Source organism: Streptomyces sp. NPDC025651 (assembly GCF_055558735.1).
The window spans coordinates 733,861-845,696 of record NZ_JBVHLZ010000002.1; the positions used below are offsets into that span (position 1 = coordinate 733,861).

Here is a 111,836-nt window from a genome sequence, read left to right on the forward strand (position 1 = left end):
GTGTGCTCCTCGGGCTCGCGACGGCAGCCAAGCTCTATCCGGTGCTGCTGCTCGGGCCGCTGCTGATCCTGTGCTGGCGCGCGGGCCGATGGCGGGAGTTCGGCACCGCCCTGCTCGGTACGGCGGGTGCCTGGCTGGGCGTCAACCTTCCGGTGATGCTGCTCGCGAGCGACGGCTGGTCGAAGTTCTACACCTTCAGCCAGGAGCGCGGCGTCGACTTCGGGTCCTTCTGGCTGATCCTCTCCCAGCGCATGGACTCCCCGCTGACCACCGACACGGTCAACACCCTGGCGATGGCACTGATGCTGCTCGCCTGCCTGGGCATAGGAGCGCTCGGGCTCACCGCGCCGCGGCGCCCGCGCTTCGCGCAGCTCGCCTTCCTGGTGGTCGCCGCCTTCATCCTCACCAACAAGGTCTACTCGCCGCAGTACGTGCTGTGGCTGGTCCCCCTCGCCGCGCTCGCGAGGCCGCGCTGGCGCGACTTCCTGATCTGGCAGGCGTGCGAGGTCGCGTACTTCCTGGGGATCTGGATGTACCTGGCGTACACGACGAGTGGAGACGCCCACAAGGGGTTGCCGACCGAGGGCTACCAACTGGCCATCGCCGTCCACCTGTTGGGGACGCTGTACCTGTGCGCCGTGGTCGTACGCGACATCCTGATGCCGGAGCGGGACGTGGTGCGCAGAGCCGGGGACGACGACCCTTCGGGGGGTGTCCTGGATGGTGCGGAGGACGTCTTCGTCCTGGGGTCCGGAGGGCTGCCGGCGCGGACCACCGCGCACTCCAGCGAGGGGCCCTGCGTGAAGTGGGGGTCGGTGACCGACCTGCCGCGCTGAGGCGCGTGACGTTCACTCTGGGCGAACAGCACATGAGGAAGGGCCCGGTACGACACACGTCGTACCGGGCCCTTCCTACATGCTCGACCGACTGCTCAGCGGTCGATGATTCGGTCGAACTGCGTGGTGGTGTGCCTCAGGTGGGCCACCAGTTCCTCGCCGACCTTCGGCTCCGGTGCGTCGGAGGGCACGAAGAGGATGGAGACCTGCATGTGCGGCGGCTCCGCGAACCAGCGCTGCTTGCCCGCCCAGACGAACGGCGAGAGGTTGCGGTTGACGGTCGCGAGACCGGCGCGGGCCACGCCCTTGGCCCGCGGCATCATGCCGTGCAGCGCCTTCGGGGCCTCCAGGCCGACGCCGTGCGAGGTGCCGCCCGCGACCACGACCAGCCAGCCGTCGGAGGCGGCCTTCTGCTGGCGGTAGCCGAAGCGGTCGCCCTTCGCGACGGCGGTGACGTCGAGGACGGCGCCGCGGTACTCCGTGGCCTCGTGGTCGCCCAGCCAGAGGTTCGTGCCGATACGGGCGCGGAAGCGGGTCTGCGGGAACTGCTGCTGCAGACGGGCGAGTTCGCCGGCCTTGAGGTGGCTGACGAACATCGTGTGCAGCGGGAGGCGGGCCGCGCGCAGGCGGTCCATCCAGCCGATGACCTCCTCGACGGCGTCCGAGCCGTCGGTACGGTCCAGCGGCAGGTGGATCGCGAAGCCTTCGAGGCGTACGTCCTCGATGGCGGCGTGCAACTGCGGGAGCTCCTGCTCGCTGATGCCGTGGCGCTTCATCGAGGACATGACCTCGATGACGACGCGGGCACCCACGAGGCCGTGCACGCCGTCGAGCGACGACACGGAGCGGATGACGCGGTCGGGCAGCGGCACCGGCTCCTCGCCCCGCCGGAACGGGGTCAGGACCAGCAGGTCGCCGCCGAACCAGTCCTTGATCCGGGCGGCTTCATAGGTGGTGCCCACGGCGAGCACGTCGGAGCCGAAGCGCGTGGCTTCCTCGGCCAGGCGCTCATGACCGAAGCCGTAGCCGTTGCCCTTGCAGACCGGGACGATGCCCGGGAACTGCTCCAGCATGTGCTTCTGGTGTGCCCGCCAGCGCGCGGTGTCGACATAGAGCGTGAGCGCCATGGCTGGATCCCGGAACCTTTCTCGTGTCTGCGGTGTATCAGAGTTATGGAAGGAAATTGTGCGGGATCAGCGGCGCGACATGTAGATGTCGAGCGCCTTGTGCAGCAGCTTGTTGAGCGGGAAGTCCCACTCGCCGATGTACTCGGCGGCCTCGCCACCGGTGCCGACCTTGAACTGGATCAGGCCGAAGAGGTGGTCGGTCTCGTCCAGGGAGTCGGAGATGCCGCGCAGGTCATAGACGGTGGCCCCCATGGCGTACGCATCGCGCAGCATCCGCCACTGCATCGCGTTCGAGGGCCTGACCTCGCGCCCGATGTTGTCCGACGCGCCGTAGGAGTACCAGACGTGTCCGCCGACGACCAGCATGGTCGCGGCCGACAGGTTCACGCCGTTGTGCCGCGCGAAGTACAGCCGCATGCGGTTGGGGTCCTCGGAGTTGAGGGCCTGCCACATCTGCTGGAAGTAGCCCAGCGGGCGCGGGCGGAACTTGTCGCGCACAGCCGTGATCTCGTACAGGCGCTGCCACTCGGCGAGGTCCTGGTAACCGCCCTGGACGACCTCGACGCCGGCCTTCTCGGCCTTCTTGATGTTGCGGCGCCACAGCTGGTTGAAGCCCTTCTGGACCTCGTCCAGCGAGCGGTTGGCCAGCGGCACCTGGAAGACGAAGCGGGGCTGGACGTCACCGAAGCCGGCGCCGCCGTCCTCGCCCTGCTGCCAGCCCATGCGGCGCAGCCGGTCGGAGACCTCGAAGGCCCGCGGCTCGATGTGCGTGGCCTCGGTGTCCCGCAGGCGCTTCACATCGGGGTTCTGGATGCCCGCCTTGATCGCCGGAGCGTCCCAGCGCCGGATGACGACCGGCGGGCCCATCTTCACCGAGAAGGCGCCCTGCTGCTTGAGGTGCGCCAGCATCGGCTGCAGCCACTCGTCCAGGTTCGGGGCGTACCAATTGATGACCGGACCCTCGGGGAGGTACGCGAGATACCGCTTCAGCTTGGGCAGCTGGCGGTAGAGCACCAGGCCGACACCGACCAACTGACCGGTCCTGTCGTCGAACCAGCCCAGGTTCTCCGAGCGCCATTCGCTCTTCACGTCAGCCCATGCCGGGACCTGGCAATGACTCGCCGACGGCAGGCTCTGGATATATGCCAGATGCTGCTCGCGGCTGATGGTCCTCAGGGTCAGACTCATTCGGGGCGCTCCTCGGGCTGGTGTGTCCCCATGGGTACAGGGGCTCCGGCTCTCGCGCCGAAGCCTACTGCGCCCTGCGAGCGACCCGTCTGGGCGTACGGAACCTGGGCCCCCGGCCGACCACGTGACCGGGGTGCCGCGAGGTCGTCAGCCGACGATTCCGCCGAAGAGTCCGCCGTGTGCCATGCCCAGGAAGAAGCCGACCGCCGAGGCGCCGAGCCCCAGGATCAGCCCGAACCGCTCTCGCGTCGTGGCCGAGATGAACTGGCCGTACGCACCCGTGAAGATCCCGACCAGGCCGGTCCACGAGCTGAGCAGATGGAGGTTGTGGAACATCGCCGTCACGAAGGCGATCGCACCGAGCACCAGCGTCACGCCGACCAGCGTGTCCTGGAGCGGATGGGACTTGCCGTCCGTGGCGAAGAGAGAGGTGGCGGTATTCGGACGCATTGTCTGTGCCATGTGAGGCACCTCCTGCGGAAGGCGGCGCATCGTAGCGCCATACACACCCGATGTGTACAGATTCTGCCCGTCCGACGTCGGATTTCAACCGGAAGCCTCGGTGCGGGTACTCTGTACCGTCTGCACCGGTGTCTGCCCAGGCCACGGCATGAGCCCCCGCTCTCGGGAGCCGATTGTCAGTGGCGGCCGATACCGTTGCGTACGCATCACGACCCTCCTGCCACGGAACGACCGTGGCCGCTGAGTCCAAAGGAGGTGGGTTCCACATGCGTCACTACGAAGTGATGGTCATCCTCGACCCCGATCTCGAGGAGCGCGCTGTCTCCCCGCTGATCGAGAACTTCCTCTCCGTCGTCCGTGAGGGCAACGGAAAGGTCGAGAAGGTCGACACCTGGGGCCGTCGTCGTCTGTCCTACGAGATCAAGAAGAAGCCCGAGGGCATCTACTCGGTCATCGACCTGCAGGCCGAGCCTGCGGTCGTCAAGGAGCTCGACCGACAGATGAACCTGAACGAGTCGGTCCTCCGGACCAAGGTCCTCCGTCCCGAGACCCACTGAGCTCCTTAGCTCAGCGGCACTCGGGATTCGAGTAGCAGCAAGCAGCCAGCAGCAAACCCGCCGAGAGGTTCCCCCATGGCAGGCGAGACCGTCATCACGGTCGTCGGCAATCTTGTCGACGACCCCGAGCTGCGCTTCACCCCCTCCGGTGCGGCGGTCGCGAAGTTCCGTGTCGCGTCCACCCCCCGCACCTTCGACCGTCAGACGAACGAGTGGAAGGACGGCGAGAGCCTGTTCCTGACCTGCTCGGTCTGGCGTCAGGCGGCGGAGAACGTCGCGGAGTCGCTCCAGCGAGGCATGCGCGTCATCGTGCAGGGCCGACTGAAGCAGCGGTCCTACGAGGACCGTGAGGGCATCAAGCGCACGGTCTACGAGCTGGACGTCGAGGAAGTCGGCGCCAGCCTGAAGAACGCCACGGCCAAGGTCACCAAGACCACCGGTCGCGGTGGCCAGGGTGGTTACGGCGGCGGTGGCGGCGGCCAGCAGGGCGGCGGCTGGGGCGGTGGCTCCGGCGGCGGTCAGCAGCAGGGTGGCGGCGGTGCTCCCGCCGACGACCCCTGGGCGACCGGTGCGCCTGCCGGCGGCGGCCAGCAGGGCGGCGGCGGTGGCGGCTGGGGCGGAAGCTCCGGCGGCTCCGGTGGCGGCTACTCGGACGAGCCCCCCTTCTAAGCCTCAGGGCTTGATGGCCCTCGGGCCAGGGGTGGGGCCGTACCCACACTTCTTGATCACACAGGAGAAACACCATGGCGAAGCCGCCTGTGCGCAAGCCTAAGAAGAAGGTCTGCGCGTTCTGCAAGGACAAGGTCACGTACGTGGACTACAAGGACACGAACATGCTGCGGAAGTTCATTTCCGACCGCGGCAAGATCCGTGCCCGCCGCGTGACCGGCAACTGCACGCAGCACCAGCGTGACGTCGCCACGGCCGTGAAGAACAGCCGTGAGATGGCGCTGCTGCCCTACACGTCCACCGCGCGATAAGGGAAGGGTGACCGACTAATGAAGATCATCCTCACCCACGAGGTCTCCGGCCTCGGCGCCGCCGGCGAGGTCGTAGACGTCAAGGACGGCTACGCCCGCAACTACCTGATCCCGCGGAACTTCGCGATCCGCTGGACCAAGGGTGGCGAGAAGGACGTCGAGCAGATCCGTCGTGCTCGCAAGATCCACGAGATCGCGACGATCGAGCAGGCCAACGAGGTCAAGGCCCAGCTCGAGGCCGTCAAGGTCCGCCTGGCCGTCCGCTCCGGCGACGCCGGTCGTCTCTTCGGTTCCGTCACCCCGGCCGACGTCGCTTCGGCGATCGAGGCTGCCGGTGGCCCGAAGATCGACAAGCGCCGCGTCGAGCTGGGTGCGCCGATCAAGACCCTGGGCGCCCACGCGACGTCCGTGCGTCTGCACCCCGAGGTTGCCGCCAAGGTCAACGTCGAGGTCGTCTCCGCCTAAGCACTGCGCTCTAGGGCATTGCGCTCGGTAGGACTGAGTGAAGGGGCCGCACCCACTGGGTGCGGCCCCTTCCTCGTGCGATCTGGCGTGGTTTCACGTGAAACAGCGTGAAACCGGGACAGCGTGAAACGGTCAGCGCGTGGCGCCCGTGACGATCCAGCGGCCGGAGCGGGAGCGCAGCCACAGGGTCACCATGCGCACGGCCATCATCAGCGTCATCGCTCCCCACAGCGCTGTCAGGCCTCCGCCGAGGGTCGGTACGACCAGGGCGACGGGGGTGAAGACGGCCAGCGTGATGAGCATCGCCCAGGCGAGATACGGCCCGTCGCCCGCGCCCATCAGGACACCGTCGAGCACGAAGACGATGCCGCAGATCGGCTGGGCGAGCGCCACCACCACGAGGGCGGGCAGTGCCGCGTCCTGGACGGCGGCGTCGCCGGTGAAGAGCGGGATGAACAACGGCCGTGCGAGGACGACCAGCAGACCGAGGACGACGCCCGAGGCGATGCCCCACTGCACCATCCGGCGGCAGACGTCGCGAGCGCCATTCGGATCGTCGGCGCCCAGATAGCGTCCGATGATCGCCTGCCCGGCGATGGCGATGGCGTCCAGCGCGAAGGCCAGCAGGCTCCACAGGGAGAGAACGATCTGGTGGGCGGCCACGTCGGCGTCACCGAGCCGGGCGGCCACGGCGGTGGCGATCATCAGGATGGCCCGCAGCGAGAGCGTGCGGACCAGGAGAGGTGCCCCGGCCTGGGCACAGGCCCGGATCCCGGCGGCGTCGGGGCGCAGCGAGGCTCCGTGCCGTCTGGCACCGCGTACGACGACGAAGAGATACACGGCGGCCATGCCGCACTGGGCGATGACGGTGCCCCAGGCGGAGCCGGCGATGCCGAGGTCCGCGCCGTAGACCAGGCCGACGTTGAGGACGCCGTTGGCGACGAAGCCGCCGATCGCGACGTACAGCGGGGTTCTGGTGTCCTGCAGGCCGCGCAGTACACCGGTGGCGGCGAGCACGACGAGCATGGCGGGGATGCCGAGCGAGGAGATCCGCAGATACGTGATGGCGTACGGGGCAGCGGTGTCCGAGGCGCCGAAGAGTTCCACGAGCGCTGGTGCGGTGGGCAGGACGACGGCGATGACGGCGGCACCGAGGAGCAGTGCGAGCCAGATGCCGTCCATGCCCTGGCGGATGGCGGCCTGGAGGTCTCCGGCTCCCACCCGGCGGGCGACGGCCGCTGTGGTGGCGTAGGCGAGGAAGACGAAGACGCTCACCGCGGTGGTGAGGAGAGCCGAGGCGACGCCGAGACCGGCCAGTTGCGCGGTGCCGAGGTGGCCGACGATGGCGCTGTCGGCCATCACGAAGAGGGGCTCGGCGACCAGTGCGCCGAAGGCCGGGACGGCGAGCGCGATGATCTCTCGGTCGTGTCTTCGCCGGGCGGCCTTGGGCGTCGCGGGAGCCTGTGTCATGGGCACCAATCTAATCTTCCACAGGTAAGAGATGCAATGTTCTTTAGACCCTTACTTGATCTCTCGTCGGACGCTTCGTGGCGCGCGGTTTGCAACGATCTTGGTCCGACTGGGGAAGTTTTTCTTCTGCACAGCCGGTGGATGGGAAAGGTGCAGGTCAGGGCCTATTTTGCGAGATGCCTGAGGGCTTGTTCACAGGGCTGTCCACCGGCCCGTGCACAGGTTTTGCCGGGTTCTCCACAGCATCGGGCCCGTCATCCACACCGCCTGTGGATAACCAGATTGGCTGACGGTGCCCACAGGCCTACCGTGGTCCGGCGCCCGCCTCGTCGTACGACATCGGAAACCCCGCAAAACCGACGCGTCAGAACCGGAGTTGGGCCCCCTTATTTGTCAGTGTCGTGCCGTAGGAAAGAGGGGCACGGCGAGGTCCGCTCGGCGGACGGGAGGAGGTGGCCCGGTGAGTATCTCCGAGCCTTTGGACGACCCCTGGGCCGACAGCGGTCCCAGTGATCGTCTGCCCGTCTCCCGCCAGCGCCGCGACGGAGGCCGGGGCCGCGACGAGCAGCACGAGCGCGGACGCGAGGGCGGCTGGGACGGCGGAGGTTCGTCCTTCGAGCGCGTCCCTCCGCAGGATCTCGACGCCGAGCAGTCCGTGCTCGGCGGCATGCTGCTCTCCAAGGACGCCATCGCCGATGTCGTCGAGGTTCTCAAGGGCCACGACTTCTACCGCCCCGCGCACGAGACGATCTACGCCTCGATCCTCGACCTGTACGCGAAGGGCGAGCCCGCCGACCCGATCACCGTGGCGGCCGAGCTCACCAAGCGCGGTGAGATCACCAAGGTCGGCGGCGCATCGTATCTGCACACGCTGGTCCAGACGGTCCCGACCGCGGCGAACGCCGAGTACTACGCGGAGATCGTCCACGAGCGCGCGGTGCTGCGCCGTCTCGTCGAGGCCGGCACGCGCATCACCCAGATGGGATACGCGGCCGACGGCGACGTCGACGAGATCGTCAACAGCGCCCAGGCCGAGATCTACGCGGTCACCGAGCAGCGCACCACCGAGGACTATCTGCCGCTCGGCGACATCATGGAGGGCGCGCTCGACGAGATCGAGGCGATCGGCTCGCGGTCGGGGGAGATGACCGGTGTGCCGACCGGCTTCACCGATCTCGACCAGCTCACCAACGGTCTGCACCCGGGCCAGATGATCATCATCGCCGCCCGTCCCGCCATGGGTAAGTCGACGCTGGCCCTGGACTTCGCGCGGGCCTGCTCCATCAAGCACAACATGCCGAGCGTGATCTTCTCGCTCGAAATGGGGCGCAACGAGATCGCGATGCGCCTGCTGTCCGCCGAGGCACGCGTGGCACTGCACCACATGCGTTCCGGCACGATGACCGACGAGGACTGGACCCGGCTCGCCCGGCGCATGCCGGACGTCTCGGCCGCCCCGCTCTACATCGACGACTCCCCGAACCTGTCGATGATGGAGATCCGCGCCAAGTGCCGCCGCCTCAAGCAGCGCAACGACCTCAAGCTCGTCGTCATCGACTATCTGCAGCTGATGCAGTCCGGTGGCTCCAAGCGGGCCGAGAGCCGGCAGCAGGAAGTCTCGGACATGTCGCGAAACCTGAAGCTCCTCGCCAAGGAGCTCGAGCTGCCGGTGATCGCGCTCTCGCAGCTGAACCGTGGTCCGGAGCAGCGTACGGACAAGAAGCCCATGGTCTCCGACCTGCGTGAATCCGGCTCGATCGAGCAGGACGCGGACATGGTGATCCTGCTGCACCGCGAGGATGCGTACGAGAAGGAGTCACCGCGCGCGGGCGAGGCGGACATCATCGTGGGCAAGCACCGTAACGGCCCGACGGCGACGATCACGGTCGCCTTCCAGGGCCATTACTCGCGCTTCGTGGACATGGCGCAGACCTGATCCGGGCCTCCACCGCGCCGTGTCTCAGCGGCCCAGGGCCGCGGCCTTGGTCTCGCGCTGTGCGAAGACGTCGTCCTGGCGGCTGTCCATCTGCCGCAGGGCGTCCTTGCGGTCCCGCTTGGAGAGTCGGTCGAGGTAGGTGTGACCGATGAGGTGGTCGCTCTCGTGCTGCAGGCACCGGGCGAAGTAGCCCGTCCCCTCGACGAGGAGAGGGCTGCCGTCCTTGTCGAACCCGCGGACGACGGCCCGATCGGTGCGGGGCACCACCATGGTGGCGCCGGGCACGGACAGGCAGCCCTCGAACTCGTCGACGAGCCGTCGGCTGCCCGGCTCCGGCAGTTCGAGGACCGGGTTGATGATGTGGCCGACGTGCCGGACCCCGTGGTCGTCGGGGCAGTCGTACACGAACAGCCTTAGGTCGACGCCGACTTGGTTGGCGGCCAGGCCGGCGCCGTCGGCGACGTGCATGGTCAGGAACATGTCGTCGATCAGCGCCGACAGTTCGGGAGTGCCGAACTCGGTCACCTCGCGGCAGGGACGGCTCAGAACCTCCTCGCCCACCACCGTGATCCTGCGGACCGCGCCCCGTTCCGCCTCCGGCGGCAGGGCCGGGTAGGAGTCGACGGGGTGGCCCTGCAGGCGGACACGGTGGTCGATCGAACGGGACGGTTCGTGCTGAACAGACATGGCTGTCTCCCCTTTTCGCGCATGCCTCAGAGACCGCGGAGGTCGCCGCGGCTGATGTCTGAGCAAGGATTACCGCTTGCCAAGAGCTTTGCAAAGTAGCAGACTTTGCAAAGTGACTGAAGATGACGTCAATGCCCGGGGCGCGCGGGACGACCGGGCCTCGGGTACCGGCGAAGAGCTGCGGGAGCACGAGGTCCGTACGGCTCTGCTGGCCCTGCTCGCCGAGGTCGGAACCGTCACCGCGACCGAAGCCGCCTCCCGGCTGGGCTACAGCTCCGGCCTCTGCTCCTTCCACCTGCGACAGCTCGAGCGTCACGGGTACATCGAGGAGGCGCCCCACAGCGGCGGCCGCGCACGTCCCTGGCGGCTGAGGCAGCGGGCGGCTGCCGACGGTCCCGCGGAGGAGCACTTCGGGGACCTGGCCCGAGGCCTCGAGGACGAGAGCTGGCAGCGATGGCTGACCCAGCGGGACGAGGCACCGTCCGAATGGCGCCATGACGAGGCCTTCAGCGCCATCGCCTATCTGACACCCGAGGAGATGAGCCGGGTCGCGGACGTCGTCCGGCGGGCGCTCGCGCCCTACCAGGACCGTGAACAACGCCCCCTGGCCCGGCCCGACGGCGCTCGTCCGGTGGCTCTCATCACCCGGCTGTTCCCCCTGCTGCCCCACACGGCGGACGACGCGGAGCAGGACTGAGGCCGCGCGGCCAGACCTTCAGAAGGCGCTGAGTCCCGTGAGTTCGCACGAGAGGTCCCAGAGCCGGGACGCTGCCTCGGGGTCGGTGGCCCACGGCTTGACGCCGCCGATGAGCATGTCGTCCGTGGTGGCCGGTTCGGCGATGTCGCAGTCCTGGCAGTACGCGCCTCCGCGGCCGTCGAGGAGCGGTGACGTCGCCGCCCAGACGGCGGTCGCCGCGCCCTGCTCCGGGGTCTTGAAGCCTTCGGCGGGAGTGCCGTCCGGAGTCACCCAGCCCTGCGCGAGCCACTCCTCGCGGGGGATGTGGCGCTGCAGCGGCGTGAGGATGCTGCCGGGGTGCACGGCGAAGGCGTGCAGGCCGCGGTCGGCGCCGAGGCGGTCGAGGTGCAGGGCGAAGAGGGCGTTGGCGGTCTTGGACTGGGCGTAGGCCAGCCACCGGTCGTAGCCGGTGCGGAAATGGAGGTCGTCCCAGCGGATGTCGGACAGGAAGTGTCCGGAGGAGGCGACGGCCACCACTCGGGCCCTGCCGGGAGTGAGGGCCGGGCTCAGGCGGTGGGTCAGTGCGAAGTGCCCGAGGTGATTGATCGCGAAGTGCGCTTCCCAGCCCGGGCCGACGAGCGACTCCGGGCAGGCCATCACGCCCGCGCCGTTGATGAGGATGTCGAGGGAGCGGCCGGTTTGCAGGAAGCGGTCGGAGAAGGCGCCGACGCTGTCCAGGTCGGCCAGGTCGAGGGCGTGCACCTCGGTTCGGGGTGTGCCGCGCAGGGCGTCCTCGGCGGTGTCGGGGCGGCGGGCCGGGACGACGACGTGCGCGCCCGCGCGGGAGAGAGCGCGGGTGGTGGCGAGTCCGAGGCCGGAGTATCCGCCGGTCACCAGGGCGGTGGTGCCTGCCAGGTCGATGCCGGTGAGGACGCCGTCGGCGGTGCTCCCGGCTCCGAATCCGGTCCCGAGCTTCCGCTGTTCTGTGATCATGTACGCGACGCTAAAACCTAGACTGCGCGCTAGGTCAAGGGTCGGTCGATACGGTCGAGGCATGAGTGAGGACGCGGATGCTCTGCCCGCGAGGAATGCGGGTGGGCTGCCCGACAGGAACGCGGGAGTACTGCCCGGCAGGAACATGGGCGGCCTTCCCGCCAGGGGCACGGGCGGTCTGTCCATCGGGAAGGTCGCCGAGGCGACCGGTCTGAGCGTGCACGCGCTGCGGTTCTTCGAGCGCGAAGGGCTCTTCCTGCGAGAGATCCCGCGCACCGGCGGTGGCCAGCGGGTCTATGAACAGGCGGACGTGGACTGGCTCCTGCTGTGCGGGCGGCTGCGGGACTCGGGCATGCCGATCGCCACGATCAAGAGGTTCGCGGCGCTCGTCCGCTCGGGCCCCGGCAACGAGAAGGACCGCCTCGCGCTGCTCCAGGAGCACGAGCGCGACGTACGCGCGAAGATCGACGACCTCAGTGCCTGCCTGGACGTCATCCACGGAAAGGTCGTCGTCTACGAGGAGCACCTGCGTGACGGCACGGCTGTCGGGCTCTGGTCTCCGACGCCGGGGCCGGCACCAGTCACTGGCTGAATTCGCTCGACTCGCAGACGCCGCCCAGGTGAACTGGTCCCATGACGACACCCCACGAAGAGCTGCTCCCCACCACGCGCCGAGCCCTCCTGCACCGCATCGCCACCGCTCAGGCGGAGGGCCGGACACCCTCGCTGGTCGCCTCGGTGGCCCGGGACGGGGAGCTGGTGTGGAGCGGCGGCCGCAGCATGACGGACGGTCATGAGCCGGACGAGAACGTCCAGTACCGCATCGGCTCGATCACCAAGACCTTCACCGCCGTGCTGGTGATGCGGCTGCGCGACGAGGGGGTGCTGGACCTGGGCGACCCGCTGGAGAAGTATCTGCCGGGCACCGGCGCGGGAGAGGCCACGATCGCCGAACTCCTCGCGCACACGGGCGGGTTGGCGGCCGAGACTCCGGGCGAGTGGTGGGAGCGCACCCCCGGGTCGGTGCGCCCGGAGCTTGCCGACGTCCTCGGAGAGCAGCCCTTCAGGCACCCCGTCGGGCGCCGTTTCCACTACTCCAACCCCGGATATACGTTGCTGGGCTCGCTGGTGGAGGCGTTGCGGGGCGCTCCGTGGGAAGAGGTGCTGCGCCGTGAGGTGCTCGAGCCGCTGGGGCTGAGCCGCACCAGTGCGCAGCCCGTGGCTCCGCACGCGAATGGCTGGGCCGTGCACCCCTGGGCGGACGTGATGATGCCGGAGCCCGCCGAGGACCTGGGGCTGATGGCCCCGGCCGGCCAGCTGTGGTCCACGACGGCGGATCTGGTGCGCTTCGCCTCATTCCTGGCCAAGGGCGACGACCGGGTTCTCGGTGCGGAGTCCGTGCGGGAGATGAGGACGCCCGCGGGGCCCTCGCAGTCGGGGGACTGGGACAGGGCGTACGGCCTGGGCCTGGATCTGCTGCGGTGGGAAGGGATCGACCTGGCCGGGCACACGGGTTCGCTCCCGGGCTTCCTCGCCGGCCTGTGGGTGAGCGAGAAGGACGGCGTGGCCGCGGTCGCGCTCGCCAACTGCACGTCAGGGCCGCTGATGGCGGCGCTGGCCGCGGACCTGGTCAAGATCGTGGCCCAGGCGGAGCCTCGCATCCCGGAGCCGTGGCGCCCGCTGCCCGAAGCCGACGCGAAGGTACTGGAGTTGGCGGGGCCCTGGTATTGGGGCACCCAGGTGCTCGCGCTCCGTCTGACGGCCGACGGCGGGGTCGAGCTGGGCCCGCTCTCCGGCGCGGGCCGCCAGGCGCGGTTCCGGTCCAACGGCGACGGCACATGGACAGGGCTCAACGGCTACTACGCGGGTGAGGTGCTGCAGGCGGTGCGGCGGCCGGACGGGTCGGTGAGCCATCTCGACCTGGGGTCGTTCGTCTTCACCCGCGAGCCGTACGACGCGGGGGCGCCGGTGCCGGGCGGGGTGGACCCGCAGGGGTGGCGCGGCTTCTGACGCCGAGAGGTTCTCACTGAAGGGGCCTCGCCGAAGGGGTCTCGCCGAGGGGTCTGTTTCACGTGAAACAGACCCCTCGACGCATCAAGAGCCGCCTCAGAGCTGCAGCTTGAAGCCCACGTGCGACGCCGAGAACCCGAGCCGCTCGTAGAAGCGGTGGGCGTCGGTGCGGGTGGCGTCGGAGGTCAGCTGCACCAACTGGCAGTTCTGACGCCGGGATTCCTCGACGGCCCATTCGATGAACCGCGTACCGAGTCCGCTGCCGCGCTCGTCCGCGTGGACGCGTACGCCCTCGATGATCGACCGTGTGGAGCCCTTCCGGGAGAGCCCCGGAACGATCGTGAGCTGGAGTGTGCCGACGACGCGTCCCTCGCGTACGGCGACGACAAGATGCTGGTTCGGATCGTCGGCCAGGCGCTCGAAGGCGGTGACGTACGGAGTGAGGTCGTCCGGCGACTCGCGCGCCGCGCCCAGGGGGTCGTCGGCGAGCATGCCCACGATGGAGGGCAGATCATCGGCGACGGCAGGGCGTATTTCAAGATCTCCCATGGCCGCAGCCTATGCGGATCGACCGCCGTGTGGGCAGGTGATCGCGGCCTTTTCTAGGCGGGCACGCGCAGCGTCTCGACGGCCTTGACCAGCGGGGCGAGCTCCGGGTTCTGCGCCGCCTCGTCGAGCGCCTCGCGCAGGGCGGCGTCGTTGGTGGGGCGGGCCTCGGCGAGCAGCGCGGCGCCGGCCTCGCTGACGTCCGTGTAGATGCCTCGGCGGTCGGTGGGGCACAGGTAGCGGGCGAGCAGGCCGCGCTCCTCGAGGCGCGTCACCAGGCGGGTGGTGGCGCTCTGACTCAGCACCACGGCGTCCGCGACCTGCTTCATCTGCAGATGGCCGCCCTCTCCGTCGTGCTGACGGTTGAGGACGTCGAGAAGGCTGTACTCGCGCACGCTCAGGCCGTGCTTGGCCTGGAGGGCGCGCTCGACGCGGGCCTCGATCTTTCCGTGGAGCAAGGAGAGGGCGCACCAGCTTTGGGCGAGCGCGGTGAGTGCGGGGTCTGTCGCTGTCATGGCTCTTGTTCCTCCGTCCCGGAGCGGCTGCACCCAGGGTAATCCACAGATGCAATATCCGGCGCTTGCAATTAACCAGCGTGTGCAACTATTGTGGACGCACGTTAAGCGCACCTGCAACCGTCTGGAAGGTAGATCCATGCCTCTCGCGCTTCTGGCCCTTGCGATCGGGGCCTTCGGAATCGGGACCACAGAGTTCGTGATCATGGGGCTGCTTCCCGAGGTCGCGGGTGACTTCGGTGTCTCCATCCCCACGGCCGGCTTCCTCGTGACCGGCTACGCCCTTGGCGTCGTTCTCGGCGCCCCCCTGATGACCGCCCTCGGCACCCGCATCTCCCGCAAGCGGATGCTGATGCTGCTGATGGGCCTCTTCGTCATCGGCAATCTGCTCTCCGCCGTGGCGCCGGTCTTCGGCGTGATGGTGGCGGGCCGCATCGTCGCCTCGCTGGCGCACGGCGCCTTCTTCGGCATCGGATCGGTCGTCGCGGCCGAGCTGGTCGCGCCCGAGAAGAAGGCGGGAGCGATCGCCATGATGTTCTCGGGCCTCACGGTCGCCAACGTGGTCGGTGTTCCGCTGGGCACTTTCGTGGGCCAGGCCATCGGCTGGCGCATCACCTTCGTGATCGTCGCCGCCCTCGGTGTCATCGGCCTCGCCGGGATCGCCAAGCTCGTGCCGGACCTGCCCAAGCCCGAAGGCGTGCGGCTGCGCGACGAGATCGGCGCCTTCCGCAACGCACAGGTCCTGCTCGCCATGGCGATGACGGTTCTCGGCTTCGGCGGCGTCTTCGCGGCCATCACCTACATCACGCCGATGATGACGGATGTCGCCGGATACGCGGACTCCTCCGTCACCTGGCTGCTCGTCCTGTTCGGGCTCGGCATGGTCGGCGGCAACCTCGTCGGAGGACGGTTCGCGGACCGCGCGCTGATGCCGATGCTGTACGTGTCGCTGGGCTCCCTCGCCCTCGTCCTCGCCCTGTTCACGCTCACCGCGCACAACAAGATCGCGGCCGCCGTGACCATCATGCTGATCGGAGCCCTGGGCTTCGCGACCGTGCCGCCGCTGCAGAAGCGGGTCCTCGACTACGCCTCCGGCGCCCCGACGCTCGCCTCCGCGGTCAACATCGGCGCCTTCAACCTGGGCAACGCGCTGGCGGCGTGGCTCGGCGGGATCGTCATCTCCGCCGGTCTCGGCTACACCGCCCCGAACTGGGTCGGCGCGGTCCTCGCCGCCTCCGCCCTCGTCCTGGCCCTCGTCTCGGCCGCCCTGGAGCGCCGCTCCGGTGCCCCCAGCCTGGTCGTGACCGGCTCGGCGCCCGTCGAGCAGGCAGTGCCGGTCCACCACTGACCTCCCCCCTTCCCCCCTCCCTCTGTAACCCCAGCAACACCCGCTAGGAGAAACCCCTCATGAGCACCACCGCCGTCGCCCCGCTGACCATCGAGGACGCCGAAGCACTCGTCACCGCGGCCCGCCGCGCCGCCGAGACAGCCGGTGTCACGGTCAGCGTCACCGTCCTCGACGCGGGCGGTCACCTCCTCGCCTTCCGGCGCGACGACCGGGCCGTGCTGATCTCCGGCGAGACCAGCACGCGCAAGGCGTACACCGCCCTTCAGCTGAACGCCCCGACCGCCGATCTCGTCGACGCGGTCCAGCCCGGTGGCCTCTTCCACACGCTGCCCACCGCCCTCGACCGGCCGCTGCTCTTCATCGCGGGTGGGGTGCCGGTCCACCGTGACGGTCGTCTGATCGGTGCGATCGGGGTCGGCGGCGGCGCGCCGGAGCAGGACCACGGCTTCGCGACGGCGGCCGTGGAGGCTCTCGCGTAAGGCGCGTACCGACGACGTTCGATGCGTACGTGGAATGGCCCGCCCCTTCAAGGGACGGGCCATTCCGCGTAGTTGCCGTGTGGCGACGCTCAGGACGGGTCAGCCGGCCGCGACCGTGAGCGGTGCGAAGCGGCGGGTCCAGTCGCCGGGCAGCTCCGGTGTGCCATAGGCCATCACCGCGTTGAAGGCGATGGGCTCGAGGCCGTTCTCCTTCACCCACGCCAGGAGCTCTTCGTGTCGTACGTCGATGTCGGTGCGCAGCGGGCGGTCGGTGTGGGCGCCGAGCGAGGCGATGAGGGCCTTCGCGGTCTCGGTGTCCCGGGCGATGAGCGGGCCCACGACGTGGGTCTCCATGTTCGGCCAGGCGCCGGCGTAGCCGATGATCTCGCCGTCGGCCTCCGCGACCCGGAGCTGGTCGGTGAAGGCGGGCAGCCGGGCGATCACATGGGTGCGGTCGTGGCCGAAGACTTCGGTGTCGAGCCGGAGGATGGTGGTCAGGTCCTCCGCGGTGGCCGGCCGGGTGGCGATGTCGGGCAGGGGGCCGGTGGGAGCGAGGCGGCCGCGGACCATCTCGGCGCGGCCGATCACCTTGAAGCCGAGCTGTTCGTAGAGCGGGCGGCCGTTGGGAGTCGCGTGGAGGGTGAGCGGGGTGGTGGCCGCCTCCTCGATGGCGTACTGCATCAAGCGGCGGCCGATGCCCCGGCGGGCGTACCTCTCGGCGACGAGGACCATGCCGATCGCCGCGAGACCGGGACGCTCCTGAGGGCCGTACTGGGTCACTACATAGGCACCGATGAGGCCGTGGCCGTCGGGGTCGTCGATGCCGTAGCCCGTTCCGGCCGACAGCAGCAGACCCCACTTGTGTTCTTCACGGGGCCAGCCCCGGTCCTCGGACAGGTCGGCGCAGGACTGCAGATCGCGGGGGGTGAGTCGGCGGATGGGCAGTGCGGAGAGGGAAGGTGTCGACACCCGGGTCAGGCTGTCTGACGTACGACCTCGGCGTCCACCCGTTTGTGGGCAGAAGCACGTTGCTTTTGGCCACGTTGCTTCCGGCCACGGCGGGTGAGCCCCCAGGGCTTGAGCACGGACAGGACCGTCATGAAGACGTAGGCGCTGAACGAGACGATGGGTCCGGCGATCAGATCGGTCGGCTCTGCCAGTGGGTTTCCCGCCGCCACGGTCGCGGCCGCGTCGCTGACGCCGGGGCGCAGCGCGAAGACCGACGCGGCGGTGGTGGCCATGGTCAGCCAGAACTTCGTGTACACCCAGCGATGCCTGGCGAGTCCCCATGGCGTGCCCAGGGACAGCAGCAGACCGCTCAGCAGAGTGAGCAGGGCAAGAGGGATCACCAGCCAGTCCGTGAAGATCTGCATCGAGCGGACGGTGGCTTCGACGGTGGCAGTGGATCCCGTCGTGATCGCGGTCAGGGCGAGAGCGAGCAGCCCGAGCGTGAGCCCGAGCCAGCCGGCTGCGCCGACTACATGGACAACCAGGGTGGCCCGTCGTGCGGGGCGGCTAAGTTTCACGTGAAACACGGTGCCAAGCGGGGCGGCCAGGGGCGTCTGACAGCGGGAGTAACCGTGGGTACTAGCCTCGGCGTACATGGCACGCCTACACCTCTTCGATCTGGACGGGACGCTGCTGCACGGCACGGCGGCACCCGTGGAGATATCGCGGCAGCTCGGCTTGGACGCGGAGATCGCCGAGCTCGAGCGGGACTTCGTGACGGGGCTGATCGACTCACCGGAGTACGCGGTGCGCGTGCACGCCTTGTGGGCGGAGCTCACGGACGCTCAGGTGACGGCGGCCTTCGAGGGAGCGCCCTGGCTTTCCGGCATTCAGGACACCTGGGCGGAGATCAGGGAAGGCGGTGACTACTGCGCGGTGGTGTCCCTCTCGCCGTCCTTCTTCGTGGAGCGGCTCATCGGGTGGGGTGCGCACGCCGCGCACGGATCGCGTTTCCCTGCCGTGCCGTTCACCGAGCCCATCGATCCGACGGGCATTCTCAATGCGGCGGGCAAGGTGAAGATCGCGAACCGGCTCTGTGAAGAGTTCGGGGTGAGTCGTAGCGATTGCGTCGCGTACGGCGACTCGCTTTCCGACCTGGACTTGTTCGGGGCCGTACCGGTTTCCGTGGCCGTCAATGCGGATCAGCGGCTGGTGGGCCTGGCCACGCACTCCTATGTCGGGCGGGATCTGCGTAAGGCGTACGAATTGGTGCGGCACGCCCGGTAATTGAGGCAATTGGCGGGCCGGACCGTTGAATTGAAGGTGAAGGGAAGGGGGCTTGTGTGTCCGGCAGCTGCCGGTATGGTCGACTCCGATTCATGCCGGGTGCGTATCTCCGCACTCTGGGGGGCACGCGCGCAGGTCAATGAAGCCTAACGGGGCGAAGAGATCCAGAACCCGTACTTCTCGTTATGCGGCCTGTGCGGAGGCGGCGAATGGGATGCTGCGGTGAGGTGACTGCGGCCAATGTCACATTCTCGACCTACTTGTCCGTAGGGTCCCGGAATCCGGGGTTCAATGTGGCCGTATCGGCTATCGAGGCAGAGCGGGGACAGCGAGGAGAACAGGCGGCTTCCGACAGGCAGCTTCCGACAGGAAGTGCGCAGACCGACCGAGAGATGTTCGAGGCGAGGCACAGCATGGACGCTCCGACCACCGCGTCGGCGGACGACGGCACTGCCGGTGACGGGGGCGGTTGGTTCACCCCGCGCAGACCGCCGCGGCGGCAGGAGGAAGGGGTGCCGCAGCAGTTCGGCACCTCCGACCCGGCACCTGAGCCGACGGCACCGGGGTCGACGACGCCTGAGCAGACGGCACCTGAGCAGACGGCGCCCGAGCCGACGCCCTCTGAGCAGACGGCGCCTGCGCCGACGAACGGGCGAATACCCGCCGCGTCGACCGCCTCGCGCATGACCTCAAGCGCCTCGCGCACGGCCGCGACCGCGCAGGCCCAGCAGGCGCCGACGCCGACACCCGCGCCCCCGCTGCAAGCGAAGCCGACGGATAGGGCATCGGAGAAGGCTTCGCCCGACGCCGTCCTGGTGCAGCGCACGATGGCCGAAATTGGCCCTGTCGCCGACAAGGTCACCTCGTACTTCTACGCGTTGCTGTTCACTCGGCACCCCGACCTGCGCGCCCTGTTCCCCGCCGCGATGGACACCCAGCGGGACCGGCTCCTCAAGGCGCTGCTGACCGCGGCCGAGCACATCGACAACACCGACATCCTCGTCTCGTACCTGAAGAACCTCGGGCGTGGACACCGCAAGTACGGCACACAGCCCGAGCACTATCCGGCCGTCGGCGAGTGTCTGATCGGCTCCCTGAGCCGGTACGCGAGCGCGGTCTGGGACGAGGAGACCGAGGCCGCCTGGGTCCGGACGTACACGACGATCTCCCAGGTCATGATCGACGCGGCCGCGGAGGACGAACTGCGCGCCCCTGCCTGGTGGTTCGCCGAGGTCGTCTCGCACGACCTCAGGACCCCCGACATAGCCGTCGTGACGGTCCGCCCCGACCAGCCGTACCCCTTCCTCGCCGGGCAGTACACCAGCCTGGAGACCCCCTGGTGGCCGCGGATCTGGCGGCACTACTCCTTCGCGTCGGCGCCCCGCTCCGACGGGCTGCTGTCCTTCCACGTGAAGGCCGTACCGGCCGGCTGGGTCTCCAACGCCCTGGTGCACCACGCGCGCCCCGGCGACGTCCTGCGGCTCGGCCCGCCGGCCGGTTCGATGACCGTCGACCACACCACCGACAGCGGCCTGCTCTGCCTGGGCGGAGGCACGGGCATCGCGCCGATCAAGGCCCTGGTCGAGGACGTCGCCGAGCACGGCAGACGGCGCCCGGTCGAGGTGTTCTACGGCGCCCGCACCGATCACGACCTGTACGACATCGACACGATGCTGCGGCTCCAGCAGAACCATCCCTGGCTGTCCGTCCGCCCGGTCGTCGACCAGCGGGCCCAACTGCCCGACGCCGTGCGCGAGTACGGCCCCTGGAACGAGTACGACGCGTATCTCTCGGGGCCGCCCGGCATGATCCGCAGCGGAGTGGACGCCCTGCGGGACGTGGGAATCCCCGAGGGCCGTATCCGCCACGACTCGGTCGAGGAACTGGTCGCGGCCGGGGACTAGCCCGCAGCCGGGCTGCCCGGAACCGGTCCGGGCAGCCCGGAACCGGTGATCAGCCCAGATCGGGGGCGTGCATCGCGCGCACGCCCTCGATGTTGCCGTCCAAGTAGTGCCGCAGCGACAGCGGTACGAGATGGACCGAGGCGATGCCGACCCGGGTGAACGGCACGTGCACGATCTCGTACTCGCCGCACGGCTCCTCGATCTCGGGGCCGTGCCGCAGGCCGGTGTCCATGGACTCCAGGCGGCAGACGAAGAAGTGCTGCACCTTCACACCGGTCGCGCCGCCGTCCTCGCCGATGTGCTCCACGGTGTCCACGAAGCAGGGCACGACATCGGTGATCTTGGCGCCGAGCTCCTCGTGGACCTCGCGATGGAGCGCGTCGACGACGGTGGCGTCCGCGGGCTCCACGCCGCCCCCCGGGGTGACCCAGTACGGATCGACACCGGGCTTGGTCCGCTTGATCAGGATCAGGTCGTCTCCGTCCAGGAGGACGGCGCGTGCGGTGCGTTTGACCACGGGTCGGACGGTCATGGGAGAAATGTGGCCCGGACTGTTCCACGTGAAACATCATGAACCAGCCGGGACCTCCATCAAGCCCAGTCGACGGCAGCACGCAACAGCCACTCGTGCGCCCGCGCGATGTGCGGCATGGCCAGCGTGCCGGTGCGCACCACCAGGAAGTACGTGCGCAAAGGGGGCACCGCGGGGTCGAGCAGCGCCACGACGTCGCCGCGTTTCAGGGCCTCGGCGCACAGATAGCGGGGCAGCACCGCGAGCCCGGCGCCCGAGGCCGCGCAGGCCAGGACCGCGCGCAGATCCGGCACGATGACGGCGCCGGACGCCGCGGGGCGGGCATCGAAGACGGCCGCCCAGTAGCGGGAGACGAACGGCAGCGACTCGTGCACCTCGACCACCGGAAGGTTCTCCAGCGGCAACGCCCCCTTGCGGCGCAGCTTGCCGGGGCCGATACGGGCGGCCCACCGCTTCCCCGCGACCAGGACGTGCTCCTCGTCGCAGAGCGGTGTCGCGGTGAGCAGTGCGCCGCGCGGCCGGGCCGTGGTGATGGCCAGGTCGTGGTGTCCGGCGGCGAGCCCCTCCAGCGTCTCCTCGGCGGTGCCGAACGAGGCGCGCAGGGCGTAGCTGTGGCCGTCCTGGCCGGTCAGGGTGGTGAGTGCGGGCAGGGCGCGCTCCGCGGTGAACTCCGGCGGCCCCGCGAGGTGAAGGGTGCGCACCGACGAGTCCTCCTCGAGCCCGGCCTCGGCGATCTCCACCAGGGCGTCCAGATGAGGGGCGGCCTTGTGGGCGAGCTCGTCGCCGATGGTCGTGGGTGTCACGCCGCGGGCCTGGCGAAGGAAGAGCGGGCGCCCCAACTGCCGCTCCAGGGTGCGGATCTGGGAGGTGACGGCGGGCTGGGAGAGGCCGAGCAGCGCTGCGGCGCGCGTGAAGGAGCCGGCCCGGTGCACCGTCACAAAGGTGCGCAGCAGGGCCAGATCCATGGCGACGTCCCTTCCCTTCATGCCCTCGGGGCGCGCCCAACTATAAATATGTCGATAGGTCTCTGTCGCTACTGTGATTGGACACTGACACAGAGTCAACTAGCCTTGTTCGCGCGGTTCTTCGCGCGCGGAACCGGAACGGTCCGAGCCACGAGGGGGGAGGCTCGGACCGTTCGTTGTGCGTAGACGGGGTGGGACGGGGGCGTCGGAAGGGGTCAGTCGGCCGATTCGTCCAGCGCACGCAGGACGTCCGCCACCAGGTCGTCCTGGTCCTCGGCGCCTGCGGAGAAGCGGATGAAACCCTCAGGGACGGCGTCGCCTCCCCAACGGCGGCGGCGCTCGGCCGTGGACCGCACACCGCCGAAGCTCGTCGCGTCGTCCACGAGACGCAGTGCTTCGAGGAAACGCTCGGCACGCGCGCGCGTGGGCAGCGTGAAGGAGACCACGCACCCGAAGCGCCGCATCTGCTGCGAGGCGATCTTGTGCGAGGGGTCGTCCGGCAGCCCGGGATAGCGCAGCCCGGACACTTCCGCGCGGTCGCGCAGCGCCTCCGCGAGGGCCAGGGCGTTCGCGTTCTGCCGCTCGGCACGCAGCTGGAGCGTGGCGAGCGAGCGGTGCGCGAGCCAGGCCTCCATCGGCCCGGGGATGGCTCCGACGATCTTGCGCCAGCGCCGTACGGAGGCGGTCAGCTCGGCGTCGCGGCAGGCGACGTACCCCAGCAGGATGTCGCCGTGGCCGGTGAGCATCTTGGTGCCGCTGGCCACCGAGAAGTCGGCGCCGAGGTCGAGGGGGCGCTGGCCGAGCGGCGTGGCCAGGGTGTTGTCGACGGCCACCAGGGCACCACGCGCGTGTGCCGCCTGTGCGAGCCGGCGCACGTCGCCCACGTCGAGGCCGGGGTTGGACGGCGTCTCGATCCACAGCAGCTTGGCACCGTCCAGGACGTCGAGCTGGGCGTCGCCCCCGGTCGGGGCGGTGCGCACCTCGATGCCGTACGCCGTGAGCTGTTCGCGGACCAGCGGGAGCACCTGATAGCCGTCGTCCGGCAGGACCACCGCGTCACCGGCGCGCAGCTGCGAGAACAGCACCGCCGAGATCGCGGCCATGCCGGAGGCGAAGACCAGCGTCTCGACGGCCTTTCCCGAATCCGGGTCCTCAGGGTCCCCAGGCGCTTCGAGCTCGCTGATGGCGCGCTCCAGGTGCGTCCAGGTGGGGTTCTCGTCGCGGCCGTAGGCGTAGCCGCCCGTGGGGTCGCCCGGCAGGTGGAAGTGGGCCGCGAACACCGGTCCTGGAAGCGTCGGTTCGTGCTTCACCGGCTCGGGCAGCCCGGCCCGCACCGCGCGCGTGCCGTCGCCTATGGACCCCGATTCCGTCGTCATGCCGCCTGCCTCTCCACTGCTTCGCGTACCGCGTCGAGCAGGCCTTCGCTCGCCGCCTCCACCATTCTCAGACACTCCTCGAACCCCTCGAAGTCCCCGTAATAGGGGTCCGGAACGTCCGGCTCCGCGGCCTCGGGGTCGTACGAGCGCAGCAGCCGCACCTTGTCCGCGTCGGCCGGGGTCGGTGCCAGGCGGCGCAGCGTGCGCAGATGGCCGGAGTCCAGGGCGATGACGAGGTCGAGCTTCGCGAACCAGTCGGCCTGGAAGCGGCGGGCCATGTGGTCGCTCGGATGTCCCGCGGCCCGCAGGACGGAGACGGTGCGCGGATCGGCGCCGTCCCCTTCGTGCCAGCCGTCGGTGCCCGCGCTGTCGACCACGACCCGGTCGCCGAGACCGGCCTCGTCGACCAGGGAGCGGAAGACCGATTCGGCCATCGGGGAGCGGCAGATGTTGCCGGTGCAGACGAAGCAGACGGAGAAGGGCATGGAGCGGGTTCAGTCCTTGTCGTCGGGGAGCACGACGTTCATGGCCCAGGAGACGATCGAGATGATCAGGCCGCCTACGACGGCGGTCCAGAAGCCCTCGACGTGGAAGCTGACGTCGAGCTTGTCGGCGAGCCACGAGGTGAGCAGCAGCATGAGGGCGTTGACCACGAATGTGATCAGGCCCAGGGTCAGGATGAACAGCGGGAAGGTGAGGACCTTCACCACCGGCTTGACCAGGAAGTTCACCAGGCCGAAGAGCAGGGCCACGATGATGAGCGTGCCCACCTTCTTGCCCGTGCTGTCGCCGGTCAGGGTGATCTTGTCGAGCAGCCACACGGCGACGGCCAGGGCCGCGGCGTTGGCGATCGTCTTGACTACGAAATTCTTCATGTGTCTGATCGTGGCAGACGTGGGCCGGTGACGAGCGGTTCACGAGGGGCCGAGGACCAGCAAGGGGCGTACGAAGGCGATGAAGGCATTCCGACTGGACGAGCTGGAGGCGGAGCGCGCCGCGAACGACGGCGCGTATCTGCAGTTTCTGCGTGAGCGGAACATGTCGGTCGGGCTGTACGCGCTCAACGCGGGCGAGACCGACCCGCAGCAGCCGCACGGGCAGGACGAGGTGTACATGGTCGTCAGCGGCCGTGCCTCGATCACGGTCGGCATGGAGACCACGCAGGTGGCGCGCGGCAGCGTCGTCTATGTGCCGGCCGGAGTCGCCCACAAGTTCCACCACATCAGCGAGGACCTGCGGGTGCTCGTCGTCTTCTCGCCGCCCGAGGCCTGACGCCTTCCGTCCCCTCCCGGAGGCTGACTGATTCAGGGCTCCGACCTCGGGGTTCCCTAAGGGTTGGATCAGGGGAGTTCGGGGGATCCGGGGCGCCCGCACGGCTCTTTGCGGCCCTAGCATCGAATGCAGGAAGCAAGGAACTTGCAGAGAGAGGTAAGGACGATGGCGGCGAAGGAGATCTTTGCGGGAATGCCGTGGTGGGTGAAGTGGGTGGCCGTGCCGGTCATCGCACTCGTCGTGTTCGGCAGCGTGATAGCGACCGTTGTCGGATTCGTGGTCGGCCTGCTCTTCAAGGCGCTGATTTTCGTCGCCCTCGTCGGTGGACTCATCTACGTCGTACGGAAGTTCATATCCGGTTCGTCCTCGTCGCGCACCGACTGGTGACCGCCGGCCGATGACCACTGACTGGTGAGTTTTCGCAACGGTTCCCTCGGCCGGGGGAAGTTTCCCGGCAGGGCGCCGTAGAGCGGTGGCCAAGGGTTAGAGTCCGAAAACCGACGCGGGGGCGATCCCCGCGGACGGGTGCACTGCCCTCTTCCCGTGTGTATCCGGGCAGGGGCGGAGACCCCCCACGTGCTTCGGGAGCGAACCTTGGCCGCGGTCGACACCACCACTTCACCAGTAGAAGCCGACGCGGTCTCCGCAGGCGTCGCGCCGACCCTCATCGGCTCCGTGCAGCGGGCGATGCGGCTGCTGGAAGCCGCCGCCTCGCACCAGGACGGGGCGCCCGCCAAACAGCTGGCCAGAGAGGCGGGGCTCGCGCTCCCCACCGCGTACCACCTGCTGCGCACCCTGACCCACGAGGGCTATCTGCGCCGCGAGAAGGGCGTGTTCGTGCTCGGCGAGGCGGCCGAGCGGCTCAGCAGCAGCGGGGCTCAGCAGAATCGTCGCGGCATGATCGATGAATCGCTGGCCCACTGGCGCGACACCATCGGCGTCCCCGTGTACTTCGCGGTCTACCGCGAGGGCGAGATCGAGGTCGTCGCCGTCTCCGACACCCCGAGCAATCCCGCGGTCGAGGAGTGGGCGGACTTCCGCGAGACGGGGCATGCCCACGCGATCGGCCAGTGCCTGCTCGGCCAGCTCGACGGCGAGGCGCGCCAGGACCACCTCGACCGCTATCCGGTGCAGTCGATCACTCGCTACTCGGTGCGGGACGACCGGACGTTCATGCGGCGGCTGGACGCGAGGGAGCGGATGCGGCCCGTCGTGGAGCGCCAGGAGTACGCCCTCGGGACGGTCTGCGCGGCGATTCCGATCACGGCCGGGGACACCGCGGCGACCATGGCCATTTCCGTTCCCGCCTATCAGGCCGATCGGCTGCTGCCCGCGGCCGAGCGGCTGCAGCGCGAGATCGGAAAGCTACTGGGGACACTCGCCTTCTCTATCAGCATCTGAAAACTCACTCCTTGTGATCTGGTGTGTACGTTAAGCAAGATGCCAGGAGTGTCAGGGAGTTGGTTCCTGGCCAAGTGAGGGCTAAGTGACGGGGTAGGGCGCGATGGGCGAGTCGGTTCAGGCAGAGGTCATGATGAGCTTCCTTGTTTCCGAGGAGCTGTCGTTTCGTATCCCGGTGGAGTTGCGCTACGAGATCGACGATCCCTATGCCGTGCGGCTGACGTTCCATCTGCCCGGCGATGCTCCCGTGACGTGGGCCTTCGGGCGGGAGTTGCTGATCGACGGGGTCGGCAGGCCGTGCGGGGACGGGGACGTGCGCATCGAGCCCACCGATCCCGACCTGCTCGACGAGGCCCTGATCAGGCTTCAGGTCGGCGCGGACCAGGCGCTGTTCCGGGTGGGCATTCCTCCGTTGCTCGCCTTCCTCGACCGCACGGACAAGCTGGTGCCGCTCGGGCAGGAGCGGGCGCTCGCCGACTTCGACACGCATCTCGACGAGGCGCTCCACCGAATCCTCGTGGAGGAGCAGAACGCGGGCTGATCCCTGGGGCCGACCGGCCGAGGGGGATGGCAGATTGGTGCATTTCGCGGCAGGTCGGAAGCGACACCGCACCTGCCCGGCGTCAGGCCTTGCGGCGGCGGCCCCTTCCTCCGCGTGACGGGCGGGCCGCCGGGGCGCCGGGCGGCCCCGACGAGCGGTCGGCGGAGACCACCAGGGCGGCCAGCGCGGTCGTCACCGGTACCGAGGCGACCAGGCCGATCGAGCCGACCAGGGTGCGCACGATCTCCTCGGCGACCAACTCGCTGTTGGCCACGGTGCCCACGCTGGACTGCGCGATCGAGAAGAGCAGCAGCAGGGGCAGCGCGGCGCCCGCGTAGGCGAGGACGAGGGTGTTGACGACCGAGGCGATGTGGTCGCGGCCGATGCGGATGCCGGCGCGGTACAGGCCGCGCCAGCCCATCGTCGGGTTGGCCTGGTGGAGCTCCCAGACCGCGGAGGTCTGCGTGACCGTCACGTCGTCGAGGACGCCGAGCGAGCCGATGATGACGCCCGCGAGCAGCAGGCCGCTCATGTCGATGGACGGATACAGGCCATGGATGAGGCCGGTGTTGTCGTCCGTGTTGCCGGTCAGCGCCGCCCAGCCGATGAAGAGCGAACCGAGCAGGCCGATGAGGAGCAGCGAGATCAGTGTGCCGAGCACCGCGACCGAGGTGCGGGCGGTGAGGCCATGACAGAGATAGAGCGCGATCAGCATGATGGCGCTCGCCCCGATCACCGCCACGACCAGCGGGTTCGAGCCCTGCAGGATCGCCGGCAGGATGAAGAACGTCAGCACCATGAAGCTGATGGCGAGCGCGACCAGCGCCATCACCCCGCGCAGCCGCCCCACCACGACGACGGCGAGCGCGAAGATGCCGGCGAGCAGAGCCATCGGGACCTTGCGGTTCACGTCGGTGACCGAGTACTGCAGCGACTCCGGTGCCTTGGGCTCGTAGGCGACCACCACCTGCTGGCCCTCGTGGAGCTGCCGGGGCGAGTCCGGCTGGATGACCTCGGTGAAGGTACGGCCCTTGTCCTTGCCGCTGGTCACCTCGATCGTCGCCTTCTTGCAGGTGCCCTCGGCGTGGGACTGCGCGGACTGGCCCTCGGCGGTGGAGGTGTCGCCGTTCGGCGGGGTCTGCGAGGCGTTGAGGTCCTTGCAGGGCAGCTCCTGCACCTTCGTGACCTTCGCCGACTGCATCTGCCGGTCGAAGCCGACGCCGGTCCGCTCGTGCGAGGGCGTGCCGCCGGGCCAGAAGACCATGAGCCCCACGACCACCGCGGTGGCGAAAGGAATCAGCACCGCGGCGATGACCTTGCGCAGATGTTTGGAGACGGGCGCCGCGGGACCGTGGCTGTGCGAGTGCCCGTGGCCTCCGCTCCCGTGTCCATGGGGGCCGGGAAGCGGCGGTTGCGAGGGCGGCGGGGGCGGCGGCTCTGTGGTGGTCACTGCCCGATCATCGCAAGAACGGAGGGGGCCCTCTGTTCAGCGCGCCCGACATGACGCTAGCGTGGAGCCACCTTTGCAATCGCGGGAGCTCGGAGCACCGGGCTGAGAGGGCGCTGACCCCCGTACGAACGGCACGAACCGACATGAGTCGTGCCAGCCGCACGGAATTCGCTGCGTCGACCGCCGAACCTGTTACCGGGTAATGCCGGCGTAGGGAGTAGGTCTCATGACCACATCGGACGCACGCACGCCTGCCTCAAGCACGCCCGAGGGCGCGGAGGCCGGGAAGTCCATCGGCTGGCACAAGGCGTACGTCGAGGGTTCGCGCCCCGACCTGCGCGTGCCGGTCCGCCAGGTGCACCTCACCAACGGCAAGTCCGTCACGCTGTACGACACTTCGGGTCCCTACACGGACCCGTCGGCCGAGACCGACGTCCGCCGCGGCCTGCCGCCGCTGCGGGAGAACTGGATCATCGCCCGCGGTGACACCGAGGAGTACGTGGGCCGCCCGCCCCGCCCCGAGGACGACGGCATCAAGCACACCTCGCCGCGCGGCGGGCTCAAGAACCTCGACGCGGTCTTCCCCGGCCGCCCGCGCCAGCCGCGCCGCGCCCGCGCGGGCCAGGCGGTGACGCAGCTCGCGTACGCCCGTCGCGGCGAGATCACGCCCGAGATGGAGTTCATCGGGATCCGGGAGAACATCGACCCCGAGATCGTGCGCGCCGAGGTCGCCGCGGGCCGCGCGGTCATCCCGGCCAACGTCAACCACCCGGAGATCGAGCCGATGATCATCGGCAAGAAGTTCCTGGTGAAGGTGAACGCCAACATCGGCAACTCCGCGGTCACCTCCTCCATCGAGGAGGAGGTGGACAAGATGACCTGGGCGACCAAGTGGGGCGCCGACACGGTCATGGACCTCTCCACCGGCCGCAACATCCACACCACCCGCGAGTGGGTCCTGCGCAACTCCCCCGTGCCGATCGGCACCGTGCCGCTCTACCAGGCCCTGGAGAAGGTCGACGGCAAGGCCGAGGAGCTCACCTGGGAGATCTACAAGGACACGGTCATCGAGCAGGCCGAGCAGGGCGTGGACTACATGACGGTGCACGCGGGCGTGCGCCTTCCGTACGTCCCGCTCACCGCGCGCCGCAAGACCGGCATCGTCTCGCGCGGCGGTTCGATCATGGCCGCCTGGTGCCTCGCGCACCACAAGGAGAGCTTCCTGTACGAGCACTTCGAGGAGCTCTGCGAGATCCTCGCGGCGTACGACGTGACGTACTCGCTCGGCGACGGCCTGCGGCCCGGGTCGATCGCGGACGCCAACGACGAGGCGCAGTTCGCGGAGCTCAGGACCCTCGGCGAGCTCAACACCATCGCCAAGCGGCACAACGTACAGACCATGATCGAGGGCCCGGGCCATGTCCCGATGCACAAGATCAAGGAGAACATCGACCTCCAGCAGGAGATCTGCGAGGAGGCGCCGTTCTACACGCTCGGCCCGCTGACCACGGACATCGCGCCGGCCTACGACCACATCACCTCCGGCATCGGCGCCGCGATGATCGGCTGGTGGGGCACGGCGATGCTCTGCTACGTCACGCCCAAGGAGCACCTGGGCCTGCCGAACAGGGATGACGTCAAGACGGGCGTGATCACGTACAAGATCGCGGCGCACGCCGCGGACCTCGCCAAGGGGCACCCCGGTGCGCAGGACTGGGACGACGCCCTCTCGGACGCGCGCTTCGAGTTCCGCTGGGAGGACCAGTTCAATCTGGCCCTCGACCCGGTCACGGCACGGGAGTTCCACGACGAGACGCTGCCGGCCGAGCCCGCGAAGACGGCGCACTTCTGCTCGATGTGCGGGCCGAAGTTCTGCTCGATGAAGATCTCCCAGGACATCCGCCGTGAGCACGGCGGGGATCTGGCCGCCGACGACATCGAGGCGGGGATGGAGCAGAAGTCCAAGGAGTTCGCCGCGGCGGGCAACCGGGTCTATCTGCCGATCGCCGACTGAGCCGGGGCTCGCCTGAGCCGGGGCTCACCTGGGCCAGGGTTCGCCTGAGCAAGGGCCGCGATCGCCGCCGCGCGGGGGCAAGGCCGTGCACCGGTTCCCGACCGGTCACTGCCCTGCTCCCGTAACCGCGCGAGGGGCCATGCGGGCATGACACTTTGCCCACCTGGCCCTACGCCTCCCATGCGCGCCGCCGCTCGTCGACAGCGGCGCGTCGAGGCGAAGTCGAACCTCGTCGTCCGGGCCCCGGTTGCGGGGCGTTACTCCGGCTTGTGGTCGGGCCCGCCGAAGTCCGGGCTGGAGAAGTCCGGGCTGGAGAAGCTCGGCCGCGGACCCGCCGTCGGTCCGCCGTCCGGGCTGCTGAACCCCGGCCTGTGATAGCCGAGTTGGGGCATGCGGCCGTTGCCGGCATGTCCCCCGGGGCCCGATGACGGCGTACGGGCGGCGGGAGCCCCGCCCGGTTCCGTCAGGGCCTCCCGCAGGAACGGCACGACGCCCCGCTCAAGGAGTGCCCGGCCCCAGGCTTCCCTGGCGCGGGACACCTCCTCATGCCGCTCGCCGTGCAGTCCTGCCTGGAGCGAGGTGGCGCCGTTGCGCAGGGCGGTCAGGAGGAGCCCGACCGCGGCGACCAGGATGCCCCCGGCGGTGAGCGCGCCGAACAGCCATCCGGCGGTGAGCAGGGTGTCCGCGAAGGCGGGCTCGGGGTTGAGCATCTTCAGGATGTAGCCGACGAGCAGGAAGATCGCGGCTGCCGTCCCCGCGAGGACGGGTGCGAGGACCGCGACGACGGCGATCGCCCCGGCTCCCGCTGCCGCCGGTTCGGCGACCTCGCCCATCGTGGTGGCGAGGCTGACGCCGCCGGAGCCCGACTCCGCGGCGCTCTGTCCGCTCCCTTCGCGGATCGATGTGGACGTCGGTCGAGGTTCGCGCAACTCCTCGCGAACCTTCACGTAGTGCGCGTATTCGGCCGAGGCAGCGGCCGTGATCAGTGCTGTCGCGTTCAGGGCCATGGTGCGCAGTTGTTCGGTGTTGAGCCGCTGGCCCACTGCGGCGAGTTCGGGACGGTCAGGTGCGGTGCGCAGCGCCTCGTCGAGGATCCGCTCGTATTCGGGGCGGTCCTCATTGAGCAGGTGTGGAGCGCTGTTCATGTGCATCCCCCGATGCTCCGTAGGGCTAAGGCTCGCATGGCTACGAGCCGTCGGGCAGAAACGGAGGGGAGCCTGCTACGGATAAGCCGATGGTAGAGCCGTGACGGCACGCGGTGACAGGGGGTTTCCAGAAATTGCCCCCCTGGCCAGCGTGATCCTGTAATGGACCGCCTGCCCAGTGAACGCTCAGATACCCAGGGGGAGTTGCTGGACCAGTAGCTTTCCGGCCATGGTCACTCCGCCGTCCATGGCGATGGCCAGACCGTCGGCGTAGACGTGCGGGCCCTCGATGACCGGGCCGCCGCCGTCCGACTCGTCCTCGGAGCCGACGTCACCCAGGAGGTACGGGATGGGGCTGTGGCCATGGACGATGCGCGTGCCGCCGTACATGTCGAGGAGTTCGCGCACGGCCGAGGGGCCCGACTCGTCGCGGAAGGCGAAACGCTTGGTGAACTTGCGGAAGAGGTCCCAGCACTCGTCGGCGTCGTTGCGCGTGAGGGTCTCCCGGATGGTGTCGTTCACCGCCTCGATCGAGTCACCGTAATCCAGATAGGCGGTCGTGTCGGAGTGCACGAGGAGATGGCCGTCGGCCTCCTCCATCGCGTCCAGGCGGGCCATCCACTGGAGGTGGTGGTCCTCCAGGCGCTCCATGTCGGTCTTCTGGCCGCCGTTCAGGAGCCAGGCGGCCTGGAAGGTGGCGGTGCCCGCGCCGGAGTTGACGGGGGTGTCGCCGAAGCGCTTGGCGCCGAGCAGGAGCAGCTCGTGGTTGCCCATGAGGGCCTTGCAGTAGCCGCCGGCGGCCGCGGCCTCCGCGGAGAGCCGCATCACGAGGTCGATGACGCCGATGCCGTCGGGCCCGCGGTCCGTGAAGTCGCCGAGGAACCACAGGCGCGCGTTGCCCGCGGACCAGCTGCCGTCGGCGTCGATGAGGCCCTGCTCCTGGAGGGCCGCGACGAGCTCGTCCAGATAGCCGTGGACGTCGCCGACGACGTACAGCGGGCCGTGCTCGTCGCTCGGCCGCGGCTGCGGGGGCTCCGGCATGACCTGCACCTGCACGGTGTCGCCGCGGTTGATGACGGGCAGGTCGCGCTGGGTGGGGGTGTAGCCGTCGTCCGGCAGCTCACCGGGCGCCCCGGGGCTCGCCGCGGCGGGACCGGTCGTCTCATGGACGTACGCCGGTACGCGGAAGTCGCGCAGCGTCGCCGTCCGCACATCGGGTCCCTGACCGGCCCCCTGAGTCATCGACCCCTCCACCACCATTGCGCCGCATCTGCACCGAGATCGGACTGCCTGGTCGCAGCGGCCCGCGGTGTCGTCCGCCCATCATAGGAATGCGGCTCCCGCTGTGTGGTGCACCAGGGGTGGTGAATCGGTGCCGGACCCGGGTTCACCGCGGTTTTCTCCCGAATTGGGCAGAGGTTTCCCCGCAGGTGGCGGGCTGTTGGTCGGCCTCTGCCCGGTGCCGGCGGCTCGGGGCGGGAGCGGTCAGCCGTGGCCGGGCGAGCGGGGCGGGCTGACCGTCGTGCGCGGCGGTCGTCGCTCGGACGAGGTGCGCACGATCAGTTCGGTCGGTATCACCTGCTCGATGGGACGGCCCGCGTCGAGGCCCTCGATGGCATCGATCAGGAGCTGTACGACGGCGGTGCCGATGCGGCGCGGTTTGAGGGAGAGCGTGGTGATGGGCGGTTCGGTGGTGGCGTACACCGTGGACTCGCTGCAGCAGACGAGCAGCAGGTCGTCGGGGACGCGCAGGCCGTACCGCCGGGCGGCGGCGAGCAGGTCGGTGCCGTTGGGGTCGAAGAGGCCGTACACGGCGTCGGGCCGGTCGGGACGGGCGAGCAGCCGGTCGGCGGCGACGGCGCCCGCACAAGGGTCGTGGGCGGGGTAGGACTCGTAGACGGGATCCTGGCCCACCCGCTCGCACCAGCGCAGATAGGCGGTGGTGGACAGGTGGGTGTACGTGTCCGTGGTGGTGCCGGTGAGCAGGCCGATGCGGCGTGCGCCGGCGGCGGCGAGGTGGTCGAGGATCTCCAGGACGGCGGCCTCGTGGTCGTTGTCGACCCAGGCCGTGACCGGGAGCGAGCCCGCCGGGCGGCCGTCCGAGACCACCGGCAGGCCCTGTCTGACCAGCTCGCTGACGACCGGGTCGTGGTCGGAGGGGTCGACGACGACGGTGCCGTCGAGGGCGACGTTCGACCACACGTCGACCGGGCTGCGGCGTGAGGTGGCGGGCAGGATGACCAGGGCGTAGCCCCGGGCGAGGGCGGCCGATGTGGCGGCTCTGGCCATCTCCGCGAAATAGGCGAACTCGGTGAAGGTGAAAGGTTCATCCCCGTACGTCGTCACGGTCAGGCCGATGAGGCCGGACTTGCCGGTACGGAGGGTGCGGGCCGCTGCGGACGGGCGATAGCCCAGCCGCTCTGCGACCTCGCGGACGTGGCGTCGGGTGGCGTCGGGCAGCCGACCCTTGCCGTTGAGGGCGTCGGAGACAGTCGTGATGGAGACACCGGCTGCGGCGGCGACGTCTCTGATGCCCGCTCGGCTCTGCCGGTTGCCCCGGCGCGCGGTCTCCGCTCGGCTCACCTGGTGCTTCCCTGCTGCTGTCATGGCGAGCCGATAGTAGGGCTCATGGGGGTGGGTAGCAGGGGCGCATATTCACGCGTTGACAGGCACGTTTCTGCATGGTGGTGGAGCGTCAATGACCATGGAATTCAAGGGAGTTCAGCTGATCAACAGGTAGCTGACCCTGATCGTCGTGCGCGGGCCTGCCAAATGCGCGAGGTCTCGAAGAGGTCTCAACTCACCTTCACGAGGGACGCGCGCCACGGAGCGAGCCACCGGCGCATGGGGGAGCACGCGGCGCTCCCCCCTCGCCGCACGCCTTCGTACGCCGATGCCGCGAGGTGCGGTACTCGACACCGCGAGGCCATTCGCAGCGGCGCCGAATCCTCATAAGGTAAGCAGTATTCGAACCTGTCTGTGACTGGCTACGAGGAGGACTGCGGTGAGCGAGACGAGCCCGAGGCTGCGTGCCGAGCTGGAGGGTATTCCCACCTACAAGCCGGGCAAGCCCGCCGCGGCCGACGGGCCTGTGGCCTACAAACTGTCCTCCAACGAGAACCCCTATCCGCCGCTCCCCGGCGTCATGGAGAGCGCGCTCGCCGCGGCCGGGTCCTTCAACCGCTACCCCGACATGGCGTGCACGGCCCTGATGACCGAGCTGGCCGAGCGCTTCGGGGTGCCCGTCTCGCACATCGCCACCGGCACCGGCTCCGTCGGCGTCGCCCAGCAGCTGCTGCAGGCCACGGCGGGCCCGGGCGACGAGGCGATCTACGCCTGGCGGTCCTTCGAGGCGTACCCGATCATCACGCAGGTCAGCGGCGCGACGTCGGTGCGGGTACCGCTGACCGACGGCGAGGTGCACGACCTGGACGCGATGGCCGCCGCCATCACCGAGCGCACCCGGCTCATCTTCGTCTGCAACCCCAACAACCCCACGGGCACCGTGGTCCGCAGGGCCGAGCTCGAACGCTTCCTCGACCGGGTGCCGAGCGACGTCCTGGTCGTACTCGACGAGGCGTACCGTGAGTTCATCCGCGACCCCGAGGTCCCGGACGGCATCGAGATCTACCGCGACCGACCGAACGTCTGCGTCCTGCGTACGTTCTCGAAGGCGTACGGCCTGGCGGGCCTGCGCGTCGGCTTCGCGGTCGCCCATGAGCCGGTGGCCGCCGCGCTGCGCAAGACGGCGGTGCCCTTCGGAGTGAGCCAGCTCGCGCAGGACGCGGCGGTGGCCTCGCTGCGTGCCGAGGACGAACTGATGGGCCGCGTCGGCTCGTTGGTCGCCGAGCGCACGCGCGTGGTCGAGGCGCTGCGCGGTCAGGGCTGGACGGTGCCCGAGACGCAGGCGAACTTCGTGTGGCTGCGGCTCGGGGACCGGACGGCCGACTTCGCTGCGGCCTGCGAGAAGGCCGGCGTCGTGGTGCGGCCGTTCGCGGGCGAGGGGATGCGGGCCACGATCGGCGAGACCGAGGCCAACGACATCTTCCTGCAGGCGGCGGAGGCGTTCCGCAAGGAGCTCTAGCGCTCCGCTGGGGGCTGGTTCTGGAGCGGTGTCGTAGCTGCGGGCCGGACGTGGCTGGTCGCGCAGTTTCCCGCGCCCCTTCGGGGGCGCTCGGCTAGTCGGCGGACTCGACGCGGATCGGGTCGCCGCTGCGCACCGTGGCCAGCTTCCTCGGGTCGCCGTCGATCCGCCCCAGGAGATTGCACGGGCTCGCGAGGCGGCACTCGTCGCCCCGCGAGATCGGCGTGGGGCCGTAGGGGAGGGCGAGGGCGTCGCCGTCGGTCCAGAAGGCGACCGTGCCCGGCTCGACGACCTGCTGGGCGCCGTCCTCGCGCGGGACGCTGACGCCCGTGTCGAAGTAGACCTCCTCGCCCCAGGTGCCGGCGGTGGCGGAGAGCGGCAGTGCCTGGGCGAGGGCCTGGCTGGTGGGGGTCTCGTCGAGCGTCGCGGTGAGGTGGCCTGCGGGCCAGGAGATCCGTATCTGCATGGCGCGGATTCAACAATATGTTGAAGTTCTTGGGAAGGCCCCGGAGAGCGTCTCTCCGGGGCCTTCGCGCGCCCTTCGCGGCGATCCGGCTCGCTCTTTGCGGCCATTGGCGCGTTCCCCGCGGTAAGGGGACCCCCGCGTCAACGTGCCGACACCCAGTACGACATAATGCTTGTGAATGTGAACGCGTTCACAAGCGTGTCCCGGTTCCTCCGGAGATCAGTGGGATTAAAGGGGCAAACTGCCGCTATGACCACGGCGAGTAAGGAGAAGACGCAGTGGACCTGGCTCTAGCGCCGGAGACCCTGGCGCGATGGCAGTTCGGCATCACGACCGTCTACCACTTCCTGTTCGTTCCCCTGACGATCTCTCTCGCCGCTCTTACGGCGATCCTCGAGACGGCGTGGGTGCGGACGGGCAAGGAGCACTACCTCAGAGCGACCAAGTTCTGGGGCAAGCTGTTCCTGATCAATATCGCGATGGGCGTTGTCACCGGCATCGTCCAGGAGTTCCAGTTCGGCATGAACTGGTCCGATTACTCGCGCTTCGTCGGCGACATCTTCGGGGCGCCGCTCGCCTTCGAAGCACTGATCGCCTTCTTCTTCGAGTCGACCTTCATCGGCCTGTGGATCTTCGGCTGGGACAAGCTGCCGAAGAAGCTGCACTGCGCGACGATCTGGATCATCTCCATCGGCACGGTCCTGTCGGGGTACTTCATCATCGCCGCCAACGCCTGGATGCAGCACCCGGTCGGCTACAAGATCGTGGAGCGGGACGGCACCAAGCGCGCGGAGCTCACCGACTTCGCCGAGGTGCTCTTCCAGGAGACGACGCTCGTCAACTTCTTCCACGTCATCTCGGCGGCCATCCTGGTCGGCGGCGCCTTCATGACCGGCATCGCCATCTTCCACCTGCGCAAGAAGCAGCACGTCCGCACCATGCGGATGTCGATGCGGCTCGGCCTGGTCACCGCGTTCGTCGGCACCCTGCTCACCGTCATCAGCGCCGACACCCTCGGCAAGGTGATGTACGAGCAGCAGCCGATGAAGATGTCGGCCGCCGAGGCGCTGTGGGAGACCGAGAAGCCGGCGCCGTTCTCGCTCTTCGCGTACGGCGACGTCTCCAAGGGCCACAACGACGTCGCCATCGAGATCCCCGGGATACTGTCCTTCCTCGCCAAGAACAACTTCAGCGCGGAGATCCCCGGCATCAACGACCTCAACAAGGAGGCGCAGGACAAGTTCGGGCCCGGTGACTACCGGCCCAACATCCCCACCACCTACTGGTCGTACCGCTGGATGATCGGCTTCGGCGGGGTCTCGATGGCCCTGTGCACCGCCGGTCTCTGGCTGACGCGGAAGAAGTTCTGGCTCGCTCCGGAGCACCGCACCGGCGAGGACGACGTGCCGAAGCTGATGCTCACCAAGAAGAGGGAGCTGACGCCGAAGCTCGGCAAGTGGTGGTGGCGGCTCTCGCAGTGGACGCTGATCTTCCCCCTCATCGGCACCGCCTGGGGCTGGATCTTCACCGAGACCGGGCGTCAGCCCTGGGTGGTCTACGGAGTCCTGCGCACCGAGGACGCGGTCTCGCCCGGGGTTTCGCAGGGCGAGGTGATCACCTCGCTGATCGGGTTCACGCTCCTCTACGGGATCCTCGCCGTGATCGAGGTGAAGCTCATGCTCAAGTACGTCAAGAAGGGCCCGCCCGAGCTGACCGAGGCGGACCTCAACCCGCCCACCAAGATCGGCGGGCCGGGCTCGGGCAACGGCTCCGACTCCGACGACGCCGACCGGCCCATGGCCTTCTCGTACTGAAGGAAGGAGCGAGACGGACATGGAACTTCACGACGTCTGGTTCGTACTGATCGCCGTCCTGTGGATCGGCTACTTCTTCCTGGAGGGCTTCGACTTCGGGATCGGCGTACTGACCAAGCTGCTCGCCCGCGACCGGGTCGAGAAGCGGGTCCTGATCAACACCATCGGTCCCGTCTGGGACGGCAACGAAGTGTGGCTGCTCACCGCGGGCGGCGCGACCTTCGCCGCCTTCCCCGAGTGGTACGCGACGCTGTTCTCCGGGTTCTACCTGCCGCTGCTGATCATCCTCATCTGCCTGATCGTGCGCGGTGTCGCCTTCGAGTACCGCGCCAAGCGGCCCGAGGAGCGGTGGCAGACCAACTGGGAGCACGCGATCTTCTGGACCTCGCTGATCCCGGCGCTGCTGTGGGGTGTGGCCTTCGGCAACATCGTGCGCGGCGTGAAGATCGACGCCCACAAGGAGTACGTGGGCAACTTCTGGGACCTGCTCAACCCGTACGCGATCCTCGGCGGCCTGGTCACCCTGACGCTGTTCACCTTCCACGGCGCGGTGTTCGCCTCGCTCAAGACGGTGGGCGACATCCGGGTGCGGGCGCGCAAGACGGCGCTCGGCCTCGGGCTCGTCACGGCCGTGCTCGCGCTCGGGTTCCTGATCTGGACCCAGGCGGACAAGGGCGACGGCAAGAGCCTGGCCGCGATGATCGTGGCGGTGGTGGCCCTGGTCGGCGCCATCGCGGCCATCAAGATCGGGCGCGAGGGCTGGTCGTTCGCGTTCTCGGGCATCACCATCGCGGCGGCCGTCGCGATGCTCTTCCTGACGCTCTTCCCGAACGTCATGCCGTCGTCGCTGAACGAGGAGTGGAGCCTCACGGTCACCAACGCCTCGTCCAGTCCGTACACCCTGAAGATCATGACCTGGTGCGCGGGCATCGCGACGCCCGTGGTGCTGCTCTACCAGTCGTGGACGTACTGGGTGTTCCGCAAGCGGATCGGGACGCAGCACATCGCTGACGCCGCGCACTGAGTCCGCTGCTGATGTCACGCGCTGAGCCCGCTTCGACCCGCCTGTCCCCCGTCCTTCGGAGGGTGTGTTTCACGTGAAACCGATCGACCCGCGCCTGCTTCGCTACGCCCGTGCCACTCGCTTCTTCCTCGTCGCGGTGGTGGTTCTGGGGCTCGTCGGTGCGGGTCTGGTCATCGGCCAGGCGATGCTCATCGCCGAGGTCGTGGTGGGGTCCTTCCAGAAGGGCCTCACCGCGGGGGACTTGGGCACGCCGCTCATGCTGCTCGCTCTGGTAGCGGTGGGGCGGGGCCTCGTCTCCTGGCTGACCGAGCTCGCCGCGCACCGGGCGAGCGCGGCGGTCAAGTCGGAGCTGCGGAGCCGGCTTCTCGAACGGGCGGGGGAGCTCGGGCCGGGGTGGCTGACCAGTCAGCGGACCGGCTCGCTCGTCTCGCTCGCCACGCGGGGCGTCGACGCGCTCGACGACTACTTCTCGCGCTATCTGCCGCAGTTGGGACTCGCGGTGGTGGTGCCGGTGGCGGTGCTCGCCCGCATCGTCACCGAGGACTGGGTGTCGGCGGCGATCATCGTCGTGACGCTGCCGCTGATCCCGGTCTTCATGATTCTGATCGGCTGGGCCACGCAGAACCGGATGGACCGTCAATGGCGGCTCCTCTCGCGTCTGTCGGGGCACTTCCTGGACGTGGTGGCGGGGCTTCCGACCCTGAAGGTGTTCGGCCGCGCCAAGGCGCAGGCCGAGTCCATCCGCAAGATCACCGGCGAGTACCGGCAGGCGACGATGCGGACCCTGCGCATCGCCTTCCTGTCGTCGTTCGCCCTGGAACTCCTCGCGACGATCTCGGTCGCGCTGGTCGCCGTGACCATCGGCATGCGGCTCGTCCACGGCGAGATGGACCTGTACGACGGTCTCGTCGTCCTCGTCCTCGCGCCCGAGGCCTATCTGCCGCTGCGTCAGGTCGGTGCGCAGTACCACGCGGCGGCGGAGGGGCTCTCGGCCGCCGAGGAGATCTTCGAGGTCCTGGAGGCGCCGGTGCCGGCCGCGGGGACGGGGCCCGCGCCCGCCGGTGCCATCCGCTTCGAGGGGGTGACGGTCCGCTACCCGGGCCGGTCGGCGGATGCCGTCTCGGACGTCTCCTTCGACGTCGGGTCCGGCGAGACCGTGGCGCTCGTGGGACCGAGCGGCGTGGGCAAGTCGACGCTTCTGAACGTCCTGTTGGGCTTCGTACGTCCTGACCGCGGGCGGGTCCGTGTCGGCGGGGTCGACCTGGCCGAGGTGTCGCCGGAGCGGTGGCGTGAGCGGATCGCGTGGGTGCCGCAGCGGCCGCACCTCTTCGCCGGGACCGTCGCGGAGAACGTGCGGCTCGCGCGGCCGGACGCGGACGACGCGGCGGTGCGGGGGGCGCTGCGCTCGGCGGGGGCGTGGGGCTTTGTGGAGGCGCTGCCCGAGGGCCTGGAGACCGTGCTCGGGGAGGACGGTGCGGGGCTCTCCGCCGGGCAGCGGCAACGGCTCGCGCTGGCGCGGGCGTTCCTCGCGGACCGGCCCGTGGTGCTGCTGGACGAGCCGACGGCGGCGCTCGACGGGGGGACCGAGGCGGAAGTGGTCGAGGCGGTCCGGCGGCTTGCCGTCGGGCGGACCGTGCTGCTGGTCGTGCACCGGCCTGCGTTGCTGGCTGTCGCCGACCGGGTCGTACGGCTGGACGCCTCCCGGGACGGTGCCCGGCAGCGGGGGGCGTGCCTGCCCGTGCCGCCCAGCGGCACGATTGCCCACGACAGTGGCGACGTGGCCGTCACGCCCGGCGAGGCCGTCGAGGTTCCCCGCCCCAAGGGCCGCGTGCTGGCCCGGGTCAGGCATGCCGCGCGGGCCCGGCGCGGGCAGTTGGCGCTGGCGTTGCTGCTCGGCAGTCTCGCGCTCGGGAGTGCCGTCGGGCTGATGGCCACGTCCGGGTGGCTGATCTCCAGGGCCTCCGAGCAGCCGCCCGTGATGTACCTGATGATCGCCGTGACGGCGACCCGTGCCTTCGGGATCGGGCGGGCCGTCTTCCGGTACGCCGAGCGGCTCGTCTCGCACGACGCCGTGCTGCGGATGCTCGCCGACACCCGGGTCGCCGTCTACCGGCGCCTGGAGCGGCTCGCCCCGGCGGGGCTGCGCGGGACCCGCCGCGGTGATCTCCTCTCCCGGCTCGTCGCCGACGTCGACGCCCTGCAGGACTACTGGCTGCGGTGGCTGCTGCCCGCGTCCGCCGCGGCCGTCGTGAGCGCCGGGGCCGTGGGCTTCACCGCGTGGCTGCTGCCCGAGGCGGGCGCCGTGCTCGCCGTCGGGCTGCTCGCCGCCGGGCTCGGCGTGCCGCTGGTGAGCGGTGCCGTGGCCCGCCGCGCGGAGCGGAAGCTGGCCCCCGCGCGCGGGGTGCTCGCCACGCGCGTGGCCGACCTGCTCACCGGGACCGCCGAGCTGACCGTCGCCGGCGCGCTGAAGCGACGTACGGCCAAGGCCCGGGAAGCCGACGCCGAGCTGACCGGCATCGCCTCCCGGGGCGCCACCGCCACCGCGCTCGGCGACGGGCTCGGGGCGCTCGTCACCGGTCTCACCGTGGCCGGAGCGGCCCTCGTCGGCGTGCAGGCGGTCGGCGACGGGAGGCTTGGCGGTGTCGCCCTCGCCGTGGTCGTGCTCACGCCGCTCGCCGCCTTCGAGGCGGTGATGGGTCTGCCGCTCGCCGTGCAGTACCGCCAGCGGGTCAGGAAGAGCGCCGAGCGGGTCTACGAGGTCCTCGACGCGGCCGAGCCCGTGCCGGAGCCGTTCCCCGAGGCAGCACAGGCGCCGCAGTCGCCCTTCCCGCTGCGCGTCGAGGGGCTGAGCGCCCGCCACGAAGGGCAGTCCGCCGAAGCGCCCGCGCTCGCCGGGGTCGGCCTGACGCTGGAGCGGGGGCGGCGGATCGCCGTCGTCGGCCCGTCCGGGTCCGGCAAGACGACGCTCGCACAGGTGCTGCTGCGGTTCCTGGGGGCGTACGAAGGGACGTACACGCTCGGTGGCACGGACGCGGCCACGCTGGACGGCGACACCGTGCGCGGCATGGTCGGGCTGTGCGCCCAGGACGCGCACATCTTCGACAGCTCGGTGCGCGAGAACCTGCTGCTCGCCAAGAAGGACGCCACGGACGCGGAGCTGCGCGACGCCCTGGAGCGGGCGCGGCTCGACGGCTGGGTCGCCTCGCTGCCCGAGGGGCTCGACACGCTCGTGGGCGAGCACGGCGCACGGCTCTCCGGAGGACAGCGGCAGCGTCTCGCGCTGGCCCGCGCGCTGCTCGCCGACTTCCCCGTCCTGGTCCTGGACGAGCCGGCCGAGCACCTCGACCTGCCGACCGCGGACGCCCTCACCGCCGACCTGCTGGCCGCGACCGAGGGGCGTACGACGCTGCTCATCACGCACCGGCTCGCCGGGCTCGACGCGGTGGACGAAGTGATCGTCCTGGACGCGGGGCGGGTGGCGCAGCGCGGCACGTACGAGGAGCTCGCGGCCGAGGAGGGGCCGCTGCGGCGGATGCTGGAGGTGGAGCGTGCGGCGGATCTGCTGATGGCGGGCTGAGCCACGGCCTGCCACGTCCTGCCCCTGTCGAGTCCCGCTCGGCCGTCCGGGGAGAGCACCGGCTTTCCCCGGCGGGCACTCCAGGAAGGCCTCGGCTTTCCCCGCCGGGCTCTCCGGGAAGGCCTCGACTTTCCCCTGCAAATAGGACTTACTAGGCTCAAAGGCATGTCAGCACCCTCGGCCTCCGCCGACTCCCCGCTCCCCGACGGCACACCGGACTCGGTGGAGGCGGCGGCGCGGGCGACCCGCAGTCTCCAAGGGCTCTCGCCCGAGCTGACCTCGCGGGTGCCGCAGCTGCTCGAAGCCATGCGGTCGGTCGGCACCGGTCTTGAGCTGCACACCACCCTGGACCGCATCTGCGAGACCGCCGCCGAGCTCGCGGACGCCCACTACGCCGCGATCGGGGTCGTCGCCGAGGACGGCGAGGGACTCTCCGACTTCGTCTACTACGGCATCGACGAGGAGACCGCCGAGCGGATCGGGCGCCTGCCCGACGGCCACAAAGGGCTGCTCGGCGCGCTCATCCACCAGCCGAGGACGCTGCGTCTGGCCGACCTCTCCGCCGATCCGCGCTCCTGCGGTTTCCCGCCCCACCACCCGCCGATGCGGACGTTTCTCGGCGTTCCGATCCGCGTGCAGGGCGAGATCTTCGGCAACCTCTATCTGACCGAGAAGCGGGGCGGGGCCGAGTTCAACGACTACGACGTGCACATGGTGCGCGTGCTCGCCACGGAGGCCGGTATCGCCATCGGGAACGCACGTCTCTACGAAGCCGCCAAGCAGCGCGAGCGCTGGATCGACGGCTCCGTGGCGGTCACCACCGCCCTGCTGTCCGGCAGCGACGCCGAGGACGCGCTCGCGGTCGTCGCCGAGCAGGCCAGGCACCTCGCGGACTCGGCAGCGGGCATCGTGCTGCTGCCCGACGAGGAGGGCGGCATGGAGATCGTCGCCGTCTCCTCGGACGACCCCTCCGGGGCGCTCGGCGTGATCGTCCCTCCGGAGAGCCGCATCGTCGCCGACCTGCTCGACGGGGAGGCCGTGTTCATCGACGACGCGGCCACCGACCCGCGCATCATGACCGACCTCGCGCGCGGCTACGGCCCCTGCATGATGCTGCCGCTGCAGAGCGACGGCCGGGTCCTCGGGACGCTCGTGACGCCCCGCGCGCGTGGGGGACGCCCCTTCAGCGAGGCCGAGCGGACGCTGGCCGCCCAGTTCGCCTCGCAGGCCGCGCTCGCGCTGATGATGGCCGAGGCGCAGCGGGACCGGGAGCGGCTCGCGGTGTACGAGGACCGCGACCGGATCGCCAGGGACCTGCACGACCTCGTCATCCAGCGGCTGTTCGCCACCGGGATGATGCTGGAGAGCGCCCAGCGCAGGTCGGTCGTGCCGGAGGTGCAGGTCGGCGTCGGCAAGGCGGTCGACGAGCTGGACGTGACGATCCAGGAGATCCGTACGGCGATCTTCGCGCTGCAGCAGGGCCCCGCGGAGGCGCCGTCCGGGCTGCGGACCCGTGTGCTGCGCGAGATCAACATGGCCGCCGTTCCGCTGGGCTTCAAGCCCACGCACCACTTCGTGGGCCCCGTCGACACGGTGGTCGGCGAGCTGACCGGCAAGAACCTGATCGCGGCCCTGCGGGAGGCCCTGTCCAACGCGTTCCGGCACGCGCACGCCGCCCGCATCGACGTCGTCGTCGACTCGACCGTGGTCCTGCCCGACGGGCAGCAGGGCGTGCGTCTGACCGTCGCCGACGACGGCGTGGGCATCGCGGAGGGCGGCCGACGCAGCGGCCTGAAGAACCTCAAGCGGCGGGCCGAGTCGCTGGGCGGCGACAGCTGGTACGGGCCGGGCATCGGCGAGGACGGCGGCGGTACGACGGTGGTGTGGCAGGCGCCGTACTGAAGCGGCGCGGCGGGCGCCGTACTGAAGTCGTGCGGCGGGCGCCGTACTGAAATCCTCCCGGCCCGTGCCGGGACGCCCCTGTTCGGCGGTATGCGCGTGGGCCGTACGGGGCACCGCGCCCCCCGAGTGCACGAGTCGCGCGGGACCCGCGCCGCCGCGGCGGGCAACGATCCCTGACATGTTCCTGAGCCACCGCAGCCGTCCGCACCCGCTCGTCAGTGTGTCGGTGCTGCTGTGCGCGCTGCTCGGTTCCCCCCTCCCCGCCACCGCGTCCGAGGGGCCGAGCGCGAGCGCCGATGTGGCACGGCTCTACGAAGAGGCCTCCGCCGCGACCGCACGCTACGAAGAGGGCCGTCGGGCGGCCGGCATCCAGCAGGCGAAGGTCCGGAAACTGGACCGACTCCTCGCCAAGGAGCGCCGCCAGATGGCGGTGCTCCACGGTGACCTGGGGCGGATGGCCAGCGCCCAGTACCGCACCGGCGGCGGTCTCCCCTACACCGCGCAGCTGCTCCTCGCCGACAGCCCTGACGCCCTGATGCGCGGGAAGCAGGTCCTGGGGCAGGCGGACCTCGCCGTCAACAGTGCCGTCGCCAAGACGCAGCGGGCCGCGGCCCGTCTCGCCGTCGCCAAGCGCAGGGCCGACCGGGCCAAGCGCTCCCTGGACCGGCGCAACGTACGCCTGGCCGAGCTCAAGCGCGGCATCGAGCGGAAGCTGGAGTCGGCGCGGTGGACCCTGCAGGGGGAGGCCGACCGGTCGGTCGCGGCGGGCAAGTGCCGCGGTGCGGTGCGCCTGCACCAGCAGAGAACACCCGTCACGCGCGCGTGGGTCCCGCCCGTGGAGTCGTACGAACTCTCGGCGGGCTTCGACAGCGCCGGTGAGCGCTGGGCCCACCGGCACACCGGGCAGGACTTCGCGGTCGGCATCGGGACGCCCGTGCGGTCGGTCGGGGCGGGCCGGGTGCAGAGCGTGTCGTGCGGCGGGGGCTTCGGCATCGAGGTCGTGGTGCGGCACGAGGGCGGGTACTTCACGCAGTACGCGCACCTCGCGGCCGTCACCGTCGACCAGGGGGACCGGGTGCGTCCGGGCCAGTGGATCGGGCAGGCGGGCACGACCGGCAACTCGACCGGGCCGCACCTGCACTTCGAGGCGAGGCTCACGCCCTACCTGGGATCGGGCGTCGATCCCAGGAAGTGGCTGGCCGAGCGGGGTGTCAGGCTCTAGGAGAGCCCTGGGAGAGCTCTGGGAGATCAGAGCCCCAGGAGAGCTCTAGGGGTTCCGGCGGTCCGCCAGGATCTGTTCGATCACGACCGCGACGCCGTCGTCGTTGTTGGCGACCGTGCGCCCGGAGGCCGCGGCGATGACGTCCGGGTGGGCGTTGCCCATCGCGTACGACGTACCCGCCCAGGTCAGCATCTCGATGTCGTTCGGCATGTCTCCGAAGGCGACGACTTCCTCCGGGGTGATGCCGCGCTCGGCGCAGCACAGCTCCAGGGTGCTCGCCTTGGAGACGCCGGGGCCGCTGATCTCCAGGAGGGCGCTCGGGCTCGAACGGGTGACCATGGCCCGGTCGCCGATGGCCGCGCGGGCGAGCACCAGGAAGTCGTCGGGCGCGAGCCCGGGGTGGAAGGCGAGGATCTTCAGGACGGGCTGCTCGGCGACGGCGGGGTCCGCGGGGTTCTCGGCGAGCAGCTTCTCGGCGGGCGCGACGCTCTCGCCGGGCTCCATGTGCAGCGGCGGGTACGTCTCCTCGTGGTGCAGTCCCCCGGTCCGCTCGATCGCGAAGGACGTGCCCGGCGCGGCGGCGCGGAGCCTGCGGACCACGTCCAGGGCGCACTCCCGCTCCAGCGCGCGGACCTTCACGAAGCGGTGGGTGCCGGGGCCGCCGTGCAGGTCGACCACTGCCGCGCCGTTGCCGCAGATGGCGAGGCCGTGACCGTGGACGTGGGCGCTGACGACGTCCATCCAGCGGGCCGGGCGGCCGGTCACGAAGAAGACCTCGATGCCGGCTTCCTCGGCCGCGCCGAGCGCGGCGACCGTGCGGTCCGAGACCGTCTTGTCGTCGCGCAGCAGCGTGCCGTCCAGGTCCGTCGCTATCAGCCGGGGCCGCGGTCGGGGCCCGGAGGGGGCGGCGGTTGCCGGAGCGGTGGAGGCCGGAGTCCCGGGCCCTGGGGTAGCTGAGGTCACGCCGTCGATTGTCCCGCATATGCGTGCACGGTCGTGCGCTGGGGCGCACATCTGAGTACCTCCAGGCCTCATCCGCGCCTGTGTTCAGCCGGTCATCGGGCACCGCCGTAAGCTCGGAGACATGAGCCTGCGCCTGAGCACCGTGATCCTTCCCGTACGCCGCTGGCACGAAGGGGGCCGTGAGCAGTGGGCGCGCGCGGAGGAGCTCGGCTTCCACACCGCGTACACGTACGACCACCTGGCCTGGCGCACCTTCCGCGACGGCCCCTGGTTCGGCGCGGTGCCCACGCTGACCGCCGCCGCGGCGGCCACGGAGCGGATGCGCCTGGGCACGCTCGTGACGTCGCCCAACTTCCGCCACCCGGTGACGCTCGCCAAGGAGCTCATCTCGCTCGACGACGTCTCCGGCGGCCGGATCACGCTCGGCATCGGCGCGGGCGGCAACGGCTTCGACGCGACGACGCTGCTCAGGGAGGGCGAGGAGCCCTGGACGCCGCGCGAACGCGCCGACCGCTTCGGGGAGTTCGTGCCACTGCTCGACCGGCTCCTCACCGAGGACTCGGTGACGTACGAGGGGGCCTTCTACTCGGCGACCGAGGCGCGCAACATCCCCGGGTGTGTGCAGCGGCCGAGGCTGCCCTTCGCCGTCGCGGCGACCGGGCCGCGCGGTCTGCGGCTCGCGGCCCGGCACGGGCAGGCGTGGGTGACCACGGGTGACCCGAAGCTCTTCGAGACGGGCACGCCCGAGCAGTCCCGCGAGGCGATCCGGGGGCAGATCGAGAAGCTCGGCAAGGCGTGCGCGGACATCGGCAGGGACGCGGCCGAGCTCGACAAGATCCTGCTGACCGGCTTCACGCCGGACCGCAACCGGCCGCTGGAGTCCCTCGACGCCTTCGTGGACTTCGCCGGCAGGCACGCGGAGCTCGGCTTCACCGAGATCGTCGTGCACGCGCCGATTCCCGACTCGGACTTCGCCGCCGACCAGGCCGTCTTCGAGAGGATCGCGACCGAGGCGCTCGCCCAGCTGGGCTGAGCCGAGCCGGGTGACCGGGGCTCAGCGGGCCGGGGAGCCCCGGTCACCCGGGAGCTCTCAGTGCACCCGGGAACTCAGTGCCCCCGGGAGCCCAGTGCCCCCGGGAGCCCAGTGCCCCCGGGGTCTCAGCGCACCCGGGAGCTCAGCCAGGGCGTGAGGGTCACCATCGGCATGTACTCCTTGTGCGTCACGTCGCCCGGCAGCGGCACGATCAGGCGGTAGCCGGGCGGGAAGCGCCTGCCCTTGACGTAGGCGATGCCGCCGAGGACCGACCGCACGAAGGCGGGCACGGAGTCGCGCGGGATGTCGTGGCACTCGACCCCCTCGACCGTGATCAGGGCGTCCGGGTCGCCGTCGTCGGCGTAGAGCCGCACGGACATCCGGGGCGAGCCGCCGAACTCGACGTACGCCTCGTGCGGCATCGAGCCGTCGGGGTCCGTGGTCACGCCGATGCCCGCGGTGGTGCGGCGCGAGGTCTGGTCGGCGCCGATGTCGTGGGAGACGGTGATCTCCCGGTCGTACTCGCGGGCGATCTCGCGCAGGGCGTTGAGGGCTGCCTCGGTGCTGTGCAGATGCTCCATACAGCCGATCATGCCTGCTCAGCGAGGTGCGGGAAACCGCAGGTAGCCGGGGGGCACGGCGGCGGTGAGCCAGACGCCGTTGGCGCTGACCTGGAAGGTGTGGCCGTCGCGGTGCATCGCGCCGGCGTCGACGGACAGGACGACGGGGCGTCCGCGGCGGGCGCCGACGCGGGTCGCGGTCTCGCGGTCGGGCGAGAGGTGCACGGCGTGCCGTCTCATGGGCCGCAGCCCTTCGGCGCGGATCGCGGCCAGGTGGGCGGCGACGGTGCCGTGGTAGAGGTACGCGGGCGGGGTCGCCGGGGGCAGGTCGAGGTCCACGGCGACGGAGTGGCCCTGGCTGGCGCGGATCCGGCCGTCCTCGACGGCGAAGCGCCGCTTGTCGTTGACGGCCACCACGTGCTCGAGCTCGGCCCGGGTGATGGGGAAGCGGTGTGCGGCGGCCGCGGCGAGCAGGGCGTCGATCTCCACCCAGCCGTTCTCGTCGAGGGCGAGCCCGATCCTCTCGGGCTGATGGCGCAGGTGTTTCGAGAGGTACTTGGACACCTTCACGGTGCGTCGTTCGTCGGGGTCTTTCGTGACGGCGGGGTCTTTCGTGGCGTCGGGGCCTTTCGTGGCATCAGGGTCTTTCATGACGTCAGCGTCCCGGTGATCCGTTTTCCGCGCACTCGATTTTCGTCCACCGACTTTTCATCCACGAATTTCGGTCCACAGGTTTGATCCACAGACAAGTACAGTTATCCACAGGCCAGTTGGCGATTCTGTGGACAACTCTCAGGCGTTTGGCGGCATTTGGGTAACTCATCCATTATTGCACTGAGTTGCCGTAAGTGAGTCCAATGTCCTTGTCTGGACTTCCCGTTCCGCCGCCGCCGCGATGAACGCGGCGGCGTTGTCCTCGCCAACCAGTGCCTGTACAGCGCGCATTGTGGAGGCGGGCAGGGCCACGTTCTGTGGCTCTTCCGTGCGCTGCGGCGGCCGCTCGGGGGTGAGGTGCTGACGGAGGTGACGGGTGGCGAACAGACGCATGGCGCGCGCCAGTTCGGCATCCACGGACTGTTGCGCGAGCGGCCTGAGGCGGCGTACGAGAGAAGCCGCCTCGGCCGCGTCCGCCTCTGTCGGCGGGTGATTTCCGAGATAGCGCGCGAAGACATGCTCGGTGGTGAACTCCAGGAAACGGGAGGCGATGTGCTCGACCTGCCCCCTCAACTCCCGCAAATGGCCCGAGATCGCCGACAAAGGAACTCCTGCCGCGTACAACTCGACGGCCACGGCCAGCTCTTGAGGGCTCGGAACCAGGAACTCGTCCTCGCGTCCCGGAACCGCTTCGAGCACGCCGAGGTCCACCGCGTCGGCCACCGCGGCGTCGTCCGGAGTGCCGCCGAAGGCGGCGTCGAGCTCGGCGCGGGTGATCCGGTCGGCCTTCTCGTCCGTCCAGGGGCCGTCCACCTCCGCGGCCAGGCCGAGCACCCCGCCGAGGCCGCGGCCCGCGTCCCAGGCCTCCAGGAGTTCCTTGATGGAGGCCAGGGTGTAGCCGCGGTCGAGCAGGTCGGCGATCTGCCGCAGGCGGGCCAGATGCGCCTCTCCGTAGACATTGGACCGGCCGCGCCGCTCCGGGCGGGGGAGCAGGCCGCGGTCCTGATAGGCGCGGATCGTGCGGACCGTCGCGCCGCTGTGGTGCGCCAGGTCCTCGATGCGGTACTCCACGCTGCCCGTCCTCCGTGATGCCTCGTGCCGGGCGGTGGCCGTGCCGCCGCCCGGGTTCTCCTGCCCGCCGGCGGTCGCCCGGGTTGTCCTGCTAGGCGATGGCCGCCCGGCCCACCGCGCCCGCCGCCGCCCGCGCCGCGGGCGACTGCGCCAGGTACTCGACGGCTTTGCGCAGCGAGCCTTCCTGCGAGGGATGGTACGACCGCCGCAGATAGCGGGGTATCGCCGTGCCGATCTCGCGCCAGGTGGGCAGCAGGCCCTTCCCGACGGCCCTGTTGTGCTCGGCCAGGGAGTACCGCAAGCGGCCCGCCAGTTGGGGGTCGTGGCGGATCAGATAGGCCGAGCCCCAGAACCACAGGTACAGCATCACGGGCGCCGTGACCGTCATGCCGACGATACGGCGGGCGTAACAGGGCAGGCCCCTGCCGCCGCAGTGCTGGTACATGTCGAAGGCGACCGCGCGGTGTTCGACCTCCTCCGCGCCGTGCCAGCGCAGCAGGTCGAGCATGACCTCGTCGGCGCGGGCGCGGTCGAGGCCCTCGGCGTGCAGCACCCAGTTCCCCAGGACCGCCGTGAACTGCTCGATCGCGGCGACGACCGACAGACGGAAGCGCAGCCACTCCTGCGTCGGTACGGGAACGCCCAACGGCGGCTGTTCACCGAGGAGTTTCTCGAAGAGGAAGTCGACGTACTTCGTGAACGCGGCGGTGTCGAGCCGCTGCGCCGCCAGGTGGTCGAGCACGTGCGCGTGCTGGACGCTGTGCGTGGCCTCCTGCCCCATGAACCCCTTGACGTCGTCCCGCAGCACCGGGTCGGTGATCAGCGGCAGGCCTTCCTTGAAGACCTTCACGAACCACCGCTCCCCCGCCGGGAGAAGCAGATGCAGGACGTTGATGACGTGGGTGGCGGTCGGCTCGTCCGGTATCCAGTGCAGCGGCGTCTCGTCCCAGTCGAACGAGACGCGGCGCGGAACGATCGCGTAGTGCTCCTCGGGGCGTGTGCCGGGGCGCTCCTCCGTGCTCACAACGGCGGCTCCAATCGGGCCATCGCGCGCAGGGCCTTGGGCGCGAAGCGGGACATGAGGTGGGCGCCGCGGGCCTCGGGGGTGACCGGGACGACCGCCTGGTTCCTGACGACGGCGCGCAGGACCGCGTCGGCGACCTTCTCCGGCGGGTAGTTGCGCAGGCCGTACAGCCGGGAGGACTTCTTCTGGCGGCGCTTCTCCTCGTCCGCGTCGACGCCGACGAAGCGGGAGGTCGACGTGATGTTCGTGTTCACGAGGCCCGGGCAGATCGCGGAGACCCCGATGCCCTGGTCCGCGAGCTCCGCGCGCAGGCACTCGCTGAGCATCAGGACCGCGGCCTTCGACGTGCTGTAGGCGGGCAGGGCCTTGGAGGGCTGATACGCCGCCGCCGACGCGGTGTTGACGATGTGACCGCCCTGGCCGCGCTCGGACATCTGCCTGCCGAACAGCCGGCAGCCGTGGATCACGCCCCACAGATTGACGTCCAGGACCTTCTTCCAGTCCTCGGAGCTGGTGTCGAGGAAGCGGCCGGAGAGGCCTATACCGGCGTTGTTCACCAGGACGTCCACGACGCCGTACTCCGTGGCGACCTTCTCGGCGAGCTTCTCCATGGCCTGCTCGTCGGCCACGTCGACCGTCTCGCCCCAGGCCTCGGGGGCGCCGATCAGGCGGGACATCTCCGCCGTACGGGCCGCGCCCTCCGCGTCCCTGTCGACGGCCACCACGCGCGCGCCCGCCTCGGCGAACGCGAAGGCGGTGGCCCGGCCGATGCCGCTGGCCGCGCCGGTGACCAGGACGAGCTGGCCGCCGAACCGGTCCGCGTACTTCCCCGTGGCCATGCTGTCCTTGGCGGGGATGCCGTCCTCGTTGGCCGTGACGAACTCGCCGATCCAGGCGGCCAGCTGGTCGGGGCGGGTGCGGGGCACCCAGTGCTTGGCGGGCAGGGTGCGCCGCACCAACCGCGGGGCCCACAGCTCCAGTTCGTCATAGAGCCGCTCGGACAGGAAGATGTCCCCGGAGGGCGTGATGAGCTGCACGGGCGCGTGGGCGTACGCGTCGGCGCGGGGCCTGCGCAGCCGCGCGCGGACGTTGTCGCGGTAGAGCCAGGCGCCGTGCGCGGCGTCCTGGGGGAGCGACGGCGTCGGATAGTCGCCCGCCGGGACCTTCTCGACGCGCTCCAGGATCTTCGGCCACCGCTTGCCGAGCGGGCCGCGCCAGGCCAGCTCGGGGAGGACGGGGGTGTGCAGCATGTACACGTACCAGGACTTGGCGCCCTGGCCGAGGAGTTGACCGACCTTGCGCGGGGTCGGCCGCGTCATGCGCTTCTTGATCCAGTGCCCGAAGTGGTCGAGCGAGGGACCCGACATGGACGTGAAGGACGCGATGCGGCCCTCCGTCCGCTTGACCGTGACGAACTCCCAGGACTGCACCGAACCCCAGTCGTGCCCGACCACGTGCACCGGCTCGTCCGGGCTGACCGCGTCGATGACCGCCACGAAGTCGTCGGTCAGCTTCTCCAGGGTGAAGCCGCCGCGCAGCGGGCGCGGGGCGGTGGACCTGCCGTGGCCCCGCACGTCGTACAGCACGACGTGGAAGCGGTCGGCGAGGCGCTCGGCGACCTCGGCCCACACCTCCTTGGAGTCCGGATAGCCGTGCACCAGCACGACCGTGGGCCGCTGGGGGTCGCCCAGCTCGGCGACGCACAGCTCCACACCGCCCGTGCGCACCCAGCGCTCGCGCATGTCCTTCATTCCCCCGGCGGTTACCTCGGCGACTTCCCCGGTCGTCATGCGGCGGCCCTCTCCTCAGCCCAGCGCCGCACATGCGGCAGATCGTCGTCCAGCCAGAAAGCGCTCTGCTCGGGGTCCTTGGAGTCGGTGACGACGAGGATCTCCTCGAACTTCGCGCCCGTACCCCTGAATCCGAGGTGCGGTTCGACCGCCCAGAGCCCCTTCTGGGGCGGGTGGTCGGAGAACTTGTAGGGGGACCACAGTGGCGACCAGCCGTCCCGGTGGCCGTGGACCGCGTCGCTCGCGAGGCCCTTCAGGGACTGCGTGCCGAAGCCGAAGAGGTGCGGCGACAGGCGGCGCTCCTTGACCCGGTCGACCTTGTGCGCGATGACGCCGAAGGGGTAAGCGCGATGGCGGTTGGCATAGCCCTGGCGGACCATGAGGCGGTCCACGTCCTCATAGATCTCGCGCAGCGGGCGGCGCTCGCGCACCTCGCGCAGGATCAGCTCGCGGTGCGCCTCCAGGTCGGCGAGGAGCTTGTCGTGCACGGGGTTGAGGCCCAGGCAGCCGGAGTAGCCGATGTCGGCGGTGAAGCCCTTGTACACCGGGGCCATGTCGAGGATGAAGGGCATCCCCGGCTCCAGCCTGCGGTGGGTGGGGAAGAACTGCAGCGGTATCCGGAAGTTCACGAACGCCGTGCGGTCCCCGAACCAGGCGAAGGGCAGGTGGAACCAGTCCCGCACACCCCGCTCGCGCAGCCACTCGCGCTGCATCCGCGCGGCCTCGCGCTCCGTCACACCCGGCTTGAGCTGCGCCGCGACCGCCTCCGCGCACTCGTACGCGAGGGTCTGCACTTCCCTGAACCCCCGCAGTTCCGCGGAGAGTTCGCCTGCAACTGCTGAGGTCATGCCACCGTCCGTCCCGAGTCCGGTCCCTGCCGTGTCCGGCTCATCGCCGTACGCGTCCGTAACTTGACACTGATGAATGTGACAATGCTCGGCGGCTGCGTCAAGGGGTGTGCACAACCCTGCGGGACAGGTCCGGAAGAACCCGCAGGGGTCGACTTCCGGCGGACCCCTACGGGCCCGTAATACTCCAGAGTGAGGGCAGGGCAAGCCCGTGGTCTGACGACTCGGTGTGGTCTGCGCCACTACCGTCGAAGCGTGACTGTGATCGCGACCGAAAGCCTGAGCAAGCGGTTCCCGAGGGTGACCGCGCTTGACCGGCTCTCCATGGATATCGGGCCCGGTGTGACCGGACTCGTCGGAGCCAATGGAGCCGGCAAGTCCACACTGATCAAGATCCTGCTGGGTCTGTCCCCCGCCACGGAGGGCCGCGCCGCCGTGCTCGGCCTCGACGTCGCCACCAGCGGCGGCCAGATCCGCGAGCGCGTCGGGTACATGCCCGAGCACGACTGCCTGCCGCCCGACGTCTCGGCCACCGAGTTCGTCGTCCACATGGCGCGCATGTCCGGACTGCCGCCCACCGCGGCCCGCGAGCGCACGGCGGACACCCTGCGCCACGTCGGGTTGTACGAGGAGCGGTACCGCCCCATCGGCGGCTATTCGACCGGCATGAAGCAGCGCGTGAAGCTCGCGCAGGCCCTCGTCCACGACCCCCAGCTGGTCTTCCTCGACGAGCCGACGAACGGCCTCGACCCGGTCGGCCGCGACGAGATGCTCGGACTGATCCGCCGCGTCCACACCGACTTCGGCATCTCGGTCCTCGTCACCTCGCACCTCCTCGGCGAGCTGGAGCGCACCTGCGACCACGTCGTCGTCATCGACGGCGGCAAGCTCCTGAGGTCCAGCTCCACCACCGACTTCACCCAGACCACCACGACGCTGGCCGTCGAGGTCACCGACAGCGACGAACACCCGGACGGCACGCGCGCGTTGAGGGACGCGCTGCGGGGCCGCGGGATCGGCACGGAGACCGGCGGCGAACTGCCCGGCGCCGGTCACACGATCCTGCTCACCGCCGAGGGCGAGGAGACGTACGACCTCGTGCGCGACCTCGTCGCCGACCTCGGCCTCGGCCTGATCCGGATGGAACAGCGCAGGCACCACATCGCCGAGGTCTTCAAGGACGAGCCGCGGCAGGAGCCCGTCTCCGAGCGGGCTGCCGCCTGGGCGGCCACCGCGGCCGCCGCACAGCAGAAGGAGGGAGGTGCGCGATGAGCGCCGAGTCCACCCGGATCCACAACATCGGGTACCGCAACTACGACGGCCCCCGCCTCGGCCGTGCCTACGCCCGCCGCTCCCTCTTCTCACAGAGCCTGCGCGGCGCGTACGGCCTCGGGCGGTCCGCCAAGTCCAAGGTCCTGCCCATGATCCTCTTCGCGGTGATGTGCCTCCCCGCCGCGATCATGGTGGCGGTCGCCGTGGCCACCAAGGCCAAGGACCTCCCCCTCGACTACACGCGCTACGCCATCGTGCTGCAGGCCGTCATCAGCCTCTTCCTGGCCGCCCAGGCCCCGCAGACCGTGTCGCGCGACCTGCGCTTCAAGACGGTGCCGCTCTACTTCTCACGGCCCATCGAGCGCGGTGACTACGTCCTCGCGAAGTTCGCCGCGATGACCTCGGCGCTCCTCGTCCTGACCGCGGCCCCGCTCCTCGTGCTCTACGTGGGGGCGCTGCTCGCCAAGCTCGACTTCGCCGACCAGACGGCGGGCTTCGCGCAGGGCCTGGTCTCCGTGGCACTCCTCTCGCTCCTCTTCTCCGGCATCGCGCTCGTCATCTCGTCGATCACGCCCCGCCGCGGCTTCGGCATCGCCGCGGTCATCGCCGTCCTGACCATCACCTACGGAGCGGTGTCCACGGTCCAGGCGATCGCCTACGAACAGGGCAGCACCGGAGCCATCGCCTGGCTCGGCCTCTTCTCGCCGATCACGCTCATCGACGGCGTGCAGACCGCCTTCCTCGGCGCGACGTCCGCCTTCCCCGGAGGGGAAGGACCGTCGACCGGCGTCGGCGTCGTCTACGTACTCGTCGTCCTCGCCCTCATCGCGGGCTGCTACGGCGCCATGATGCGCCGCTACCGGAAGGTCGGCCTCTGAGATGACCACGATCACCATCGACCACACGTCCCGCTGGTTCGGGAACGTGGTGGCCGTCAACGACATCACCATGAACATCGGCCCGGGGGTCACGGGGCTCCTCGGTCCGAACGGCGCGGGCAAGTCGACGCTGATCAACATGATGGGCGGCTTCCTCGCCCCCTCCACCGGCAGCGTCACGCTCGACGGCAAGCCGATCTGGCGCAACGAACAGATCTACAAGGAGATCGGCATCGTCCCCGAGCGCGAGGCGATGTACGACTTCCTCACGGGCCGCGAATTCGTCGTCGCCAACGCCGAGTTGCACGGCCTGGACAAGCGGGCCGCCCAGAAGGCCCTCGCCACGGTCGAGATGGAGTACGCGCAGGACCGCAAGATCTCCACGTACTCCAAGGGCATGCGCCAGCGCGTGAAGATGGCGTCCGCCCTGGTCCACGACCCCTCCGTGCTGCTGCTCGACGAGCCCTTCAACGGCATGGACCCGCGCCAGCGCATGCAGCTGATGGAGCTCCTGCGGAGCATGGGCGACCAGGGCCGCACGGTCCTGTTCTCCTCGCACATCCTCGAAGAGGTCGAGCAACTGGCCTCGCACATCGAGGTGATCGTCGCCGGACGGCACGCGGCGAGCGGTGACTTCCGCAGGATCCGCCGCCTGATGACCGACCGCCCGCACCGCTATCTGATCCGCTCCAGCGACGACCGCGCCCTGGCCGCCGCGCTGATCGCCGATCCGTCGACGGCCGGCATCGAGGTCGACCTCAAGGAGGGCGCGTTGCGCATTCAGGCGGTCGACTTCGGCCGGTTCACCACGCTGCTGCCCCGGGTCGCCCGGGAGCACGGCATCCGGCTCCTGACGGTCTCGCCCTCGGACGAGTCCCTCGAGTCGGTCTTCTCCTACCTCGTCGCGGCCTGAAGGGAGCCACCGTGTACGACCCCACTGTCGCCCGGCTCACCTACCGGGCCCTGCTCGGCCGCCGCCGGGCGCTGATCCTCTTCGCCCTGCCCGTCCTGCTGATCGTCATCTCCGCGGCGGTCCGCGCCTTCAGCGGCGCCGACGACCAGGTCGCCGTCGACGTCCTGGGCGGCTTCGCGCTCGCCACGATGGTGCCGATCATCGGCGTCATCGCGGGCACCGGCGCGATCGGACCCGAGATCGACGACGGCTCGGTCGTCTACCTGCTGTCGAAGCCGGTCAAGCGGCCCACGATCATCTTCACCAAGCTGATCGTCGCCATCGCCGTGACCATGGCCTTCTCCGCGATCCCCACGTTCATCGCGGGAATGATCCTGAACGGCAACGGCCAGCAGATCGCCATCGCCTACACGATCGCGGCGCTGGTCGCCTCCATCACGTACGCCGCGATCTTCCTGCTCCTCGGCACGATCACCCGGCACGCCGTGGTCCTCGGCCTCGTCTACGCCCTGGTCTGGGAGGCCCTCTTCGGGTCCCTCGTCGTGGGCGCCCGCACGCTCAGCGTGCAGCAGTGGTCCCTCGCCGTGGCCCAGAAGGTCGGCGACGGCGACCTGATCAGGTCGGACGTGGGCCTGACGACGGCGACGGTGCTGCTGGTCGCCGTCACGGCCGTCACCACCTGGTACGCCGGGCAGAAGCTGCGGTCCCTGACGCTGGCCGGGGAGGAGTAGCCCGCGCCCGTCCAGACCGTGTCTTCCGTCCTGACGGCGTCTTCACCCTCCCCTCAGCACACTGGGGGGAGGGCGCGCTGTTGGGCGTGCTGTTTCCGAGGAGGTGCCGCGATGGCATCGGAGGAGGACTGGGACGACGTCGTCCTGGACGAGGACTTCATCCGGTCCGCACAGGCGGAGGAGCCGTCCGCGCGGGCGCGCATGCTGACCGAGCGGTGGCGGCGGAGCGGGCCGCCCGAGCCGCAGCCGTGGCGCTCCGAAGAGCCGCCCGCGGGGTGGTTCTTCAGCAGGGCGCGGCGGCGGAAGCGGCGTCGGTAGTCCGCCGCCCGGTCGGCGCCGAGATCCGCCGCCCGGTCGGCGCCGAAGAACGGCGCGGATTAATTCGGTGGCGGTGAACTCCGCGCGCGGGCAGAGTAGTTGATGTCACCGCGCCGGCACCTGGCGCCCACCGACCGGGAGAGGAGCCGACGTGTCCATCAGTAGTCCGTCGAGTTCCCGGCAGGGCAGCCCGCGGCAGGCTCCGGAGTAGTTACTCACTCCGTGGAGCCCCGCCCGCGGGGAGCTGCCCGGGGCGGCCGCTTCGAGCGCGCAGAATTCGCATCGCTGCGCGGGCCGCCCACCCGGAGGATTGGCCGAGTGGTAAGGCAGCGGCTTGCTAAGCCGTCGTCAGGGCTGACGCCCTGCGCGCGTTCGATCCGCGCATCCTCCGCCTGGCGTTGCACTGTGCCGAGCCTCAGCCGAGGCGGGCGCCTGGTTGCACGCTGCCCGGCGCCGTGGCGTTGTGCCCACCCGTTCCGCCGTGCGGAACGCCTGCCCACAACGGGGACGACCGGGTGTTCGCGTCGGCGTCAGCCGAGGAGTCGTTCCAGCACCACCGCGATGCCGTCGTCCTCGTTCGACGTCGTCACCTCGTCCGCGATCGCCTTGAGCTCCTCATGGGCGTTGGCCATGGCCACGCCGTGAGCCGCCCAGCCGAACATCGGGATGTCGTTCGGCATGTCGCCGAAGGCGATCGTGTCCGCGGCCTTCGCGCCCAGGCGGCGGGCCGCCAGGGAGAGGCCCGTGGCCTTGGAGAGCCCCAGCGGCAGCAGCTCGACGATGCCCTCGCCCGCCATGGTCACGCCGACCAGATCGCCCGCCACCTGGCGCGCCACGTCCGCCAGCGCGTCGTCGCCGAGGCCGGGATGCTGGACGTACACCTTGTTCAGCGGGGCGGCCCACAGGTCGGCGATGTCCGTGAAGGGGATGACCGGGAGCGGGCCTTCCTGGACCGTGTACCCGGGGCCGACCAGGACCTCGCCGTCGATGCCGTCACGGCTCGCGGCCAGCGCCAGCGGGCCGATCTCCGCCTCGATCTTGGCGAGCGCGAGGCCGGCCAGCTGGCGGTCGAGCGTCACCGAGGTCAGCAGCCGGTGCTCCCCCGCGTGGTAGACCTGCGCACCCTGCCCGCACACCGCGAGGCCCTCGTACCCGAGGTCGTCGAGGATGTGGCGGGTCCAGGGCACCGCACGGCCGGTGACGACGATGTGCGCGGCGCCCGCCGCGGTGGCCGCGGTGAGCGCTTCGCGCGTGCGTCCCGAAACCGTGTCGTCGGGGCGCAGCAGCGTCCCGTCGAGGTCGGTCGCGACCAGCTTGTACGGGAAGGAGGGCGTGACCGGAGCAGGGTGGCTCACTTGGCGATGGGCTCCAGAATCTCTCGTCCCCCGAGGTACGGGCGCAGCACCTCGGGCACCACCACGGAGCCGTCGGCCTGCTGGTGATTCTCCAGGATGGCCACGATCGTGCGCGGGACGGCGCACAGCGTGCCGTTCAGCGTCGCGAGCGGCTGGACCTTCTTGCCCTCGCGCATGCGCACCGAGAGGCGGCGGGCCTGGAAGCCGTCGCAGTTCGAGGCCGAGGTCAGCTCGCGGTACTTGCCCTGGGTGGGGATCCACGCCTCGCAGTCGAACTTGCGCGAGGCCGAGGCGCCGAGGTCACCGGTGGCGACGTCGATCACCTGGAAGGGCAGCCCGAGGCCGGTCAGCCACTGCTTCTCCCACTCCAGGAGGCGCTGGTGCTCGTTCTCCGCGTCGGCCGGGTCGACGTACGAGAACATCTCGACCTTGTCGAACTGGTGGACGCGGAAGATGCCGCGGGTGTCCTTGCCGTACGTGCCCGCCTCGCGGCGGAAGCAGGGCGAGAAGCCGGCGTACCGCAGGGGCAGCTTGTCGGCCTCGATGATCTCGTCCATGTGGTACGCGGCGAGGGGGACCTCGGAGGTGCCGACCAGGTAGTAGTCGTCCTTCTCCAGGTGGTAGACGTTCTCGGCGGCCTGGCCGAGGAAGCCCGTGCCCTCCATGGCGCGCGGGCGCACCAGCGCCGGCGTCAGCATCGGGGTGAACCCGGCCTCCGTCGCCTGCGCGATGGCGGCGTTCACGAGGGCCAGCTCCAGCAGGGCGCCGACACCCGTCAGGTAGTAGAAGCGCGAACCGGAGACCTTCGCGCCGCGCTCCATGTCGATGGCGCCGAGCGCCTCGCCGAGCTCCAGGTGGTCCTTCGGCTCGAAGCCCTCGGCCGCGAAGTCGCGCGGGGTGCCGACGCGATCGAGGACGACGAAGTCCTCCTCGCCGCCGACCGGGACGTCCTCGTGGACGAGATTCCCCAGCTGCAGCAGCAGGCGCTTGGTCTCCTCGTCCGCCTCGTCCTGCGCGGCGTCGGCGGCCTTGACCGCGGCGGAGAGCTCGCCCGCCTTCTTCAGGAGCTCCTGCTTCTCCTCGGGCGCGGCCTTGGGGATCAGCTTGCCGAGCGCCTTCTGCTCGGAGCGCAGCTCGTCGAAGCGGAGGCCGGACGACCTGCGCCGCTCGTCGGCAGAGAGGAGGGCGTCGACGAGCGCGACGTCCTCTCCACGGGCGCGCTGGGAGGCGCGAACACGGTCGGGGTCCTCACGGAGCAAGCGAAGGTCAATCACCCCTCAAGGCTACCGTTGTGCGGTTCCGGCCCACGACTCGATATTCCATTGAGTACGTTATGCCCGGTTTGCCGGAATGTGAATTCCCGGATTCGATCATTCCGAATCAAGGTCGAATCGGGGCCGAACCGGGGCCGAAGCAAGATCGACGCGGCCGGAAAAGGCCCGTCGCGCGCGGTTCGGTGCCCGGTCAATAAAAGGGGCACCATTCCCTGAAACGGGGCAGAGCGCACCTGCCGCCTTGACCCGAACCCCTTGTGGGAGGCGGGACTTGAGGCGGTTGTCCACCTCGGTTGTCCACAGGAATGAGCCCCTCCGGAGAGTTATCCACAGGGTGTGTGCAAGATCTGTGGACTTCGGAAGGGAGTGTTCCGAAAGCCGCATGCGCGACGAAGGAATCCCTTCCCAAACCACCCCCACCCCCACTTTCGAGTGGAAATGGTTCGCTCCAAAGAGTTGATCAATGGAAAAGAGTGGACGAGGGGTGACGTGCACGCCTGTGGAAGGGCTTGGACCCTGTAGGCCGATTTGTCGACCATGTAGCGCTTCGTTGTCGACTTGTCCCCAGGTCGAGACGCAAGCCTGTGGATAACTTCTGTGGACAACGTAAATCTGCAGGTAGGACAGGACGGGGGAGGACCCGGCTGGCTAGAAACGGCCGTCCTGGCAGCGCGTCAGCCAGTCCGACGCGGCCACGAACTCGCCGTCCGTCGTGCCGGGCCGCGGTGCCCGGACGTCCTCCGGCGCCATGCCGGCCCGCGGATACGACCCGAGGAAGCGCACCTGCGGGCAGATCCGCTTGAGCCCCATCAGGGCCTCGCCGACGCGCCGGTCCGTGATGTGCCCCTCGGCGTCCACCGAGAAGCAGTAGTTGCCGATGCCCTGGCCCGTGGGGCGCGACTCGATCCGCATGAGGTTGACGCCGCGCACGGCGAACTCCTGGAGCAGTTCGAGCAGGGCACCGGGGTGGTCGTCGCCCAGCCAGATGACGACGGACGTCTTGTCGGCCCCCGTCGGCGCGGCGGGCCGGGCCGGGCGGCCGACCAGGACGAAGCGGGTCTCGGCGTTCGCCGCGTCGTGGATCTCGCGGACCAGCGCCTCCAGGCCGTACGTCGCCGCGGCGAACTCGCCCGCGAAGGCCGCGTCGAAGCGGCCCTCCTGGACCAGACGGGCGCCGTCCGCGTTCGAGGCGGCCGACTCCCACACGGCGTCCGGCAGGTGCTCGCCCAGCCAGTTGCGGACCTGCGGCTGGGCCACCGGGTGGCCCGTCACCGTCTTGATGTCCTTGAGCTTCGTGCCGGGACGCACGAGCAGCGCGAAGGCGATCGGCAGGACGACCTCGCGGTAGATCATCAGGGGCTCGCCCTTGGCGAGCTCGTCGACGGTGGTGGTGACACCGCCCTCGACGGAGTTCTCGATCGGTACGAGCGCGGCCGCCGCCTCACCGCCGCGGACCGCGTCGAGCGCGGCCGGCACGGACACCATGGGGACGAGTTCCCGGGTGGCCGCCTCCGGCAGCGTGCGGAGAGCGGCCTCGGTGAAGGTGCCTTCGGGGCCCAGGTACGTATAGCGCGTCGCCGACATACCGTCACCCTAATGGGCCTGACGTGGCGCGGCTCACGTGTCTCACGGAGCGGCACACGTCCCACATGACTCCGGCACAGGCGCCCCTGTGCCGTCAGCACGCGCCCCTACGCCTCCAGCAGCCGCTGCCCCACGTACTCGCCCTCGGCCGCCCCGCCCGGTACCGCGAAGAGACCGCTCGCCTCGTGCCGGATGAACTCCGAGAGGGCGTCGCCCCGGTCGAGCTTGCGCTGCACGGGGACGAAGCCGCGCATCGGATCCGCCTGCCAGCAGATGAACAGCAGCCCCGCGTCCGGCTCGCCCTTGGCGTCGAAGCCGTCGTGGTACGAGTACGGGCGGCGCAGGATCGCGGCGCCGCCGTTCTGGTCGGGGCGCGTGATGCGGGCGTGCGCGTTGAGGGCGATGACGAGCTTGCCGTCGGACCCCGTCCTGTCGAGCTCGGGCTCGGTCGTCTCCGTGCCGCCCGTCAGCGGCGAACCGTCCGACTTGTGCCGCCCGATCACCGCTTCCTGGTCCTTCAGACCGAGCTTCTCCCAGTCGTCGAGGAGCATCCGGATGCGGCGTACGACGGCGTAGGAACCGCCCGCCATCCACGCGGGATCGCCGTCGGCGGGCACGAAGATCCGCTTCTGGAAGTCCTTGTCCGAGGGCTTCGGGTTGTTCGTGCCGTCGATCTGGCCCATCAGGTTGCGGGTCGTCATCGGCCGCGCGGTGGCGCCCGGCGCCCGGTTGAAGCCGTTCATCTGCCAGCGGACCTTCGCCGCGCCCGCCGCATCCCGCTGGATCGCGCGCAGCGCGTGGAAGGCGACGAGCGAGTCGTTCGCGCCGATCTGCACCCACAGGTCGCCGTTGCTGCGCCCCTTGTCGAGGCGGTCCGAGGAGAAGTCCGGCAGCGGTTCGAGGGCGCCGGGACGCTGCTTCTCCAGGCCCGTGCGGGAGAAGAAGGAGGCGCCGAAGCCGAAGGTGACGGAGAGCGAGGACGGGCCCGCGTCCCGCGCGACCGCCGTGTCCTCGCCGTCGACCGGCTTGCCCGCCATCAGCCGCTCGGCCGTCGCCGACCAGCGGCGCAGCAGGGCCGTCGCCTCCTTGCGGCCCGCGCCCGCCACCAGGTCGAAGGCGATCAGATGGCCGCAGGCCTGGCTGGGCGTGGTGATGCCTGCCTGATGTTTCCCGTGAAACATCACCTCGTCCGTGCCCACGGACGTCAGGCCCTTCGCCGACGAGGAGCCCGACGAGGCCCCGGACGAGGAGTCCGAGGGCGAGGGCGCGGCGGCGTATCCGACGGCGCCTCCCGCCGCGCCGAGCGCGAGGCCGGTCGCCCCGGCGGTGCCGAGCAGCCGCCGCCTGGAAATGCCGTTGTCCGCCATGGTGGTTCCGTTCAGCCGATCTGCGCGTTCTTGTTCACGGTGACCTGGTCGATGTCCGAGGTCCGTACGGTCACCGCGATCTTCCAGTTGCCTGCCATCGGGATCTGGACGCCGTTCGCGCTCCAGTGTCCGGTGGCGATGTGGTCCGGGGTCACGGGCAGCGGTCCGACGTCCTTCGACTTGAGGGTGAAGGAGACCTTCACCTCGGGGATGTCGAAGGCGCTGCCGTTGGGCCGCTTGACGTACACGTGCAGGGCGTTGCTGCCGGTGCGGCCCGGGTCGAGGTCCAGCTGCACGGTGCCCTTGCCGTCCTGGCCGCCCGTGTCGAAGGGCACCTTGAGGCTGAGCGGGCCCGAGCGCTGTGCGGCCGCCGCCGAGGTGGCCTTGGCGGCCTCCTCCTCGGTGCGGCCCGGCTCGGTGGTCGTCAGGGCCGTCGTGACGGCGAGCAGGACGACGGCGATGCCGGCCTCGGTGAGCACCGAGCGGCGCAGGCCCGAGCGGTGCGGGTCGGCGTCGCGCAGGCGCTTCTCGCGGGCGGTGGCCATGGCGGCCTGCTGGCGGGCGAGTTGGGCGGAGCGCTTGGAGTCGCCGTCCGACTCCCCGGCGGCCGCGGGGACCGTGACGGGCTTCTTGGCGGTCTGAGTCGTCGAGACCTGCTTCTTGGTGGCCTGCGTCTTCGAGACCTGAGTCTTCGCGGCCTGCTTCGCCGCGCGCTGCTCGACGACCAGGGCGGCCGCGGCCTCCGGTGCCACGCCGCCCGCCTCGGCGGTGATCCGCCCGGTCCACCGCCGCGAGATGTAGGCGACGCCCACCAGGACGACGACCAGGCCGACCTTCACGAGGAGCAGCTGTCCGTACCGCGTGCCGGTGAGCGCCGACCACGAGCCGACCTGCCGCCACGACTGGTAGATGCCGGTCGCGGCGAGGACGACGACGCTGCCGAACGCCACGCGAGAGAACCGCCGCACGGCCGACGCGTCCACCGACGGCGTGCGGTACAGCGCGACGACCAGGGCCGCGAGGCCGCCGAGCCAGGCGGCGACGGCCAGCAGGTGCAGCACGTCGACGGGCATCGCGATGCCCGCCTGGATGCCGGCCGAGGCGTGCTCGGCCATCGCCCAGGTCGCCGCGAGCCCGATGGCGACGACGGTGCCGCCGATGGCGAGCCCGAAGGTGAGGTCCTTCTTCTCCTTCGGGTCCTCACGCTTCTCGTACGCACCGAAGAGCACCGCGATGAACAGCGCGGCGGCGGCGAGCAGCAGCAGCCGGGAGACCAGCGCCGCGCCCGTCTTGGTGTTGAGCACGTCGCCGAGCGCGCCCATGTCGAAGACGTCGGCGAGCTTCCCGGAGCCGGTGTAGGGGGCCCGCAGGAGCAGCAGGGCGAGGGTGGACGCGGTGAGCGTGAGCCAGCCGGTGGTGACGAGCCGCTGCACGGGCCGCACCCCCGCGCCGCGCGGCCAGCAGCCGAGGACGAAGGCGGCGCCGCCGACGACCAGGACGAACCCGGCGTACGAGAAGTAGCGCGCGATGTCGTAGAGCAGGCCGACCAGACCGCCGCCCGCCTCCTGGTCGGGCAGCGCGACCTTGGTGTCGGAGGGAGCGCCGATGGAGAAGGTGAAGGCGCCGGCGACCGGATGGCTGTCGGCGGAGACCACTTGGTAGGCGACGGTGAAGGTGCCGTCCGGAAGACCGGGGCGCAGCTTCACGGCGTACGTGTTGGCGCCCAGGTCGGTGGTCTTGCCGGTGTCGGCCGACTTGCCGGACGGGTCGAGGACCCGCACCGAGCCGTCCGACATGGCGACCTTCTCCGAGAAGGTCAGCTTCACCTGGGCCGGGGCCTTGGCGACCACCGCTCCCTGCTTGGGGTCGCTGCCGGTCAGCGCGGCGTGCGCGGACGTCGGCGCGGCACCGGCGAGGAAGGCGCCGGTCGCGGCGATGAGCACCAGAAGGACCCGCAGGCAGCGGGCGGCGATTCTGGACCGCGGAACGATCCTGGAGCGGGAAGCGATGGTCTGCATCAACGGTCCGTCCCTCAGTGCGAGTTGTGCGACGAGTCGTGCTGCTCGGGCTTGTACGTCGCTGCCTTGACCGGCACCTCGACCGTGATCGGGTCCGACTTCCGGAAGTGCAGCGTCATGGCGACCTTCTCGCCCTGCTTCGGCTTGCGCTTGAGCTTTTCGAGCATCAGGTGGTTGCCGCCGCTGGCGAAGTCGAGGTGGCCGTCGGCGGGCACCTTGAAGGACTTCTCCTCCTTCATGGCGCCGCCCTTGGTGCTGTGCAGCGTGACGGAGCCCGCGATGTCGCTGGTGGCGGAGGTGAGCTCGTCGGCGCCGCCCTTGTTCGTGAGCGTGAAGAAGCCGGCCGCCATGTCGTCCATGGTCGGTTCGGGGATGTACGCCCCGCCGACCTCGATCTCGGGCTTCGCCTTCGTCGCGGAGTCCTTCGCGCCGGAGTCGTCGTTGCAGCCCGCCAGGGTGAGCGCGGCGGCCAGAGCCATGGCGCCGCCCGCGAGGGTGCGGCGGCGCGTGGTGGTGCGGTGGTTCACGGGGTCTGTCCCTTGAGGAGCTTGGGGAGGTCCTTGGTGTATTCGTCGGCGGTGGCGTCCTCGCCGTACAGGACGTATCCGGCGTCGGTCTTCGGCGAGAAGGCGATGACCTGCGTGCCGTGCATCGAGACGATCTTGCCCTTCTTGTCCTTCTTGGACGGCTCGATGCTGATGCCGAGCTGGCGGGCGCCCGCCTGGATGGTGGCGAAGTCGCCGGTGAGCCCGACGAAGTCGGCGTCCACGCCCTTGAGCCACTTGCCGAGCTCGGCCGAGGTGTCGCGCTCGGGGTCGGTGGTGACGAAGACGACCTTGACCTTGTCCTGGTCGGCCTTGGGCAGCGCCTTCTTCGCGACCGCGATGTTGTTCATCGTCAGCGGGCAGACGTCCGGGCAGTGCGTGTAGCCGAAGTAGAGCAGCGTCGGCTGCCCCTTCGTCTCCTCGCGCAGGTCGTACTTCTTGCCGTGCGTGTCCTTCAGGACGAGGTTCGGCTTCTCGAACGGCTTGTCCAGGACCGTCGCGGCCTTGCCCGAGTCGGCCTCCGTGGAGACCTCGGCGACGGGCTTCTTGTTGTCGTCGCCCCCGCCGCAGGCGGTCAGGGTGAGGGCGGCCGCGGCCAGCAGGGCAGCGGCGGCGAGCTTCTTGTGGGTGCCCTTGTGGGCGCCCTTGAGGGTGCTCTTCATGGTGCTCTTCGTGCGCATACGAAAATGTCCCAGATGTGAGGGGGCCGGGGTGCACCGGGGCGGGTGTACGCCGCGTCCGGGCACCCCGAAGGGTGGATCCGCCCGTGGCTCAGCTGGTGGTGCGGCGACGTCCGGCGAGGACGCCGAAGGCGACACCCGCGGCGCCGACGACGATGCCGACGATGCCGAGGACGCGGGCGGTGGTGTCGCTGCTGTCGGAGGACTCCGAGGAGGCCGCCTTCGTGGTGTCACCGGACTTGGCGTCGTCCTTCGCGCCCGCGCCACCGCCGTGGTGGTCGTCGGACGCGGCGGTCAGCTCGAGGGTGGGAGCGGGGTGCTCCGGCTCCTCCTGGCCCTTCTGCTGCGGCTCGATCCAGCGGACGACTTCCTTGTTGTCGTACGTCTGGACGGCCTTGAAGACCAGCGCGTCGGCGTCCTCGGGCAGCTGGCCCATGGAGACCGGGAACTTCTGGAAGGTGCCCGGCTCGATGCCCTTGCCGTCGGCGGTCCAGGTGACCTTGGAGACGGCCTCGTCGATCTTCTCGCCGTGGATCTCCAGCGGCTTGTCGAGCTTGGTCTTGGTGACCTTCGCGTTCCAGCCGGGGACGGGCTGCGTCATCACGGAGGCGAGCGGGTGGTCGGTCGGGAAGGAGACCTCGAGCTTGTTGGTCGAGGCGTCGTCCATCTCGTTCGGCACCTTGAAGTTCACGACCGCGTACCCGCCCTTGGCGGCCTCGCCCTCCGGCGAGACGCTGACGTGCGCGAACGCGGGCGCGGAGAGGACGACGACGGCGGTGGCGGCGAGGGTGCCGACGGCGGCGAGGCGGGACTTCTTCAGAACGGTCATGACAGGAACACTCCACTTTCGGCAGTGGTGATCGCGGCCGTGGTGACGGCGGCGGTCGCGACGAGGGCCGTGGTGACGGCAGTCGTGACGACGGCCGTGGTGGCCACCGCAACAGCGATCAGGAATGGGTACGAGGGGTGCGCGGGCCGACGGGCACGCGCGCGTGCCGAGCGACCCCTCCGTACTGCGGTGTGGAGTGCGTCGCGTCAGGCAGCGAGTTCGACGTCGCGGCGGCCGGCCGGCGGGCCGCGCCTGATCACCGCGTCCTCGAGCGCGACCGTGCGCGGCTTCGGCGGTACGAGCAGGGCGGTGCGCGGAGCCCGCGGCCCGGTCGTCTCGGGCGCTCCGGGCAGGCCCGCCCGCAGGGCGCGTACGAGCGTGAGAGCGGAGCGCAGGGCGCGTACGAGCGCACCTTCGGCGACGCCGTGTGCCCCGTGCGCGAGCCGGACGAGCCTCAACAGGGCGAGGTCGCCGCGGCGCAGCAGCCATCCGGCGGCGACGGCCGCGAGGACGTGCGCGACCAGCATGGGAAGCGACGGAACGACCGACATGGCGCCCATCGACGGCATCGCGTCCACCGCGGTGTCGGCGGCGGCCGCGGCGGACTGCCCGTGGCCGTGCAGGGCGGAGTGATCCACTCCGGAGCCCGCGCCGACGGAGGCCCCCGCGCTGCTGGAGCCGCCCGGTCCGAGCCCGGCCGTGGTGAGGATCCGGTGGGCCTGCGCCGGCGTGATCGTCGCTGCGCCCGCCCCGCAGACCAGACGCGCGGCCCGCTCCACCAGCGAGGCGTCACCGCCCTGGGCGACCGCGGCGCCGGCCGTCGCGCCGTGCTGGCCGAGGCCGAACAGGGCGTGCAGGCCGAGCTGGCCCGCGGCGAGCAGCGCGGCGATGCCGGGCAGCGAACGCGCCCGTCCGGCGAGTGGCAGCGCGACCGCGAGGACGGCGAGGAAGCCCGCGCCCAGCGTCCACAGCGGGACGGCCACGCAGGAGGCGAGCACATGGCCCCCGGCGGACAGCACGACGCAGACCGCGGCGAACATCGCGGCCCTGAGCAGCCGGAGATCGACTCCGTCGCGCGTCGTGCGCTGGTGGGGGGCAGTCATGGCCGGGCCATCATCGCACTGGACTTACCCGGCGCATACGGCAGGTCCGGAAGGTCCGGTTCCAGCCGATGAGGGCGCGGCGAGCACGCGGAGCGGCCCTGCGAGTGCCCGGAGCGGCCCGGCGCGGGCGCTCCGCACCGGGCGGCGCCGGTCGCTTTACACCGGGCGGGGCGGGAAGCGCGTCCGCCGTATGGGCGGCATCACGTCAACTGCACGATTGTCCGGGGGTGGTCGCGGCAATACGTATCGGTATGTCGAGCCGCAGCCAGGAGGCTGGAGCATGAGCATCTGGTGGTCTCTCCATTTGCGGCGCGAAGCTGCGAGCGTTCCGCTCGCCCGCCGCCTGCTGATCGGCACGATGGAGACCGCGGGCGTGGACCCGGACGTCTCCTACGACCTGTCGGTAGCCCTCAGCGAAGCCTGCGCCAACGCCGTGGAGCACGGCGGCGCCCCCGCTCCCGGGGGCGCGTCGGGCGCGTATCGGGTCACGGCCTATCTCGACGGCGAGAAGTGCCGCATCGAGGTGGCCGATTCCGGCCCCGGGTTCCCCGGGGCGCCCCGCGGGTGTACGACGCCCCGGCCGCCCGCCGCGGAGACGGACGAGCACGGCCGGGGCCTGTGCCTCATCAGAGAACTCGCCGACCACGTCCACCTCGGCAACAAGCCGGGCAGGGGCGGCGCGGTGATCAGCTTCGACAAGATCCTCAAGTGGCGCGAGGACGCGCCGCTGATGACGGCCTGAGCAGCGGGCTCCGCAGGGGGAGGCTCACCCGGACGACTCCTCGGAGCCTTCCCCCGTCCCCGCCGCGCGGGTCAGCGCGACCACCGGGATCGTGCGCGGGGCCCTGGCGCGGAACTCCGCGAAGTCCGGGTTCCGTTCGATCTGCCGGCGCCACAGCTCGTCGTGCTCGCCCGCGTCGACGGGCGTGGCCAGGGCCTCGTACCGCTCCGTGCCCACCTCGACGACGACCGAGGGGTCCTTGACGAGGTTGTGGTACCAGGCAGGGGCCCTCTCCGAGCCGCCGTTGGACGCGAAGACGACGAGGCGGTCCCCCGCCGGGCCGGGGTCCGGCAGACAGACCGCCGGAGTCGTCCTCGGCAGCCCGCTCTTCGCGCCCCGCGTGGTCAGCAGGAGCAGCGTCACGCCGTCGAAGTCGCCGCCGACCCGGCCTCCGTTCGCGCGGAACTCCTCGATGACGCGGCGGTTGAAGGGGTTGGCGTTGTTGGTCTCGTCGGTGCTGCTGTTGATCCCGCCATCGGTGCTGCTCATGGTGCGGTCCCTCCCCGTGCTGACTGGCAACCGCCCTCAACGATCAATGAGCCGGGCTTATTTCCCCTGCTCAGGGTTGTTCCGTCAGGTGACTGTCAGGTGTCCTTCAGGTGCCCATGAGTGTTCAGACCCCGCCATCCGCCGGCGGCAACGCCCTCAGCAGCGCCTCCAGCGCCGCCCCGTACGCATGCTCCGCCGGCGTCGAGTACCCGACGACCAGGCCGTCCGCGCCCGGCATCGTCGCCCGCGGATGCCGGAACCCGGCGAGGCCGTCCAGCGCGATCCCCTGCCACGCCGCGGCCTTGACCGCGGACGCCTCCGTGCCGGGCGGCAGCCGGAGCACCGCGTGCAGGCCCGCCGCGATGCCGGTGGCCGTGATGTGCGGGGCCCGTTCGGCGAGGGCGGCGACGAGCTGGTCGCGGCGGTTCCGGTAGCGCTGGCGCATCCGGCGGATGTGGCGGTCGTAGTGCCCGGAGGCGATGAACTCGGCGAGCGTGAGCTGGTCGAGGACGCTCGCCCACGCCTCGCGCTCCCCCTTGGCGGCGAGCACCCCGTCGACGAGCTGCTCGGGCAGCACCATCCAGCCGACGCGCACCGCGGGGGACAGGCTCTTGCTGACCGAGCCGAGGTAGACGACCCGTTCGGGATCCAGGCCCTGCACGGCGCCGACGGGCTCGCGGTCGTAGCGGAACTCCCCGTCGTAGTCGTCCTCCAGGACCAGACCGCCGGTGCGCCGGGCCCAGTCGACGACCGCGGCGCGCCGCTCCGGGCGCAGCGGGCCACCGGTGGGGAACTGGTGTGCGGGCGTGAGCAGGACGCCACGCACCCGCGGCCCCTCCGCCAACTCCTCGACGCGCGCGCCGTGTTCGTCCAGGCCCAGCGGAACCGTCCGTACGCCCGCGCCCTCCAGGACCTGGTGGTGGAAGCCGAGTCCGTACGACTCCACGGCGAACGGCCCGCGCAGCACCGCGCCGCCCGCCCCGTGCGAGCCCCCGAACAGCAGCCGCAGCGCGTGCGCGAAGCCGGAGCACACCACGATCCGCTCCGGGTCGACGCGCACCCCGCGGGCCCGCGTCAGATACTCGCTGAGCGCCCGGCGCAGCTCGACGCGGCCACGCGGATCGCCGGGCCCGAAGGCCTCGTTGGGGGCGGCGGCCAGCGCGCGCCGGGCGGCGGCGAGCCAGGCCGTGCGGGGGAACGAGGCGGCCTCCGGAGTGCCCTGGCGCAGGTTGTGGGCGGGCGCCGCGGGCCGCGCGGGGGCCGGCTTCGGCTTCCGCGGCCGCTTCGGCGGGGCGGCCCGTTCGGCAACCCGGGTCCCCGAGCCCTGCCGCGCGGTCAGCCACCCCTCGGCGACCAGTTCCGCATAGGCGTCGGCGACGGTGTTGCGGGCCAGGCCCAGGTCGGCGGCGAGCGAACGGTAGGGCGGCAGACGGGTGCCCGGCGGGAGCCGTCCCTCGCGCACGGCGTCCCGCAGCGCACCGATGAGGACGGCACGGCGACTGCCGGGACCCGAAAGGTCCAAGTGCAGGTCACTGCCGATGCGTTCCGCCAAATTGACCCATGATTCCGGCATGGGAATGCACCCTAACCGAGGTCTTTCCCGCCCGTAGATTCATGGTCATGACGAACAACGCGGACACCACGCAGACCACCGCCACCACGACCGCCCAGGCCGACGCCACTGCGCACGAGCACACCCCCCGCATCAACTTCGCCAAGGCCGCCCCCAAGGCATTCAAGGCCCTCATCGGCTTCGACGCCGCCGCCCGCGACGGCCTGGACCCGGCCCTGGTCGAACTGATCCAGATCCGCGCCTCGCTCCTCAACGGCTGCGCCTACTGCCTCCACATGCACACCTCCGACGCCCGCAAGGCCGGCGAGGACGAGGCCCGCCTGCACATGATCGGCGTGTGGCGCGAGGCCCGTAACTTCTTCACGGAGAAGGAGCAGGCGGCCCTCGCCCTCACCGAGGCGGTCACCCTCGTCTCCCAGGGCGGCGTCCCCGACGACGTCTATGCCGAGGCGGCCCGCCACTTCGACGAGTCCGAACTGGCCCGCGTGCTCGCCCTGATCTTCACCATCAACACCTGGAACCGCATCGCCCTGAGCACCGCCAAGGTCGCGGGCGAGGACGAGAGGGTCGCCCACTGATGACCGCCACCCTCGCCTCCGCGGTGTTCGTCGCGGCGGCGGGCATCGCGCTGACGGCGCTGGTCGCGCCGGGCTTCCCGAAGCGGGCGGAGTGTTGAGCGACACCGAAGGGCCGGTCCCCACGGGGGGACCGGCCCTTCGACGTTGCTGACCTGACCGCAGACCTCAGCCCTTGAGCTGCGCCATCCACGCCTCGACGTCCTCGGACGTACGCGGCAGAGCGGCGGACAGGTTCTTGTTGCCGTCCTCCGTCACGAGGATGTCGTCCTCGATCCGGACGCCGATGCCGCGGTACTCCTCCGGCACGGTCAGGTCGTCCGCCTGGAAGTACAGGCCCGGCTCGACGGTCAGGCACATGCCGGGCTCCAGCGTGCCGTCCACGTACGTCTCGGTGCGCGCGGCGGCGCAGTCGTGGACGTCCATGCCGAGCATGTGACCGGTGCCGTGGAGCGTCCAGCGGCGCTGCAGACCGAGCTCCAGGACCTTCTCCACGTCGAGGTCGCCGAGCAGACCCCACTCGACGAGCCGCGTGGCGAGCACGCGCTGCGCCGCGTCGTGGAAGTCACGGAACTTGCCGCCCGGCCTCACCGCCGCGATGCCGGCCTCCTGGGCCTCGTACACCGCGTCGTAGATCTTCTTCTGCAGCGGGTTGAAGCGGCCGTTGATCGGCAGCGTGCGCGTGATGTCCGCGGTGTAGTACGAGTGCGTCTCCACACCGGCGTCGAGCAGCAGCAGCTCGCCGGAGCGGACGGCGCCGTCGTTGCGCACCCAGTGCAGGGTGGTGGCGTGCGGGCCCGCGGCGCAGATGGAGCCGTAGCCGATGTCGTTGCCCTCGACGCGGGCGCGCAGGAAGAACGTGCCCTCGATGTAGCGCTCGCTGGTGGCCTCGGCCTTGTCGAGGACCTTCACGACGTCCTCGAAGCCGCGGACGGTGGAGTCCACGGCCTTCTGCAGCTCGCCGATCTCGAACTCGTCCTTGACCAGACGGGCCTCGGAGAGGAAGACGCGCAGCTCCTCGTCGCGCTCGGCGGTGACCTTGTCGGTCAGGGCCGCCTCGATGCCGGCGTCGTAGCCGCGCACGACACGGACGGGGCCCGTGGCCTCGCGCAGCGCGTCGGCGAGCTCGCGCACGTCGGAGGCGGGGATGCCGTACAGCTTCTCGGCCTCGGTGAGGGAGTTGCGGCGGCCGACCCACAGCTCGCCCTGGCCGTTCAGCCAGAACTCGCCGTTCTCGCGGTTGGAGCGCGGCAGCAGGTAGATGGTGGCGTCGTGGCCGCCGTCCTTCGGCTCCATGACGAGGACGCCGTCCTCGGTCTGGTTGCCGGTGAGGTACGCGTACTCGACGGAGGAGCGGAAGGCGTACTCGGTGTCGTTCGAGCGGGTCTTGAGGTTGCCCGCGGGGATCACCAGGCGCTCGCCGGGGAAGCGCGCGGAGAGCGCGGCACGGCGGGCCGCGGTGTTCCCGGCCTGCGCGATCGGCTGCAGGTCGTGCAGCTCGGTGTCGGCCCAGCCGGACTGCATGTTCTCGGCGAGCTCGTCGGAGACGCCCGGGTACAGGCCGTTCTTGCGCTGCTTGATCGGCTCTTCTTCGGTCTCTTCCGGGTTCTCCGGGTTGAGCGCGTCCGACACGGTCTGCCTCCTATGTACGACACTGGACCACCCTCCATCGTACGGGCGTACGGAAGGGGGCCCAGGGCCGGAAGACCACTTACAGCGCGTGCCCGGAAGCTCACGCCGCCTCAGTCGAAGCGCGCCGCCAGCATCACCACGTCCTCGTCGCTGTCCACGGCGTCGAGCCCGTCGGGCAGGACGGCGTGCAGCACGTGGTCGGCGATGGAGCCGGGGTCGTCCCGGATCCCCTTGGGCACGCTCGCCGCCGCCGCGTGCAGGCGCGCGAAGGCCCGGTCCATCGGGTCGCCGGTGCGGTGCAGCAGTCCGTCGGTGTAAAGAAGCACCGTTTCGCCGGGCTCCGGGCTGATCTCCACGCTCGGCGCCTCCCAGCAGGCGAGCATCCCGAGCGGCGCGGACAGGGAGGTCTCCACGAACTCCGTGCGCCGCTCCCCGATGATCAGCGGCGGGCTGTGTCCGGCACCGGCGAGCGTGATCTTGCGCAGCGCGGGCTCGCAGTACGCGAAGAGGGCGGTCGCCGACCGCGCGGGCTCGGTCAGCCGCAGCAACAGCTCCAGATCGGAGAGTACGGCGACGGGGTCCTCGCCCTCCATCACGGCATAGGCCCGAAGGCTCGCCCGCAGCCGCCCCATCGCGGCCACGGCGCTGGGCCCCGACCCGGTCACGGACCCGACCGCGAGCCCCAGCGCCGCGTCCGGCAGCGGCAGCGCGTCGTGCCAGTCGCCGCCGCCGCGCGGCCCGGTGCGGTGCCGTGCGGCGAGCTGCACGCCCGCGACCCGGGGCAGCCGCGAGGGCATGAGCTCCTCGCGCAGGGTGGCGTCGGTCGTGCGGGAACGGTCGAGCTCGATCAGCCGTGCCAGGTGCTCGGTGGCGTAGCGGGCGTAGAGGCCGACGAGGTGGCGCTGGCGCTCGACCGGCTCCGCGGGCTCGTCGTACAGCCAGACGGCCGCCCCGATCCGGCCCGCCGCCTCGGTGGCGAGCGGCAGGGCGTAGCTCGCGGCGTACCCGAGGCGGGCGGCGACCTCGCGGTGGCGCGGGTCGATGCCGTCGTCCGAGAGCAGGTCGGGCTGGACGATCTCGCTCTCGGGCCCCGGCGCGGCGGTCGTCGCGGTGTCCAGGATCCTGCCGTACGAGGTGGCGCCGCGCGGCACGGTCTCGATGTGCCCGAGGTCGGCGCGGCCGAGGCCCAGGCCGACGGTGGTGTCGGGGCCGCGCCCGTCGGAGGGCTCGACGACGACGAGGCCGCGCCGGGCACCGACCAGGGCCGAGCCGGCGCGCAGGAGCTCCCGCAGGGCCTCGTCCAGGGTGTCCGTACGGGCGAGCCGCTCGGTGAGTTCGTGCAGAGTCGTGAGATCGGAGACCCAGCCCGCGAGGCGGTCCTGGATCACGACGCCGGGCGCGCTGGTCACGGACGTGCCCTCCGCGGACGGTGCGGCGGGCGTGGCCTGCGCGGCGGGCGCGACAGTGTGTGCCGGTGGCGGAACGGTGGAGTCGATTCCGGCCACTTTCGGAAGGTGCGGGGCGTTCATGGCTGACGGCTTTCCGGCCGGTGCGTAATGCTCAATAGCATCGCAAACCCCCATGTTGTTCTGCGCCGCTAGCAATGTCTCCAGATGTACACGCACTGGTGAGGGGATGTCCAGCATTGTCCTGCTGGGATTCCTGGTGTCCGAGGGAATTCCGGGAACAGTAAGAGATCTTGAGAAGTTGGCCGAAAACAGCGCCGGGTTAGGGCATATTAGGGTCGACTGAGGTTGTTCGGTAGAGCGTTGCGACGGTCGTGCTGGGTACCTACTCAGTGATGGCCAGGGGCAGTTGGGATCCGTCCGGAACCTGGCGAAGGACCCGGGCGTCTTAACTCACGACGACCGTGCCCCATCCTCCCGTGGGGGAGGCGGCAAGCAATATCGCGGGACGGCAAACGCCAGGCGCCGCCACCCCACGCCACGTCAACGCTCGGTTCAGAGTGGTTCCCCATGCCACAGGCTGGGGTCAGATGTGCCAGCTCGTACGTACAGCGAAGTGATCCACACATGGTGTGATGTGGCCCGCAGTCTCCCCGGCGCAAGCCGGCGTGCAACGGAAAGGAACGAGCGCTCATGCGCGAGATCCTCGGAAGGCGACGCAGGCTCCTGTCCTGGCGAATCGGAAGGAAGCCCGGCCGGAGCGCCGGACAGCTCGGCGCGGCTCTGACCTTCGCGACCGCATGGCGGTGGCCCGTACTGCCGGGCGTCGGCCTCGACCGACGCGACGGCACCCGGTGCGCCTGCCCCGACCCCGACTGCGCGGTGCCGGGCGCGCATCCCCTCGACCCCGGCCTCCTCGCCGCCACCACCGACGAGCGGATGGTCCGCTGGTGGTGGACCAACCGTCCGTGCGCCCCCGTCGTGCTCGCCACCGGCGGCCGCGCGCCGTGCGCCGTCAGCCTCCCCGCGGACGCGGGCGTGCGCGCCCTCGCCGCGCTCGACGAGGCGGGCATCAGGCTCGGCCCGGTGGTCGCCACCGACAGCCGCCTCCATCTGCTCGTCGCGCCGTACTCCATGGCCCAGTTGGGCGAACTGCTCTACGCCAAGGACTACGTCCCCGGTTCGCTCCGCTTCCACGGCGAGGGCGGCTACATCGCGCTGCCCCCCTCGGTGACGGGGCAGGGCCAGGTCCGCTGGGAGCGCGCGCCGCTGCCCGGCTCCGCCGCCCCCTGGGTGCCGGATGTCGAGGCGGTCGTGGACGCCGTCGTGGACGCCCTCACTCGTACGGGTGTGAGCGCGCCCGAGATGTAGGGGAAATGGGCGCGGGGCGAACGGGCCGCGCGCCCACTCTCGTTAACCTCGGCCCATGCAACCCCGCCTGATCGTGCTCCTGGGCGTCGTGGCCGTCACGGTTCTCCTGCCGCTCGCCGGCGCGTCCGCGGGGCCGGTGGGCGACGGTGACGCGAAGTCGCCCCTCCCCTCACCCTCCGTCTCCGCTTCGAACGCCCCTTCGGAGCCGGAGGTGCCGGATCCGGAGCCCTCCTCGCTCGTGGACGGCGCCCTCGGAGGGCTGACCACCGCCGCCCGGTGCGGCCCCGAACTCTCCACGCCCGACGGCATCGAGGCCCAGACCTGTGTCCTCACGCAGGGCCGCGACACCTGGGCGCGCACCTACTACCGCAATGCCACCGGCGGGGAGCTGACCGCCGTACTGACCGTGATGGGACCCGGCGCGCGCACCGTACAGATGCACTGTTCGGTGGGTGCGGGGGACGAACCGGGAGCGTGCGAGACGCCGCGCGAGCGGTCGGCCGGTGCGGCGGACGCGTACTCGGCGGTGGCGGAGTTCGCGGCGGGTGAGTCGGGCGCGCTGCTGCTGCGCTCGGGAAGCAACTCGGCGTCCCCGCAGGGCAGTTGAGGACTGAACCGGTCCCGGACATGGAAGGGCCCGGTTGCTGGCGACGGGGGATGCACCAGCAACCGGGCTACCTGAACGGTAACAAGAGATCGGCTCCTGGCAAATTCGATCTCAGTTATCCGGACAGGGATTTACTTGTGACTACAGGGAGTTGTGACTGGAGTCACGCACTCCGCCTCTGGTCGGCCGAGGGCGGCCGCGGCGCCGTTCCCGCGGGTCAGCTGAGCGTGACCTGACGGTTGGTGAGACCGCCGCGGGCCCGGCGCTCGTCCGCCGTCAGCGGGGCGTCCGACGCCAGCGCCGCCGCGAGCCGCTCGGCGAACTCGGCCGCGGGCTTCTCGACGTCCTCGGCGCCGACTCCGCTCGGCAGGTCCCACACCGGCACGGTCAGACCGTGCGCGCGGAAGGAACCGACCAGGCGGGTGCCCTCGCCGAGGGAGGACGTGCCGGCCGCGTGCAGGCGGGCCAGCGCGTCGAGGAGCTGCTCCTCGGGGTGCGGCATGACCCAGCGCAGGTGGTTCTTCTCCGGGGTCTCGCACCAGTACGCGGCGTCCACACCGGTCAGCTTGACGGTCGGGATGGCGGCCGCGTTCGCCCGCTCCAGGGACGCGGAGACCTCCGGGGTCGCGTTCTCGGAGTCGGGCACCCAGAACTCGAAGCCGGAGTGCACGATCGGCTCGAACTCACCTTCGGGGTCGAGCAGATCCTGCAGCCGCGGTCCGTCGGACGGGGCGCGGCGGCCCTTCACCGGCGTACCCGGCTCGGCCTCGACGGCGCGCTGCAGGGTGTCGGCGAGGTCGCGGCTGATGTCGCCGGACGAGGTGTCGTTCTGCAGGCCGAGCAGGACCGAGCCGTCGTCGCGGCGCAGCGCGGGCCAGGCCATCGGCAGCACGGTGGCGAGGGTGACCGAGGGGACGCCGTCCGGGAGTCCGCCCTTGAGGTTCAGCTCGACCGTGGCGGCGGGGACCAGCTCGCGCAGCGCGACCCAGTCGCACTCGCCGGGCAGGCCGTCGAAGGGGCGCTGCACCAGCTCGGTCACCGCGTGCGCGGCGGCCCGGCCGTGACAGGCCTTGTAGCGGCGGCCCGAACCACAGGGGCAGGGCTCGCGGGCCCCGACCACGGGGATCTCGCCGTCCTTGAGCTGCGGTTGCTGCTTGCCCTTGGTCTGGGGGCGCTTCTTGGCCATCTTGGCTGTCTCCCGGCTACGGCTCTCATGCACTCTTTCGTACGGGCGCGAGCCTAGCCGTTCGGAGATTCGGCCCGACGCGGAGAAGGCCCGGGGAGAGCCCGGAGCAGGCCCGGAGAAGCCCGAGTGGGACGTGGGGCGTCAGTCCAGGTCGTCGAAGGGGTCCGAGAAGGCGAGCTCCGATATCGCGGCCGCGGACGGCGCTGCGACGCGCGTAGCGAAATCGTCGTGGCGGTGCCCCGCTTGGACGACGACCCACACCGTGACCTCGCCGTGCACGTCGTCGCGGACGCCCCAGGTGTCGGCGAGCGCCGTGATGATGTTGAGCCCGCGGCCGCCGTGCGCCGTGACCGACGGGGTGGCGGGGACCGGGCGGGTCGGGCCGCCGCCGTCCGTCACCTCGACCGTCAGCCGGCCCGTCTTGTCGACGTGCCACGCCGCGCGCACATCGCCGTCACCGACCATGCCGCGACCCAGTGGCCTGCCGTGCCGGCAGGCATTGCTGAGCAACTCCGACAGGATCAGTACGGCATCGTCGACGACCGACTCCGACACTCCGTGTCTGCGCAGCTGATCGCGCATCCGGTGTCGTGCTTCCCCCACGCCCGCAGGGCCATGGGGTACGGCCATGCTCGACGACGTGGGCACCTCCCGTGCCACCACCAACGCCACCCCCGAGACCTCCTTCGCCCCACGCCACGGTGTGGATGCCCCAATGGACTGGACCGGAAACCGGCCAATCCCCGTCCGGTGACGCACTCGTAACGATCGAATACGGACCGAACGCGCCGGTGCACTCCCTGTAACCGGAGTTAACGGAGTCCCAGACGGTCCAGTTGGGTCAGAACCTGCTTGGGGCGGTTGGTGATGATCGCGTCGACACCCAGCTCCGCGCAGAGCTCGACGTCCTCGGGTTCGTTCACCGTCCAGACGTGCACCTGATGGCCCGCCCGCTTGAGTTTGGCCACGTAGGAGGGGTGATTGCGCACGATCCGCATCGCGGGTCCCGCGATCCGAACGCCCTCGGGAAGGCGCCCGTCGCGGTGGCGCGGCGAGACGAACTGCATCAGATAGACGGTCGGCAGCGTCGGGGACGCGGCCCGCACGCGGTGCAGCGAACGCGCGGAGAAACTCATGATCCGGACCGGGGACGGGCCCTCGGCGGGCGGCGCGTCCAGACCGAAGCGTTTGAGGAGCAGCAGCAGGCGCTCCTCCACCTGCCCCGCCCAGCGGGTGGGGTGCTTGGTCTCGACGGCGAGGCGCACCTGGCGGCCCGACGCGTTGCTCTCGGCGACCAGTTCGAGCAGCCGCTCCAGGGTCAGGACGGAGGTGTCCTCGTCCGGGGAGCCGTCCCAGTCGGGGCCTTCGCCCTCCTCGGCCTCGTCGTGGTCATTCTTCCAGGAGCCGAAGTCCAGGGCGGCCAGATCGGCCAGTTCGAGCGCCGAGACGGCTCCGCGGCCGTTCGACGTACGGTTGACGCGACGGTCGTGGACGCAGACGAGATGTCCGTCCGCGGTGAGCCGTACATCGCATTCGAGGGCGTCGGCGCCGTCCTCGACCGCCTTCTTGTAGGCGGCCAGCGTGTGCTCGGGGGCGTCCTCGGAGGCTCCGCGGTGGGCGACGACCTGGATCTGGTGCTGTCGTGCGAGGGTCACCGCGTCATCGTGCCATCACGGGGTACCCGGCGGCTCGCCGGAGGGCGGTCTCCCGAGGCGCCGGACACACAGGATCGGCTTATGGTGCCCTGACAGCCCATGGGAAAAGCTGACTGCAGACAAACACACAGTTGGCACAGCCAGGCCGTGACCGAGAACGCAAGCACCAACAGCATGGACCGAGGAGAAAGAGCTGTGAGCACCGAGAACGAGGGCAACGAAGTACCCAAGGCCCCGTCCGTGCCTCCTGCCGCGCCCGCCGTGCCGCACGCGCCTCCCGCGCCGGTGGACGCGCCCGCTGTTCCCGCGGATTCCGAGGCTGCTTCTTCTGCCGCGCCCGCGGCGTCTACGGCGTCTGCCGCGCCCGAGCCCATGGGGCAGCCGGGGTACGAAGGGGCGCACTCCGCGCCCGCCCACGCGGGCGCCCCGCAGGCCGCTTCCGGTGCGGGCGGCTGGCCGCCCCCGGCCCCGCCCGCCGTGCCGTCGTACGCCACGGCCGGCGGATCCGGCTCCGGCTGGGGCGCCTCCTACCAGCCGCAGGAGCCGAAGCCCGGCGGCCGGCGCGGCGGCCTGGTCGCCGCGGTGCTCGTGGCCGCTCTGGTCGCGGGCGGTGTCGGCGGCGGCGTCGGCTACTGGGCCGCCGACCGCAACGACGACACCAACTCGACCACGGTCTCCGCCCCGGACACCCCCGCCGACCTCAAGCGGGAGCCCGGCTCCGTCGCCGGGATCGCCAATGCCGCGCTGCCGAGCGTCGTCACCATCGAGGCGCAGAGCGGCAGCGGCGAGGGCGGCACGGGCACCGGCTTCGTCTACGACAAGCAGGGCCACATCCTCACCAACAACCACGTGGTGGCGTCGGCCGCCGAGGGCGGAAAGCTCCAGGCGACGTTCTCGAACGGCAAGAAGTACGCCGCCGAGGTCATCGGCCGCGCCGAGGGCTACGACGTGGCGGTCATCAAGCTCAAGAACGCCCCGGACAACCTGAAGCCCCTCCAGCTCGGCAACTCCGACCGCGTGGCCGTCGGCGACTCGACGATCGCGATCGGCGCGCCCTTCGGCCTGTCGAACACCGTCACCACCGGCATCATCAGCGCCAAGAACCGCCCGGTGACCTCCAGCGACGGCGGGCAGAGCGGCAAGAGCTCGTACATGAGCGCCCTGCAGACCGACGCGTCCATCAATCCCGGCAACTCCGGCGGCCCGCTCCTGGACGCGCGCGGCGCGGTCATCGGCATCAACTCCGCGATCAAGCCCGCGGACAGCGGCGGCCTCGGCGGCTCCGGCCAGTCCGGCTCCATCGGCCTGGGCTTCGCGATCCCGGTCAACCAGGCGCAGAACGTGGCCAAGCAACTGATCAAGACGGGCCAGCCCGTCTACCCCGTGATCGGTGCCTCCGTCTCCCTGCGGCAGGAGGGAGTGAACGGCGCGACGATCTCCCAGGAGACCACGGGCGGTTCGGACGCGATCACCCCGAACGGCCCGGCGGACAAGGCGGGCCTCAAGCCCGGCGACGTCATCACGAAGCTGGACGACGCGGTGATCGACAGCGGCCCGACCCTGATCGGCCAGATCTGGACCCACAAGCCGGGCGACACGGTCAAGATCACGTACGAGCGCGACGGCAAGGAGCACACGGTCGACGTGACCCTGGGCTCCCGCAAGGGCGACAGCCGCTGACCTCCGGCCGGGCGGAGCAGGGGACCCGCTGCCCGGGAAGCCGACCCGCTAGTCTTGTCCCCGCGCCGTTCCGGTTCACCGGTCGTCGGCGCGGGGTGGGTTGCCCGAGCGGCCTAAGGGAACGGTCTTGAAAACCGTCGTGGTGCGAGCCACCGTGGGTTCAAATCCCACACCCACCGCATGGCTGGTCCGCAGGACCGGATGACGAAGGGCGCCGCCGAGTTGGCGGCGCCCTTTCGCATGCGGCGCGGCGTCACGTACAGCGCGGCGTCACGTACAGCGCGTCGTCACGTGCGGCCCGTCCGCACGTACCCGGGCGCTACTTCACATCACCCATCAGGGCCACGATCGGCTTGCGGAAGGTGAAGACCCCGATGCCCGCGAGCACCGCGAGCGTGGCCTGGAGGGCGAAGTAGGCGCCGCCGCCCGTCGCGTCGCCCATCAGCTGCTGGATGATCGCGGCCACGCAGTCGCCCGCGGTCACCGCCAGGCACCACACGCCCATCATCTGGCTCGCGTACTTGCGCGGTGCCAGTTTCGTCGTCGCCGACAACCCGACGGGAGACAGGCACAGTTCGGCGACCGCGTGGATCAGATAGACCGTGGCCAGCCACATCGGGGTGACCCGCTCGCCGCCGGCCGCGGCGGCCTGCGCCGCCACCATGACGAAGAACGAGGCGCCGACCGCGATCAGCGCCATCGCGAACTTCACCGGCACGCTCGGGTTGCGGCTGCCGAGCCACTGCCAGAGCATCGCGGCCACCGGCGCGAGAGCCATCACGAACACCGGGTTCATCGACTGGAACCAGCTCGTCGGGAAGGTCCAGCCGAGGACGGCGTTCTCGGTGTTGTCGTGGGCGAACAGATTGAGGACCGAGCCCGCCTGGTCGTAGATCATGAAGAAGGCGGCGGCCGCGACGAAGATCCAGATGAAGCCCGTCATCTTGGACTGCTCGTCCGCGGTGAGGTCCTTGTCGCGCTTGATCCGGGCGAAGCAGACGACCGGCAGCGCGAGCCCCGCGAGGGTCAGCGGCCACAGCACCCAGCCCACGCTCAGCGAGCCGGTCAGGCCGATGACGGTGTAGAAGGCGGCCGCGAGTACGAGCCACAGCAGGCCGCGCTTGACGAGGCGCGAGCGCTCGTCCGTGGTCAGTGGGGCGTTGACGACCGAGCTGGCCGCGGCCAGGTGGCGGCTGCCGAGCAGGTACTGCGTCAGGCCCAGGCTCATGCCCACGCCCGCGAGCGCGAAGCCCAGGTGCCAGTCGACGGACTGGCCGACCGTGCCGATGGTCAACGGGGCGATGAAACCGCCCAGGTTGATCCCCATGTAGAAGATCGTGAAGCCGCTGTCCCGGCGCGGGTCGGTGCGGTCCGGGTAGAGCTGGCCGACCATCGTGGAGATGTTGGACTTCATGATTCCGGCGCCGAGGGCGATGAAGACCAGGCCGGCGAAGAACGTCGCCTTGTCCGGAAGCGCCAGCAGGAAGTGCCCGCCCACCATCGAGAAGCCGCCGAGCGCCACGGCCTTGCGCGCGCCCCAGACGCGGTCGGCGACCCAGCCGCCGGGCAGCGCGAGCAGATAGACCATGGCGTTGTAGACGGAGAAGATCGCGGCACCGGTGGCGGCGTCGAAGCCGAGGCCGCCCTTGGACTCCGGGGCCACCAGGTAGAGCACGAGGAGGGCCCGCATCCCGACGAAGCTGAACCGCTCCCACATCTCCGTCATGAAGAGTGTGGCCAGGCCGCGAGGGTGTCCGAAGAACGTGGTGCCCCCGGGGGCGGGGGCGTTCGTCGAGGGGGATGCCCCGTCGTTCTTCGTCAGGGGTGCGGTCATGATCAGGTCCTTTGGTGCAGGGCAGTCCAAGCCATTGGAACGGCGTAAAGTCGCCGCTTTGCCCGGCAAAGGTCCTGAAACGGACAGCCCAAAGTCCCGAACCGGACGGTTGTCTCGAATGATGGGATATCCCGGACTGTGGTGACGCGATGTCCTGGACTGTGGTGACGCGATGTCCCGGACTGCCGTGACGCGATGTCCCGGACCTGGTGGCGCGGTGCTTCGGACCCCGCGCCCCAGGCTCCGGACGCGCCGGACTCACTCCAGGCTGCGGCCGTCCCCCGCGTGCCCCGTGAGCCGTGCCGCCGACGCGATCGTCGAGCGGGCCTCGCGTTCCGTGAGGCCGACGCGGACCGAGGCCTCCGTGAGCCGGGGTGCGAGGGCCTCGCCGATGCCGTTCTCGTAGGCGCGGCAGGCGGCCCAGAAGAGGCGGGTGTTGCGCTGGCCCTCGTGCGCCGCGAGCACGAAGTGCACGAGCCCCTGGCCCCGTTGGGCGTCCGCGTCCGGGTGGCCTGCGGGCGTGTTTCCGGACGAGGGGTTCCCGGGCGGCGGGGGCGCGGGGTGGTGCGCGCGCGGCGGGGGTGTGAGCAGGCGCAGCAGGGCGGGCGGACAGGGTGCGGGTGGCAGTTGGGCCGTGCCGGGCACGGTGCCGTAGACGCCGTGTTCGGTGCGGGAGCCGGGGCCCACGAGATAGCCGCCCGCGCCCCGGATGTCGATGCCGGGGGCGAGCCGGCCCGCCGAGTTGGGGATCACGGTGTCGGCGGGCCCCGCGAGCCAGATGTGGCGGCCGCCGCTGGGCGTGGTCACGACGACGGTGTCGGGGATCGTGAAGAGGTGGCGCAGCGCCAGTTCGCGCAGCGCGGCCGAGGCGTCCGTGCCGGACTTGGTGTCCAGGTCGATGCCGATCAGATGGTGCGGCGGCAGCCCGCAGGCGATGCCGTAGCCGGTGGCCCAGGGGGCGGCGGCGAAGAGTTCGCGGATGCGCCCGGGGTCGGTCGACGCGTCGTACACGCCGTGTCCGAGGCGGCCGCACTCGCCGTGGCACAGAGCCGGTCGGTGGTCTTCGTGGTGGGGGGAGCGCAGGGCGGGGAGCTTGGTGCGGGACAGCGGGATCACCGCGAGGCCGCGCTCGGCGGCGGACAGTGCGTGGGCGAGCGCCAGGGTGGTGGCATGGCGGTCGATGGTGGCCATGACTTCATTTTCGTACGTACGTTCGAAGAAGGGAAGAGGGAGCGAGGGGGGAGTGGCCCCGGCGGTGGGGTCGGACGGGGGAAAAGCGGCCTTCGCGGGACCGCCCGATCGGTGGTGCCGGAACGCTTCGCCTCGTGCGAGGGCTGGGTCGAGGCGGGCTCCGGGTGGATCGCGCGGGACTGGGCTGGGGATTTGGGGGCGTGAAGCGGGTTTATCGACATGTCCTCACGCTTGCGGGGGAATCGGGGCTTCTTGGGTGGTTCGCCGGGGATTCGGTGGGCAACTCTGGAGTCGCGACGTCGAGCAGCACATCCGAGGCGGTCGGCCAACTGCCTTGGGATAAGCCGTACTTCTGGTACCCCGACCTCTGGGTCGGTGCGTACCTCGTGTTCTGGAGGAATAGACATGGCAAGCATCCGTACCGCCCGCGTCATCGCTGCCGCCGCAGCCCTGCCCCTGGCTGCCGCGCTCTTCTCGGGCGTCGCGATGGCCGACAACGGCTCTTTCGCGGACAACGGATCGAACGCGGGCGTGGCGACTGTGAACGGCAGTGGTGTCGGCGGCGACAACAACGGCAACTCGTCCACCACGCAGCAGCAGGCCGTCGGCAACGGCGCCTCGAACCAGAGCAACACCGCGCAGGTGAACGGCTCCGGGTTCACGGCGATCGACCAGTCGAACGAGAACGTCGCGGTCAACTTCACCGAGCTCTGGTGAGCCGGGGGCCCCTGGAGCTGCTCGGGACAGCTCCGAGGGGTTCGCACTGTGGGGTGTGACGTTCCTGTGCGGCGGTGCTTCGGTGCCGCCGCACAGGCGTGTCCGGAGGGTGCGCCGGAGGGTGGCGCTCCGTGCGGTGCCGCTTTCCGCGGTGCCGGTACCCATGGTGCCGTTACCCGCGGTGCCGTTACTGGGTGATCTCTTGACACCGGTACGAGATCTGACGGACAGTCAGAAACCCTTGCCGGTACGAGATGGAGAGGCCGCCGCCGTGCACCTCGCCCCCACCGAACGCCAGCGGCACCTGCGCGCGCAACTGCGCGCCTACTTCCGGGACGTGATGCCCGACGGGCCGCCCGACAGCACGGACGTGACGGAGCAGCGCCGCCTGCTGCGGCGCATCGGTGCCGACGGGATGCTCGGACTCGGCTGGCCCGTGGCGTACGGCGGCCGAGGGCGGGGCGCCGACGAGCAGTTCGTGTTCTTCGACGAGGCGTATCGAGCGGGCGCGCCGGTGTCGATGGTCACCCTGAACACGGTCGGGCCGACCCTGATGAAGTACGGCACCGAGGAGCAGAAGGCGGCCTTCCTGCCCCGCATCCTCAGCGGCGACCTCGTCTTCGCCATCGGCTACAGCGAGCCGTCCGCGGGCACGGATCTGGCCGCGCTGCGGACCAGGGCCGTGCGCGACGGGGACGGCTGGCTGATCGACGGCCAGAAGGTCTTCACCTCGAACGCGCAGAACGCCGACTGGATCTGGCTGGCCTGCCGCACCGACCCCGACGCCCCCAAGCACCGGGGCATCTCGATCGTTCTCGTGCCGACGGACGCGCCCGGGTTCTCCTGGACGCCGATCGAGACGGTGGGCGGCCTCACGACGACCGCGACCTACTACGACGGGATCCGGGTGCCCGCCGGGAACCTCGTCGGCGAGGAGAACGGCGGCTGGGGCCTCATCACCAACCAGCTGAACCACGAGCGGGTGGCGCTCGCCGCGATCGGCATGCAGGCCGAGGACTTCTACGCCGCGGCACTGGACTTCGCGCGTACACCCGATCCGGTGACGGGCGGGCGCCGGATTGACGCTCCGTGGGTGCGGTCGAGGCTGGCCGAGGCGCATGCGCGGCTGGCGGCGACGCGCCTGCTCAACTGGCGTCTGGTGGGGGATGTGGGGGCGGACCGGCTGGCGCCCGGCGACGCGAGCGGCGTGAAGTTCATGGGAACCGAATCGGCCGTGGAGGTGTACCGAATGTGTCAGGAGATCACGGGCGAGCCCGGGCTCGTACGGGCCGGTTCGCCGGGTGAGTTCGGGGGCGGGGAGCTGGAGCGGATGAACAGGGCCGCGCAGATCAACACGTTCGGGGGCGGGGTGAGCGAGGTGCAGCGGGAGATCGTCGCGACGATGCGGCTCGGCATGCGGAGGGGACGGCGGTGACGACCACATCCACATCGCGGAGCGCGGGCGAGCACACTCACCAGGACATCGCGTACGAGGAGTTGAAGGCCTTCGAGGGCAGGCCGGCGGCCGAGGCGGGGCTCGGCAAGGACCCGGTCAACACGCCGATGATCAGGCACTGGTGCGAGGCCATGGGCGACACCAGCCCCGCGTACAGGGGCGCGGACCCCGTGGCGCCGCCGACGATGCTGCAGGCCTGGACGATGGGCGGCCTCTCCGGGCACGAGGGCCGTTCGCAGGCGTACGACGACCTGTTCGCGCTGCTCGACGCCGCCGGGTACACCTCGGTGGTCGCCACCGACTGCGAGCAGGAGTACCTGCGGGCGCTGCGGCCGGGCGACGAGATCACCTTCGACGCGGTGATCGAGTCGGTGTCACAGCGCAAGACGACCAAGCTCGGCACGGGCCACTTCGTCACGACGCGGATGGACGTCCGCGCGGGCGGCGAGCTCGCGGGCACGCACCGCTTCCGGATCCTCAAGTACGCCCCGGCGCAGCGCGGTCCGAGGGGCAAACGCCCCCGCCCGGTCGTCAACCGCGACAACGCGGGATTCTGGGAGGGCGTCACCGAGCACCGCCTGCTGATCCAGCGCTGCGGCGGCTGCGGTGAACTCCGCTTCCCGTGGCTGCCGGGGTGCAACGCCTGCGGCTCGCCCGAGTGGGACACGGTCGAGGCGAGCGGCGAGGGCACCGTCTATTCGTACGTCGTGATGCACCACCCGCCCTTCCCGGCCTTCGATCCCCCCTATGCCGTGGGGCTCGTCGAGCTGGCGGAGGGCGTGCGGATCGTCAGCAACGTGATCGGGGTGCCGTGCGACAAGGTGCGGATCGGGCTGCCCGTACGGCTCGAATTCCAGCGTGTGGACGCGGAGTTGGAGCTGCCGGTGTTCCGGGCCCTGGAGGAGACGTCGGGGGGTGAGCTCTGACATGGACTTCACGCCCACGGAGGAGCAGGCGGCCGCGCGCGACCTCGCCCGGGAGATCTTCACCGACCTGGCGACACCGGAGCGCCTGGCCGCGGCGGGGACGGGCTCGGACGCCGAGCTGTGGAAGGCGCTGTGCGCGGCGGGGCTGCCGGGCGCGGTGGAGGACACCGGGCTGCTCGGCCTCGTGCTTCTCCTGGAGGAACAGGGGCGGGTGACGGCCCAGGTGCCGTTCGCGGCAAGCTGTGTCTACGGCCTGCTGGCCATCGCCGCCCACGGCACGGCCGAGCAGCGGGACCGGCTGCTGCCCGCCCTGAGGCAGGGCGACGCGGTCGCCACGGGCGCGTTTGTGGCCCGGGGCGGTGTGGCGGCGTCCGCGGACGGGGAGTTGAGCGGCACGGTGCCGTGGGTGCCGTGGCTGAGGGATGCCACGCAGGTCCTGGTGGCCGCGGCCGACCGGAGCCTGTGGCTGGTGCGGGTCGCCGACGCGCGGGTGGAGCCGGTCGAGCTGACGGCGCCCTGGGCGGCGGGGCGGCTCGCCCTGGACCGGTCCCCCGGGGAGCGGCTCGGCGGCGCGGCGGCGTACGAGGACGTGCGGGCCACCGCGCGCACGGCCTTCGCGGGGCTCCAGGCCGGGGTGTGCGCGGGGTCGCTGGCCCGCGCCGTGGCCCATACGAACGAGCGGGAGCAGTTCGGGCGCCCCCTCGCCGCCAAGCAGGGCGTCCAACTCCGCGCGGCGGACGCCCACATGGACACCGAGGCGATCCGCGTCACGGCCTACGAAGCGGCCTGGCGCCGCGACACCGGCCTGCCGTACGACACGCACGCGCTGACCGCCGCCTGGTGGGCGTCGGAGGCGGGCAAGCGCGTCGTGCACGCGGGCCAGCATCTGCACGGCGGCATGGGCGCCGACCTCGACCACCCCGTGCACCGGCACTTTCTCTGGGGGCGGCAGTTGGACGCGTATCTGGGCTGCGGGAGCGAAGTCCTTGAGGAACTGGGTCAGTTGATCGCACAGTCCCGGGAGGGGGAGTCGGCATGAGGACGGGTGAGGAGCTGCCGCCGCTGGAGATCCCGATCACGCGCACGCTGATCGTCGCCGGAGCCGTCGCGTCCCGCGACTACCAGGACGTGCATCACGACGCGGAGCTCGCGAAGGCGAAGGGATCGCCCGACATCTTCATGAACATCCTGACGACCAACGGCCTCGTCGGGCGCTACATCACCGACCACTTCGGCCCCTCCGCCGTCCTGCGCAAGGTGGCGATCAGGCTCGGGGCACCCAACTACCCGGGGGACACGATGGTGTTGACCGGCTCCATCGGCCACGTCGAGTCCACCCCCGAGGGCGACACGGCCACCGTCCGGGTCGTCGGGGCCAACGCCATCGGCAAGCACGTCACCGGCACGGTCACGGTGACCGTCCCCGCGGGAGGTGCCGCATGAGCGTCCGCGCGCGGGACAGCCTCGGCGGAAGGGCCGCGATCGTCGGAATCGGGGCCACGGAGTTCTCCAAGGACTCCGGGCGCAGCGAGCTCAAGCTGGCCGTGGAGGCGGTGGGCGCCGCGCTCGACGACGCCGGGCTCACCCCCGCCGACGTCGACGGCATGGTCACCTTCACCATGGACACCAGCCCGGAGATCACCGTCGCCCAGGCGGCCGGCGTCGGCGAGCTGTCCTTCTTCTCCCGCGTCCACTACGGCGGCGGCGCGGCCTGCGCCACCGTCCAGCAGGCGGCCCTCGCGGTGGCGACGGGAGTGGCCGAAGTGGTCGTCTGTTACCGCGCGTTCAACGAACGCTCCGGGCGGAGATTCGGCTCGGGAGTGCAGCGCCGCGAGCCGTCGGCGGAGGGGGCCGCGCTCGGCTGGTCCCTGCCGTTCGGCCTGCTCACCCCCGCCTCCTGGGTGGCGATGGCGGCCCAGCGCTATCTGCACACCTACGGCCTGACCCCGGACGCCTTCGGCCACGTCGCGGTCACCGACCGGAAGTACGCGGCCACCAACCCCGCGGCGTACTTCCACGGCAAGCCGATCACGCTCGCCGACCACGCCGCGTCCCGCTGGATCGTCGAGCCCCTGCGGCTCCTGGACTGCTGCCAGGAGACGGACGGCGGACAGGCGGTCGTCGTCACGAGCGTGGAGCGGGCCCGCGATCTGCCGCACCCCCCGGCCGTGATCACGGCGGCGGCCCAGGGCGCGGGCAGGGCGCAGGAGCAGATGACCAGCTTCTACCGCGACGACCTGAGCGGCCTGCCCGAAATGAGCGTGGTGGCACGGCAGTTGTGGCGCACCTCCGGCCTCGCCCCGAGCGACATCGACGTCGGGATCCTGTACGACCACTTCACTCCGTTCGTGCTGATGCAGCTGGAGGAGTTCGGGTTCTGCGCGCCCGGCGAGGCCGCGGGCTTCGTCGCCGAGGAGAGTCTGCCGCTGAACACGCACGGCGGACAGCTGGGCGAGGCGTATCTCCACGGCATGAACGGCATAGCGGAGGCCGTCCGGCAGGTCCGCGGCACCGCGGTGAACCAGATACCGGACGTCGCCCGCACCCTGGTCACCGCGGGCACCGGCGTCCCCACATCGGGGCTGATTCTGGGGTCGGACGGCTGAACGTGGCGCGTGTCCCGGGCCCGCGCGAAGGCCCGGGCCGTTCACTCGCCCTATGCGCCTCCGAAAGATGATCATTGGACTTGTCCTCGTCCTGACGACCCTGACCATGGACCTGGCCGCGGCGCCACCGGGCGCCGCGACCGACCGTGCCGAGGGGGCGGCCGTCAACCGCGCCAAGGTGGTGACCTTCAAGGGCTGGGCCTTCGACACCTGCACCACCCAGTCCACCGACACCATGCGGCGCTGGCGGAAGTCCAGCTATCGCGCGGTCGGCGTCTACTACGGCGGCCGCGGCCGGGCCTGCAAGCGCCAACCACACCTGAACCGCGGCTGGATGCGCGCGGTGAAGCGGATGGGCTGGCGGGTCCTGCCGGTCTACGTGGGATCGCAGTCGCCCTGTGTCGTGGCGGAGAACAAGAAGGGCGTCCGCATCGGACGGCACCCCTGGAGCCAGGGCAAGCGGGAAGGACGTGACGCGGTACGCAGGGCGAAGGCACTCGGCATCCGGCGGCTCAGCCCGCTCTACCTGGACATGGAGGCGTACACCTATCGGAAGAAGAACTGCGCACGCACCACGCTCTCCTTCGTCCGCGCCTGGGACCGCGAAGTACGCAGGTTCGGCTACGTCCCCGGCTTCTACAGCAGCGCCGACTCCGGTGTGCGGCACATGGAGGAGGCACGGCGTGCGGGCGTGCGGGATCTGCCGTCGGTCATGTGGTTCGCGCGCTGGCACACCCGGCCGCACCTGTACCGCGAGCCCTCGTTGCGGCGCCACGCCTGGCGTCCGGCCCGGCGTATCCACCAGTACGCGGGTAACGTGAAGGAGCGGCACGGCGGCCGCACGCTGATGATCGACCGCAACCTGATGCACGCCCCCGTGGCCCGCGTCCGCTAGCCGCCGCTCCGGCCGGGAGCGGGGTGCGCGCCGGGCGGATTTGGGGGACGAACCCTCAGGGGGTGTGCTCCGCCTCCTCCACCTGTAGGAGGTGAGGGCAGCCCCACTCGTACAACCTGAGGCGGACACTGCTTCGGGACCTGCGGCCGATCCGGAGAAGTAGGGGGCGCTTCTAGCGTGGAGCCATGACCGCATCCATGGTGTCCGTGTGCACCAGCGCATCGAAGGCCGCGACGCGGCGCACGGGTCCGGCGCGGGCCACCGGGCCCTCGGCGTACCCGTCGTTCGCGTCCTACGTGCGGGCGCGCCAGCCCGTACTGCTGCGCACCGCCCGCTCGCTGACCGCGAATCCGAGCGATGCCGAGGACCTGCTGCAGACCGCGCTCACCAAGACGTACGTCGCGTGGGACCGGATCGAGGACCACCGCGCCCTCGACGGCTATGTGCGCCGGGCCCTGCTGAACACGCGCACGTCGCAGTGGCGCAAGCGCAAGGTCGACGAGTTCGCGTGCGACGAGCTGCCGGAGCCCGATGTGACGCCGGCCGGGGACCCGGCCGAGCAGCAGGTGCTCAGGGACGCGATGTGGCGCGCGATCATGAAGCTGCCCGCGCGGCAGCGGGCGATGGTCGTCCTCAGGTATTACGAGGACCTCAGCGAGGTCCAGACCGCCGAGGTGCTCGGGGTCTCGGTCGGCACGGTCAAGAGCGCGGTGTCGCGTGCGCTCGGCAAGCTCCGCGAGGACCCGGAGCTCACGCCGGTCCGCTGAAACGACGGCGCGGGGCCGCCGGGACGCGGCCGATGATCGATCATCCCCTGGAGTAGTGACATACCACGCGGTATGCGCGCAGAATCAGCGCAGCCCTTACTGCCGCGTAGGCGATGCCACCCCAGGAGGACGCCGTGCTGAGCACGATGCAGGACGTACCGCTGACCGTCACCCGCATCCTGCGGCACGGGATGACCGTGCACGGGACCTCGCAGGTCATCACATGGACCGGGGAAGGCGCCCCGCAGCGCCGCAGCTACCGCGAGCTCGGGGAGCGCGCCGCACAGCTCGCCCACGCGCTGCGCGAGGACCTCGGTGTCATGGACGACGAGCGCGTCGCGACCTTCATGTGGAACAACGCCGAGCACGTCGAGGCGTACTTCGCGGTGCCCTGTATGGGCGCCGTCCTGCACACCCTCAACCTGCGGCTGCCCGCGGACCAGTTGACGTGGATCGTCGACCACGCCGCCGACCGCGTCATCATCGTCAACGGCTCCCTGCTCGGCCTGCTCGCGCCGCTCCTCCCGCAGCTGACGAGCGTCGAGCACCTGGTGGTCTCGGGCCCCGGCGACCGCTCCCTGCTGGCGGGGGCGAGCGCCCAGGTGCACGAGTACGAGGAGCTGCTCGCCGGCAAGCCCACCGTCTACGACTGGCCCGAGCTCGACGAGCGCACCGCGGCCGCCATGTGCTACACCTCCGGCACCACCGGCGACCCCAAGGGCGTGGTCTACTCCCACCGCTCCATCTACCTGCACTCCATGCAGGTCAACATGACCCAGTCGATGGGCCTGACGGACGCGGACACGTCCCTGGTCGTCGTCCCGCAGTTCCACGTCAACGCCTGGGGACTGCCGCACGCCACCCTCATGACCGGCGTGAACATGCTGATGCCGGACCGCTTCCTGCAGCCCGCCCCGCTCGCCGAGATGATCGAGACGGAGCGGCCCACGCACGCGGCCGCCGTCCCGACCATCTGGCAGGGCCTGCTCGCCGAGCTCACCGCGAAGCCGCGCGACGTCAGTTCGCTCGGCCAGGTCACCATCGGCGGCTCGGCCTGCCCGCCGTCCCTGATGGAGGCCTTCGACAAGCTCGGCATGCGGGTCTGCCACGCCTGGGGCATGACGGAGACGTCCCCGCTCGGCACGGTCGCCCGCCCGCCGGCCCACGCCCTCGGCACCGACGAGGAGTTCGGCTACCGCCTCACGCAGGGCCGCTTCCCCGCATCGGTCGAGGGACGCCTGGTCGGACCCGGTGGCGAACACCTGCCCTGGGACGGCGAGTCGGCCGGTGAGCTCGAGGTGCGGGGCCCCTGGATCGCGGGCGCCTACTACGGCGGCGCGGGCGGCGAAGTCCTCAGGCCCGAGGACAAGTTCAGCGAGGACGGCTGGCTGAAGACCGGCGACGTCGGCGTGATCACCGCGGACGGCTTCCTGACCCTCACCGACCGGGCCAAGGACGTCATCAAGTCGGGCGGCGAGTGGATCTCGTCGGTCGAGCTGGAGAACGCGCTCATGTCCCACCCCGACGTCGCCGAGGCCGCGGTCGTGGCCGTGCCGGACCAGAAGTGGGGCGAACGCCCGCTCGCCACGGTCGTGTTGAAGGAGGGCGCGAGCGCCGACTACGCCGCCCTGCGCGACTTCCTCGCGGGCCGCATCGCCAAGTGGCAGCTCCCCGAGCGCTGGGCCGTCGTCCCCGCGGTCCCGAAGACCAGCGTCGGCAAGTTCGACAAGAAGGTCATCCGCAGGCAGTACGCGAACGGCGAGCTGGACGTCACGCAGCTCTGACGTCACACAGCTCTCACGTCACACAGCTCTCACGTCACCAACTGACGTACGGAGGTGGGCGATGCCGCATCGCCCACCTCCACCCACGTACGTCAGGGGTCAGTTCGTGCCGATCTTCGCCAGCAGGTCCACGATCCGGCTCTGCACCTCACCGCTCGTGGAGCGCTCCGCGAGGAACAGCACGGTCTCGCCCGCGGCGAGCCGCGGCAGCTCCGTCTCGTCGACGGCCGCGGTGTAGACGACCAGCGGGGTGCGGTTCAACTGGCCGTTCGCGCGCAGCCAGTCGACGATCCCCGCCCTGCGGCGGCGCACCTGCAGCAGGTCCATCACCACCAGGTTCGGCCGCATCTGCGCCGCGAGCGTCACCGCGTCGGCGTCGCTCTCGGCCCGTGCGACCTGCATGCCGCGCCGCTCCAGCGTGGCGGTGAGGGCGAGCGCGATCTCCTCGTGCTCCTCGATGAGCAGGACGCGCGGCGGGTGCTGCTCGCTGTCGCGCGGCGCGAGGGCCTTCAGGAGTACGGCGGGGTCGGCGCCGTACGCCGCCTCGCGCGTCGCCTGGCCGAGGCCCGCCGTCACGAGCACGGGCACCTCGGCGGCCACGGCGGCCTGACGCAGCGACTGCAGCGCCGTCCGCGTGATCGGTCCGGTCAACGGGTCTACGAAGAGGGCGGCGGGGAACGCCGCGATCTGGGCGTCGACCTCCTCGCGCGAGTGCACGATCACGGGGCGGTAGCCGCGGTCGCTGAGCGCCTGCTGGGTGGTGGCGTCGGGCGCGGGCCACACCAGGAGGCGGCGCGGGTTGTCCAGCGGCTCGGGCGGCAGTTCGTCGTCCATGGGCTGCGGCTGGGGGCGGTTCGCGACCTCGACGGCGCCGCCGGGACCGTCCAGCGGCTCGGGGCCCTCGTCGGCGTCCTCGTCCGGTGCGCCGATCGCGTACGCGCGTCCGGTGCCCTCCGTGGTGGACGCGATACGGGACTGGGGGTGCGCCCCGGCGGCCTGCGGGGGTTGCGGGTGCGGGCGCGCGGAGGCCTCGGGGCGCTCCTCGGCCGCGGGCTCGGGAGGCGTGGCCAGCCTGCGCCGGCGACCGGAGCCGCCGAGCGTGTGCGACTGCGCGGCGGCGGCCTGCTGCGGGTCGGCGGGGTTCTCCTGCCGCTGCGGCGCGGGCTGCGGCATCGGCCCGGCGCCCTGCGGCTGCGGACCGAAGACCTGGCCCTGCCCCCCGCTCTGCTCCGGCTGCGCGCCCTGCGGCGGCAGCGGGGGCTGCGGCGACTGCGGGACTCGGGCGTTCCGCGGCGGCTGCTGCCCCTGGCCGGGCGCGGACGTGCCGCCCTGACCGCCCTGCCGTCCCCGCTGCTGCTCCGAGATCTGCTGGCCGAACGGGACGCCCTGGCCGAGCGTCCGCACGCTGATGGCGCGCCCCTGCGTCGAGTTGGGGTCACCGGGCGCGGCCTCGGCGGGCAGCGGCTGGGCCGCCCTTGACTGTGCGCCGCGCTCGGGCGGGAGCGCCGCGCCCCGGGCGGGCGTCGGGACGCCCTGCGCCGGAGTGCCCGTGGAGTGCGGGGTGCCCTGCGTGGGGACACCGCCGGCCGGGGTGGTGCCGTCGGGCCACGGCTGCGGCTGCGGCTGCGGCGCGGGCAGCGGCCCGGACTCGGCGGCACGGCCGCTCCGCCGCGGGCTCTGCGCGGGCGCGCCGCCGGGGGCCGGGGAGGCCTGAGCGGCGGCCGGGGCCTGGGGGGTTCCTGGTGCCTGCGGGGCGCCCGGGACCTGAGCTGCTTCCGGGGCTTGCGGGGCGCCTGGAGCTTGAGCGGATCCGGGGGCTTGCGGGGTGCCTGGAACTTGAGCGGTACCCGGGGCCTGGGGGGCGCCCGGAACTTGAGCGATGCCCGGTGCCTGCGCATCCGGTACCTGCGCATCCGGTACCTGCGGGGCGCCCGGTACCTGCGGGGCGCCCGGAACTTGAGCGGTACCCGGGGCCTGCGGGGCTCCCGGCACCTGAGCGGCACCCGGAGCCTGCGGGGCGTTCGGGCCTGCCGGGCCTGCCGGGCCTGCCGGACCTGCCGGACCTGCCGGACCTGCCGGACCTGCCGGACCTGCCGGACCCGTGGGGGCTGCGGGGCCCACCGGGTCCACCGGGGCCGCAGGATTTACCTGAGCCGAAGGGGCGGCGTGAGCCGAAGGAGTGGCGTGAGCCGCCGGGTTCACCGGAGCCGCAGGGTTTGCGTGAGCCGCTGGGTCCACCGGAGCCGCCGGGTTCACCGGAGCCACAGGGCTTGCGTGAGCCGTCGGGTCAACCGAAGCCGCCGGGTCAACCGGACCCGCCGGGCCCACCTGGCCCACCGACCCCACCGGACCCGTGGGCCCCGCCGGACCCGCCGGACCCGCGGGCCCCACCGAGCTTCCCGGAGCCACAGGATTTCCGGGAGCCACAGGATTTCCGGGAGCCACAGGAATCCCGGGAGCCACAGGCCCCCCGGACTCCCCCGCACCGGCCGCCTGCCGGGACCGGCGGCGCCCCGTCGGGGCCTGCGTCGGGTGGGGCTGCGGAGGCGTGTGGTCGTCGGCCCCGGCGTGCGGCGCCGCGGCGTGGTGCTGCCCGGTGCCTCCCGGCGCAGCCAGGTCTCCTGGATCTCCTGGACCGTCCTGGACCGCCGCGTACTCCTGGCCTGCGTACTCCTGACCGGGCGTGCGGTCGGCGGCGGCGGGCGGCAGCGCGAAGACGCGCCCGCTGTTCGCCTCTTCCGCGGCGGCACGCTCCTTGGCGGCGGCCAGCGCACGTCGCGCCCGCCGCCCCGTGGGCCGTGCCGCGGCGTCGCCGGAACCGGTCTCGACCGCGGCGAGTTCGGCACCCGGAGCGGTGCCGGGAGCGTTCCCCGAGGACTCCGAAGGACCCGAGGCCAGCGCGGGCAGCGCGTGCTGCTCACCGGCCCGCCGGGCGCGACGCCCCCCGGAGGGGACGGGTACGCCCTGCGGCGGCACCGTCTCGCCCAACGCCGCCGATCCGGCCGCGTGTTCGGCCGCCGTCACCACGGAACCCTCGGCGGCGCTCGGCCGACCGCGTCGCCGCCCCGTACCGCCGGACGTGCCTCCGGGCATGCCGCCGGACGTCTCCGAAGCCTGTGCCGCCGCCCGCGGTCCCGCCTCCGGGGAAGCCGCCGGATCCGTCGCCACCGCCCCGCCGAGGGACTCGGGGCTCCCCGGAGCGGCCTCCGCCGCACGCCGGCCCCTGCGCCGTCCCGTGCCGGTCGACGGGGCGGCCGCCCCGCCTTCCGTACCGCCGCCGGACGTGTCCGGGGCTCCCGGGACGCCGCTCTCCAGGAAGGAGTCGACCGAGGAACGCCGGGCCCGCCGCCGCCCGCCGCCCGTGGCGGCCGACGCCTGCTCGGGCACCAGGACCGAACTGCCCGGAGCGGAAACCGCCCCCTCCGGAGAGGCGGCCCCCGAAACACCATGCTCCGGAGCAACAGCCCCCGCTCCAGCGGAAGCCGCCCTCTCCGAAGAGCCCACTCCCGCACCCGAGGAGTGCGCCCCGGAACCGTCCGTCTCCGAAGAGCCCGCAGAACCCGCCCGGATCGGCACCTCAAGTACGTACGCACTGCCGTTCATCCCCGGCACCACGTGCGTCTGCAGCACGCCTCCGTGCGCCCGCACGATGCCCCGGACGATCGGCTCGTGCACCGGGTCTCCCCCGGAGTACGGCCCCCGCACCTCGATGCGGACGACCTCGCCGCGCTGTGCCGCGGCCACCACGATGGTCGAGTCGACGTAGCCTCCCGCGACGCCGAGGCCCGTGCCCGGGCCGACATCCGCGCGCGTGTTGCCCGTGGCGTCGATCCCCGCCACGTCCGCGACGAGATGGGCGACCGCCGTGGCAAGACGCCCCGCGTCGACGACGAGCTCGATCGGCGGCGCGTGCACCGCGAACTGGGCGCGCCCGGGACCGATCAGCTCGACCGCGCCCTCCACACCGGTGGCGACGACCGCGTCGAGCATGACCGGCGTCAGGGTGAGCCGGTCGTCGCCCGCGTCGAGCCGCTGGAAGCCGAGGACGTTGTCGACGAGCGTGGTCATCCGGGCGTACCCGGCGGACAGGTGGTGCAGGACCTGGTTGGCCTCGGGCCACAGCTGGCCCGCGTCGTCCGAGGCGAGCGCGTTCAGTTCGCGGCGCAGCTCGTCGAGGGGCCCGCGCAGGGACGAACCGAGGACGGCGAGCAGCTGTTCGTGCCGCGCGGCCAGCGACTCGTACCGCGTCTTCTCGCGCTCGGCCAGCTCTTCGAAGCGGTCCTTCTCGCGCTCGGCGAGCGCCGCGTACCGCTCCTGTTCGGCGGCGAGTTCCTCGGCGCGCTGCTCCTCGGCGGCCTTGATCTCCTCGGCCCTGCGCTCCTGCGCGGCCTTGATCTCCGCTTCGTGCCGCTCGGTCGCCTCGCGCAGCTCCTCCGCGTGCCGGGCGACGGCGGCCTCGTGCTTCTGGGCCAGCTCGTCGTAGGGCCTGCGGTCGGTGAACGTCATCACCGCGCCGACCAGTTGGTCCCCGTCGCGCACCGGCGACGTCGTCAGGTCGACCGGCACCTTGGCGCCGCTCTTGGACCACAGGACCTGCCCGCGCACCCGGTGCTTGCGTCCGGAGCGGAGCGTGTCGGCGAGCGGGGACTCCTCGTAGGGGAAGGGTTCGCCGTCCGCGCGGGAGTGCAGGACCAGCGCGTGCAGGTCCTGCCCGCCGAGGTCGCTCGCCCGGAAGCCGAGTATCTGCGCGGCGGCCGGATTGACGAGGACGACGCGTCCGTCGGTGTCCGTGCCGACGACGCCCTCGGCGGCGGCCCGCAGGATCATCTCGGTCTGCCGCTGCGAACGCGCCAGCTCCGCCTCGGTGTCCACGGTGCCCGACAGGTCGCGCACGACGAGCATCAGCAGCTCGTCGCCGGTGTACCCGTGGCTGTCGTACGCGTCCCTGCCGTCTTCCAACGGGGAGCTGGTGACCTCGACGGGGAACTCGCCGCCGTCCGTGCGGCGCGCGGTCATCCGCGTCGGCTTGGTCCGCCCGCGCTGGTCGATGGTGTCCGGACGCCGCATGGATCCGGGGATGAGCCGGGAGTCGAACTCCGGCAGGAGGTCGAGCAGACCGCGCCCCACGAGAGCCGTGCCGGGTGCCTCGAACGCCTCCAGCGCGATCGCGTTGGCGTTCACGACGGTGCCGTTGGCGTTGACGAGGACCAGCGCGTCCGGGAGCGCGTCGAGTATGGCTGCGAGGCGAGCAGCGCCTCGGGATGGCCTGCTGCTCACGACGACGCTTCCTCCCTGATTACCGCTGCTTGCCGACTCGCTCAGGCCATCTTGCCCCTCGGCCCGTGGCGTGTCACGGGAGGGAGTCTACGGGGAGTGGTTGCGCGCGCGATGCCGGATGAGAGGGAGGTCGCACGCAGAAGATGTGAGTTTTCAGTACCGCCTGGTCACGCGGAGGTCGCGGGCAGCACCGGTACGAGAGCGTCCCAGCGCGACATCTCGCAGCCGTTGCTGCGGTCGTACGTGGCGTCGACGGGCCGCCCCTGCCAGGTCCCCGTGATGTGCGCGGTGGCGGGCCCGCCGTACTGCATCGTGCACATCGAGTCGGCCGGCACGGGCGCGAACGGATCGGTTCCGTAGACCGTGACCTCGTCGAGGCGGGCGCACGCGTCGGCCGCGTCCGGATGCGTGCCGCCCGTCGGGTGGCAGTTCAGTACGTACGTTCCGTCGCCAGTGCCCCCCGACTCGGTGACCGTCACGGTGAGCCGGTCGGTCGGGGCGACGATGCCCGGGGCCGGGGCGGCGTGCGCGGCGGCGGGCAGCGCGGACAGCGCGGCGGCGGAGGCGGCGGCGGTGAGGACGAGGCGGCGCAGCATTCGAATCTCCATGGGAACGAACGGGACTGGGACAGGTGCTCCACCGCCTCTAACGCCGTTCGCCGCGCGACGTTGCGGTGCCGCGGGACGCTTTGCCCTGCGGGCCGCGCGACTAGTACCGTGGGGGCCGCGATTGGTGACACACCACCTGGCTGTGTCATCATCTGCACGCACCCCCGCGCTCGCGCAGGTGTGCAAGCTGGAGGCGTCGCCTAGTCCGGTCTATGGCGCCGCACTGCTAATGCGGTTTGGGCCTTAAAGCCCATCGAGGGTTCAAATCCCTCCGCCTCCGCAGCAAGATCCGAAGCCCCGGTCCGTCTGGACCGGGGCTTCGGTGCGTCTGGGGCCCGACCCCGGGCCATGGCGCCCCCTGGACGGCATTTCCGCAGGTCACAAGGGGTCGGGCTAACGGATTTCACATGGCGGCGGCAGTCATGTAATGTTCTTCCTGTCGCCGCGAGCGGGCCGAAAGGCCGGGGAGCGGAGACGAAAACTCAACAAAACAAGCACTCGTAGCTTAACGGATAGAGCATCTGACTACGGATCAGAAGGTTGCAGGTTCGAATCCTGCCGAGTGCACAGTGAGCCGGAGGCCCCGACGAGAAATCGTCGGGGCCTCTGGTCGTTTCTGCGTTCCGTGTTCAGTTCCTCTCGGAGAGGGTCAATCGGGGCTACCTTCGCAAGGACGTAAAATCTGGACATCATGAGCAAGGTGGACGCCCCGGGACGCGGGGCCATGTGGTGGGTGCTGGTTCCGTTCCTCTCCGTCGGGCTGCTGACGGCCGTGCCCTTCGGGTGGCTGGCGGGGCGGGTGCGGCGGGTGCGGAACACGGTCATCGCCGCTCTCTACTCGGTCGCCACCGTCCTCGCTCTCGTGTTCATCCCCGAGGACGAGGCCGCGGTCGACAACTGGGCCGTCGTGATGGCCGCCTGTGTGTGGATCCTCGGCACGGCCCACACGGCCGCCGCCATGAGCGCGCTGCGGCGCGGGGCGGGTCGGGAGCCCAGCGTGGGGGAGGTCAACCGGGAGGTCCTGCGGGCCGCGATGGAGCGCGAGGAGCTGCGCAGGAAGGCCCGCGGGCTGCTGGTCGAGCATCCCGTCGCCGCGGCGGAGATGCGGATCGGGCGGCCCGACCTGCCGCGCACCTACGACGACGGCGGCCTGGTCGACGTGAACACCGTGCCCGCCGATGCGCTGGTGCGGCACCTCGGCTGGTCGGCCGAGCAGGCCGACGAGGTCGTCGCGGTGCGCGAGCGGCTCGGCCGGTTCGCGGACGGCAAGGAACTCATCGCGTTCACCCAGCTCTCGCCGACACGGGTGGACGCGGCGCGGGCGGTGCTGGTCTTCTCCGCCTAAGTGCTCATCGGCCTGAAGGCCCGCCCAGGATCAAGGGCGTGAGGCCAGGCCCGACTCCCGGGCCCAGGACGCTGTGTCCACGCGGTTGCGGGCCTTCAGCTTGGCCCGGATGTTGGCGATGTGGGTCTTGGCCGTGCCCGGCGAGATGAAGAGCTCCGTGCCGATCTCCGTGTTCGTGAGGCCGTCCGCGATCAGGAGGGCGCTCTCCTCCTCCCGGGCGGTGCGGGGCGAGGGGGCGCGGCCTCGGCGTTCCGTGGGCGTGGTCGCCAGGGTCTGCAGGAGGCGCACCGTGATCTGCGGGCTGATCAGGAGGTCGCCGGCCATCGCGGCGCGTACGCCCTCGATCAGCAGGCCCGGGCCCGAGCGCTTGAGCAGCAAGTCGCAGGCACCGTCGCGCAGGGCCGTGCGGACGTAGTCGTCGTGGTCGAAGGTGGTGACGACCAGGACGCGGGTCGGCGTCTGCTACGCGTCGCTGCTTCTGTGGGGACCGCTGCTGGCGGACGTCACCGCCGCGTACTGCCGGCGTCGGCGGGGCGGGCGGACCGCATAGGTGTGGATGAGGAGGGAGTCGCGGGAGTGGAGTGGCGTTGTGCCGGTCTCGGGTGGCCGGAGGGGAAGCCCGTGCTGCGGTGGGAAGGGGGCCGGCGCAGTGCCCTCGCCTACGGGAGTGACATCGGGTTCCGGGCCGTCGGTGAGCGGCGGTGTGTGGGGGCGCGGGGCAACCCTTGCCCCCTGCGGGCCGTGGTGCCGGGGCGGGCCACGCAGGCGCGCTGCCCGGAGTGCGCGCGGCTCGACCGGGCGTTCTCGGTGGCCGCGGACGGGGTGCCGGACGATCCGCGGACGTACCGGGTGTATCTCGCGTGGTTCGGGGCGGGGCTCGTCAAGGTCGGGATCACGGCGGAGGAGCGGGGTGCCGCGCGGCTGCTCGAACAGGGCGCCGTGGCGTTCTGCTGGCTGGGGCGAGGGCCGTTGATGGCGGCGCGGCGCACGGAGGAGCTGTTGCGGGCGGCGCTCGGGGTGCCGGACCGGGTGCCGTACGCGCGCAAGCGCGAGGTGCGGGGCGGGTTGCCCCGGTGGGCGGAGCGGGAGCGGGAGTTGGCGGGGCTCTACGGGCGGGCGACGGGGCTCGACGGGTGGGCCGAGGCGTTGGAACGGCTGCCGTTCGCCGCGGTCGACCATGAGGGGGCGTTCGCGCTGGCCGGGGCGGCCGCCGCGGAGGGCGTGGTGGCGGAGCTGGTGGACGGCGGGGTGGTCGCGGGCCGGCTGGTGGCCGCGGCCGGGCCCGACCTGCATCTGGAGGTCGCGGGGCGGGGCGTGCTCGTCGTCGATACGCGGGTGCTGGTGGGGTGGGAGCTGGTGGGGGCCGACGCGGGGGCCGGGGTGACCGTGCCGGTCCAGGAACTGACCGGGGAGGGCGGCAGCGGGGGCGCGGAGCAGGAGGGGCTCTTCTGAGCCGAGGCCGCCAGGGGGCACGGGGGCCGCGGGGGTGGCCAGGGGTCACAGGTGGAAGCCGCCCCTCGGTCGCAGGCGGAAGCCGACCCTCGGCCGCAGCCGAAGGCCGACCGTTTGTCGACCGGAGGGTCAAGTCTCCGCACCCGCGGGTCAAGAGGGGTGCCGGAGGGTGGACACGGGCACGGCGGGGGTTCGAGTGTGAAGTCATGAGTGATCACACCGTGGCTCCTGTCGGGCCCTTCGAACCGCCTTACCACGCAGTCGTCTTCACCTCCGTGCGCACCGCGGAGAACCAGGGGTACGAGGACACCTCCGCGCGCATGGACGAGCTGGTCCAGGACGTCCCGGGGTACCTCGGGACCGAGTCCGCCCGCACGCCCGGCGGCATCGGCATCACCGTCTCCTACTTCCGTGACGAAGAGGCCGTCGAGACCTGGCGGAGCAATCTGGAGCACCGCGCGGCGCAGCGGCGCGGGCGCGATGAGTGGTACGAGTCGTACGCCCTCCACGTCGCCAGGGTCGAGCGGAGTCACGGCTTTGTGCGGGCATAGCGGGAGCGGCGCGGGCAGCGCCACGGACGTCGCCGCCGTGCGGCACTTCTGGGAGCGGCTCGGTCTGCCCGGACTCGTCGACGTACACACGCACTTCATGCCGGACCGCGTGCTGCGCAAGGTCTGGGCGTACTTCGATGCCTACGGGGCGGACGGCGGACCGAAGTGGCCGATCACCTACCGCCACGAGGAGGAGCGACGGGTCGCGCTGCTCGGGGAGTTCGGGGTGCGGGCCTTCACCTCGATGCTCTATCCGCACAAGGCGGGCATGGCCGAGTGGCTCAACGGCTGGTCCGCCGAGTTCGCGCGCCGCACGCCCGGGTGTCTGCACACCGCGACCTTCTACCCCGAGCCGGGGGTGGGCCGCTATGTGCGGGAGGCCGTCGAGGCGGGGGCACGCGTCTTCAAGTCCCATGTCCAGGTGGGGGATTACGACCCGAACGACGCCTTGCTGGAGGAGGTCTGGGGGCTCCTCGCCGAGGCCGGGGTGCCCGTCGTGACGCACTGCGGGTCCGGCCCCCGGCCCGGCAAGCACACCGGTCCCGAGCCGATCGAGCGCCTCCTCGCGCGGCACCCGCGGCTGCGGATCGTCGTGGCGCACATGGGGATGCCGGAGTACGCGGAGTTCCTCGCGCTCGCGGAGCGGTACGGCGAGGTGCGCCTGGACACCACCATGGCCTTCACCGACTTCAGCGAGGGCCTCATGCCGTTCCCGAAGCAGGAGCTCGGGCGGCTCGCGGACCTCGGGGACCGGGTGCTGCTGGGGAGCGACTTCCCCAACATTCCGTACGCGTACGTCCATCAGCTGGAGTCCCTGGAGCGGCTGGGGCTCGGGGACGCGTGGCTGCGGGGGGTCCTGTACCGGAACGCCTCCGGGTTGTTCGGGGTGGAGTGAGGCCCGTGCGGTTTCTCAGGGAATTCACAGGTTCGCGCAAGAGTGCTCTCAGGGGCGCCCCGCAGGGTGTGGTGCATGACCACGACCACGCCTCAGGCGCGTACCGAACTGCTCAGGCCGGACGGGAGCCCCGTCCGCGTGCTCGTCGTGGACGACGAGGTGTCGCTCACCGAGCTGCTGTCCATGGCCCTGCGCTACGAGGGCTGGCAGATCCGCAGCGCGGGTGACGGCGCGGGCGCGGTGCGGGCCGCGCGCGCGTTCCGGCCCGACGCCGTGGTGCTCGACATGATGCTGCCCGACATGGACGGGCTCTCCCTGCTCGGCAGGCTGCGCCGCGAGATGCCGGACGTGCCCGTGCTGTTCCTGACCGCGAAGGACGCCGTCGAGGACCGCATCGCCGGGCTCACGGCGGGCGGCGACGACTACGTCACCAAGCCCTTCAGCCTGGAGGAGGTCGTGGCCCGGCTCCGCGGCCTCATCCGGCGGGCCGGCGCCGCCGACAAGCGCAGTGAGTCGACGCTGGTCGTGGGGGACCTGACGCTCGACGAGGACAGCCACGAGGTGACCCGCGGCGGCGACTCCATCCACCTCACCGCCACCGAGTTCGAGCTGCTGCGCTATCTGATGCGCAACCCGCGGCGCGTGCTCAGCAAGGCGCAGATCCTCGACCGGGTGTGGAACTACGACTTCGGGGGCCAGGCCAACGTCGTCGAGCTCTACATCTCGTATCTGCGCAGGAAGATCGACGCGGGCCGGGAGCCGATGATCCACACGCGGCGTGGGGCGGGGTACCTGATCAAGTCCGCCGTCCCCGCGCCCTCGCCTTCGTGAGACGTCCCGCACCGACGCCGCCCACCGGCTGACGGCACAGCCCGCCCGACAAAAAAACCTTGTACGCCGTATGGGGCCTGTTCTACGGTGTACGTCGCGCAAGCGCCGTACACCGTAGAACGAGAGAGAGAAGGCTGCATGACGGCAACGACAGCCGAGTCCCCCACCGCCTCCCAGAGGCACCCGCAGCGCTGGCTGATCCTCGGCGTCATCTGCCTCGCCCAGCTCACCGTGCTGCTCGACAACACCGTCCTGAGCGTCGCGATCCCCTCCCTCACCCGGGAGTTGGACGCGTCCACCTCCGACATCCAGTGGATGATCAACGCGTACTCGCTGGTCCAGTCGGGCCTGCTGCTCACCGCGGGCAGCTCCGCGGACCGCTACGGCCGCAAGAAGATGCTGATGACGGGCCTCGCCCTGTTCGGCATCGGCTCGCTGGCCGCGGGGCTCGCGCAGAGCTCCGCGCAGCTCATCGCCGCCCGCGCGGGTATGGGCATCGGCGGGGCGCTGCTCATGACCACGACCCTCGCGGTCGTCGTGCAGATCTTCGACGACACCGAGCGCGTGAAGGCGATCGGCCTCTGGGCCACCGTCAACTCCCTCGGGTTCGCGGCCGGTCCGCTGCTCGGCGGCTTCATGCTCGACCACTTCTGGTGGGGCTCGATCTTCCTGATCAACATCCCCGTGGCGCTGCTCGGCCTCGTCGCGGTGTTCAGGCTGGTGCCCGAGTCCAAGAACCGGCAGGGCGACCGTCCCGACCTCCTGGGCGCGCTGCTCTCCACGATCGGCATGGCCTCGGTGGTCTACGCGATCATCTCCGGGCCCGAGCACGGCTGGACGTCGGCGCACGTCCTGGTCTCCGCGGCGGTCGGCGTCCTGGTCCTCGGCGCGTTCGCGCTCTGGGAGCTGCGCGTCCCGCACCCGATGCTGGACATGCACTTCTTCCGCAACCGGCGGTTCATCGGCGCGGTGGCGGGCTCGATCCTGGTCGCCTTCGGCCTCGGCGGATCCCTCTTCATCCTGACCCAGCACCTCCAGTTCGTCCTCGGGTACGAGCCGTTGGAGGCGGGCCTGCGCACCGCGCCGCTCGCGGTCACCATCGTCGTCCTCAACCTCGCGGGCGTGGGCGCGAGGCTGCACGCCAAGCTGGGCACCCCGGCGACGATCGCGTCCGGCATGAGCCTGCTCGCGGCGGGCCTCACGGCGGTCGCGCTGCTCGGCGGCGACGACTACAACGGCATGCTCGTCGGCCTCGTCGTGATGGGCGCGGGCATCTCCTTCGCCATGCCGGCCATGGCCAACGCGATCATGAGCGCGATCCCGCCGGAGAAGGCGGGCGTGGGCGCGGGCATCAACGGCACGCTCGCGGAGTTCGGCAACGGCCTGGGCGTCGCCGTCCTCGGCGCCGTCCTCAACTCCCGCTTCGCCTCCCTGGTGGCGGTCTCCGCCGCGTCGTTCCCGGCGGCCATGGCCGCGGCGAAGTCCACGGGCGAGCAGGAGCGGATCGCCGACGCGTTCGCCTCGGGGATCGAGAGGGCCCAGCTGGTGGGCGCGGCGGCGGTGTTCGTCGGCGGCTTCCTCGCGGCCGCGTTGCTGCGGAGGGCGGAGAGGGCAGACTCCGCGGGGAAGACATCGGCATAGCATCGTGGAGAGGGCGGACCACCCCCTTCCGGAGACCGCCCTCTCTCCGGTCCCACCCGCGGAACAACCAGGAAGGTGCGCCATGGTCAAGGCAGCCGACCGCACGACGAATCCGGCGCGGACGAGCGTCTGGCTGCACGGCAAGGCGCGCCGCGGCAGCGGTCGCAGGGGCGACCAGCCGAGCGGGCTCGACCGGGACCGGATCACCGAGGTCACGGTGCGGCTCCTGGACGCGGAGGGCCTGACCAAGTTCTCCATGCGCAGGCTCGCCGGCGAGCTGAACGTCACGGCGATGTCCGTCTATTGGTACGTGGACACCAAGGACGACCTCCTGGAGCTCGCCCTGGACGCGGTCTTCGGCGAGATGCGGCTCCCGGACACGGAGAGCGCCCCGGAGGCGTGGCGCGAGCAACTGCGCGAGCTGGCCGACGAGTACCGCAAGACGCTGATCCGCCACCCGTGGGTGTCGCAGCTGGTCGGCAGGTTCCTCAACATCGGCCCGAACTGGCTGGACTTCGCGCTCGCGGTGCAGGTCGCCGTACGGAACACGGGACTTCCGGCGTACACCCAGAACGGCGCGATCTCGGCGGTCTTCCAGTTCGTGTACGGCTTCGGGACCATGGAGGGCCACTTCATCGCGCGGTGCGCGGAGGCCGGGATGACCCAGGAGGAGTTCTACCGGGAGGCGTCCGGCACGATCCGCCACGAGGTCGCGGCGCACGGGATCATGCAGAACGCGCGCGACCTGATGGAGGCGCGGGGCGGCGACACGGTCGAGGAGATGTGGGAGCGGGACTTCACGATCGCCCTGGACCTGATGATCGCGGGAATCGAAGCCTTGCTGAGCCGGAACAGCTGACGCCGCCGGCGGCCCGAAGCCGCGGAGCACCGGTCAGCAAGGCGTCCACCCACACCCGCCCCCCCCGGGACACCTCAGCCCTGCGGCAGCACGTCCCCCTGCACGGCCTGGATGTCGAGCTCGACCTTCAGCGTCGTGCCGATCGCCGAGATCCCCGCCTGCACCACCTGGTTGTAGTTCATGGCGAAGTCCTCCCGCCGCAGCTCCGCCGTGGCCCGGAACGCCGCCCGCGTCCCGCCCCAGGGGTCGGCCCCGGTCCCGAGGTAGCTCAGCTCCAGATCCACGGGCCGTACGACCCCGTGCATGCCCAGCTCACCGTGGACCGTCCACCGGTCCGTGCCGGACGGCGTGAGCCCGTGCGAGCGGTACGTGATCTCCGGGTACCGCTCCACGTCCAGGAAGTCCGGCGACTTCAGGTGCCCGTCCCGCATGCCGTTGCCCGTGTCGATCGAGGCCGACCGGATGACCGCCTCGACGCGGGACTTCTCCATGTCCCCGTCGGCCCCGGCGATCTCGACGCGCCCTCCGAACTCCGTGAACCGCCCGTGCACGCTGGTGATCCCGAGGTGCTGGGCGACGGCGGCCACGGTCGAGTGCGCGGGGTCGATGGTCCAGGGCCCCGGCGGCGGCAGCTCGGTGCCGCCCTGCCGGGCGAGGACGACGTTGCCGACGTCCGCCCGCCCGCTGGCCGTCACGAGCGCGGTGGAGGCGACGGGCGCGTACCCGACGGCGGTGACGATGACGGTGTAGGGCCCGGGAACCAGCTCGGTCCCGTCCCGCACGACGCCCTCCTCGTCCGCCGCGGCCCGCAGCACCTGCGTCCCCGTCATGTCGGTCACGGTGACGACGGCGTGCGGCACGGCCCACCCGTCACGCGTCCGCATCCGAGCGTTGAGTCCCATCCCGTTCAACTCCTTGCCGGGCTTCCGCATCCGGAAGCCGCACTGTCCAAGCTCGATCAAGCAGAGGGCGGAAAGCAGACGGCCCCCGGCGGCGGTGGCCGGCCGTCCCCTGCCATGAACGCCACCGCCGGCCCGGGGGCCCTTTCCGCGACCGGCCCGGGGCCGCGCCTCCGCTCGGGGCGCGACCGCGGGCCGGGGCCGATCACTCGCCCGGGTGGGCGAGTTCGATGTCGTGGCCGTCGACGCCGCTCCCGGCGACCGAGAGCCCCGTGGCCACCGGCGGGTACCCGGTCGCGATGACCGTGTACTCCCCGCTGTCCAGATCGGTGAAGGCGTACGCGCCGTCGGCACCGGTGGTCGCCGTGGCGACGACGTTGCCCGCGGCGTCCACCAGCGTGACGCGGGCGTCGTTCAGCGGCGCACCGCCCGCCCGCACCGTGCCGAGCACCTGCGAGCCGGAGTTGAGCTCCACCTCGACCCGGGTGACCCCGGCGCCGCCCACCTCGACGGGCAGGGCGAGGGGCCGGTGACCGGCGGCGTTCACCGCGACGGTGACGGTGCCGGGGACCAGCTCGGCGAAGGTGAACTCGCCCTGCTCGCCGGAGAGTCCGGTGGCCAGGACGTCACCGCGGACGTCGGTCACGATGACCATGGCACCGGCGACGGGCAGCTTGCTGTCCGCGTCCCGCACCAGGCCGCTCAGCCCGCTGGTGCCGCTGAGCAGGATGTCGTACGCGAGGGCGTCCTCGCCCACGACGACGGTCGAGGCCTGCGGCTGGAACCCGTCGGCGGAGGCGATGAGCACGTACGAACCGGCGCCGGGGGCGTCGACGGCGTAGGACCCGTCGCCCTGCGCGACCGCACGGCCCAACTGCCGTCCCCCGAGGGAGATCAGCGTGACGGCGGCACGCGGAACGGGTGCGCTCTCGGCGCCGCGGACGAAGCCGCGTACCGGAATCCCGCCGGTGACCTGGGGCGGAATCCCACCGGCACCGGCCTCGGCGGCCGAGGCCACCGCGGCGAGCCTCTGCGTGCCCTCGGGCCCCGCCTCGGTGTGCGAGGCGACGGAGGCGAGCACCGGCTCGTCGGCGACCGGCGCGGCAGCGGCGGCAGCCGGGGCGGCCGCACCGTCGGTGGCCTGCGCGGACTCGGACGCGGCCTGGGCCATCGCGCCCGACGTGCGCAGCGGGACCTCCTTGATGAACAGCGTGATCAGGAAGGCGATCAGCGCCATCGGCGCGGCGATCAGGAAGACGTCGGCGATGCCGTGCCCGTACGCGCTCTCCATCACCGTGCGGAACGGCTCGGGGATCTTGTCCAGGTCGGGGATGCCACCGCCGCCGGTGCCGCCGTGGCCGAACTCCGCGGCCGCCTTCGGGCCGAGTTCGGTGATGCCGTCCTTGACGTAGTCGGTGATCCGCGTCGCCATGATCGCGCCGAGCGCCGAGACGCCCATCGCGCCGCCGAGGGAGCGGAAGAAGGTGACGACGGAGGAGGCGGAACCGAGGTCCTGCGGCTCGACCTGGTTCTGCGTGCACAGCACCAGGTTCTGCATCATCATGCCGATGCCGAGACCCATCAGGGCCATGAAGATCGCGATGTGCCAGTACTCGGTGTCGTACCGGATGGTGCCGAGCAGACCGAGGCCCGCCGTCACCAGGACACCGCCGCTGACCAGCCAGGCCTTCCACTTGCCCGTCTTCGTGATGACCTGGCCCGACACGGTGGACGAGACGAACAGACCACCGATCATCGGGATCGTCAGGACACCGGACATGGTCGGGGACTCGCCCCGCGCCAGCTGGAAGTACTGGCTGAAGAAGACCGTGCCCGCGAACATCGCGACACCCACGAAGAGCGAGGCGAGCGAGGCGAGGGTGATGGTGCGGTTGCGGAAGAGCCGCAGCGGGATGATCGGCTCGCTGGCCCTGGACTCGACGAACACGAAGATCAGGCCGAGCAGGACCGAACCGCCGACCATGGCGCCGGTCTGCCACGACATCCAGTCGTACTTGTCGCCGGCGAAGGTGACCCAGACGAGCAGCAGGCAGACGGCGGCGCTGATGAAGAAGGCACCGGCCCAGTCGACCTTGACGTCGCGCTTGACGACGGGGAGCTTCAGGGTCTTCTGCAGGACGATCAGCGCGATGACCGCGAAGGGCACGCCGACGTAGAAGCACCAGCGCCAGCCGAGCCACGAGGTGTCGGTGATGACGCCGCCGAGCAGCGGACCGCCGACGGTCGCGACCGCGAACGTGGCGCCGAGGTAGCCGGAGTAGCGCCCGCGCTCACGCGGGGAGATCATCGCGGCCATGACGATCTGGGCGAGTGCGGAGAGACCGCCGACGCCGATGCCCTGCACGACACGGCAGGCGATGAGCATGCCGGCGTTCTGCGAAAGACCGGCGACGACCGATCCGAGCACATAGATGATCAGGGCTATCTGTACGAGCGCCTTCTTGCTGAAGAGGTCGGACAGCTTGCCCCACAGGGGGGTGGTCGCGGTCATCGCGAGCAGCGAGGCGGTGACGACCCAGGTGTAGGCGGACTGGCCGCCGCCGAGGTCGCCGATGATCTCCGGCAGGGCGTTGGAGACGATCGTCGACGACAGGATCGCCACGAACATGCCGAGCAGCAGCCCGGAGAGCGCTTCCATGATCTGCCGGTGCGTCATCGGAGCGTTCTCGTCGGGATGAGCTCCGTGCTTGGCATGGCTGCCCCGCACACCGGCTGGTGTGGTTGTTGCCATGGGCTTCCTTTTCTTACGCGGGTGTACGGGTGGTCTCTGAGGTCTGTACGTCGTGGGGGGAGAGGGGGGAGAGAGGGGGCTGGGGGGACTGGGGAATCCGGGCCGAAGCCGCGCGGCAGTCCCCGAAGCTGTCGCGCAGGCGCGCGAGCAGGGTGCTGAGCTGGTCGACCTCGTCGTCCGACCAGTCGTGCAAGTAGTGGGCGAGTGCCTGCATCGAGAGGTCGGAGAGCTCTTCGAACTTCGCCTCACCGGCAGGCGTGAGGCGAAGGATGCGGGAACGCTTGTCGGCGGGGTCGGGATCGCGGTGGATCCAGCCCCGTTCGGCGACGTGGGCGACGTGGCGGCTGGTCACCGACATGTCGACGGCGAGCAGTTCGGCGAGTCTGCTCATCCGCATCTCGCCGTGCCGGTTGAGCAGGGTGAGTACGGCGGCGGACCCGGCCGGGCACTCGGGGGGCAGGACCCGTCCGAGGCCGCGCTTCACGGCGCCGATGGCGCTGAGCTGTCGGGCCAGCTCCTCGTACTGACGCTGCGCGGCCACGGCACCTCCTGAATATTTGTTGCTTAGGGCAACGATAGAAGCAGTTGGTTGCCGCAGGCAAACTAAAACCGGACCAAGGGACTAAAGAGTCGGCAAAGGTCTGGGACCACGGTCGTAAAGTCCCTGGCCAGTGGGGGTTGGGCCGACCGCGCTGGATTCGCTAGGGTCGTGGCCCATGGCACACAACCCCCAGGGTCCCCAGGGCAACCCCGACCCCGCCGGCAGCACGCAGATGTTCCGCGCCTTCGTCGACGAGGCCCCGCAGGGCCGCCAGCAGCAGGCGGCCGCGGCCTCCGGGCCGCGGATCGGTCTGATCCTCGGCGTCATCGTCGGCATCGTGGTCGTGGCGGGCGTTGCGTGGCTGGCGCTTAAGTAGGGTCCTTTGGCTCGGCGGGGCTTCGTCCGAGGCGCTGTCTGAGCGGTGGGCTTTGCCCGCGGGTGAGTTGTGGCTTGTCGCGCAGTTCCCCGCGCCCCCTTCGGGGCGCCTTTGCGTCTGCGGAGGGGCCGTGCCCCGTAAGGGGCGCGGGGAACTGCGCGATCAGCCACAACTCACCCGCAGAAGACATTCCGCAGACGACACCCCGCCGCGTGAGGGCTACCGCGCTCGCTCCTTCGCTACTTCCACGTCACGTCCACGTCCTGGGTCTCTATGTGCATGCCCAGGGGGACCCGCCACGCGTCCACGCACACCGGCCAGGTCTTTTCCTTCTTCTCGCCGGGGGCGATCGGCGCCGGGAGTTTCACGGTCGACTCGATCGTGTCCCAGTCGACGCCGAGCGCGCCGATGATGTGCGTCCCGAAGGTGACCGTTCCCGAACGCACCGGTGAGCCACCGGTGTTGTGGAAGGTGACGGTCACCTTCTCGCACCAGCGCTTGTCCGCGGCCTCGCGCTCGGGGGCGCCCGCCTTCAGCTCGGCGGGCCCCGCGGGCGGCTTGCTCGTGCCCGGCTTGTCCGTGCCGGGAGCGGACGGGGTGCCGGAACCGCCTTCTGTGCGGCCGGGGTTCGCGCCGTTGCCGGACGAGGGGCTCTCGCCCTGCGGGGTC

At 70.9% G+C, this 111,836-nt stretch carries 103 protein-coding genes, 4 tRNA genes and 1 pseudogene (2 of these 108 only partly in view); 56 read left to right on the plus strand and 52 right to left on the minus strand.

Annotated elements, in window-relative coordinates:
- On the plus strand, positions 1-836 hold the 3' portion of the coding sequence (locus ACZ4D5_RS11315) for a glycosyltransferase family 87 protein (RefSeq protein WP_467772092.1). The gene continues 709 nt to the left of window position 1, outside the view; only the last 836 of its 1,545 coding nucleotides appear in the window; its start codon lies off the left edge, out of view; the stop codon is at positions 834-836.
- 95 nt (positions 837-931) lie between these two features.
- Here the strand turns inward: ACZ4D5_RS11315 and ACZ4D5_RS11320 are convergent, their stop codons facing one another.
- The 3 genes from ACZ4D5_RS11320 to ACZ4D5_RS11330 all read right to left on the minus strand — a co-directional run bounded on the left by ACZ4D5_RS11320 (position 932) and on the right by ACZ4D5_RS11330 (position 3,613).
- Positions 932-1,963: an alanine racemase gene (locus ACZ4D5_RS11320; RefSeq protein WP_362338636.1), complete on the minus strand. Its 1,032-nt coding sequence runs from the start codon at positions 1,961-1,963 to the stop codon at positions 932-934.
- A gap of 66 nt (positions 1,964-2,029) precedes the next feature.
- A complete protein-coding gene (locus ACZ4D5_RS11325) occupies positions 2,030-3,151 on the minus strand; it encodes a lipid II:glycine glycyltransferase FemX (protein ID WP_362338639.1) in 1,122 nt (373 codons plus the stop codon).
- A gap of 147 nt (positions 3,152-3,298) precedes the next feature.
- Entirely contained in the window at positions 3,299-3,613 is a 315-nt protein-coding gene (locus tag ACZ4D5_RS11330; protein WP_467772093.1) for a hypothetical protein, read from the minus strand.
- 266 nt (positions 3,614-3,879) lie between these two features.
- Between ACZ4D5_RS11330 and rpsF the strand changes: the two genes are divergently transcribed.
- From rpsF to rplI, 4 genes are all read left to right on the plus strand, one after another.
- Positions 3,880-4,170, plus strand: coding sequence for a 30S ribosomal protein S6 (rpsF, locus tag ACZ4D5_RS11335; RefSeq protein WP_006604399.1), 291 nt, complete (start codon positions 3,880-3,882; stop codon positions 4,168-4,170).
- Positions 4,171-4,245: 75 nt separating this feature from the next.
- Positions 4,246-4,839, plus strand: a complete 594-nt coding sequence (locus ACZ4D5_RS11340; protein ID WP_467772094.1) for a single-stranded DNA-binding protein — start codon at positions 4,246-4,248, stop codon at positions 4,837-4,839.
- A 74-nt stretch (positions 4,840-4,913) separates the two neighbouring features.
- Positions 4,914-5,150, plus strand: a complete 237-nt coding sequence (gene rpsR / locus ACZ4D5_RS11345; RefSeq protein ID WP_003949403.1) for a 30S ribosomal protein S18 — start codon at positions 4,914-4,916, stop codon at positions 5,148-5,150.
- 18 nt (positions 5,151-5,168) lie between these two features.
- Positions 5,169-5,615: a 50S ribosomal protein L9 gene (gene rplI, locus ACZ4D5_RS11350; RefSeq protein ID WP_362338645.1), complete on the plus strand. Its 447-nt coding sequence runs from the start codon at positions 5,169-5,171 to the stop codon at positions 5,613-5,615.
- Between the two features lie 132 nt (positions 5,616-5,747).
- On the opposite strand, the gene ACZ4D5_RS11355 is transcribed toward rplI, so the two are convergent.
- Positions 5,748-7,085, minus strand: a complete 1,338-nt coding sequence (locus ACZ4D5_RS11355) for an MATE family efflux transporter (RefSeq protein WP_467772095.1) — start codon at positions 7,083-7,085, stop codon at positions 5,748-5,750.
- A 460-nt stretch (positions 7,086-7,545) separates the two neighbouring features.
- On the opposite strand from ACZ4D5_RS11355, the gene dnaB reads away from it, so the two are divergent.
- Complete coding sequence (dnaB, locus tag ACZ4D5_RS11360) at positions 7,546-9,021, plus strand: replicative DNA helicase (protein WP_030780096.1); 1,476 nt, start codon at positions 7,546-7,548, stop codon at positions 9,019-9,021.
- Positions 9,022-9,045: 24 nt separating this feature from the next.
- Here dnaB and def read toward each other — a convergent pair whose 3' ends face one another.
- Positions 9,046-9,708, minus strand: coding sequence for a peptide deformylase (gene def / locus ACZ4D5_RS11365; RefSeq protein ID WP_467772096.1), 663 nt, complete (start codon positions 9,706-9,708; stop codon positions 9,046-9,048).
- 112 nt (positions 9,709-9,820) lie between these two features.
- Between def and ACZ4D5_RS11370 the strand changes: the two genes are divergently transcribed.
- Positions 9,821-10,405: a winged helix-turn-helix domain-containing protein gene (locus tag ACZ4D5_RS11370; protein WP_467772097.1), complete on the plus strand. Its 585-nt coding sequence runs from the start codon at positions 9,821-9,823 to the stop codon at positions 10,403-10,405.
- 18 nt (positions 10,406-10,423) lie between these two features.
- Here ACZ4D5_RS11370 and ACZ4D5_RS11375 read toward each other — a convergent pair whose 3' ends face one another.
- Entirely contained in the window at positions 10,424-11,377 is a 954-nt protein-coding gene (locus ACZ4D5_RS11375; RefSeq protein WP_467772098.1) for an SDR family NAD(P)-dependent oxidoreductase, read from the minus strand.
- Positions 11,378-11,522: 145 nt separating this feature from the next.
- On the opposite strand from ACZ4D5_RS11375, the gene ACZ4D5_RS11380 reads away from it, so the two are divergent.
- Together ACZ4D5_RS11380 and ACZ4D5_RS11385 are read left to right on the plus strand one after the other, a co-directional pair.
- Positions 11,523-11,969 carry a MerR family transcriptional regulator gene (locus ACZ4D5_RS11380; protein WP_467772268.1) on the plus strand — a complete coding sequence of 149 codons (447 nt, stop codon included), beginning with the start codon at positions 11,523-11,525 and terminating at the stop codon, positions 11,967-11,969.
- Between the two features lie 41 nt (positions 11,970-12,010).
- Positions 12,011-13,387, plus strand: a complete 1,377-nt coding sequence (locus ACZ4D5_RS11385) for a serine hydrolase domain-containing protein (protein ID WP_467772099.1) — start codon at positions 12,011-12,013, stop codon at positions 13,385-13,387.
- A 96-nt stretch (positions 13,388-13,483) separates the two neighbouring features.
- Here ACZ4D5_RS11385 and ACZ4D5_RS11390 read toward each other — a convergent pair whose 3' ends face one another.
- Together ACZ4D5_RS11390 and ACZ4D5_RS11395 are read right to left on the minus strand one after the other, a co-directional pair.
- The gene (locus tag ACZ4D5_RS11390; RefSeq protein ID WP_467772100.1) at positions 13,484-13,936 is read right to left on the minus strand and encodes a GNAT family N-acetyltransferase; all 453 of its coding nucleotides are present in this window, start codon (positions 13,934-13,936) and stop codon (positions 13,484-13,486) included.
- Between the two features lie 53 nt (positions 13,937-13,989).
- Positions 13,990-14,448 carry a MarR family winged helix-turn-helix transcriptional regulator gene (locus ACZ4D5_RS11395; RefSeq protein WP_467772101.1) on the minus strand — a complete coding sequence of 153 codons (459 nt, stop codon included), beginning with the start codon at positions 14,446-14,448 and terminating at the stop codon, positions 13,990-13,992.
- Positions 14,449-14,587: 139 nt separating this feature from the next.
- Here ACZ4D5_RS11395 and ACZ4D5_RS11400 point away from each other — a divergent pair, with 139 nt between their 5' ends.
- On the plus strand, positions 14,588-15,796 hold the full coding sequence (locus ACZ4D5_RS11400) for an MFS transporter (RefSeq protein ID WP_467772102.1): 1,209 nt from the start codon (positions 14,588-14,590) through the stop codon (positions 15,794-15,796).
- A gap of 59 nt (positions 15,797-15,855) precedes the next feature.
- Positions 15,856-16,275, plus strand: coding sequence for a GlcG/HbpS family heme-binding protein (locus ACZ4D5_RS11405; RefSeq protein ID WP_467772103.1), 420 nt, complete (start codon positions 15,856-15,858; stop codon positions 16,273-16,275).
- Between the two features lie 99 nt (positions 16,276-16,374).
- Here the strand turns inward: ACZ4D5_RS11405 and ACZ4D5_RS11410 are convergent, their stop codons facing one another.
- Together ACZ4D5_RS11410 and ACZ4D5_RS11415 are read right to left on the minus strand one after the other, a co-directional pair.
- Positions 16,375-17,244, minus strand: coding sequence for a GNAT family N-acetyltransferase (locus ACZ4D5_RS11410; RefSeq protein ID WP_467772104.1), 870 nt, complete (start codon positions 17,242-17,244; stop codon positions 16,375-16,377).
- A gap of 5 nt (positions 17,245-17,249) precedes the next feature.
- Positions 17,250-17,801, minus strand: a complete 552-nt coding sequence (locus ACZ4D5_RS11415; protein ID WP_467772269.1) for a DUF2269 domain-containing protein — start codon at positions 17,799-17,801, stop codon at positions 17,250-17,252.
- A gap of 76 nt (positions 17,802-17,877) precedes the next feature.
- On the opposite strand from ACZ4D5_RS11415, the gene ACZ4D5_RS11420 reads away from it, so the two are divergent.
- Together ACZ4D5_RS11420 and ACZ4D5_RS11425 are read left to right on the plus strand one after the other, a co-directional pair.
- Positions 17,878-18,510 (plus strand): HAD family hydrolase, encoded by a 633-nt coding sequence (locus ACZ4D5_RS11420; protein ID WP_467772105.1) that lies wholly within the window; start codon positions 17,878-17,880, stop codon positions 18,508-18,510.
- A gap of 413 nt (positions 18,511-18,923) precedes the next feature.
- Entirely contained in the window at positions 18,924-20,414 is a 1,491-nt protein-coding gene (locus ACZ4D5_RS11425; RefSeq protein WP_467772106.1) for a globin domain-containing protein, read from the plus strand.
- A gap of 49 nt (positions 20,415-20,463) precedes the next feature.
- On the opposite strand, the gene ACZ4D5_RS11430 is transcribed toward ACZ4D5_RS11425, so the two are convergent.
- The 5 genes from ACZ4D5_RS11430 to ACZ4D5_RS11450 all read right to left on the minus strand — a co-directional run bounded on the left by ACZ4D5_RS11430 (position 20,464) and on the right by ACZ4D5_RS11450 (position 24,162).
- The gene (locus ACZ4D5_RS11430) at positions 20,464-20,946 is read right to left on the minus strand and encodes an NUDIX hydrolase (RefSeq protein ID WP_362338694.1); all 483 of its coding nucleotides are present in this window, start codon (positions 20,944-20,946) and stop codon (positions 20,464-20,466) included.
- Positions 20,947-21,005: 59 nt separating this feature from the next.
- Positions 21,006-21,911, minus strand: a complete 906-nt coding sequence (locus tag ACZ4D5_RS11435; RefSeq protein WP_467772107.1) for a LysR family transcriptional regulator — start codon at positions 21,909-21,911, stop codon at positions 21,006-21,008.
- Positions 21,912-22,126: 215 nt separating this feature from the next.
- Positions 22,127-23,287 carry a cystathionine gamma-lyase gene (locus ACZ4D5_RS11440; RefSeq protein WP_467772108.1) on the minus strand — a complete coding sequence of 387 codons (1,161 nt, stop codon included), beginning with the start codon at positions 23,285-23,287 and terminating at the stop codon, positions 22,127-22,129.
- Positions 23,284-23,772, minus strand: a complete 489-nt coding sequence (locus tag ACZ4D5_RS11445) for a low molecular weight protein-tyrosine-phosphatase (protein ID WP_467772109.1) — start codon at positions 23,770-23,772, stop codon at positions 23,284-23,286. Before ACZ4D5_RS11445 ends, ACZ4D5_RS11440 begins: the two co-directional genes overlap by 4 nt.
- 9 nt (positions 23,773-23,781) lie before the next feature.
- Positions 23,782-24,162, minus strand: a complete 381-nt coding sequence (locus ACZ4D5_RS11450) for a phage holin family protein (RefSeq protein WP_467772110.1) — start codon at positions 24,160-24,162, stop codon at positions 23,782-23,784.
- A gap of 79 nt (positions 24,163-24,241) precedes the next feature.
- Between ACZ4D5_RS11450 and ACZ4D5_RS11455 the strand changes: the two genes are divergently transcribed.
- The 4 genes from ACZ4D5_RS11455 (at position 24,242) to ACZ4D5_RS11470 (ending at position 26,501) form a co-directional block, all read left to right on the plus strand.
- Positions 24,242-24,559 carry a cupin domain-containing protein gene (locus tag ACZ4D5_RS11455; protein ID WP_467772111.1) on the plus strand — a complete coding sequence of 106 codons (318 nt, stop codon included), beginning with the start codon at positions 24,242-24,244 and terminating at the stop codon, positions 24,557-24,559.
- A 165-nt stretch (positions 24,560-24,724) separates the two neighbouring features.
- Positions 24,725-24,946 carry a DUF5326 family protein gene (locus ACZ4D5_RS11460; protein ID WP_467772270.1) on the plus strand — a complete coding sequence of 74 codons (222 nt, stop codon included), beginning with the start codon at positions 24,725-24,727 and terminating at the stop codon, positions 24,944-24,946.
- 288 nt (positions 24,947-25,234) lie between these two features.
- A complete protein-coding gene (locus tag ACZ4D5_RS11465; RefSeq protein WP_467772271.1) occupies positions 25,235-25,960 on the plus strand; it encodes an IclR family transcriptional regulator in 726 nt (241 codons plus the stop codon).
- Between the two features lie 103 nt (positions 25,961-26,063).
- Entirely contained in the window at positions 26,064-26,501 is a 438-nt protein-coding gene (locus ACZ4D5_RS11470; RefSeq protein ID WP_467772112.1) for an SsgA family sporulation/cell division regulator, read from the plus strand.
- An 82-nt stretch (positions 26,502-26,583) separates the two neighbouring features.
- Here ACZ4D5_RS11470 and ACZ4D5_RS11475 read toward each other — a convergent pair whose 3' ends face one another.
- Positions 26,584-27,951, minus strand: a complete 1,368-nt coding sequence (locus ACZ4D5_RS11475) for a YibE/F family protein (protein ID WP_467772113.1) — start codon at positions 27,949-27,951, stop codon at positions 26,584-26,586.
- Between the two features lie 226 nt (positions 27,952-28,177).
- On the opposite strand from ACZ4D5_RS11475, the gene thiC reads away from it, so the two are divergent.
- Positions 28,178-29,965 carry a phosphomethylpyrimidine synthase ThiC gene (gene thiC / locus ACZ4D5_RS11480; RefSeq protein WP_362338717.1) on the plus strand — a complete coding sequence of 596 codons (1,788 nt, stop codon included), beginning with the start codon at positions 28,178-28,180 and terminating at the stop codon, positions 29,963-29,965.
- A gap of 257 nt (positions 29,966-30,222) precedes the next feature.
- Here the strand turns inward: thiC and ACZ4D5_RS11485 are convergent, their stop codons facing one another.
- From ACZ4D5_RS11485 to ACZ4D5_RS11495, 3 genes are all read right to left on the minus strand, one after another.
- Complete coding sequence (locus ACZ4D5_RS11485; RefSeq protein WP_467772114.1) at positions 30,223-31,116, minus strand: hypothetical protein; 894 nt, start codon at positions 31,114-31,116, stop codon at positions 30,223-30,225.
- 180 nt (positions 31,117-31,296) lie between these two features.
- Complete coding sequence (locus tag ACZ4D5_RS11490; RefSeq protein ID WP_362338723.1) at positions 31,297-32,352, minus strand: metallophosphoesterase; 1,056 nt, start codon at positions 32,350-32,352, stop codon at positions 31,297-31,299.
- Positions 32,353-32,595: 243 nt separating this feature from the next.
- Entirely contained in the window at positions 32,596-33,717 is a 1,122-nt protein-coding gene (locus ACZ4D5_RS11495; RefSeq protein WP_362338726.1) for a LacI family DNA-binding transcriptional regulator, read from the minus strand.
- A gap of 397 nt (positions 33,718-34,114) precedes the next feature.
- Between ACZ4D5_RS11495 and hisC the strand changes: the two genes are divergently transcribed.
- The gene (gene hisC, locus ACZ4D5_RS11500; protein WP_467772115.1) at positions 34,115-35,194 is read left to right on the plus strand and encodes a histidinol-phosphate transaminase; all 1,080 of its coding nucleotides are present in this window, start codon (positions 34,115-34,117) and stop codon (positions 35,192-35,194) included.
- 94 nt (positions 35,195-35,288) lie between these two features.
- On the opposite strand, the gene ACZ4D5_RS11505 is transcribed toward hisC, so the two are convergent.
- Positions 35,289-35,660, minus strand: a complete 372-nt coding sequence (locus tag ACZ4D5_RS11505; protein ID WP_467772116.1) for a cyclophilin-like fold protein — start codon at positions 35,658-35,660, stop codon at positions 35,289-35,291.
- 278 nt (positions 35,661-35,938) lie between these two features.
- Here ACZ4D5_RS11505 and ACZ4D5_RS11510 point away from each other — a divergent pair, with 278 nt between their 5' ends.
- The 5 genes from ACZ4D5_RS11510 (at position 35,939) to ACZ4D5_RS11530 (ending at position 45,199) form a co-directional block, all read left to right on the plus strand.
- Positions 35,939-37,474, plus strand: coding sequence for a cytochrome ubiquinol oxidase subunit I (locus ACZ4D5_RS11510; RefSeq protein ID WP_467772117.1), 1,536 nt, complete (start codon positions 35,939-35,941; stop codon positions 37,472-37,474).
- A 19-nt stretch (positions 37,475-37,493) separates the two neighbouring features.
- Positions 37,494-38,498: a cytochrome d ubiquinol oxidase subunit II gene (cydB, locus tag ACZ4D5_RS11515; RefSeq protein ID WP_467772118.1), complete on the plus strand. Its 1,005-nt coding sequence runs from the start codon at positions 37,494-37,496 to the stop codon at positions 38,496-38,498.
- A 73-nt stretch (positions 38,499-38,571) separates the two neighbouring features.
- Complete coding sequence (cydD, locus tag ACZ4D5_RS11520) at positions 38,572-42,075, plus strand: thiol reductant ABC exporter subunit CydD (protein WP_467772119.1); 3,504 nt, start codon at positions 38,572-38,574, stop codon at positions 42,073-42,075.
- A 165-nt stretch (positions 42,076-42,240) separates the two neighbouring features.
- Positions 42,241-43,977 carry a GAF domain-containing sensor histidine kinase gene (locus ACZ4D5_RS11525; RefSeq protein ID WP_467772120.1) on the plus strand — a complete coding sequence of 579 codons (1,737 nt, stop codon included), beginning with the start codon at positions 42,241-42,243 and terminating at the stop codon, positions 43,975-43,977.
- 178 nt (positions 43,978-44,155) lie between these two features.
- On the plus strand, positions 44,156-45,199 hold the full coding sequence (locus tag ACZ4D5_RS11530) for a M23 family metallopeptidase (RefSeq protein WP_467772121.1): 1,044 nt from the start codon (positions 44,156-44,158) through the stop codon (positions 45,197-45,199).
- A gap of 45 nt (positions 45,200-45,244) precedes the next feature.
- Here the strand turns inward: ACZ4D5_RS11530 and ACZ4D5_RS11535 are convergent, their stop codons facing one another.
- Positions 45,245-46,162, minus strand: coding sequence for a Cof-type HAD-IIB family hydrolase (locus tag ACZ4D5_RS11535; RefSeq protein WP_467772122.1), 918 nt, complete (start codon positions 46,160-46,162; stop codon positions 45,245-45,247).
- Positions 46,163-46,283: 121 nt separating this feature from the next.
- On the opposite strand from ACZ4D5_RS11535, the gene ACZ4D5_RS11540 reads away from it, so the two are divergent.
- Positions 46,284-47,195, plus strand: coding sequence for an LLM class flavin-dependent oxidoreductase (locus tag ACZ4D5_RS11540; protein WP_467772123.1), 912 nt, complete (start codon positions 46,284-46,286; stop codon positions 47,193-47,195).
- A gap of 125 nt (positions 47,196-47,320) precedes the next feature.
- On the opposite strand, the gene ACZ4D5_RS11545 is transcribed toward ACZ4D5_RS11540, so the two are convergent.
- The 6 genes from ACZ4D5_RS11545 to ACZ4D5_RS11570 all read right to left on the minus strand — a co-directional run bounded on the left by ACZ4D5_RS11545 (position 47,321) and on the right by ACZ4D5_RS11570 (position 53,142).
- Positions 47,321-47,776 (minus strand): hypothetical protein, encoded by a 456-nt coding sequence (locus ACZ4D5_RS11545; protein ID WP_467772124.1) that lies wholly within the window; start codon positions 47,774-47,776, stop codon positions 47,321-47,323.
- A gap of 18 nt (positions 47,777-47,794) precedes the next feature.
- Entirely contained in the window at positions 47,795-48,406 is a 612-nt protein-coding gene (locus ACZ4D5_RS11550) for an RNA 2'-phosphotransferase (protein WP_467772125.1), read from the minus strand.
- Positions 48,407-48,574: 168 nt separating this feature from the next.
- Complete coding sequence (locus tag ACZ4D5_RS11555) at positions 48,575-49,480, minus strand: MerR family transcriptional regulator (RefSeq protein WP_467772126.1); 906 nt, start codon at positions 49,478-49,480, stop codon at positions 48,575-48,577.
- Between the two features lie 91 nt (positions 49,481-49,571).
- Entirely contained in the window at positions 49,572-50,504 is a 933-nt protein-coding gene (locus tag ACZ4D5_RS11560; RefSeq protein ID WP_467772127.1) for a metal-dependent hydrolase, read from the minus strand.
- Positions 50,501-52,294, minus strand: coding sequence for an SDR family oxidoreductase (locus ACZ4D5_RS11565; protein WP_467772128.1), 1,794 nt, complete (start codon positions 52,292-52,294; stop codon positions 50,501-50,503). The genes ACZ4D5_RS11560 and ACZ4D5_RS11565 overlap by 4 nt, the downstream gene beginning before the upstream one ends.
- Positions 52,291-53,142 (minus strand): M24 family metallopeptidase, encoded by an 852-nt coding sequence (locus tag ACZ4D5_RS11570; protein WP_467772129.1) that lies wholly within the window; start codon positions 53,140-53,142, stop codon positions 52,291-52,293. The genes ACZ4D5_RS11565 and ACZ4D5_RS11570 overlap by 4 nt, the downstream gene beginning before the upstream one ends.
- A 261-nt stretch (positions 53,143-53,403) precedes the next feature.
- Here ACZ4D5_RS11570 and ACZ4D5_RS11575 point away from each other — a divergent pair, with 261 nt between their 5' ends.
- The 6 genes from ACZ4D5_RS11575 (at position 53,404) to ACZ4D5_RS11600 (ending at position 57,645) form a co-directional block, all read left to right on the plus strand.
- Positions 53,404-54,414 carry an ABC transporter ATP-binding protein gene (locus tag ACZ4D5_RS11575; RefSeq protein WP_467772272.1) on the plus strand — a complete coding sequence of 337 codons (1,011 nt, stop codon included), beginning with the start codon at positions 53,404-53,406 and terminating at the stop codon, positions 54,412-54,414.
- Positions 54,411-55,292: an ABC transporter permease gene (locus ACZ4D5_RS11580; RefSeq protein ID WP_467772130.1), complete on the plus strand. Its 882-nt coding sequence runs from the start codon at positions 54,411-54,413 to the stop codon at positions 55,290-55,292. Before ACZ4D5_RS11575 ends, ACZ4D5_RS11580 begins: the two co-directional genes overlap by 4 nt.
- Position 55,293: 1 nt before the next feature.
- Entirely contained in the window at positions 55,294-56,205 is a 912-nt protein-coding gene (locus ACZ4D5_RS11585; protein ID WP_467772131.1) for an ABC transporter ATP-binding protein, read from the plus strand.
- 11 nt (positions 56,206-56,216) lie between these two features.
- A complete protein-coding gene (locus ACZ4D5_RS11590) occupies positions 56,217-56,936 on the plus strand; it encodes an ABC transporter permease (protein ID WP_467772132.1) in 720 nt (239 codons plus the stop codon).
- Between the two features lie 111 nt (positions 56,937-57,047).
- Positions 57,048-57,254 (plus strand): SGM_3592 family protein, encoded by a 207-nt coding sequence (locus tag ACZ4D5_RS11595; RefSeq protein ID WP_467772133.1) that lies wholly within the window; start codon positions 57,048-57,050, stop codon positions 57,252-57,254.
- Between the two features lie 304 nt (positions 57,255-57,558).
- Positions 57,559-57,645, plus strand: a tRNA-Ser gene (locus tag ACZ4D5_RS11600).
- A gap of 139 nt (positions 57,646-57,784) precedes the next feature.
- Here the strand turns inward: ACZ4D5_RS11600 and ACZ4D5_RS11605 are convergent.
- The 9 genes from ACZ4D5_RS11605 to ACZ4D5_RS11645 form a co-directional block, all read right to left on the minus strand.
- On the minus strand, positions 57,785-58,609 hold the full coding sequence (locus ACZ4D5_RS11605) for an HAD family hydrolase (RefSeq protein ID WP_467772134.1): 825 nt from the start codon (positions 58,607-58,609) through the stop codon (positions 57,785-57,787).
- On the minus strand, positions 58,606-59,883 hold the full coding sequence (gene serS / locus ACZ4D5_RS11610) for a serine--tRNA ligase (RefSeq protein ID WP_467772135.1): 1,278 nt from the start codon (positions 59,881-59,883) through the stop codon (positions 58,606-58,608). Before serS ends, ACZ4D5_RS11605 begins: the two co-directional genes overlap by 4 nt.
- A gap of 648 nt (positions 59,884-60,531) precedes the next feature.
- Entirely contained in the window at positions 60,532-61,467 is a 936-nt protein-coding gene (pheA, locus tag ACZ4D5_RS11615; protein WP_467772136.1) for a prephenate dehydratase, read from the minus strand.
- A 107-nt stretch (positions 61,468-61,574) separates the two neighbouring features.
- Complete coding sequence (gene efeB, locus ACZ4D5_RS11620; RefSeq protein WP_467772137.1) at positions 61,575-62,834, minus strand: iron uptake transporter deferrochelatase/peroxidase subunit; 1,260 nt, start codon at positions 62,832-62,834, stop codon at positions 61,575-61,577.
- 11 nt (positions 62,835-62,845) lie between these two features.
- Positions 62,846-64,852 carry a copper resistance CopC/CopD family protein gene (locus ACZ4D5_RS11625; RefSeq protein ID WP_467772138.1) on the minus strand — a complete coding sequence of 669 codons (2,007 nt, stop codon included), beginning with the start codon at positions 64,850-64,852 and terminating at the stop codon, positions 62,846-62,848.
- A gap of 14 nt (positions 64,853-64,866) precedes the next feature.
- Positions 64,867-65,331 (minus strand): copper chaperone PCu(A)C, encoded by a 465-nt coding sequence (locus ACZ4D5_RS11630; RefSeq protein WP_467772273.1) that lies wholly within the window; start codon positions 65,329-65,331, stop codon positions 64,867-64,869.
- A gap of 44 nt (positions 65,332-65,375) precedes the next feature.
- A complete protein-coding gene (locus tag ACZ4D5_RS11635; protein WP_467772139.1) occupies positions 65,376-66,059 on the minus strand; it encodes an SCO family protein in 684 nt (227 codons plus the stop codon).
- 109 nt (positions 66,060-66,168) lie between these two features.
- Positions 66,169-66,897 (minus strand): YcnI family copper-binding membrane protein, encoded by a 729-nt coding sequence (locus ACZ4D5_RS11640; protein ID WP_467772274.1) that lies wholly within the window; start codon positions 66,895-66,897, stop codon positions 66,169-66,171.
- A 215-nt stretch (positions 66,898-67,112) separates the two neighbouring features.
- Positions 67,113-68,009 carry a hypothetical protein gene (locus ACZ4D5_RS11645; protein ID WP_467772140.1) on the minus strand — a complete coding sequence of 299 codons (897 nt, stop codon included), beginning with the start codon at positions 68,007-68,009 and terminating at the stop codon, positions 67,113-67,115.
- A 280-nt stretch (positions 68,010-68,289) separates the two neighbouring features.
- Between ACZ4D5_RS11645 and ACZ4D5_RS11650 the strand changes: the two genes are divergently transcribed.
- Positions 68,290-68,751, plus strand: coding sequence for an ATP-binding protein (locus ACZ4D5_RS11650; protein ID WP_467772141.1), 462 nt, complete (start codon positions 68,290-68,292; stop codon positions 68,749-68,751).
- A gap of 24 nt (positions 68,752-68,775) precedes the next feature.
- Here ACZ4D5_RS11650 and ACZ4D5_RS11655 read toward each other — a convergent pair whose 3' ends face one another.
- Both ACZ4D5_RS11655 and pdxR read right to left on the minus strand, forming a co-directional pair.
- On the minus strand, positions 68,776-69,279 hold the full coding sequence (locus ACZ4D5_RS11655) for a nitroreductase/quinone reductase family protein (protein WP_467772142.1): 504 nt from the start codon (positions 69,277-69,279) through the stop codon (positions 68,776-68,778).
- 124 nt (positions 69,280-69,403) lie between these two features.
- Positions 69,404-70,852: a MocR-like pyridoxine biosynthesis transcription factor PdxR gene (gene pdxR / locus ACZ4D5_RS11660; RefSeq protein WP_467772143.1), complete on the minus strand. Its 1,449-nt coding sequence runs from the start codon at positions 70,850-70,852 to the stop codon at positions 69,404-69,406.
- A 41-nt stretch (positions 70,853-70,893) separates the two neighbouring features.
- Here pdxR and ACZ4D5_RS11665 point away from each other — a divergent pair, with 41 nt between their 5' ends.
- Positions 70,894-71,430, plus strand: a complete 537-nt coding sequence (locus ACZ4D5_RS11665) for a carboxymuconolactone decarboxylase family protein (RefSeq protein WP_467772144.1) — start codon at positions 70,894-70,896, stop codon at positions 71,428-71,430.
- A gap of 165 nt (positions 71,431-71,595) precedes the next feature.
- Here the strand turns inward: ACZ4D5_RS11665 and ACZ4D5_RS11670 are convergent, their stop codons facing one another.
- Positions 71,596-73,059 (minus strand): aminopeptidase P family protein, encoded by a 1,464-nt coding sequence (locus ACZ4D5_RS11670; protein WP_467772145.1) that lies wholly within the window; start codon positions 73,057-73,059, stop codon positions 71,596-71,598.
- Between the two features lie 110 nt (positions 73,060-73,169).
- Positions 73,170-74,705, minus strand: coding sequence for a PP2C family protein-serine/threonine phosphatase (locus tag ACZ4D5_RS11675; protein ID WP_467772146.1), 1,536 nt, complete (start codon positions 74,703-74,705; stop codon positions 73,170-73,172).
- Between the two features lie 453 nt (positions 74,706-75,158).
- Here ACZ4D5_RS11675 and ACZ4D5_RS11680 point away from each other — a divergent pair, with 453 nt between their 5' ends.
- Positions 75,159-75,836 (plus strand): bifunctional DNA primase/polymerase, encoded by a 678-nt coding sequence (locus ACZ4D5_RS11680; RefSeq protein WP_467772147.1) that lies wholly within the window; start codon positions 75,159-75,161, stop codon positions 75,834-75,836.
- A gap of 55 nt (positions 75,837-75,891) precedes the next feature.
- A complete protein-coding gene (locus ACZ4D5_RS11685; RefSeq protein ID WP_467772148.1) occupies positions 75,892-76,443 on the plus strand; it encodes a hypothetical protein in 552 nt (183 codons plus the stop codon).
- 217 nt (positions 76,444-76,660) lie between these two features.
- Here the strand turns inward: ACZ4D5_RS11685 and ACZ4D5_RS11690 are convergent, their stop codons facing one another.
- From ACZ4D5_RS11690 to ACZ4D5_RS11700, 3 genes are all read right to left on the minus strand, one after another.
- Positions 76,661-77,629, minus strand: a complete 969-nt coding sequence (locus tag ACZ4D5_RS11690; RefSeq protein ID WP_467772149.1) for a DUF5926 family protein — start codon at positions 77,627-77,629, stop codon at positions 76,661-76,663.
- A gap of 141 nt (positions 77,630-77,770) precedes the next feature.
- On the minus strand, positions 77,771-78,388 hold the full coding sequence (locus ACZ4D5_RS11695) for an ATP-binding protein (protein ID WP_362338822.1): 618 nt from the start codon (positions 78,386-78,388) through the stop codon (positions 77,771-77,773).
- A 53-nt stretch (positions 78,389-78,441) separates the two neighbouring features.
- Complete coding sequence (locus ACZ4D5_RS11700; RefSeq protein ID WP_467772150.1) at positions 78,442-79,284, minus strand: glycerophosphodiester phosphodiesterase; 843 nt, start codon at positions 79,282-79,284, stop codon at positions 78,442-78,444.
- Between the two features lie 195 nt (positions 79,285-79,479).
- Here ACZ4D5_RS11700 and ACZ4D5_RS11705 point away from each other — a divergent pair, with 195 nt between their 5' ends.
- Positions 79,480-80,964, plus strand: coding sequence for a S1C family serine protease (locus ACZ4D5_RS11705; RefSeq protein ID WP_467772151.1), 1,485 nt, complete (start codon positions 79,480-79,482; stop codon positions 80,962-80,964).
- 94 nt (positions 80,965-81,058) lie between these two features.
- Positions 81,059-81,143, plus strand: a tRNA-Ser gene (locus tag ACZ4D5_RS11710).
- Between the two features lie 140 nt (positions 81,144-81,283).
- Here ACZ4D5_RS11710 and ACZ4D5_RS11715 read toward each other — a convergent pair.
- A complete protein-coding gene (locus ACZ4D5_RS11715) occupies positions 81,284-82,798 on the minus strand; it encodes a peptide MFS transporter (RefSeq protein WP_467772152.1) in 1,515 nt (504 codons plus the stop codon).
- A gap of 258 nt (positions 82,799-83,056) precedes the next feature.
- Complete coding sequence (locus ACZ4D5_RS11720; RefSeq protein ID WP_467772153.1) at positions 83,057-83,989, minus strand: bifunctional DNA primase/polymerase; 933 nt, start codon at positions 83,987-83,989, stop codon at positions 83,057-83,059.
- 405 nt (positions 83,990-84,394) lie between these two features.
- Between ACZ4D5_RS11720 and ACZ4D5_RS11725 the strand changes: the two genes are divergently transcribed.
- The 9 genes from ACZ4D5_RS11725 to ACZ4D5_RS11765 all read left to right on the plus strand — a co-directional run bounded on the left by ACZ4D5_RS11725 (position 84,395) and on the right by ACZ4D5_RS11765 (position 93,140).
- A complete protein-coding gene (locus tag ACZ4D5_RS11725; protein ID WP_467772154.1) occupies positions 84,395-84,706 on the plus strand; it encodes a hypothetical protein in 312 nt (103 codons plus the stop codon).
- Positions 84,707-84,977: 271 nt separating this feature from the next.
- Positions 84,978-86,141, plus strand: coding sequence for an acyl-CoA dehydrogenase family protein (locus tag ACZ4D5_RS11730; protein WP_467772275.1), 1,164 nt, complete (start codon positions 84,978-84,980; stop codon positions 86,139-86,141).
- Positions 86,138-87,088: a bifunctional MaoC family dehydratase N-terminal/OB-fold nucleic acid binding domain-containing protein gene (locus ACZ4D5_RS11735; RefSeq protein ID WP_467772155.1), complete on the plus strand. Its 951-nt coding sequence runs from the start codon at positions 86,138-86,140 to the stop codon at positions 87,086-87,088. Before ACZ4D5_RS11730 ends, ACZ4D5_RS11735 begins: the two co-directional genes overlap by 4 nt.
- Before the next feature lies 1 nt (position 87,089).
- A complete protein-coding gene (locus tag ACZ4D5_RS11740) occupies positions 87,090-88,127 on the plus strand; it encodes an acyl-CoA dehydrogenase family protein (RefSeq protein ID WP_467772276.1) in 1,038 nt (345 codons plus the stop codon).
- The gene (locus tag ACZ4D5_RS11745) at positions 88,124-88,531 is read left to right on the plus strand and encodes a MaoC family dehydratase (RefSeq protein ID WP_467772156.1); all 408 of its coding nucleotides are present in this window, start codon (positions 88,124-88,126) and stop codon (positions 88,529-88,531) included. The genes ACZ4D5_RS11740 and ACZ4D5_RS11745 overlap by 4 nt, the downstream gene beginning before the upstream one ends.
- Positions 88,528-89,694 (plus strand): lipid-transfer protein, encoded by a 1,167-nt coding sequence (locus ACZ4D5_RS11750; RefSeq protein WP_467772157.1) that lies wholly within the window; start codon positions 88,528-88,530, stop codon positions 89,692-89,694. The genes ACZ4D5_RS11745 and ACZ4D5_RS11750 overlap by 4 nt, the downstream gene beginning before the upstream one ends.
- Positions 89,695-89,761: 67 nt before the next feature.
- A complete protein-coding gene (locus ACZ4D5_RS11755; protein WP_467772158.1) occupies positions 89,762-90,589 on the plus strand; it encodes a DUF1906 domain-containing protein in 828 nt (275 codons plus the stop codon).
- Positions 90,590-90,774: 185 nt separating this feature from the next.
- Positions 90,775-91,356, plus strand: a complete 582-nt coding sequence (locus ACZ4D5_RS11760; RefSeq protein WP_467772159.1) for a SigE family RNA polymerase sigma factor — start codon at positions 90,775-90,777, stop codon at positions 91,354-91,356.
- A gap of 134 nt (positions 91,357-91,490) precedes the next feature.
- Positions 91,491-93,140, plus strand: coding sequence for a long-chain fatty acid--CoA ligase (locus ACZ4D5_RS11765; RefSeq protein WP_467772160.1), 1,650 nt, complete (start codon positions 91,491-91,493; stop codon positions 93,138-93,140).
- A 99-nt stretch (positions 93,141-93,239) separates the two neighbouring features.
- Here ACZ4D5_RS11765 and ACZ4D5_RS11770 read toward each other — a convergent pair whose 3' ends face one another.
- Positions 93,240-98,417, minus strand: coding sequence for a PAS domain-containing protein (locus ACZ4D5_RS11770; protein ID WP_467772161.1), 5,178 nt, complete (start codon positions 98,415-98,417; stop codon positions 93,240-93,242).
- A gap of 167 nt (positions 98,418-98,584) precedes the next feature.
- Positions 98,585-99,025, minus strand: coding sequence for an SSI family serine proteinase inhibitor (locus ACZ4D5_RS11775; RefSeq protein WP_467772162.1), 441 nt, complete (start codon positions 99,023-99,025; stop codon positions 98,585-98,587).
- A 189-nt stretch (positions 99,026-99,214) separates the two neighbouring features.
- On the opposite strand from ACZ4D5_RS11775, the gene ACZ4D5_RS11780 reads away from it, so the two are divergent.
- The 3 genes from ACZ4D5_RS11780 (at position 99,215) to ACZ4D5_RS11790 (ending at position 100,370) form a co-directional block, all read left to right on the plus strand.
- Positions 99,215-99,305: transfer RNA gene (locus ACZ4D5_RS11780), tRNA-Ser, on the plus strand.
- A gap of 214 nt (positions 99,306-99,519) precedes the next feature.
- Positions 99,520-99,592 (plus strand) — tRNA-Arg (locus ACZ4D5_RS11785).
- A gap of 124 nt (positions 99,593-99,716) precedes the next feature.
- Positions 99,717-100,370, plus strand: a complete 654-nt coding sequence (locus tag ACZ4D5_RS11790; RefSeq protein WP_467772163.1) for a helix-hairpin-helix domain-containing protein — start codon at positions 99,717-99,719, stop codon at positions 100,368-100,370.
- A 30-nt stretch (positions 100,371-100,400) separates the two neighbouring features.
- On the opposite strand, the pseudogene ACZ4D5_RS11795 reads toward ACZ4D5_RS11790, so the two are convergent.
- A pseudogene (locus tag ACZ4D5_RS11795) lies at positions 100,401-100,826 on the minus strand (LuxR C-terminal-related transcriptional regulator); the annotation flags it as partial.
- Between the two features lie 120 nt (positions 100,827-100,946).
- On the opposite strand from ACZ4D5_RS11795, the gene ACZ4D5_RS11800 reads away from it, so the two are divergent.
- The 6 genes from ACZ4D5_RS11800 to ACZ4D5_RS11825 all read left to right on the plus strand — a co-directional run bounded on the left by ACZ4D5_RS11800 (position 100,947) and on the right by ACZ4D5_RS11825 (position 106,599).
- The gene (locus ACZ4D5_RS11800) at positions 100,947-101,822 is read left to right on the plus strand and encodes a DUF2797 domain-containing protein (protein WP_467772164.1); all 876 of its coding nucleotides are present in this window, start codon (positions 100,947-100,949) and stop codon (positions 101,820-101,822) included.
- A 206-nt stretch (positions 101,823-102,028) separates the two neighbouring features.
- Positions 102,029-102,373, plus strand: a complete 345-nt coding sequence (locus ACZ4D5_RS11805) for an antibiotic biosynthesis monooxygenase family protein (RefSeq protein ID WP_467772165.1) — start codon at positions 102,029-102,031, stop codon at positions 102,371-102,373.
- Positions 102,360-103,268, plus strand: coding sequence for an amidohydrolase family protein (locus ACZ4D5_RS11810; protein ID WP_467772166.1), 909 nt, complete (start codon positions 102,360-102,362; stop codon positions 103,266-103,268). The genes ACZ4D5_RS11805 and ACZ4D5_RS11810 overlap by 14 nt, the downstream gene beginning before the upstream one ends.
- Positions 103,269-103,343: 75 nt before the next feature.
- Positions 103,344-104,099: a response regulator transcription factor gene (locus tag ACZ4D5_RS11815; protein ID WP_467772167.1), complete on the plus strand. Its 756-nt coding sequence runs from the start codon at positions 103,344-103,346 to the stop codon at positions 104,097-104,099.
- Between the two features lie 138 nt (positions 104,100-104,237).
- Positions 104,238-105,740 (plus strand): DHA2 family efflux MFS transporter permease subunit, encoded by a 1,503-nt coding sequence (locus ACZ4D5_RS11820; protein ID WP_467772168.1) that lies wholly within the window; start codon positions 104,238-104,240, stop codon positions 105,738-105,740.
- An 82-nt stretch (positions 105,741-105,822) separates the two neighbouring features.
- Positions 105,823-106,599, plus strand: coding sequence for a TetR/AcrR family transcriptional regulator (locus tag ACZ4D5_RS11825; protein WP_467772169.1), 777 nt, complete (start codon positions 105,823-105,825; stop codon positions 106,597-106,599).
- 74 nt (positions 106,600-106,673) lie between these two features.
- Here the strand turns inward: ACZ4D5_RS11825 and ACZ4D5_RS11830 are convergent, their stop codons facing one another.
- The 3 genes from ACZ4D5_RS11830 to ACZ4D5_RS11840 all read right to left on the minus strand — a co-directional run bounded on the left by ACZ4D5_RS11830 (position 106,674) and on the right by ACZ4D5_RS11840 (position 110,791).
- Positions 106,674-107,501, minus strand: a complete 828-nt coding sequence (locus tag ACZ4D5_RS11830) for a YceI family protein (protein ID WP_467772170.1) — start codon at positions 107,499-107,501, stop codon at positions 106,674-106,676.
- 202 nt (positions 107,502-107,703) lie between these two features.
- On the minus strand, positions 107,704-110,175 hold the full coding sequence (locus tag ACZ4D5_RS11835; protein WP_467772277.1) for an MFS transporter: 2,472 nt from the start codon (positions 110,173-110,175) through the stop codon (positions 107,704-107,706).
- Between the two features lie 88 nt (positions 110,176-110,263).
- Positions 110,264-110,791, minus strand: a complete 528-nt coding sequence (locus ACZ4D5_RS11840) for a MarR family winged helix-turn-helix transcriptional regulator (protein WP_467772171.1) — start codon at positions 110,789-110,791, stop codon at positions 110,264-110,266.
- 175 nt (positions 110,792-110,966) lie between these two features.
- Between ACZ4D5_RS11840 and ACZ4D5_RS11845 the strand changes: the two genes are divergently transcribed.
- The gene (locus ACZ4D5_RS11845) at positions 110,967-111,167 is read left to right on the plus strand and encodes a hypothetical protein (RefSeq protein WP_467772172.1); all 201 of its coding nucleotides are present in this window, start codon (positions 110,967-110,969) and stop codon (positions 111,165-111,167) included.
- Between the two features lie 239 nt (positions 111,168-111,406).
- Here the strand turns inward: ACZ4D5_RS11845 and ACZ4D5_RS11850 are convergent, their stop codons facing one another.
- Positions 111,407-111,836, minus strand: partial view of a hypothetical protein gene (locus ACZ4D5_RS11850; RefSeq protein WP_467772173.1) — the 3' portion only. Its footprint extends 335 nt past the window's final position; only the last 430 of its 765 coding nucleotides appear in the window; the start codon falls outside the window, past its right edge — the gene reads right to left on this strand; its stop codon occupies positions 111,407-111,409.

Bases quoted from the DNA above. Each gene is read 5' to 3' on its own strand.
- ACZ4D5_RS11320 (WP_362338636.1), bottom strand. From the start codon at position 1,963: ATGGCGCTCACGCTCTATGTCGACACCGCGCGCTGGCGGGCACACCAG.
- ACZ4D5_RS11325 (WP_362338639.1), bottom strand. From the start codon at position 3,151: ATGAGTCTGACCCTGAGGACCATCAGCCGCGAGCAGCATCTGGCATAT.
- ACZ4D5_RS11330 (WP_467772093.1), bottom strand. From the start codon at position 3,613: ATGGCACAGACAATGCGTCCGAATACCGCCACCTCTCTCTTCGCCACG.
- rpsF (WP_006604399.1), top strand. From the start codon at position 3,880: ATGCGTCACTACGAAGTGATGGTCATCCTCGACCCCGATCTCGAGGAG.
- ACZ4D5_RS11340 (WP_467772094.1), top strand. From the start codon at position 4,246: ATGGCAGGCGAGACCGTCATCACGGTCGTCGGCAATCTTGTCGACGAC.
- rpsR (WP_003949403.1), top strand. From the start codon at position 4,914: ATGGCGAAGCCGCCTGTGCGCAAGCCTAAGAAGAAGGTCTGCGCGTTC.
- rplI (WP_362338645.1), top strand. From the start codon at position 5,169: ATGAAGATCATCCTCACCCACGAGGTCTCCGGCCTCGGCGCCGCCGGC.
- ACZ4D5_RS11355 (WP_467772095.1), bottom strand. From the start codon at position 7,085: ATGACACAGGCTCCCGCGACGCCCAAGGCCGCCCGGCGAAGACACGAC.
- def (WP_467772096.1), bottom strand. From the start codon at position 9,708: ATGTCTGTTCAGCACGAACCGTCCCGTTCGATCGACCACCGTGTCCGC.
- ACZ4D5_RS11375 (WP_467772098.1), bottom strand. From the start codon at position 11,377: ATGATCACAGAACAGCGGAAGCTCGGGACCGGATTCGGAGCCGGGAGC.
- ACZ4D5_RS11380 (WP_467772268.1), top strand. From the start codon at position 11,523: ATGGGCGGCCTTCCCGCCAGGGGCACGGGCGGTCTGTCCATCGGGAAG.
- ACZ4D5_RS11385 (WP_467772099.1), top strand. From the start codon at position 12,011: ATGACGACACCCCACGAAGAGCTGCTCCCCACCACGCGCCGAGCCCTC.
- ACZ4D5_RS11390 (WP_467772100.1), bottom strand. From the start codon at position 13,936: ATGGGAGATCTTGAAATACGCCCTGCCGTCGCCGATGATCTGCCCTCC.
- ACZ4D5_RS11395 (WP_467772101.1), bottom strand. From the start codon at position 14,448: ATGACAGCGACAGACCCCGCACTCACCGCGCTCGCCCAAAGCTGGTGC.
- ACZ4D5_RS11400 (WP_467772102.1), top strand. From the start codon at position 14,588: ATGCCTCTCGCGCTTCTGGCCCTTGCGATCGGGGCCTTCGGAATCGGG.
- ACZ4D5_RS11405 (WP_467772103.1), top strand. From the start codon at position 15,856: ATGAGCACCACCGCCGTCGCCCCGCTGACCATCGAGGACGCCGAAGCA.
- ACZ4D5_RS11420 (WP_467772105.1), top strand. From the start codon at position 17,878: ATGGCACGCCTACACCTCTTCGATCTGGACGGGACGCTGCTGCACGGC.
- ACZ4D5_RS11425 (WP_467772106.1), top strand. From the start codon at position 18,924: ATGGACGCTCCGACCACCGCGTCGGCGGACGACGGCACTGCCGGTGAC.
- ACZ4D5_RS11430 (WP_362338694.1), bottom strand. From the start codon at position 20,946: ATGACCGTCCGACCCGTGGTCAAACGCACCGCACGCGCCGTCCTCCTG.
- ACZ4D5_RS11435 (WP_467772107.1), bottom strand. From the start codon at position 21,911: ATGGATCTGGCCCTGCTGCGCACCTTTGTGACGGTGCACCGGGCCGGC.
- ACZ4D5_RS11440 (WP_467772108.1), bottom strand. From the start codon at position 23,287: ATGACGACGGAATCGGGGTCCATAGGCGACGGCACGCGCGCGGTGCGG.
- ACZ4D5_RS11445 (WP_467772109.1), bottom strand. From the start codon at position 23,772: ATGCCCTTCTCCGTCTGCTTCGTCTGCACCGGCAACATCTGCCGCTCC.
- ACZ4D5_RS11450 (WP_467772110.1), bottom strand. From the start codon at position 24,162: ATGAAGAATTTCGTAGTCAAGACGATCGCCAACGCCGCGGCCCTGGCC.
- ACZ4D5_RS11455 (WP_467772111.1), top strand. From the start codon at position 24,242: ATGAAGGCATTCCGACTGGACGAGCTGGAGGCGGAGCGCGCCGCGAAC.
- ACZ4D5_RS11460 (WP_467772270.1), top strand. From the start codon at position 24,725: ATGGCGGCGAAGGAGATCTTTGCGGGAATGCCGTGGTGGGTGAAGTGG.
- ACZ4D5_RS11470 (WP_467772112.1), top strand. From the start codon at position 26,064: ATGGGCGAGTCGGTTCAGGCAGAGGTCATGATGAGCTTCCTTGTTTCC.
- thiC (WP_362338717.1), top strand. From the start codon at position 28,178: ATGACCACATCGGACGCACGCACGCCTGCCTCAAGCACGCCCGAGGGC.
- ACZ4D5_RS11485 (WP_467772114.1), bottom strand. From the start codon at position 31,116: ATGCACATGAACAGCGCTCCACACCTGCTCAATGAGGACCGCCCCGAA.
- ACZ4D5_RS11490 (WP_362338723.1), bottom strand. From the start codon at position 32,352: ATGACTCAGGGGGCCGGTCAGGGACCCGATGTGCGGACGGCGACGCTG.
- ACZ4D5_RS11495 (WP_362338726.1), bottom strand. From the start codon at position 33,717: ATGACAGCAGCAGGGAAGCACCAGGTGAGCCGAGCGGAGACCGCGCGC.
- ACZ4D5_RS11505 (WP_467772116.1), bottom strand. From the start codon at position 35,660: ATGCAGATACGGATCTCCTGGCCCGCAGGCCACCTCACCGCGACGCTC.
- cydB (WP_467772118.1), top strand. From the start codon at position 37,494: ATGGAACTTCACGACGTCTGGTTCGTACTGATCGCCGTCCTGTGGATC.
- ACZ4D5_RS11525 (WP_467772120.1), top strand. From the start codon at position 42,241: ATGTCAGCACCCTCGGCCTCCGCCGACTCCCCGCTCCCCGACGGCACA.
- ACZ4D5_RS11530 (WP_467772121.1), top strand. From the start codon at position 44,156: ATGTTCCTGAGCCACCGCAGCCGTCCGCACCCGCTCGTCAGTGTGTCG.
- ACZ4D5_RS11540 (WP_467772123.1), top strand. From the start codon at position 46,284: ATGAGCCTGCGCCTGAGCACCGTGATCCTTCCCGTACGCCGCTGGCAC.
- ACZ4D5_RS11545 (WP_467772124.1), bottom strand. From the start codon at position 47,776: ATGGAGCATCTGCACAGCACCGAGGCAGCCCTCAACGCCCTGCGCGAG.
- ACZ4D5_RS11550 (WP_467772125.1), bottom strand. From the start codon at position 48,406: ATGAAAGACCCTGATGCCACGAAAGGCCCCGACGCCACGAAAGACCCC.
- ACZ4D5_RS11565 (WP_467772128.1), bottom strand. From the start codon at position 52,294: ATGACGACCGGGGAAGTCGCCGAGGTAACCGCCGGGGGAATGAAGGAC.
- ACZ4D5_RS11570 (WP_467772129.1), bottom strand. From the start codon at position 53,142: ATGACCTCAGCAGTTGCAGGCGAACTCTCCGCGGAACTGCGGGGGTTC.
- ACZ4D5_RS11580 (WP_467772130.1), top strand. From the start codon at position 54,411: ATGAGCGCCGAGTCCACCCGGATCCACAACATCGGGTACCGCAACTAC.
- ACZ4D5_RS11585 (WP_467772131.1), top strand. From the start codon at position 55,294: ATGACCACGATCACCATCGACCACACGTCCCGCTGGTTCGGGAACGTG.
- ACZ4D5_RS11595 (WP_467772133.1), top strand. From the start codon at position 57,048: ATGGCATCGGAGGAGGACTGGGACGACGTCGTCCTGGACGAGGACTTC.
- pheA (WP_467772136.1), bottom strand. From the start codon at position 61,467: ATGTCGGCGACGCGCTATACGTACCTGGGCCCCGAAGGCACCTTCACC.
- efeB (WP_467772137.1), bottom strand. From the start codon at position 62,834: ATGGCGGACAACGGCATTTCCAGGCGGCGGCTGCTCGGCACCGCCGGG.
- ACZ4D5_RS11625 (WP_467772138.1), bottom strand. From the start codon at position 64,852: ATGCAGACCATCGCTTCCCGCTCCAGGATCGTTCCGCGGTCCAGAATC.
- ACZ4D5_RS11630 (WP_467772273.1), bottom strand. From the start codon at position 65,331: ATGGCTCTGGCCGCCGCGCTCACCCTGGCGGGCTGCAACGACGACTCC.
- ACZ4D5_RS11635 (WP_467772139.1), bottom strand. From the start codon at position 66,059: ATGAAGAGCACCCTCAAGGGCGCCCACAAGGGCACCCACAAGAAGCTC.
- ACZ4D5_RS11645 (WP_467772140.1), bottom strand. From the start codon at position 68,009: ATGACTGCCCCCCACCAGCGCACGACGCGCGACGGAGTCGATCTCCGG.
- ACZ4D5_RS11650 (WP_467772141.1), top strand. From the start codon at position 68,290: ATGAGCATCTGGTGGTCTCTCCATTTGCGGCGCGAAGCTGCGAGCGTT.
- ACZ4D5_RS11655 (WP_467772142.1), bottom strand. From the start codon at position 69,279: ATGAGCAGCACCGATGGCGGGATCAACAGCAGCACCGACGAGACCAAC.
- pdxR (WP_467772143.1), bottom strand. From the start codon at position 70,852: ATGCCGGAATCATGGGTCAATTTGGCGGAACGCATCGGCAGTGACCTG.
- ACZ4D5_RS11665 (WP_467772144.1), top strand. From the start codon at position 70,894: ATGGTCATGACGAACAACGCGGACACCACGCAGACCACCGCCACCACG.
- ACZ4D5_RS11675 (WP_467772146.1), bottom strand. From the start codon at position 74,705: ATGCTGGACATCCCCTCACCAGTGCGTGTACATCTGGAGACATTGCTA.
- ACZ4D5_RS11680 (WP_467772147.1), top strand. From the start codon at position 75,159: ATGCGCGAGATCCTCGGAAGGCGACGCAGGCTCCTGTCCTGGCGAATC.
- ACZ4D5_RS11685 (WP_467772148.1), top strand. From the start codon at position 75,892: ATGCAACCCCGCCTGATCGTGCTCCTGGGCGTCGTGGCCGTCACGGTT.
- ACZ4D5_RS11690 (WP_467772149.1), bottom strand. From the start codon at position 77,629: ATGGCCAAGAAGCGCCCCCAGACCAAGGGCAAGCAGCAACCGCAGCTC.
- ACZ4D5_RS11715 (WP_467772152.1), bottom strand. From the start codon at position 82,798: ATGACCGCACCCCTGACGAAGAACGACGGGGCATCCCCCTCGACGAAC.
- ACZ4D5_RS11720 (WP_467772153.1), bottom strand. From the start codon at position 83,989: ATGGCCACCATCGACCGCCATGCCACCACCCTGGCGCTCGCCCACGCA.
- ACZ4D5_RS11725 (WP_467772154.1), top strand. From the start codon at position 84,395: ATGGCAAGCATCCGTACCGCCCGCGTCATCGCTGCCGCCGCAGCCCTG.
- ACZ4D5_RS11740 (WP_467772276.1), top strand. From the start codon at position 87,090: ATGGACTTCACGCCCACGGAGGAGCAGGCGGCCGCGCGCGACCTCGCC.
- ACZ4D5_RS11745 (WP_467772156.1), top strand. From the start codon at position 88,124: ATGAGGACGGGTGAGGAGCTGCCGCCGCTGGAGATCCCGATCACGCGC.
- ACZ4D5_RS11750 (WP_467772157.1), top strand. From the start codon at position 88,528: ATGAGCGTCCGCGCGCGGGACAGCCTCGGCGGAAGGGCCGCGATCGTC.
- ACZ4D5_RS11755 (WP_467772158.1), top strand. From the start codon at position 89,762: ATGATCATTGGACTTGTCCTCGTCCTGACGACCCTGACCATGGACCTG.
- ACZ4D5_RS11760 (WP_467772159.1), top strand. From the start codon at position 90,775: ATGACCGCATCCATGGTGTCCGTGTGCACCAGCGCATCGAAGGCCGCG.
- ACZ4D5_RS11775 (WP_467772162.1), bottom strand. From the start codon at position 99,025: ATGGAGATTCGAATGCTGCGCCGCCTCGTCCTCACCGCCGCCGCCTCC.
- ACZ4D5_RS11790 (WP_467772163.1), top strand. From the start codon at position 99,717: ATGAGCAAGGTGGACGCCCCGGGACGCGGGGCCATGTGGTGGGTGCTG.
- ACZ4D5_RS11805 (WP_467772165.1), top strand. From the start codon at position 102,029: ATGAGTGATCACACCGTGGCTCCTGTCGGGCCCTTCGAACCGCCTTAC.
- ACZ4D5_RS11815 (WP_467772167.1), top strand. From the start codon at position 103,344: ATGACCACGACCACGCCTCAGGCGCGTACCGAACTGCTCAGGCCGGAC.
- ACZ4D5_RS11820 (WP_467772168.1), top strand. From the start codon at position 104,238: ATGACGGCAACGACAGCCGAGTCCCCCACCGCCTCCCAGAGGCACCCG.
- ACZ4D5_RS11825 (WP_467772169.1), top strand. From the start codon at position 105,823: ATGGTCAAGGCAGCCGACCGCACGACGAATCCGGCGCGGACGAGCGTC.
- ACZ4D5_RS11830 (WP_467772170.1), bottom strand. From the start codon at position 107,501: ATGGGACTCAACGCTCGGATGCGGACGCGTGACGGGTGGGCCGTGCCG.
- ACZ4D5_RS11835 (WP_467772277.1), bottom strand. From the start codon at position 110,175: ATGACGCACCGGCAGATCATGGAAGCGCTCTCCGGGCTGCTGCTCGGC.
- ACZ4D5_RS11845 (WP_467772172.1), top strand. From the start codon at position 110,967: ATGGCACACAACCCCCAGGGTCCCCAGGGCAACCCCGACCCCGCCGGC.